At 68.0% G+C, this 115,343-nt stretch carries 95 protein-coding genes and 3 tRNA genes (2 of these 98 running past the window's edge); 42 read left to right on the top strand and 56 right to left on the bottom strand.

Annotated features, from left to right (window positions below):
• From prmC to argS, 8 genes are all read right to left on the bottom strand, one after another.
• Positions 1-190: the start of a peptide chain release factor N(5)-glutamine methyltransferase gene (gene prmC, locus KRR55_RS11035; protein WP_217389136.1), read on the bottom strand. Its footprint begins 680 nt before the window's first position; only the first 190 of its 870 coding nucleotides appear in the window; it begins with the start codon at positions 188-190; the stop codon falls past the left edge of the window.
• Between the two features lie 7 nt (positions 191-197).
• The gene (gene prfA, locus KRR55_RS11030) at positions 198-1,280 is read right to left on the bottom strand and encodes a peptide chain release factor 1 (RefSeq protein WP_217389135.1); all 1,083 of its coding nucleotides are present in this window, start codon (positions 1,278-1,280) and stop codon (positions 198-200) included.
• Between the two features lie 131 nt (positions 1,281-1,411).
• The gene (gene rho / locus KRR55_RS11025; protein WP_217389134.1) at positions 1,412-3,634 is read right to left on the bottom strand and encodes a transcription termination factor Rho; all 2,223 of its coding nucleotides are present in this window, start codon (positions 3,632-3,634) and stop codon (positions 1,412-1,414) included.
• A 343-nt stretch (positions 3,635-3,977) separates the two neighbouring features.
• The gene (gene thrB, locus KRR55_RS11020; protein ID WP_217389133.1) at positions 3,978-4,913 is read right to left on the bottom strand and encodes a homoserine kinase; all 936 of its coding nucleotides are present in this window, start codon (positions 4,911-4,913) and stop codon (positions 3,978-3,980) included.
• 34 nt (positions 4,914-4,947) lie between these two features.
• Entirely contained in the window at positions 4,948-6,048 is a 1,101-nt protein-coding gene (thrC, locus tag KRR55_RS11015; RefSeq protein ID WP_217389132.1) for a threonine synthase, read from the bottom strand.
• Positions 6,049-7,335, bottom strand: a complete 1,287-nt coding sequence (locus KRR55_RS11010) for a homoserine dehydrogenase (RefSeq protein WP_217389131.1) — start codon at positions 7,333-7,335, stop codon at positions 6,049-6,051.
• An 8-nt stretch (positions 7,336-7,343) separates the two neighbouring features.
• Positions 7,344-8,765 (bottom strand): diaminopimelate decarboxylase, encoded by a 1,422-nt coding sequence (gene lysA, locus KRR55_RS11005; protein WP_217389130.1) that lies wholly within the window; start codon positions 8,763-8,765, stop codon positions 7,344-7,346.
• Between the two features lie 6 nt (positions 8,766-8,771).
• On the bottom strand, positions 8,772-10,412 hold the full coding sequence (argS, locus tag KRR55_RS11000) for an arginine--tRNA ligase (protein WP_217389129.1): 1,641 nt from the start codon (positions 10,410-10,412) through the stop codon (positions 8,772-8,774).
• A 203-nt stretch (positions 10,413-10,615) separates the two neighbouring features.
• Here argS and KRR55_RS10995 point away from each other — a divergent pair.
• From KRR55_RS10995 to KRR55_RS10985, 3 genes are all read left to right on the top strand, one after another.
• Positions 10,616-10,691, top strand: a tRNA-Arg gene (locus tag KRR55_RS10995).
• A 425-nt stretch (positions 10,692-11,116) separates the two neighbouring features.
• Positions 11,117-11,542 carry a YciI family protein gene (locus KRR55_RS10990; RefSeq protein ID WP_217389128.1) on the top strand — a complete coding sequence of 142 codons (426 nt, stop codon included), beginning with the start codon at positions 11,117-11,119 and terminating at the stop codon, positions 11,540-11,542.
• A gap of 33 nt (positions 11,543-11,575) precedes the next feature.
• Positions 11,576-12,841: an RNA polymerase sigma factor gene (locus KRR55_RS10985; protein ID WP_217389127.1), complete on the top strand. Its 1,266-nt coding sequence runs from the start codon at positions 11,576-11,578 to the stop codon at positions 12,839-12,841.
• Between the two features lie 146 nt (positions 12,842-12,987).
• Here the strand turns inward: KRR55_RS10985 and KRR55_RS10980 are convergent, their stop codons facing one another.
• Complete coding sequence (locus tag KRR55_RS10980; RefSeq protein ID WP_217389126.1) at positions 12,988-13,665, bottom strand: response regulator; 678 nt, start codon at positions 13,663-13,665, stop codon at positions 12,988-12,990.
• Complete coding sequence (locus tag KRR55_RS10975; protein ID WP_217389125.1) at positions 13,650-15,098, bottom strand: sensor histidine kinase; 1,449 nt, start codon at positions 15,096-15,098, stop codon at positions 13,650-13,652. The genes KRR55_RS10980 and KRR55_RS10975 overlap by 16 nt, the downstream gene beginning before the upstream one ends.
• 149 nt (positions 15,099-15,247) lie before the next feature.
• Between KRR55_RS10975 and KRR55_RS10970 the strand changes: the two genes are divergently transcribed.
• The gene (locus KRR55_RS10970; protein WP_217389124.1) at positions 15,248-15,505 is read left to right on the top strand and encodes a hypothetical protein; all 258 of its coding nucleotides are present in this window, start codon (positions 15,248-15,250) and stop codon (positions 15,503-15,505) included.
• 52 nt (positions 15,506-15,557) lie between these two features.
• On the opposite strand, the gene KRR55_RS10965 is transcribed toward KRR55_RS10970, so the two are convergent.
• Positions 15,558-15,884: an iron chaperone gene (locus tag KRR55_RS10965; protein ID WP_217389123.1), complete on the bottom strand. Its 327-nt coding sequence runs from the start codon at positions 15,882-15,884 to the stop codon at positions 15,558-15,560.
• Positions 15,885-16,058: 174 nt separating this feature from the next.
• Between KRR55_RS10965 and KRR55_RS10960 the strand changes: the two genes are divergently transcribed.
• Positions 16,059-17,567, top strand: a complete 1,509-nt coding sequence (locus KRR55_RS10960; protein ID WP_217389122.1) for a carboxylesterase/lipase family protein — start codon at positions 16,059-16,061, stop codon at positions 17,565-17,567.
• Positions 17,568-17,690: 123 nt separating this feature from the next.
• Positions 17,691-19,199, top strand: a complete 1,509-nt coding sequence (gene cls / locus KRR55_RS10955) for a cardiolipin synthase (protein ID WP_217389121.1) — start codon at positions 17,691-17,693, stop codon at positions 19,197-19,199.
• A gap of 135 nt (positions 19,200-19,334) precedes the next feature.
• On the opposite strand, the gene KRR55_RS10950 is transcribed toward cls, so the two are convergent.
• From KRR55_RS10950 to KRR55_RS10940, 3 genes are all read right to left on the bottom strand, one after another.
• Positions 19,335-20,126 carry an ABC transporter ATP-binding protein gene (locus KRR55_RS10950; protein WP_217389120.1) on the bottom strand — a complete coding sequence of 264 codons (792 nt, stop codon included), beginning with the start codon at positions 20,124-20,126 and terminating at the stop codon, positions 19,335-19,337.
• On the bottom strand, positions 20,119-21,042 hold the full coding sequence (locus tag KRR55_RS10945; protein WP_217389119.1) for an ABC transporter permease: 924 nt from the start codon (positions 21,040-21,042) through the stop codon (positions 20,119-20,121). Before KRR55_RS10945 ends, KRR55_RS10950 begins: the two co-directional genes overlap by 8 nt.
• A gap of 94 nt (positions 21,043-21,136) precedes the next feature.
• On the bottom strand, positions 21,137-22,144 hold the full coding sequence (locus KRR55_RS10940) for an ABC transporter substrate-binding protein (RefSeq protein WP_217389118.1): 1,008 nt from the start codon (positions 22,142-22,144) through the stop codon (positions 21,137-21,139).
• A 415-nt stretch (positions 22,145-22,559) separates the two neighbouring features.
• Between KRR55_RS10940 and hrpA the strand changes: the two genes are divergently transcribed.
• Complete coding sequence (gene hrpA, locus KRR55_RS10935) at positions 22,560-26,558, top strand: ATP-dependent RNA helicase HrpA (protein ID WP_217389117.1); 3,999 nt, start codon at positions 22,560-22,562, stop codon at positions 26,556-26,558.
• A 157-nt stretch (positions 26,559-26,715) separates the two neighbouring features.
• On the opposite strand, the gene KRR55_RS10930 is transcribed toward hrpA, so the two are convergent.
• Genes KRR55_RS10930 through KRR55_RS10920 form a run of 3 tightly spaced genes read right to left on the bottom strand, consistent with a single transcriptional unit; the run spans position 26,716 to position 28,849 of the window.
• Positions 26,716-27,144 (bottom strand): HIT family protein, encoded by a 429-nt coding sequence (locus KRR55_RS10930; RefSeq protein ID WP_217389116.1) that lies wholly within the window; start codon positions 27,142-27,144, stop codon positions 26,716-26,718.
• A gap of 9 nt (positions 27,145-27,153) precedes the next feature.
• Positions 27,154-27,954: an alcohol dehydrogenase catalytic domain-containing protein gene (locus KRR55_RS10925; protein ID WP_254456092.1), complete on the bottom strand. Its 801-nt coding sequence runs from the start codon at positions 27,952-27,954 to the stop codon at positions 27,154-27,156.
• Positions 27,955-27,994: 40 nt separating this feature from the next.
• Positions 27,995-28,849: a sulfurtransferase gene (locus tag KRR55_RS10920; protein WP_217389115.1), complete on the bottom strand. Its 855-nt coding sequence runs from the start codon at positions 28,847-28,849 to the stop codon at positions 27,995-27,997.
• Positions 28,850-29,503: 654 nt separating this feature from the next.
• Between KRR55_RS10920 and KRR55_RS10915 the strand changes: the two genes are divergently transcribed.
• Together KRR55_RS10915 and KRR55_RS10910 are read left to right on the top strand one after the other, a co-directional pair.
• Positions 29,504-30,361, top strand: a complete 858-nt coding sequence (locus KRR55_RS10915) for a S1 family peptidase (RefSeq protein WP_217389114.1) — start codon at positions 29,504-29,506, stop codon at positions 30,359-30,361.
• A gap of 824 nt (positions 30,362-31,185) precedes the next feature.
• Positions 31,186-32,208 (top strand): PLP-dependent cysteine synthase family protein, encoded by a 1,023-nt coding sequence (locus KRR55_RS10910; RefSeq protein ID WP_217389265.1) that lies wholly within the window; start codon positions 31,186-31,188, stop codon positions 32,206-32,208.
• Between the two features lie 19 nt (positions 32,209-32,227).
• Here KRR55_RS10910 and KRR55_RS10905 read toward each other — a convergent pair whose 3' ends face one another.
• The gene (locus KRR55_RS10905) at positions 32,228-32,905 is read right to left on the bottom strand and encodes an MBL fold metallo-hydrolase (protein WP_217389113.1); all 678 of its coding nucleotides are present in this window, start codon (positions 32,903-32,905) and stop codon (positions 32,228-32,230) included.
• A 191-nt stretch (positions 32,906-33,096) separates the two neighbouring features.
• Between KRR55_RS10905 and KRR55_RS10900 the strand changes: the two genes are divergently transcribed.
• Positions 33,097-33,537 (top strand): Fur family transcriptional regulator, encoded by a 441-nt coding sequence (locus KRR55_RS10900; RefSeq protein WP_217389112.1) that lies wholly within the window; start codon positions 33,097-33,099, stop codon positions 33,535-33,537.
• Between the two features lie 105 nt (positions 33,538-33,642).
• Here the strand turns inward: KRR55_RS10900 and KRR55_RS10895 are convergent, their stop codons facing one another.
• From KRR55_RS10895 to KRR55_RS10875, 5 genes are all read right to left on the bottom strand, one after another.
• A complete protein-coding gene (locus tag KRR55_RS10895) occupies positions 33,643-34,521 on the bottom strand; it encodes a metal ABC transporter permease (protein WP_217389111.1) in 879 nt (292 codons plus the stop codon).
• 5 nt (positions 34,522-34,526) lie between these two features.
• Positions 34,527-35,324, bottom strand: coding sequence for a metal ABC transporter ATP-binding protein (locus tag KRR55_RS10890; RefSeq protein ID WP_217389264.1), 798 nt, complete (start codon positions 35,322-35,324; stop codon positions 34,527-34,529).
• A gap of 40 nt (positions 35,325-35,364) precedes the next feature.
• Positions 35,365-35,688, bottom strand: a complete 324-nt coding sequence (locus KRR55_RS10885) for a TroA family protein (protein ID WP_217389110.1) — start codon at positions 35,686-35,688, stop codon at positions 35,365-35,367.
• 67 nt (positions 35,689-35,755) lie between these two features.
• Positions 35,756-36,823 carry a hemolysin family protein gene (locus tag KRR55_RS10880; RefSeq protein ID WP_217389109.1) on the bottom strand — a complete coding sequence of 356 codons (1,068 nt, stop codon included), beginning with the start codon at positions 36,821-36,823 and terminating at the stop codon, positions 35,756-35,758.
• Complete coding sequence (locus tag KRR55_RS10875; protein ID WP_217389108.1) at positions 36,820-38,172, bottom strand: hemolysin family protein; 1,353 nt, start codon at positions 38,170-38,172, stop codon at positions 36,820-36,822. The genes KRR55_RS10880 and KRR55_RS10875 overlap by 4 nt, the downstream gene beginning before the upstream one ends.
• A 483-nt stretch (positions 38,173-38,655) precedes the next feature.
• On the opposite strand from KRR55_RS10875, the gene KRR55_RS10870 reads away from it, so the two are divergent.
• The 3 genes from KRR55_RS10870 to KRR55_RS20745 all read left to right on the top strand — a co-directional run bounded on the left by KRR55_RS10870 (position 38,656) and on the right by KRR55_RS20745 (position 43,359).
• Entirely contained in the window at positions 38,656-42,435 is a 3,780-nt protein-coding gene (locus KRR55_RS10870; protein WP_217389107.1) for a multifunctional oxoglutarate decarboxylase/oxoglutarate dehydrogenase thiamine pyrophosphate-binding subunit/dihydrolipoyllysine-residue succinyltransferase subunit, read from the top strand.
• A 142-nt stretch (positions 42,436-42,577) separates the two neighbouring features.
• On the top strand, positions 42,578-43,183 hold the full coding sequence (locus KRR55_RS10865; protein ID WP_217389106.1) for a GDSL-type esterase/lipase family protein: 606 nt from the start codon (positions 42,578-42,580) through the stop codon (positions 43,181-43,183).
• Positions 43,184-43,284: 101 nt separating this feature from the next.
• The gene (locus tag KRR55_RS20745) at positions 43,285-43,359 is read left to right on the top strand and encodes a 50S ribosomal protein bL37 (protein WP_372342882.1); all 75 of its coding nucleotides are present in this window, start codon (positions 43,285-43,287) and stop codon (positions 43,357-43,359) included.
• Positions 43,360-43,501: 142 nt separating this feature from the next.
• Here KRR55_RS20745 and rsrA read toward each other — a convergent pair whose 3' ends face one another.
• A complete protein-coding gene (gene rsrA, locus KRR55_RS10860; protein WP_217389105.1) occupies positions 43,502-43,768 on the bottom strand; it encodes a mycothiol system anti-sigma-R factor in 267 nt (88 codons plus the stop codon).
• Entirely contained in the window at positions 43,768-44,421 is a 654-nt protein-coding gene (locus KRR55_RS10855) for a sigma-70 family RNA polymerase sigma factor (RefSeq protein ID WP_217389104.1), read from the bottom strand. Before KRR55_RS10855 ends, rsrA begins: the two co-directional genes overlap by 1 nt.
• 423 nt (positions 44,422-44,844) lie before the next feature.
• Between KRR55_RS10855 and aroA the strand changes: the two genes are divergently transcribed.
• From aroA to KRR55_RS10825, 6 genes are all read left to right on the top strand, one after another.
• On the top strand, positions 44,845-46,170 hold the full coding sequence (gene aroA, locus KRR55_RS10850) for a 3-phosphoshikimate 1-carboxyvinyltransferase (RefSeq protein WP_217389103.1): 1,326 nt from the start codon (positions 44,845-44,847) through the stop codon (positions 46,168-46,170).
• Between the two features lie 4 nt (positions 46,171-46,174).
• A complete protein-coding gene (gene rsgA, locus KRR55_RS10845; RefSeq protein ID WP_217389102.1) occupies positions 46,175-47,278 on the top strand; it encodes a ribosome small subunit-dependent GTPase A in 1,104 nt (367 codons plus the stop codon).
• Positions 47,279-47,391: 113 nt separating this feature from the next.
• Complete coding sequence (gene hisN / locus KRR55_RS10840; protein WP_217389101.1) at positions 47,392-48,192, top strand: histidinol-phosphatase; 801 nt, start codon at positions 47,392-47,394, stop codon at positions 48,190-48,192.
• A complete protein-coding gene (locus KRR55_RS10835; protein ID WP_217389100.1) occupies positions 48,192-48,833 on the top strand; it encodes a metal-dependent transcriptional regulator in 642 nt (213 codons plus the stop codon). The genes hisN and KRR55_RS10835 overlap by 1 nt, the downstream gene beginning before the upstream one ends.
• A gap of 48 nt (positions 48,834-48,881) precedes the next feature.
• Positions 48,882-49,358: a fluoride efflux transporter FluC gene (locus KRR55_RS10830; RefSeq protein WP_217389099.1), complete on the top strand. Its 477-nt coding sequence runs from the start codon at positions 48,882-48,884 to the stop codon at positions 49,356-49,358.
• Positions 49,355-49,795 carry a fluoride efflux transporter FluC gene (locus KRR55_RS10825; RefSeq protein WP_217389098.1) on the top strand — a complete coding sequence of 147 codons (441 nt, stop codon included), beginning with the start codon at positions 49,355-49,357 and terminating at the stop codon, positions 49,793-49,795. Before KRR55_RS10830 ends, KRR55_RS10825 begins: the two co-directional genes overlap by 4 nt.
• Before the next feature lie 46 nt (positions 49,796-49,841).
• Here KRR55_RS10825 and KRR55_RS20675 read toward each other — a convergent pair whose 3' ends face one another.
• From KRR55_RS20675 to KRR55_RS20670, 5 genes are all read right to left on the bottom strand, one after another.
• Positions 49,842-50,612, bottom strand: a complete 771-nt coding sequence (locus KRR55_RS20675) for a YrdB family protein (RefSeq protein WP_217389097.1) — start codon at positions 50,610-50,612, stop codon at positions 49,842-49,844.
• A gap of 1,477 nt (positions 50,613-52,089) precedes the next feature.
• Positions 52,090-52,163, bottom strand: a tRNA-Met gene (locus KRR55_RS10815).
• Positions 52,164-52,387: 224 nt separating this feature from the next.
• A tRNA-Met gene (locus tag KRR55_RS10810) sits at positions 52,388-52,461 on the bottom strand.
• Positions 52,462-52,577: 116 nt separating this feature from the next.
• Positions 52,578-55,502 carry a UPF0182 family membrane protein gene (locus KRR55_RS10805; RefSeq protein WP_217389096.1) on the bottom strand — a complete coding sequence of 975 codons (2,925 nt, stop codon included), beginning with the start codon at positions 55,500-55,502 and terminating at the stop codon, positions 52,578-52,580.
• Between the two features lie 294 nt (positions 55,503-55,796).
• The gene (locus KRR55_RS20670; protein WP_217389095.1) at positions 55,797-56,969 is read right to left on the bottom strand and encodes a YlbL family protein; all 1,173 of its coding nucleotides are present in this window, start codon (positions 56,967-56,969) and stop codon (positions 55,797-55,799) included.
• A 208-nt stretch (positions 56,970-57,177) separates the two neighbouring features.
• Here KRR55_RS20670 and KRR55_RS10795 point away from each other — a divergent pair, with 208 nt between their 5' ends.
• Positions 57,178-58,659: a zinc-dependent metalloprotease gene (locus KRR55_RS10795; RefSeq protein ID WP_217389094.1), complete on the top strand. Its 1,482-nt coding sequence runs from the start codon at positions 57,178-57,180 to the stop codon at positions 58,657-58,659.
• Between the two features lie 161 nt (positions 58,660-58,820).
• On the opposite strand, the gene KRR55_RS10790 is transcribed toward KRR55_RS10795, so the two are convergent.
• Positions 58,821-59,489, bottom strand: coding sequence for a SprT-like domain-containing protein (locus tag KRR55_RS10790; protein ID WP_217389093.1), 669 nt, complete (start codon positions 59,487-59,489; stop codon positions 58,821-58,823).
• Between the two features lie 175 nt (positions 59,490-59,664).
• Here KRR55_RS10790 and KRR55_RS10785 point away from each other — a divergent pair, with 175 nt between their 5' ends.
• Positions 59,665-60,705 carry a ThiF family adenylyltransferase gene (locus tag KRR55_RS10785; protein WP_217389092.1) on the top strand — a complete coding sequence of 347 codons (1,041 nt, stop codon included), beginning with the start codon at positions 59,665-59,667 and terminating at the stop codon, positions 60,703-60,705.
• A gap of 14 nt (positions 60,706-60,719) precedes the next feature.
• Here KRR55_RS10785 and KRR55_RS10780 read toward each other — a convergent pair whose 3' ends face one another.
• Both KRR55_RS10780 and nudC read right to left on the bottom strand, forming a co-directional pair.
• Positions 60,720-62,858 carry an ATP-dependent DNA helicase UvrD2 gene (locus KRR55_RS10780; RefSeq protein ID WP_217389091.1) on the bottom strand — a complete coding sequence of 713 codons (2,139 nt, stop codon included), beginning with the start codon at positions 62,856-62,858 and terminating at the stop codon, positions 60,720-60,722.
• 3 nt (positions 62,859-62,861) lie between these two features.
• Entirely contained in the window at positions 62,862-63,827 is a 966-nt protein-coding gene (gene nudC, locus KRR55_RS10775) for an NAD(+) diphosphatase (protein WP_217389090.1), read from the bottom strand.
• A 200-nt stretch (positions 63,828-64,027) separates the two neighbouring features.
• Between nudC and KRR55_RS10770 the strand changes: the two genes are divergently transcribed.
• Positions 64,028-65,530, top strand: a complete 1,503-nt coding sequence (locus tag KRR55_RS10770; RefSeq protein WP_336245099.1) for a phosphotransferase — start codon at positions 64,028-64,030, stop codon at positions 65,528-65,530.
• 149 nt (positions 65,531-65,679) lie between these two features.
• On the top strand, positions 65,680-66,426 hold the full coding sequence (locus KRR55_RS10765; RefSeq protein WP_217389089.1) for a hypothetical protein: 747 nt from the start codon (positions 65,680-65,682) through the stop codon (positions 66,424-66,426).
• Between the two features lie 80 nt (positions 66,427-66,506).
• Here KRR55_RS10765 and KRR55_RS10760 read toward each other — a convergent pair whose 3' ends face one another.
• Genes KRR55_RS10760 through KRR55_RS10750 form a run of 3 tightly spaced genes read right to left on the bottom strand, consistent with a single transcriptional unit; the run spans position 66,507 to position 73,767 of the window.
• The gene (locus KRR55_RS10760) at positions 66,507-70,010 is read right to left on the bottom strand and encodes an ATP-dependent helicase (protein WP_336245098.1); all 3,504 of its coding nucleotides are present in this window, start codon (positions 70,008-70,010) and stop codon (positions 66,507-66,509) included.
• Positions 70,007-73,333, bottom strand: coding sequence for an ATP-dependent helicase (locus KRR55_RS10755; protein WP_254456090.1), 3,327 nt, complete (start codon positions 73,331-73,333; stop codon positions 70,007-70,009). Before KRR55_RS10755 ends, KRR55_RS10760 begins: the two co-directional genes overlap by 4 nt.
• 8 nt (positions 73,334-73,341) lie before the next feature.
• A complete protein-coding gene (locus KRR55_RS10750; RefSeq protein WP_217389087.1) occupies positions 73,342-73,767 on the bottom strand; it encodes an MGMT family protein in 426 nt (141 codons plus the stop codon).
• A 123-nt stretch (positions 73,768-73,890) separates the two neighbouring features.
• On the opposite strand from KRR55_RS10750, the gene KRR55_RS10745 reads away from it, so the two are divergent.
• The 6 genes from KRR55_RS10745 to KRR55_RS10720 all read left to right on the top strand — a co-directional run bounded on the left by KRR55_RS10745 (position 73,891) and on the right by KRR55_RS10720 (position 79,325).
• A complete protein-coding gene (locus KRR55_RS10745; protein ID WP_217389086.1) occupies positions 73,891-74,571 on the top strand; it encodes a 3'-5' exonuclease in 681 nt (226 codons plus the stop codon).
• Between the two features lie 369 nt (positions 74,572-74,940).
• A complete protein-coding gene (locus KRR55_RS10740) occupies positions 74,941-75,933 on the top strand; it encodes a methionine ABC transporter ATP-binding protein (protein WP_217389085.1) in 993 nt (330 codons plus the stop codon).
• A gap of 3 nt (positions 75,934-75,936) precedes the next feature.
• Complete coding sequence (locus KRR55_RS10735) at positions 75,937-76,617, top strand: methionine ABC transporter permease (protein WP_217389084.1); 681 nt, start codon at positions 75,937-75,939, stop codon at positions 76,615-76,617.
• 137 nt (positions 76,618-76,754) lie between these two features.
• Entirely contained in the window at positions 76,755-77,612 is an 858-nt protein-coding gene (locus KRR55_RS10730; RefSeq protein ID WP_217389083.1) for a MetQ/NlpA family ABC transporter substrate-binding protein, read from the top strand.
• A gap of 266 nt (positions 77,613-77,878) precedes the next feature.
• A complete protein-coding gene (locus tag KRR55_RS10725) occupies positions 77,879-78,730 on the top strand; it encodes a MetQ/NlpA family ABC transporter substrate-binding protein (RefSeq protein ID WP_217389082.1) in 852 nt (283 codons plus the stop codon).
• Positions 78,731-78,878: 148 nt separating this feature from the next.
• Complete coding sequence (locus KRR55_RS10720; protein WP_336245097.1) at positions 78,879-79,325, top strand: GNAT family N-acetyltransferase; 447 nt, start codon at positions 78,879-78,881, stop codon at positions 79,323-79,325.
• A 117-nt stretch (positions 79,326-79,442) separates the two neighbouring features.
• Here KRR55_RS10720 and KRR55_RS10715 read toward each other — a convergent pair whose 3' ends face one another.
• From KRR55_RS10715 to hemE, 9 genes are all read right to left on the bottom strand, one after another.
• Entirely contained in the window at positions 79,443-80,969 is a 1,527-nt protein-coding gene (locus KRR55_RS10715; protein WP_217389081.1) for an APC family permease, read from the bottom strand.
• A 392-nt stretch (positions 80,970-81,361) separates the two neighbouring features.
• Positions 81,362-82,675 (bottom strand): glutamate-1-semialdehyde 2,1-aminomutase, encoded by a 1,314-nt coding sequence (gene hemL / locus KRR55_RS10710; RefSeq protein ID WP_217389080.1) that lies wholly within the window; start codon positions 82,673-82,675, stop codon positions 81,362-81,364.
• On the bottom strand, positions 82,675-83,658 hold the full coding sequence (hemB, locus tag KRR55_RS10705; protein ID WP_217389079.1) for a porphobilinogen synthase: 984 nt from the start codon (positions 83,656-83,658) through the stop codon (positions 82,675-82,677). The genes hemL and hemB overlap by 1 nt, the downstream gene beginning before the upstream one ends.
• A gap of 83 nt (positions 83,659-83,741) precedes the next feature.
• Positions 83,742-84,602: a uroporphyrinogen-III synthase gene (locus tag KRR55_RS10700; RefSeq protein WP_217389078.1), complete on the bottom strand. Its 861-nt coding sequence runs from the start codon at positions 84,600-84,602 to the stop codon at positions 83,742-83,744.
• A 7-nt stretch (positions 84,603-84,609) separates the two neighbouring features.
• On the bottom strand, positions 84,610-85,584 hold the full coding sequence (gene hemC / locus KRR55_RS10695; protein WP_217389077.1) for a hydroxymethylbilane synthase: 975 nt from the start codon (positions 85,582-85,584) through the stop codon (positions 84,610-84,612).
• On the bottom strand, positions 85,581-86,786 hold the full coding sequence (locus KRR55_RS10690) for a ferrochelatase (protein ID WP_217389076.1): 1,206 nt from the start codon (positions 86,784-86,786) through the stop codon (positions 85,581-85,583). Before KRR55_RS10690 ends, hemC begins: the two co-directional genes overlap by 4 nt.
• Positions 86,783-87,496: a hydrogen peroxide-dependent heme synthase gene (gene hemQ / locus KRR55_RS10685; RefSeq protein WP_418888834.1), complete on the bottom strand. Its 714-nt coding sequence runs from the start codon at positions 87,494-87,496 to the stop codon at positions 86,783-86,785. Before hemQ ends, KRR55_RS10690 begins: the two co-directional genes overlap by 4 nt.
• A 123-nt stretch (positions 87,497-87,619) precedes the next feature.
• Positions 87,620-89,410 (bottom strand): protoporphyrinogen/coproporphyrinogen oxidase, encoded by a 1,791-nt coding sequence (locus KRR55_RS10680; RefSeq protein ID WP_336245096.1) that lies wholly within the window; start codon positions 89,408-89,410, stop codon positions 87,620-87,622.
• A gap of 94 nt (positions 89,411-89,504) precedes the next feature.
• Positions 89,505-90,575: a uroporphyrinogen decarboxylase gene (hemE, locus tag KRR55_RS10675; protein WP_217389074.1), complete on the bottom strand. Its 1,071-nt coding sequence runs from the start codon at positions 90,573-90,575 to the stop codon at positions 89,505-89,507.
• 136 nt (positions 90,576-90,711) lie between these two features.
• Here hemE and KRR55_RS10670 point away from each other — a divergent pair, with 136 nt between their 5' ends.
• Entirely contained in the window at positions 90,712-92,085 is a 1,374-nt protein-coding gene (locus KRR55_RS10670) for a glutamyl-tRNA reductase (protein ID WP_217389073.1), read from the top strand.
• Between the two features lie 140 nt (positions 92,086-92,225).
• Here the strand turns inward: KRR55_RS10670 and moeB are convergent, their stop codons facing one another.
• Positions 92,226-93,449, bottom strand: a complete 1,224-nt coding sequence (moeB, locus tag KRR55_RS10665) for a molybdopterin-synthase adenylyltransferase MoeB (RefSeq protein WP_256449167.1) — start codon at positions 93,447-93,449, stop codon at positions 92,226-92,228.
• 172 nt (positions 93,450-93,621) lie between these two features.
• Here moeB and KRR55_RS10660 point away from each other — a divergent pair, with 172 nt between their 5' ends.
• Together KRR55_RS10660 and KRR55_RS10655 are read left to right on the top strand one after the other, a co-directional pair.
• Positions 93,622-94,203, top strand: a complete 582-nt coding sequence (locus KRR55_RS10660) for a TetR/AcrR family transcriptional regulator (protein ID WP_254456088.1) — start codon at positions 93,622-93,624, stop codon at positions 94,201-94,203.
• Positions 94,204-94,274: 71 nt separating this feature from the next.
• A complete protein-coding gene (locus tag KRR55_RS10655) occupies positions 94,275-94,496 on the top strand; it encodes a DUF3107 domain-containing protein (RefSeq protein WP_217389071.1) in 222 nt (73 codons plus the stop codon).
• A gap of 94 nt (positions 94,497-94,590) precedes the next feature.
• Here the strand turns inward: KRR55_RS10655 and KRR55_RS10650 are convergent, their stop codons facing one another.
• Together KRR55_RS10650 and KRR55_RS10645 are read right to left on the bottom strand one after the other, a co-directional pair.
• Positions 94,591-95,274, bottom strand: coding sequence for a 4a-hydroxytetrahydrobiopterin dehydratase (locus KRR55_RS10650; RefSeq protein WP_217389070.1), 684 nt, complete (start codon positions 95,272-95,274; stop codon positions 94,591-94,593).
• A 49-nt stretch (positions 95,275-95,323) separates the two neighbouring features.
• Positions 95,324-96,004 carry a ferritin-like fold-containing protein gene (locus tag KRR55_RS10645; RefSeq protein WP_217389069.1) on the bottom strand — a complete coding sequence of 227 codons (681 nt, stop codon included), beginning with the start codon at positions 96,002-96,004 and terminating at the stop codon, positions 95,324-95,326.
• A gap of 75 nt (positions 96,005-96,079) precedes the next feature.
• Between KRR55_RS10645 and KRR55_RS10640 the strand changes: the two genes are divergently transcribed.
• From KRR55_RS10640 to KRR55_RS10620, 5 genes are all read left to right on the top strand, one after another.
• Positions 96,080-97,531 (top strand): RNB domain-containing ribonuclease, encoded by a 1,452-nt coding sequence (locus KRR55_RS10640; protein ID WP_217389068.1) that lies wholly within the window; start codon positions 96,080-96,082, stop codon positions 97,529-97,531.
• Between the two features lie 332 nt (positions 97,532-97,863).
• The gene (locus KRR55_RS10635; RefSeq protein WP_254456113.1) at positions 97,864-99,537 is read left to right on the top strand and encodes a DEAD/DEAH box helicase; all 1,674 of its coding nucleotides are present in this window, start codon (positions 97,864-97,866) and stop codon (positions 99,535-99,537) included.
• A 19-nt stretch (positions 99,538-99,556) separates the two neighbouring features.
• Positions 99,557-100,498, top strand: coding sequence for a DNA-methyltransferase (locus KRR55_RS10630; RefSeq protein WP_254456087.1), 942 nt, complete (start codon positions 99,557-99,559; stop codon positions 100,496-100,498).
• 403 nt (positions 100,499-100,901) lie between these two features.
• Positions 100,902-101,555, top strand: coding sequence for a DUF6318 family protein (locus tag KRR55_RS20510; RefSeq protein WP_256449166.1), 654 nt, complete (start codon positions 100,902-100,904; stop codon positions 101,553-101,555).
• 480 nt (positions 101,556-102,035) lie between these two features.
• Positions 102,036-102,503, top strand: coding sequence for a hypothetical protein (locus tag KRR55_RS10620; protein ID WP_217389065.1), 468 nt, complete (start codon positions 102,036-102,038; stop codon positions 102,501-102,503).
• Between the two features lie 364 nt (positions 102,504-102,867).
• Here the strand turns inward: KRR55_RS10620 and KRR55_RS10615 are convergent, their stop codons facing one another.
• The 3 genes from KRR55_RS10615 to KRR55_RS10605 form a co-directional block, all read right to left on the bottom strand.
• Positions 102,868-102,999, bottom strand: a complete 132-nt coding sequence (locus KRR55_RS10615; RefSeq protein ID WP_217389064.1) for a putative transporter small subunit — start codon at positions 102,997-102,999, stop codon at positions 102,868-102,870.
• A 23-nt stretch (positions 103,000-103,022) separates the two neighbouring features.
• Complete coding sequence (locus KRR55_RS10610) at positions 103,023-104,705, bottom strand: sodium:solute symporter family protein (protein WP_217389257.1); 1,683 nt, start codon at positions 104,703-104,705, stop codon at positions 103,023-103,025.
• A 652-nt stretch (positions 104,706-105,357) separates the two neighbouring features.
• Positions 105,358-106,218, bottom strand: coding sequence for a PHP domain-containing protein (locus tag KRR55_RS10605; protein ID WP_217389063.1), 861 nt, complete (start codon positions 106,216-106,218; stop codon positions 105,358-105,360).
• A 218-nt stretch (positions 106,219-106,436) separates the two neighbouring features.
• Here KRR55_RS10605 and KRR55_RS10600 point away from each other — a divergent pair, with 218 nt between their 5' ends.
• Complete coding sequence (locus tag KRR55_RS10600; protein WP_217389062.1) at positions 106,437-107,987, top strand: aminopeptidase P family protein; 1,551 nt, start codon at positions 106,437-106,439, stop codon at positions 107,985-107,987.
• A 120-nt stretch (positions 107,988-108,107) separates the two neighbouring features.
• On the opposite strand, the gene KRR55_RS10595 is transcribed toward KRR55_RS10600, so the two are convergent.
• Entirely contained in the window at positions 108,108-108,947 is an 840-nt protein-coding gene (locus KRR55_RS10595; RefSeq protein WP_217389061.1) for a YflT domain-containing protein, read from the bottom strand.
• 150 nt (positions 108,948-109,097) lie between these two features.
• On the opposite strand from KRR55_RS10595, the gene KRR55_RS10590 reads away from it, so the two are divergent.
• From KRR55_RS10590 to KRR55_RS10580, 3 genes are read left to right on the top strand one after another with little or no spacing between them, the layout of a single operon-like run.
• Positions 109,098-110,429 carry a magnesium transporter MgtE N-terminal domain-containing protein gene (locus tag KRR55_RS10590; protein WP_336245094.1) on the top strand — a complete coding sequence of 444 codons (1,332 nt, stop codon included), beginning with the start codon at positions 109,098-109,100 and terminating at the stop codon, positions 110,427-110,429.
• Complete coding sequence (locus tag KRR55_RS10585) at positions 110,422-111,060, top strand: DUF1003 domain-containing protein (protein WP_217389060.1); 639 nt, start codon at positions 110,422-110,424, stop codon at positions 111,058-111,060. Before KRR55_RS10590 ends, KRR55_RS10585 begins: the two co-directional genes overlap by 8 nt.
• Positions 111,057-112,166: an Mrp/NBP35 family ATP-binding protein gene (locus tag KRR55_RS10580; RefSeq protein WP_217389059.1), complete on the top strand. Its 1,110-nt coding sequence runs from the start codon at positions 111,057-111,059 to the stop codon at positions 112,164-112,166. The genes KRR55_RS10585 and KRR55_RS10580 overlap by 4 nt, the downstream gene beginning before the upstream one ends.
• A gap of 167 nt (positions 112,167-112,333) precedes the next feature.
• On the opposite strand, the gene KRR55_RS10575 is transcribed toward KRR55_RS10580, so the two are convergent.
• Genes KRR55_RS10575 through sigE form a run of 3 tightly spaced genes read right to left on the bottom strand, consistent with a single transcriptional unit; the run spans position 112,334 to position 114,277 of the window.
• Entirely contained in the window at positions 112,334-112,711 is a 378-nt protein-coding gene (locus KRR55_RS10575) for a sec-independent translocase (RefSeq protein WP_217389058.1), read from the bottom strand.
• A 42-nt stretch (positions 112,712-112,753) separates the two neighbouring features.
• Positions 112,754-113,653, bottom strand: coding sequence for an anti-sigma factor family protein (locus KRR55_RS10570; protein ID WP_217389057.1), 900 nt, complete (start codon positions 113,651-113,653; stop codon positions 112,754-112,756).
• 3 nt (positions 113,654-113,656) lie between these two features.
• Positions 113,657-114,277, bottom strand: a complete 621-nt coding sequence (gene sigE / locus KRR55_RS10565) for an RNA polymerase sigma factor SigE (RefSeq protein ID WP_217389256.1) — start codon at positions 114,275-114,277, stop codon at positions 113,657-113,659.
• 223 nt (positions 114,278-114,500) lie between these two features.
• On the opposite strand from sigE, the gene KRR55_RS10560 reads away from it, so the two are divergent.
• On the top strand, positions 114,501-115,136 hold the full coding sequence (locus tag KRR55_RS10560) for an O-methyltransferase (RefSeq protein ID WP_217389056.1): 636 nt from the start codon (positions 114,501-114,503) through the stop codon (positions 115,134-115,136).
• 117 nt (positions 115,137-115,253) lie between these two features.
• On the opposite strand, the gene KRR55_RS10555 is transcribed toward KRR55_RS10560, so the two are convergent.
• Positions 115,254-115,343, bottom strand: the 3' portion of a protein-coding gene (locus tag KRR55_RS10555) for a DUF3117 domain-containing protein (protein WP_217389055.1). It continues 78 nt past the right edge of the window; the window shows 90 of its 168 coding nt (coding positions 79-168); the start codon falls outside the window, past its right edge; its stop codon occupies positions 115,254-115,256.

Here is a 115,343-nt window from a genome sequence, read left to right as displayed (position 1 = left end):
CGGCGTCCGCGGAGGCGAAGGACTCCCCCATCATGACCAGCGAGGCGAGCCGGCCGCGGGAAATGCCCAGCACGTGCGCGGCCAGCAGCTCGGCATCCACCCGCGGGGAGGGCACGCCGGCGGTTTCAAGGACGGCGGCGGCCTCGCTGAGCACCCGCGCCAGCGGCCGGCCGCTTCCCGGTTCGTTCACCCGGCGCCTAGGCCTGGTCCCCGCCGATTGCGTCAAGGCGCTGCTGCTCGTCCATCTCGATGCAGGAGTTGATCAGCGGGTCAAGCTCGCCGTTCATCACGTGGTCGAGGTTGTACGCCTTGTAGCCGGTGCGGTGGTCGGCAATCCGGTTTTCCGGGTAGTTGTAGGTGCGGATGCGCTCGGAGCGATCCATGGTGCGCACCTGCGACTTGCGGATGTCGGAGTTCTCCGCGTCGATGATGGCCTGCTGGTGGGCCAGCAGGCGCGAGCGCAGCACGCGCATGGCGGCCTCGCGGTTCTGGATCTGCGACTTCTCGTTCTGCATGGCCACCACGATGCCGGTGGGCAGGTGGGTGAGGCGCACCGCGGAGTCGGTGGTGTTCACCGACTGGCCGCCGGGGCCCGAGGAGCGGTAGACGTCGACCTTCAGGTCGTTGGGGTGGATGTCGACCTCTTCGGGCTCGTCGACCTCGGGCAGGATCAGCACGCCGGCGGCCGAGGTGTGGATCCGTCCCTGGGACTCGGTCTGCGGCACGCGCTGCACGCGGTGCACCCCGCCCTCGAACTTCAGGTGCGCGTAGACGCCCTCGGCGGGGTCGTTCGACTTGCCCTTGATGGCCATCTGGGCGTCCTTGTAGCCGCCCAGGTCCGACTCGTTGAAGGAGATGAGCTCCGTCTTCCAGCCCTTGGTCTCCGCGTAGCGGGTGTACATGCGCAGCAGGTCCGCGGCGAACAGCGCGGCCTCGTCGCCGCCTTCCCCGCCCTTGACCTCGAGGATCACGTCGCGCGCGTCGTTGGGGTCGCGCGGGATCAGCAGCCGGCGCAGCTTTTCCTCGAGCACCGGGAGCTTCTGGTTCAGCTCTTCGACCTCGGCGGCGAAGTCGGGGTCCTCGTCGGCCATTTCCTGGGCGGTCTCGAGGTCCTCGGTGGCCTGCTTCCACCGCCGGTGGGCCTCAACGATGCCGTTGAGCTCGGCGGAGCGCCGGCCGAGCTTCCGGGCCAGGGCCTGGTCCTGGTAAACGGCGGGGTCCGAGAGCCGGGCCTGGAGGGCAGCGTGCTCGTCGAGTAGTCCCTGTACGGACTCAAACATGGTTTTCAGCTTCTTTCACTACGACTGGTTCCCAGTGTAGGGAACGAAAAGGGATCTTGGGTGTTAACGGCCAACGCCCAGCCTCACCGGCCCGGGTGTCCGGGCACGGTGAAACTGGGCGTATAGGGCAGCTAGGCGTCGTTCTTGGAACCCAGCGTGGTCTTGTTGATCAGCATCAGGAACTCGGCATTCGAGGAGGTCTCGCGGATCTTGCCCGTGAGGGTCTCCAGCGCCTGCTGGGTGTCAAGGCCCGAAAGCACGCGGCGCAGGCGCCACATGATCTTGACCTCGTCCGGGGAGAGCAGCTTCTCTTCGCGGCGGGTGCCCGAGGCGTTGACGTCGACGGCCGGGAAGATGCGCTTGTCGGCCAGCTGGCGGGACAGGCGCAGCTCCATGTTGCCGGTGCCCTTGAACTCCTCGAAGATGACCTCGTCCATCTTGGACCCGGTCTCCACCAGCGCGGTGGCCAGGATGGTCAGCGAGCCGCCGTTCTCGATGTTGCGGGCGGCACCGAAGAAGCGCTTGGGCGGGTACAGTGCCGAGGAATCGACACCGCCGGAGAGGATGCGGCCCGAGGCCGGGGCGGCCAGGTTGTACGCACGGCCCAGGCGGGTCATCGAGTCCAGCAGGACCACGACGTCCATGCCCATTTCCACCAGGCGCTTGGCGCGCTCAATGGCGAGCTCGGCCACGGTGGTGTGGTCGTCGGCGGGCCGGTCGAAGGTCGAGGCGATGACCTCGCCCTTCACCGTGCGCTGCATGTCGGTGACTTCCTCGGGGCGCTCGTCGACCAGCACCATCATGAGGTGGACCTCGGGGTTGTTGATGGTGATGGCGTTCGCGATGGACTGCAGGATCAGCGTCTTGCCGGCCTTCGGCGGGGAGACGATCAGGCCGCGCTGGCCCTTGCCGATGGGGGCGACCAGGTCGATGACGCGGGGGCCGACCAGCTTCTGGTCGGTCTCCAGGCGCAGGCGCTCGGTCGGGTACAGCGGGACCAGCTTGGAGAAGTCAACGCGGTTGGAGTTCTCCTCCGGGGTCTTGCCGTTGATCGCGGTGAGCTTGACCAGGGCGTTGAACTTGGCGCGCGAGGACGGGTTCTCGTTCTCGCGGGGGGCGCGGATGGCGCCGACCACTGCATCGCCCTTGCGCAGGTTGTACTTCTTGACCTGGTTCAGGGTGACGTAGACGTCCGACGGGCCGGCAAGGTAGCCGGAGGTGCGGATGAACGCGTAGTTGTCCAACACGTCCAGGATGCCGGCGACCGGCAGCAGCACGTCCGAGTCGTTCAACTCGGTGTCGTCCACGTCCGGCTGGTTGCGGTTGCGGCCGCGGCGGTTGTTGCGGTCGGTCCGGTCGTTGCGGTCGTTGCCGCGGTCCTGGCGGTCGCCGCGCTCGTTGCGGTTGGCATTGCGTTCGCGGTTGCGCTCGTTGCGTTCGCGGTTGCGCTCGCGGCGGTTGGCCGCACGGTCCTCGGAGCCTTCGCGGTTGCGGTCCTCGGAGCGGTCGTTCGACTTGTTCTCGTTCGAGCGCGAGTCGGATGCCTTGGCCTCGACCTGCTTTTCCTCCTGTGCCTCGGCGGGCTCGGAGGTCTCGGCGGAGTCGTTGTTGTTGTTCTCGCGGCGGTTGCGGTTGCGGTCCCGGCGGTTGCGGTTGCGCTCCCCGCGCTCGTGGCGGTCGCCTCGTTCGTTGCGGGACTCGTTGGCGTCCTGGTTCGACTCGGCGGAATCGCCCGTTGCCGGCTCGGCGGCAGGTGCGGATTCGGCCGGGGCCTCGGCGGTGCCGGTGGACTCCGCGCGGCGGTTGCGGGTGTTGCGGCGCGGTGCGCGCTCCTCGGCCGCGGGGGCTTCGGCGGCTGCCGGTGCGGTGTCGGCCTTCGGCTCGGCTGCCGGGGCCTCAACGGCCGGTGCAACGGTTCCGCTGGAATCGGCACGGCGGTTGCGGGTGCGGCGGGCGGGCTGCTCGGCCTTCGCCTCGGCGGCCACCGGAGCGGCCTCGGCCTGGGCCTCGGCGGCCGGGGCCTCTGCCTGCTTGGCCGAGTTCCGTGCGCCACGGGCCGGCGCCTTGGCAGCGGCCTTTGCCGGTGCCTTGGTCTCCGCCTTGGCGGGGGCCTCGGTCTTGGCGTCGGCCTTGGGCTCCGCCTTGGCCTTGGCGTCGCGGTCGGCCACGGAACCGCCACGCTGGTGGTTCGAGATCGCGGTGACAAGATCGTTCTTGCGCATCCGCGACCCGCCGGTGATGCCCAGCTGGGACGCAAGCACCTGCAATTGTGCAAGTTTCAGGCCGGCAAGTCCGCCGCCCTTGGATGCGTTGTTTTCTTCCACGCCTGCAGTAAGGCTGGTGGTTTCGGTCACGAAGGTTCCTTCCCCCTCGTCGGGCGGAACTCATCAGAGAGAACCGCAACTTTTGACTAGCCCTTGTTCCCGCGTCAGATGCGGGAAAAGGTTCGGCCGTGCACCGCCAGGTAAGACCAGGCAAATGCTTCGGTCGATCGTGAGACACACCAAGGGATCTAGTCACCAACAAGGTTGACGGTTTCAATCGGATGGTGTGGGTGTGCCTGCTCGCCCAGCGAAAATGGTTTGTGGTGATCGAATCCCCAAAGATCCGCCCGCCGCGGCGGGGGAAGGAACTGATGGCTGCACGAAACGCAATGAATCATCCATTGGAATGCGGATAATTCTTTTCAGGCGGGTGCTAGAGCACTTCTACTCTAACACCCGTTGGCGGTACGGACTCAATCCGGACACGCCAGTTTGTTTCTTCATGGCTTGCCGCGTACCCGGAGATCGCGGCGGCGGCCCGCTGCGCGCCTTCCTGGCCGTCGCACAACACCAGCACCGTGGGTCCGGCACCGGAAACCACGGCCGCATGGCCGGAGGCCCGCAGGTGGGCAATCAGCTCGGCGCTCTGCGCCATGGCCGGTGCCCGGAACCCCTGGTGCAGGAAGTCCTCGGTGCCGACCATGAGCGCCGCCGGCTCGTGGGCCAGGGCATGGATGAGCAGGCCCACCCGTCCCCCGTTGGCCGCGGCCAGGGCGTGCGGCACCGTTTCCGGAAGCAGCCCGCGGGCCGCGGCGGTGGACAGCTCGATGTCGGGGATCGCAATGACCGGGACGATGTCGGGATGCAGCACGCCCTGCAGCGTGCCGAATCCTGCATCGGTGGTCCAGGAAAGCGTCAACCCGCCGTAGACGGCCGGGGCGACGTTGTCCGGGTGGCCCTCCCAGCGCGAGGCGGCCTGGAAGATCTCCTCCGGGCCGGACTGCGCGTCGGCCGGAAGCAGCGCATTGGCAGCGGCCAGCGCGCTGACCATGGCCGCGGCGCTGGAACCCATGCCGCGGCCGTGCGGGATGTTGTTCGTCGCCTCGAGGCGCAGGCCGCAGGGCTCGAAGCCCAGTTCCGCCCAGCGCTCCAGGATCGTCTTGGCGATCAGGTGCGTTTCATCGGCGGGCAGTGTGTCGGCACCCTCGCCGGTGACCGCCACGCTGACGCCGGGCTCGGACACGGTGTGCACCACCAGGGTGTCGCACACCGACAACGCCATGCCCAGGACGTCGAATCCGGGCCCCAGGTTCGCGCTCGTGGCCGGCACGTGCACGGCAATGGATTGGCCGGCTTGGATCTGCGCCATCAGGTGTTCGTTCCCCTTGTATCCGGTGCGGGGACTAGGCCAGGCCGAGCGCCGAGGCCACTGCCACGACGTCGAACTCGACCTTGGTCGGGGTGACTGCGGAACCGTCCTCGGTCTTCAGGGCCCAGTCCGGGTCCTTCAGGCCGTGGCCGGTCACGGTGATGACGATCTTCTTGCCGGACGGCACATTGCCCGCCGCGTGGTGCTTGATGAGCCCGGCAACGCCGGCCGCGGAGCCCGGCTCCACGAAGACGCCCTCGCGCGAGGACAGCCAGCGGTGCGCCGCCAGGATCTCCGCGTCGGTCACCGAGTCGATGATTCCGCCGGACTCGTCGCGGGCATCCTCGGCCTGCTTCCAGGACGCGGGGTTGCCGATGCGGATGGCGGTGGCGATGGTGTCCGGTTCTGTCACCGGGTGGCCCAGCACGATGGGTGCGGCTCCCGCGGCCTGGAAGCCCCACATGATCGGGGTCTTGGTGGACACCGGGGCCAGCACGGCGCCGGCCTGGTTGGTGTACTCGGAGGAGTACTCCTTGTAGCCCCTCCAGTACGCGGTGATGTTGCCCGCGTTGCCCACCGGCAGCACGTGGTAGTCCGGGGCGTCGCCCAGGAAGTCCACGACCTCGAAGGCGCCGGTCTTCTGGCCCTCGATGCGGGCCGGGTTCACCGAGTTCACCAGGAACACCGGGTAGTTCTCGCTGAGCTTGCGGGCGACCTCGAGGCAGTTGTCGAAGTTCCCGTCGATCTGGATGATGTCCGCGCCGTGCGCGATCGCCTGGGACATCTTGCCCATGGAGATCTTGCCGTCCGGAACCAGCACGGCGCACTTGAGCCCGGCCTGGGTGGCGTAGGCCGCTGCGGAGGCGGAGGTGTTGCCGGTGGAGGCGCAGACCACCGCCTTGGCGCCGGCGGCGACCGCGGCGGTCATCGCCATGGTCATGCCGCGGTCCTTGAAGGAACCTGTCGGGTTCATGCCCTCGACCTTGAGGTAGACCTCGGAGCCGGTGAGCTCGCTCAGTGCCGGGGCGAACACCAGGGGCGTACCGCCCTCGCCCAAGGTGATGACCTTGGTGTTTTCGTCAACGGGCAGGCGTTCGGCATATTCGCGGATGACTCCGCGCCACTGGTGGGCCACTTAGTTTCCTTCAACTCGCAGGACAGAGGTTACTTCTTGGACGGCATCCAAGTCGGAGACGGCGGCCACGACGGCGGCCAGCGAGGACTCGGTGGAGCGGTGGGTCACGATGCGCAGCTCGGCGGACCCGCCGTGGTTTTCTTCGATGACGGACTGGCGCAGCGCCTCGATGGAGACGGAGTTGGCGGCGAAGATCGCGGCGATCGCGGCGAGCACGCCTGGTTCGTCGGAGACGCGCAGGCCGATCCAGTAGCTGGTGGAGATCTCGTCGAAGGACAGGGCCTTGACCGGCTGCTGTGCGGCGATGGCCGGCAGCGGGCCGCCGGAGACGACGCGGCGGGCCACGGCCACGGTGTCGCCCATGACGGCCGAGGCGGTGGGAGCCCCGCCGGCGCCGGCGCCGTAGAACATCAGCTCTCCGGCGTTTTCGGCCTCGACGAACACTGCGTTGAAGGCGCCGTGGACGGCTGCCAGCGGGTGGGTGCGGCGCAGCAGCGTCGGGTGCACGCGCACCCCGATGCCGTCCTCGCCGCGTTCGGCGATCGCCAGCAGCTTGATGACCATGCCGGCGTCCTTGGCCGCTGCGACGTCGGCGGCGGTGATCTTGGTGATCCCCTCGCAGTGCACGTCCGCGTAGGCGAAGTCGGTGTGGAAGGCCAGGGAGGCGAGGATCGCGGCCTTCGCGGCGGCGTCGTGCCCGGCCACGTCGGCTGTCGGGTCTGCCTCGGCGTAGCCCAGCGCCTGGGCCTCGGCGAGCACGTCGTCGAACTGGGCGCCGGTGGTGTCCATCGCGTCGAGGATGAAGTTGGTGGTGCCGTTGACGATGCCCATGATCTTGGTGATCCGGTCCCCGGAGAGGGAATCGGAGATGGGGCGCAGGATCGGGATGGCGCCGGCGACGGCGGCCTCGTAGCGCAACTGGGCGCCGGACTCGAAGGCCAGCGCGTTGAGCTCTGCGCCGCGGGCCGCGAGCAGCGCCTTGTTGCCGGTGACCACGGAGGCGCCGCGGGCCAGGGCCCGGCGGATCAGCGTCCCGGCGGGTTCCAGGCCGCCGAGCAGCTCGATGACGATGTCGGCCGAATCGACCAGGGCAGACGCGTCGGTGGTGAACAGCCCCGCGGGGATCGCCGGGTCGCGCGTGGCCCCCAGGTTGCGCACGGCGATGCCTGCCAGTTCAAGACGCGCGCCGGCGCGGTCGGCCAGCACCTCGGCGTCGTTCAGGATGATGCGTGCCACCTGGGACCCGACATTGCCGCAGCCAAGCAGGGCCACCTTCAGTGTTTTCACGTGTATTTCTATGCTCCCAGATCGCGGGCCAACAGGTCGGCTTCGGTTTCCCTGCGGATGATGGCGCGGGCGGCGCCATCGCGCACGGCAACCACGCCGGGACGCCCCAGGTAGTTGTAGTTGCTCGACAGTGCCCAGCAGTAGGCCCCGGTCCCCGGAACGGCCAAAAGGTCGCCGGCGGCGACATCCTCGGGCAGGTAAACGTCCCGTACGACTATGTCACCGGACTCGCAGTGTTTGCCAACCACCCGTGAAATAATCGGTTCACTTTCCGTCACACGGCCGGCCAGCACCGCGGTGTAGTCCGCGTCGTAGAGCACCGGGCGGGCGTTGTCGCTCATCCCGCCGTCCACCGAGACGTAGCGGCGCGGCACCAGGGTGCCGTCGGCGGTCTCGACCTGGACGGACTTGCGCACCCCTGCCTCGTAGAGGGTGAAGGTGGAGGGACCGGCGATGGCGCGGCCAGGCTCGATGGAGATCCGCGGGACTGCCAGGCCCAGCCGGGCTGCGGTCTCCCCCACGACCTCGGCCATCGCGGCGGCCAGCACGGCCGGCTCGCGCGGGGTGTCGACCTCGGTGTAGGCGATGCCGTAGCCGCCGCCCAAGTCCAGCTCGGGCAGCTCGACGCCGTGGTCCTGCTTGACCTGCGCCAGGAAGCCGAGCATCTTCTGCGCGGCCAGGGCGAAGCCCTCCGCCTCGAAGATCTGCGAGCCGATGTGCGCGTGCAGGCCCAGCAGGTTCAGTTCCGGGTGTTCCAGCGCGTAGCTGACCGCGGCTCCAGCCGGGGAAACGTCCTGGCCCACCGGGATCATCGAGAGGCCGAACTTCTGGTCCTCGTGCGCGGTGGCGATGAACTCGTGGGTGCTGGCGTGCACGCCGGGGGTCAGGCGCAGCATCACGTTGGCGCGCTTGCCCGTTTCGCGGGACAGCAGGGCCACGCGCTCGAGCTCGTCCAGCGAGTCGATCACGATGCGGCCCAGGTCCGCCTCCAGCGCGGTGCGGATCTCGGTGACCGACTTGTTGTTCCCGTGCAGCGACAGGTTGGCGGCGGGCACGCCGGCGACGCGGGCCACTGCCATTTCGCCGCCGGAGCAGGTGTCAAGGCGCAGGCCCTCGGCGGTGACCCAGCGGGCCACCTCGGTGCTCAGGAACGCCTTGCCGGCGTAGTAGACGTCCACGCCGCCGCACAAGTCGGCGAACGCGGCGTCGAAGGCCTGCTTGAAGCCGGCCGCGCGGGCACGGAAGTCGTTTTCGTCCAGCACGAACAGCGGCGTGCCGAATTCCTCGGCCAGGTCGCTGACCAAAAGGCCCTGGACGGCAAGTTCGCCGGATTCGGAGCGGGCGACGCCCTCGGCCCACTCGACGGGGCGCAGCGCGTTGACATCGGCGGGCAGCGAGAGCCAGGCCGGGGCAAGTGGTGAAGAGGTCATGGTTCCTTACATCTTTTCCGGGGCCGAAACGCCCAGCAGTCCCAGGCCGTTGGCCAGGACCTGGGTGGTGGCGTCGTTGAGCCAGAGGCGGGTGCGGTGGATGGGCTCGACGGCTCCGTCACCCACGGGGGTCACGCGGCAGGCCGCGTACCAGGAGTGGTAGGCGCCGGCGAGCAGCTCGACGTGGCGGGCCACGCGGTGCGGTTCGCGGTGCGTGGCGGCCTGCGCCACGACGGAGGGGAACTGGCCCAGGGCCGCGAGCAGGTCGTTCTCGGTCTCGTGGGTGAGCAGCGTGGCGTCGAAGTCGGTGCGTTCCACGCCCTTCTCCACGGCGTTGCGCGAGGCGGCGCGGGAGCGGGCGTGGGCGTACTGGACGTAGAACACCGGGTTGTCGTTGGTGTTCTTCTTCAGCTGCTCCGGGTCGATGGTCATCGGCGAGTCTGCCGGGTAGCGGCCCAGCGAGTAGCGCAGCGCGTCGGCGCCGAGCCAGTCGATGAGGTCGCGCAGCTCGATGATGTTGCCGGCCCGCTTGGACAAGCGGGCACCGTTGACGGAGATCAGCTGGCCGATCAGCACCTCGATGTTGACCTTCGGGTCGTCGCCGGCGGCGGCCGCGATGGCCTTGAGGCGGTTGACGTAGCCGTGGTGGTCGGCGCCGAGCAGGTAGATCTTCTCGGTGAAGCCGCGGTCCTTCTTGGAGAGGTAGTAGGCGGCGTCGGCGGCAAAGTACGTGGGCTCGCCGTTGGCGCGGATCAGCACGCGGTCCTTGTCGTCCCCGAAGTCGGTGGTGCGCAGCCACACCGCACCGTCGGTGTCGTCGATGTGGCCCTGTTCGCGCAGGCGCGCCACGGCGTCCTCGACGGCGCCGCCGGAGTGCAGTTCCTGCTCGGAGAAGAACACGTCGAACTCGACGCCGAAGTCGTTCAGCGTCTCCTTGATGTCGGCCATCTGCGCCACGTAGGCCGCGTGGCGGACGATCGGCAGCGCGGCTTCCTGGGTGAGCGAGCGGATGTCGGGGTGGGCCTTGGCCACGGCGTCGGCCAGGTCCTTGATGTAGGCACCGGGGTAGCCGCCCTCGGGCACCGGCAGCGAGTGCAGGCGGTTGTAGACCGACAGGGCAAAGATGTTCATCTGGTTGCCGGCGTCGTTGATGTAGTACTCGCTGGTGACGGTCGCGCCGCTGGCCTTGAGCACGCGCGCGATGGAGTCGCCCAGGGCGGCCCAGCGGGTGTGGCCGATGTGCAACGGACCGGTGGGGTTTGCGGAGACGAATTCCATGTTGACCTCATGGCCGGCCAGCGCATCGTTCTTGCCGTATTCGGCACCGGCCTCGACGATGGTCTTCGCCAGCTCGCCGGCGGCGCCCGCCTCGAGGGTGATGTTCAGGAATCCGGGTCCGGCGATCTCGACACCGGCAACACCGGCCGACTCGGCCAGGCGCGTGGCCAGGATCTGGGCGAAGTCGCGCGGGTTCATCCCGGCCTTCTTGCCCAGCTGCAGGGCGATGTTGGTGGCCCAGTCCCCGTGCTCGCGACTCTTCGGTCGCTCCACACGCACATTTTCGGGCACGTCGACGGTAATCTGGCCGGCGTCGACTGCGTCGCGGAGGCAAGCGGAAATGGCTGTGGAGAGTTCTTCAGGAGTCACCCCTCAAGGATAACCGGGGGCGCGGGCGCCATTGGACGATGTGACGGCGCGACGTCGCACACATCAGATGCGCATTTGGCGGCCCCGCGGCGACCATTGAGCGCCAATTTGTCATTCACCGCATCCCACCTGCTAAGCTCGTCTACGTTCCCAGCCGGAAAACGTTTCAGAAACCATTAAATTGGTTGTTGGATTCCGGCAACGCCCTCGTAGCTCAGGGGATAGAGCGTCCGCCTCCGGAGCGGAAGGTCGAAGGTTCGAATCCTTTCGAGGGCACCACAGAAAACCCCTTGCATCCCAGTAAACACGCGGGATGTGAGGGGTTTCTCCATGCCCGGTCGACATGGTCCTGGGCCGGTGTTTTTCGGCCTATTCCGAAAGCTCCTGGCGCTCTGGGATATTTTTTGAGGCGCCCCAGTGCCCGAACCGCAATTCTGGCCTATCGCCGTCGCGGCGCACCGCCCTTGTTCCCAGCGGATAGCCCCGGCGGGCCAGTCCACCAAGCCTCAAACGCCGGGCCAGCGGAAGACCACCGGTCACCGATGCACCGCGCTGCCAATGCACCGGTCGCCCGGTGCCGCGTCGCGCCCGGTTTCCGAAATTCCTGGAAGTTTTTTCGCTCGCCTGTCGATTTCGGTCCCTCCCGTTCGATGTAATGGGTGAAGGACGTAATTGCGCGCCTTCCCGAACCCAAGGAGAACACCATGAAATTCATGCTGATCATGCGCTCGACCCAGGCCGCCAAGAAAGCCTACGAGAAGGCCGACTTCAACGAGATCATCAATGCAATGGGCGCCTACAACGAATCCCTGATCAAGGCAGGCGTGCTGCTGGCCGGGGAGGGGCTGTCCGATGACCTCAGCGAGGCCTTCGTCGTCGACTTCTCGGAGGAAACCCCGATCGTCACCGACGGCCCCTACGGGGAAGTCCACGAGTTGTTCAACGGCTTCTGGATCCTCCAGGTCTCCAGCAAGGAGGAAGCCGTGGAGTGGGCCAGCCGGGCGCCGCTGGGCGCCGGCGCCAAGCTCGAGGTCCGCCGCGTCACCGACATGTCGGATTTCGAGGACTTTGCCGACAACGAATACCTCAAGAAGGAAGAGGTCTGGCGCGAGGAACTCGGACAGCCGTAACCCCGAAGCCCAGTCCTCCCCCGGAAGGCAGGCATGGCAGACACCCAACGCACCCTCGACGCGCTCTGGCGCATCGAGGGTGCGCGCATTGTCGCAACCCTGGCCAAGGTGACAGGCGACCTGGGGCTCGCGGAGGATCTGGCCCAGGAAGCCCTGGTCGATGCGCTCGCGCAATGGCCGAAGGAGGGCATCCCGGCGAATGCGGCCGCGTGGATCACCGCGGTGGCCAAGCGCAAGGCCATCGATGCGTGGCGCCGAAGCACCAGGCTCGATGAACGCCATCGGGAGATGGCCCGGAACCTCCGGGAATCGACCGAGCAAGCTTGGGAGCCCATCGACGACGACGTGTTGCGACTGGTCTTCACCGCCTGCCATCCGGTGCTGTCCCGTGAGGCCCAGGTCGCGCTGACACTGCGCGTCGTGGGCGGGCTGCGGACCGAGGAAATTGCCCGGATGATGCTGGTGCCCGTGGCCACCGTGCAGCAACGGATCGTGCGTGCCAAAAAGACGCTCGCCGCGGCCCGGATACCGTTCGAGGCCCCGGAGGCGCAGACATGGGGCGAACGCCTGTCGGCGGTGCTGGCGGTGATCTACCTCGTGTTCACCGAGGGCTACGCGGCCACGGCCGGCGACGACCTGATCCGCCGCGAGCTGGCCAACGAGGCGCTGCGCCTGGGCAGGGTCCTGCTCGGACTGCTTCCCCGGGAGCCGGAGGTCGCCGGGCTGGTGGCGTTGATGGAGATCCAGGCCTCGCGGTTTTCGGCCAGAACCTCCCGGGACGGCAGCCCGATCCTCCTGGCCGACCAGGATCGTTCGCGCTGGGACCACTCGCAGATCATGCGGGGGCGCCGGGCGTTGGAACGTGCCGACGCGCTGCGGCACGGTCGGGGCTTCTATGCCCTCCAGGCGGCCATCGCCGAATGCCACGCCGTGGCCCGGAGCGTGGAGGAAACCGACTGGGACAGGATCGTGCTGCTCTATGGGGCCTTGTGCAGCCTTGCGCCGGGACCCGTCGTCGAGCTGAATCGGGCTGTGGCTGTCTCGATGGCCGACGGACCGGATGCGGCCCTGCGCATCGTCGACCACTTGGCAAGGCAGGGGGCACTGGCCGGTTCGCATTTGTTGCCGAGCGTGCGCGGGGAGTTGCTGGCCCGGTTGGGCCGCGGACCCGAGGCGGCTGCCGAATTCCGGCTGGCGGCCTCCCTCGTCGGGAACCAGCGCATGGGCGCGGTCTTCCGGGCGAAGGCGGGGGCGCTTCAAACCGGGACTTCGGGGGAATTAAGACAGCCCCCACAGTGACGGCGAATCTCTGTGGGGGCCTAACCGCCGCCCCTTTGAGAAAAGGTGCATTGGCTTCCATGAACACTACAGCCATTGCCGCCCCGGGCCCGCATTGGCGCGGGGTGATACGCACTACATTGCCACCGGCAGCGCACGCATCCGGCCTACCGGCCAATGCCGTTCTCGTAGGAGTACACCACGATCTGTACCCGGTCGCGCAGCCCGAGCTTGCGCAGGATCGCCCCGATGTGCGTCTTGACCGTGGACCCGCTGAGGAAGAGCCGCTCCGAGATCTCCTGGTTGGTCAGCCCCAGTGCCACCGCCTCGAAGACCTCGCGCTCCCGCTCGGTCAGCTCCAGGAATTGCGCCGGGACCTCGGGCACCGGTGCCGGCTCGTCGCGCAGCAGCGCGGCCAGGGATTGCGGGGCGATGACGGCGTTGCCGCCGTTGACCGCGCGGATCGACTCGCAGACGAATTCCGGCGTGCTGTCCTTGAGGATGAACCCGCTGGCTCCGTGCCGGATGGCGGTCGCTGCGTGCTCGTCCCAGTCGAAGGTGGTCAGCATGATGACCTTCGGGAGCTTGCCGAAGCGCCCCGTGGCATCCTCGAAGATCTTCCGGGTTGCCTCGACCCCGCCCATCGGCGACATCTGCACGTCCATCAGCACCACGTCGGGCTCGTGGGCGGCAATGGCACCCAGGGCCTCGGTGCCGTCGGCGGCCTGCGCCACCACGGCCATGTCGGGTTGGGCACCGATGATCACCGCCAGGCCGGAACGGAAGAGTTGCTGGTCATCTACCAGCGCCACGCGGATCTGCGGTTGGTTCAACGGGTGGTCCATTCGTGGTTGATGGGAAATGTTGCGGCAATGGTGAAGAGGTCGGGGGCGCCGGCCGAACCGTCCTCGGTGTCGATGCTCAGGGTGCCCGACAGGCTGGCCAGGCGCTGGCGCATGCCCGCGATCCCGGTTCCGGTGCGCCTGGACGCGGCCGACGCCTCGAAATAGTTTGTCAGGCTCAGCGTATAGCTGGTGGCGCCCCAGTAGTGCCTGACGTAGATCGGCGTGGTGGCGCACCCGTGGTGCAGCGCGTTGGCCAGCATCTCCTGGATGATCCGGCGGGTGGCGGGAACGATGTCCGCCGGCAACGGCACCGGCTCCCCCAGCGTTTCCTCGCTGACCTCGTATCCGGTGCCGCGCACGTTTTCCAGGATGGCGGAGATCTCCGAGGTTGCAGGTGGCAGCAGGCCCATTTGCGCTGTCACCAGGGCCAGGCTGCGCGTGGCCGGGGTCGCGGCGCCGCTGGCCGCCGCGGGCTTGGCGTGCGGGGGCTGGGTTTCGGCAGTCTGCGAGAGCACCTGGCGCACCTCGCCCAGGGACCGGCGGGCAGCGTCGGCGATGGTCCCGGTCGTCTCGCGGATGCGGGCCACGTCGCCGTCGGGGATGAAGCGGATCGAATCGGCCTGGGCGATGATCACCGCCAGCGAATGGCCCACCACGTCGTGCACGTCGCGCGCGAGGGCCGCATTCTCCGAGCGCAGCCGGGCAAGTTCCAGGGCGCTGTCGGCCTCCTCGCGCGCGCGGGCCGAGCCCCGTTCGGCGGTCTGCTTCCCGGCAAAGAGCCGCAGCAGCAGCCCCAGCAGCCACGGCAGGGTCAGCATCGAGGCGACCACCACGAAGACCGCGATGACCTGGTTGTTGGTCGGCCAGGCGTTGGACTCCATGGCGCGGAAGAGCGGTTCGGACACCCAGGACCCGATTCGGCCAATGTAGATGGTGCCCAGCACCGATCCCGCGGCGATGGACAGGCCGGAGACGAACACCCAGAGCCGCGTGCCGTACCTGGCGGCGATGCCCACCACATACAGCGCCGCCAGCTGCGCGAGGTCGACGTCGACCCCGCGGAGCATCTGCAGCATGGTGCCGACCCAGATCAGCGCGAGTGCCACCCCGGGCAGGACCCGGGCGCAGCCGATGGCCACGGCGGCCGCCAGCACGAAGAACGACGTGTCGCCGAGGTAGTTGCCCGAGTAGGAGCCCAGGAGAAGGAATTCGTGGCAAACCACCACCAGGGCCAGGAAGATCGCGGCGGCAGTCACATCCGAGCGCCAGCCCCATCGCCCGCGCCAGCGGACCGGTTCGAACTCGTCATCCCTGGCGCTCACCGTGTGCCCGCCGGTGCCGGTGCCGGATCCGGCGCCGTGCGCGCGAGCAGGCCGCCGGCGCCCCGGGCAGGAATGCCGGCCCGCCGGCAGTCCGCGGGGCGGGAAACGCAATTGTGCATGCTACCTACCGTAGACGGCCCGGCCCGCCGGGGCGTCACCCGGAGGTACCGGAAGGGCCATTCCCAGGTACCGGATGCCGGGGTCCGGATACGGCCCCGGGGCCGATGCGCGTGCAGGCCATCGAGGGAAGACTTGGTGTCATGATGAGATTCCCGTCGCAGATCCCGCGCTCGCGCAGGGCCAAGGTCATGCGCCTGGCAATTGCCCTGGCGGGGTTGGCCGTCTTTGCCGCCTCGGTCCTCGGGCTCGCCTATGCCCTGAAACCTGTTGCGGACGAGGCCCCGGATGCTTGGCCGGTGGTGCCGAGCGGGCTGCAGTCCATCCACCCGGCCACGGAACTTGCAACGTCCGGTGTCCTCAACACCCGCGCCATGGCACCCGATGCGGCCGGGCGCTAACCGCGCCCCGCAAGCGTGAGCATCGCCGCGCTGGCCGACGGGGGGCCGGCCCCTACATCCAGCGCACGCCGCGCTCCCGGAATTCCTGCTCCCTGGCCGTGGCGACTAGCTGGATGAGATCGAGCGGCAGCGGCTGGTCGTGCGGAAGCTGGATCGAACCCTTGCCCAGGGTGTAGCCGGCCAGTTCCCCGGCGAGCGCGTCGCGGGAGCCGGGCGTGGTGTAGAGGTTGATGTGCTTGGGGAACACCGCGTAGGCAACCAGGATGGTGTCGTCCACGAAGGCGGGCTGCCCCCACGTGATCAGGACGCCCGCGTGCGGCAACGCCTCGCACAATGCCCGGTGCAGGGCCCTTGCCCGGGGCTGGAGTTCGACGGGCACGTTTCCGAGGTACTCCTCGGGGTGGCCCCCGTGATCTTTGCCCTGCTGCCTTGCGCTCTCGACGGGCGGACCCGCCGGTGGCACCGGGGACATCGACCTGGCTTCATTCCGCCCCATGCCTGGCCCCGGTGCCCCGGCCTCCCCCCCTGCCGTTGGGGCACTTGCCCGGCTAATGTGGTCTTAGGCATAGGTGCCGCTGAGTACGGGGTGGTCTTCATGGGCGTCGGCAATGATCCGCATGGCATTTCCCTGGTCCGCGACACGCCCTGCGGGCCGGTGGAAGGCCTGCTCAGCGGCGGCGTGGAACGATTCCTGGGGATTCCGTATGCCGCCGCGCCCGTGGGCGCGCACCGTTTTGCCGTCCCCACGCTCCCTGCCCAGTGGACCCGGACGCGGGCAGCCACCGCCCACGGGCCCACCCCCGGGCAGGTTCCCTACCCCGGGGCGCTGGGCAGGCTGCAACCCACCGTCGCCATCCCCGGCGACGAGTACCTGAACGTGAACGTCTTTGCCCCCGCCAAGCGCCCCGGGGGGCTGCGCCCCGTGCTGCTCTGGATCCATGGCGGATCGCTGCAGCATGGGTCCAACGCCCTGCCGGGCCATGACGGCACCGCGTTTGCCCGGGACGCGGTGGTCTTCGCCGCGGCAAACTACAGGCTGGGCGCGGAGGGATTCTCGGTGCTGGAGGATGCCCCGCTGAACCTGGGACTTGCAGATGTCGTTGCCGCCCTGGAGTGGCTGCGGGTCAACGTCGAATCCTTCGGCGGGGACCCGAACCAGGTCACGCTCATGGGGCACGGGTCCGGTGGCTCGCTGGTGGCGGCGCTGCTGGCCCACCCCCGCGCTTCGTCCCTGTTTGCGCGCGCCATCATCCAAAGCGCCCCGCTCTCGGCCTGGCCCGTGTCCCGGGCCAGGCGCATGACCCAACGCATCGCCACGGACCTGGGCATCGCGGCAACCCGCGAGGAATTCGCAGCCCGCTCCCCCGCAGACTTGTTGGCGTCCCAGGCCCGCATGGCCGCCGGCGCGACCCCGCTGAACTCCGGCCCGGCCTACGGCCTGGCGATCGAGCCCCAGCTGGTGCCCGAGGACCCGTTGCGCGCGATGCTTGGAGGTGCCGGAGCAGACATCCCGCTGCTGGTCGGCACCACCACCCAGGAGTGCCGGCTGTGGCACGCGCCCGGGGGCCGCGGGGCCAAGGTCTCCCGGACCGGCCTGGCGCTGGCCCGGCGGCGGGCCGGAATCTCCAAGGAGGCGCAGCGGCTCTTCTGGCGCAACCGCCCCGGCGCGGGCCCGGGCGAGATCCTCGCCGCCCTGGCCACCGACAAGTTGCTGCGGGTGCCGATGTACACGCTGGCCGATGCCCGGCGCTACGCCGGAGGCCAGACCCAGGTGTACGAATTTGCCTGGCACAGCCCGGTGAACGACCTGGGCGCGGCACACGGAACCGAGCTGCCCTTCGTCTTTGACAACCTTGCCGTCCGGGGGGCAACCACCCTGGTGGGCGACGCGGCCCCGCAATCCCTGGCCGGGGCGATGCACGAAGCCTGGGTGTGCTTTGCCACCATGGGGATCGCCGAATGGCCGCCCTGGGACATCAGCCGCCCGGTGAAGACCTTCAACGGGCTGGGCAACGAGGTCGTGTATTCCCCGCGCGACGACGAGGCCGAGGCAATCGGCTGACGCCTCCCCCGTCCGTCCGGTGCCGTCGGCCGCCCGTGTCGCGCGCCCGTGTGCCTGCCGCCGTTGCGGGGATCGGCTAGCGTACCTTGGGAATGAACAGCGGATTTCTGGGAAGGTTGCTACATGTTTACTGGTGCCTGGTGGTGGGCAACCGCCCTGGTGGTCCTCGATTTGGCCATCCGCGTCCTTGCCGTGATCTTCGTTCCCCGCAACCGCCGCCCCACCTCCGGCATGGCGTGGTTGCTGGCCATTTTCCTGATCCCCTATTTCGGGGTCATCGCCTTTCTGCTCATCGGGTCCCCCAAGCTGCCGCGCAAGCGCCGCGAGGTGCAGGAGGAGATCAACACGTTCATGCGCGCGGTGAGCGCCGAGGAACGCCACGACGAAACCCACGGGAACAACCCCGCCTGGTTCAACTCGCTGGTCGAGATGAACACCAGGTACGGGGGCATGCCCCTTTTGGCGGGGAATTCCGGGCGGCTGCTGGGCGACTACGAACAGACCATCCAGGCCATGACCGACGCCGTCGAATCGGCCGGCGACTACGTCCACGTGCAGTTCTACATCCTCAGCCTTGACGCGGCCACCGCCGGATTCTTCGACGCGCTGGAGCGCGCGATCGGGCGCGGGGTGCGCGTGAACGTGATGCTTGACCACTGGGCCTCGCGCGGCAAGGCCCACCATGCCGCCACCAAGGCCCGGCTGGATGCGATGGGCGCGCACTGGACCCTGATGCTTCCGCTGCAGCCGCTGAAGGGCAAGTTCCAGCGGCCCGATTTGCGCAACCACCGCAAGATCCTCGTCGTTGACGGGACCGTCGGCTACATGGGTTCGCTGAACATGATCTCGCGCGACTACAACGTGAAGAAGAACATCAAGCGCGGGCTCAAGTGGAAGGAGCTGGTCGTGGAGCTGCGCGGACCGGGCGTGGCCACGCTGGACGCGGTGTTCATCTCCGACTGGTACTCCGAGACCGGCGAGGTCATCCTCGAGGGCGTGCGGCGGGCCGAGCTGGTGGCCGGAGGGGATTCGCTGGGCCGGCTCAGCGGCGCGCTGATCGACCACCGCGCGGAGTTCGGCACGATGCTCACCCAGGTGGTCCCCTCGGGCCCCGGGTTCGAGCGCGAGAACAACCTGCGGCTCTTCCTGGGGCTGATCCACGCGGCCCAGCGGCGCATCGTGATCACCTCGCCCTACTTCGTGCCCGACGAGTCGCTGATGTATGCGATCACCTCCGCGGTGGCGCGCGGGGTCCCGGTGGACCTGTTCGTCTCGGAGGTCGGGGACCAGGCGCTGGTCTACCACGCCCAGCGCTCGTACTACGAGGAACTGCTGCGCGCCGGGGTGCGGATCTACCTCTACCCGGCCCCGTACATCCTGCACGCCAAGCACTTCACCATCGACGACGAGACGGCGCTGATCGGCTCCAGCAACATGGACATGCGTTCCTTCGGCCTGAACATGGAGGTCTCGATGCTGGTGCGCGACGCCGGCTTCGTGGCGCAGATGCGCGACGTCGAGGACGAATACCGCGAGGTCAGCCGGTTGCTGACGCTCGAGGAATGGCTCAGGCAGCCGCTGCGCTCCACGGTGCTGGACAACCTGGCGCGGCTGACCTCGGCCCTGCAGTAGCCGGGGCAAGCCAAAGGGGGCGGCACCGCCGGCGCCGGCCCTCCCCGGCTTAGGGGTTCGGCTGGACGCAGGCGGCACCGCCCCCGGGTGGCGCATCACCTCCGCGGGGAGGCAGGCGCCGGGGCGTGGGCCGGATTACTGCAGCATGGTCCGGTCATCGAGCTGCGCGCCCTTGATCTTCTCGAACTCGTGCAGCAGGCCCGGAACGGTCATCTGCGCCTTCTGTTCCGAGTCCAGGTCCAGGATGACCTGGCCGTCGTGCATCATGATCAACCGCGTGCCCAGGCGCAGGGCCTGTTCCATGTTGTGCGTGACCATCAACGTGGTCAGCTGGTGGCGCACGACGATTTCCTCGGTCAGGCGAGCCACCAGCGCGGCGCGCTGCGGGTCAAGGGCGGCGGTGTGCTCGTCGAGCAGCAGGATCTTCGGTCCGGAGAACGTGGCCATGAGCAGGCTCAGCGCCTGGCGCTGGCCGCCGGATAGCAGCCCGACCTTCGCCTTGAGCCGGTTTTCCAGGCCAAGTTCCAGCGAGCGCAGTTCCTCGACGAACTGCTCGCGCTTGCGCTTGGTGACGCCAAAGCCCAGGCCGCGGAAGGTCCCGCGGCCCAGGGCCAGGGCCATGTTCTCCTCGATGGTCATGTTCGGCGCGGTGCCGGCCATCGGGTCCTGGAAGACCCGGCCGATGTACCTGGCGCGGGAGTGGTCGGCAAGCCGGGTCACGTCCTTGCCCGCGACGCGCACGGTCCCGGTGTCGGGACGCAGCTTGCCGCCGACCATGTTCAGCACCGTGGACTTGCCGGCACCGTTGGAGCCGATGACGGTGACGAACTCGCCGTCGGTGAGCGTCAGGTTGATGTTGCGCAGGGCCTTGCGCTCGTTGACGGTCCCGGGGAAGAACGTCTTGTTCAGGCTGGTGATCTCAAGCATCGACGCCCACTTCCTTCTTGTCCTCGGTGGTGATCGACTTGCTGCGGATGCTGATGCGGTTGGCGAACTTCCCGAGTCCCTTCCACTGCGGCAGCAGCAGTGCGATGACGACCAGCACGGCGGAGATCAGCTTCATGTCGTTGACTTCCAGTCCGGCCTGCAGCGACAGCTGGATGACCAGACGGTAGGCGACCGAACCGAAGACGACGGCCAGGGCGGCAATCCAGATGAACTTCTGGCCGAAGATGGCCTGGCCCACGATGACCGACGCGAGGCCGATCAGGATGACGCCGATGCCCATGCCGATGTCGGCAAAGCCCTGGAACTGGGCGATGACTGCGCCGGAAATGCCGACCAGGCCGTTGGAGAGCGCGAGTCCGAGGATCTTCTGGTTGTCGGTGTTCACCCCGAGGGAGCGGATCATTTCCTCGTTGTCGCCGGTGGCGCGCATGGCCAGGCCGACGTCGGTGCGCAGGAACCACACGATGACCGCCACCGCCACCAGGCAGCCGAGGAACATCAGGCCGACGGAGACCCAGGTGCCCAGCAGCCGGTTCTCGCGCAGGAAGGTGAGCACCGTGGTTTCGCCCAGCAGCGGGAGGTTCGCCTTGCCCATGATCCGCAGGTTGATGGAATACAGGGCGATCATGGTCAGGATACCGGCCAGCAGGCCGTCGATCTTGCCCTTGGTGTGCAGCAGCCCGGTGATGACACCGGCGGCCGCTCCGATGAAGAAGGCGAACGCCGTTGCCAGGAACGGGTTGACGCCATTGATGATCGAGATTGACGCGACGGCCGCGCCGGTGGTGAAGCTTCCGTCGACGGTCAGGTCGGGAAAGTCGAGAATGCGGAAGGTCAGGTAGACCCCGAGTGCCATGATCGCGTAGATCAGGCCTAGTTCAACCGCGGTGATCATGGTGGATCCTAGCGTTTTGGGAGTTGGGTAAATGGTGGTGGCCGGTCGGGATCAAGCCGACCGGCCACCGGATGGATCGCTATTGCGGTCGGGCCTACTTGTAGGTCTGGGCCGCTTCGGAGAGCATGTCCTCCGGGAAGGTCAGGCCGATCTTTTCCGCCGCGGCGGTGTTGAGGTACAGCTCGACCTGGGTGATGGTCTCAACCGGCATCGTTGCCGCTTCGGCCTCGCCCTTGAGGAGCTTCACGGCCATGGCCGCGGTCTGCTCGCCGAGCTTCTCGTAGTTCAGGCCGTAGGTGGCGGTGGCGCCGCGCTTGACGGACTCGCCGTCCGCCGCGATCACCGGGATCTTCCGTTCCTGGGCGGTCTGCAGCAGGCCCTCGAGGGCGGAAACCACGGCGTTGTCGGTCGGGACGTAGAACGCGTCGACGTCCAGGCCCGATGCGGCCTGCTGGACCTCGGAGGATGCCGAGATGGCCTTCTCCTCGATGGTCAGCCCCAGCTCGGCCGCGGCATCCTTGGCCCACTGGACCTGGACGCCGGAGTTGACCTCGCCCGAGGAGTAGACGATGCCGACGGACTTGGCTTCCGGCTTGATCTTCTTCAGCAGCTCCAGCTGCTCCTTCACCGGGTTCTTGTCAGAGGTGCCGGTGACGTTGGCGCCCGGCGCCTCGAGGCTGGAGACCAGCTTGGCTTCCAGCGGATCGGTGACCGCGGAGAACACGACAGGGATGTTGGTGATCGACTGGGCGGCCGCCTGCGCGGTCGGGGTGGCGACGGCCAGGACCAGGTCCATGTCGTTGTCGGACGCAAACTTGCCGACGATGGAGGTGTTGGTGGCCTGGTCGGCCTGCGCGTTGGCAAAGTCGTACTTGACCTTGTCGTCGCCCGTGTAGCCGGCCTCCGCCATGCCCTTCTTGAATCCGGTGACCACGGCGTCAAGCGACGGGTGGGACACGTACTGGGCGATGCCGATCGTCACCGGGCCGGCGGGGGCCGCGGAACCGGTGGCCTCCGGGGTGCTGGACCCGCCGCAGGCGGTGAGCACCAGGGCGGTGGCTGCGACCGAGGCTGCGATCTGGACGGACTTGAAGATTTTCATTGTGTTCCTTTCATGACGTGCGAGTGTCATGCCTGGTGTTCGGTGATGGCCAATTCCGGGCAATTTCAGGATTTGTACATCCCCTGCCGATCGGCAGGATGTTCTCCTCATGAATTGCTTCGATACTACATGTGAAGCTACTCACATTTCTTCCATCTGCCCTGAATTGCAAGACAAAAAGTGGTTCTTTGATCATCTTGCCACGCATCTTTCGTCAATTGCGATCGATAAACGGACAATTGGTATCCCTTCGTGGCGAGAACCAGACGGTACCGTGGACAAAACCGCGTTTTGACAGGTCACGGACCGGGAAAGCGGCGGCCCTTGGCGGGATCCGCGACCCCCGGCCATCGGTCCGCCCCGGAGGCCGGGCGGGCACCGGCTCCCGGCGCCGCTGGCATAGACTTGGGTCATCATGGCCCTGACGATTTCCTATCCCGAAGCCCTTCCCGTTTCCGCGCGACGCGATGACATCATGTCCGCCATCAAGGACAACCAGGTGGTCATCGTCGCCGGTGAAACCGGGTCCGGCAAGACCACCCAGCTGCCCAAGATGCTGCTGGAACTGGGCATGGGCGAACGCGGGATGATCGGGCACACCCAGCCCCGCCGCCTGGCAGCGCGCACCGTGGCCGAGCGCATCGCCGAGGAGTTGGGCACGAAGATCGGCGAGGACGTCGGCTTCCATGTGCGCTTCACCGGCGAGGTCTCCCGCGCCACCAAGGTCAAGGTGATGACCGACGGCATCCTGCTGGCGGAGATCCAGCGCGACAAGCTGCTGAAGAAATACAACGCGATCATCATCGACGAGGCCCACGAACGCAGCCTCAACATCGACTTCCTGCTCGGCTACCTGCGCCGGATCCTGCCCAAGCGCCCGGACCTGAAGATCGTCATCACCTCGGCGACCATCGACCCGCAGCGCTTTGCCGAGCACTTCGCCGCGCCCGGGCCCGAGGGCGGGGAACCGGTGCCGGCGCCCATCATCGAGGTCTCCGGCCGCACCTTCCCCGTCGAGCTGCGCTACCGGCCGCTGAACCCGGCCGACGGCATGGACGAGGACGAGCTGGACCCCGACGCCCAGGCGGAGGACCGCGACCCGCTCGATGCCATCGCCGAGGCCGTGGACGAGCTGGCCGCCGAGCCGCCCGGGGACATCCTGATCTTCTTCCCCGGCGAGCGCGAGATCCGCGACGCGGCCGAGGTGCTGCGCGCCCGGGTGAAGACCAACCGGCGACTGGCCGGGACCGAGATCCTGCCCCTGTTCGCCCGGCTGTCGCTGGCCGAGCAGCACCAGGTCTTCAACCCCGGGAAGAACCGCCGCATCGTGCTGGCCACCAACGTCGCCGAGACCTCGCTGACGGTCCCGGGCATCAAGTACGTCATCGACACCGGCACCGCGCGCATCTCGCGCTACTCGCACCGCACCAAGGTCCAGCGCCTGCCCATCGAACGGGTTTCGCAGGCCAGCGCCAACCAGCGCTCGGGCCGCTGCGGGCGCGTGTCCGACGGCATCGCCATCCGCCTCTATTCGCAGGACGACTTCGAGTCGCGCCCCGCGTTCACCGACCCGGAGATCCTGCGCACCAACCTTGCCGCGGTGATCCTGCAGATGAGCTCGATGGGCGTGGTGCGCACCGCGCGCGACGTCGCGGACTTCCCCTTCGTCCAGCCGCCGGATGCCAAGTCGGTCAACGACGGCGTGGCGCTGCTGCGCGAGCTCGGCGCCCTGAACACCGGCGCCGAGGCCACCATCACCCCGGTCGGCAAGTCGCTGGCGCAGCTGCCGGTGGACGTGCGGCTGGGCCGGATGATCGTCGAGGCCGGCTCCCGCGGCTGCGCCAAGGAGGTCATGGTGCTCGCCGCCGCGCTGTCCATCCAGGACCCGCGCGAGCGGCCCAGCGAGGAAACCGGCAAGCGCGAGCGCGCCGCCGAGATGCACAAGCGCTTCATGGACGCGAAGTCGGACTTCTCCTCGCTGCTGAACCTCTGGCGCTACCTGCAGGAAAAGCAGAAGGAACTATCCTCCTCCGCGTTCCGCCGGCTGTGCAAGAACGAATTCATCAACTACCTGCGCGTTCGCGAGTGGCAGGACCTGTTCACCCAGCTGCGCCAACTGGCCAGGCCGCTGGGCATCGCGATCTCCCCCGAGCCGGTGGACCCGGCCGCGAACGAGGACGCCATCCACATTTCGCTGCTCACCGGGCTGCTGGGGCACGTGGGCTCCTGGGACGAGCGCAAGCGCGAGTACGTCGGCGCGCGCGGAACCCGCTTCTCCGTCTTCCCCGGCTCCGCCCTGTCGCGGAAGTCCACCGAGTGGGTCATGGCCGCCGAGCTGGTGGAGACTTCCCGGCTCTGGGCACGCACCGTGGCCCGGCTGGATCCCAAGTGGGTCGAGGAGGTCGCCGGGGACCTGCTCAAGCGCAGCTACTCCGAACCGCACTGGTCGCGGAACTCCGGCGCGGTCATGGGGTACGAGAAGGTCACGCTCTTCGGCCTGCCGATCGTGCCGCGCCGCCGCATCCAGTACTCGAAGGTGGACCCGGAACTCTGCCGCGAGCTGTTCATCCGCAACGCGCTGGTGGAGGGCGACTGGAAGACCCACCACAAGTTCTTCGCCCGTAACCGCCGGGTGCTCGAGGACATCGAGGAACTCGAGACCCGCATGCGCCGGCGCGACCTGCGCGTGAGCGACGAGGACCTGTTCGAGTTCTACGATTCGAAGCTGGGCCCCGAGGTTCTCTCCGAGCGGCACTTCGACCGCTGGTGGAAGGCCGCGCAGCACGAGAACCCGACGCTGCTGGACTTCAACCCGGAGGACATGCTCCAGGCCGATGCCACCGAACTGGACGAGGCTGCCTTCCCGCGCACCTGGCGCCACGGCACCCTTGACCTGGATTTGGTCTACGAATACAACCCGGCCGCGCGTGCCGGGGAATCCGACGGCGTCTCGGTGCGCGTGCCGGTGCTCTTCCTGAACCAGCTTGACCCCGTGCGCTTCCGCTGGCTCATCCCCGGGCTGCGCGTGGAGCTGGTCACCGCGCTGATCAAGTCGCTGCCCAAGGCGATCCGCAAGAACTTCGTCCCTGCCCCCGACGTCGCCCGCACCGCCGTGGCCGCGCTGGAGGCCGACTTCACCCCGGAGACCGACGACCTTGCCGCTTCCCTGGAGCTGGTGCTGCGCCGGCTCAAGGGCGTGGTGATCCCCCCGGGTTCCTGGAACTGGGAGGCCCTGCCGCCCCACCTGCGCTTCACCTTCACCGTCGTGGACTCAGATGCCAAGATCCTGGACGAGTCCCAGGACCTGCCCGTGCTGCAGCAGACGCTTGCCGCGGCCAACCGCTCGGCCCTGGCCCGTTCGCTCGGCGTCAAGCCCGGGGCGGCGCTGCCCACAGGCCCGGCCGCCGGCACCTCCGGGGCCTCCGACGGGAAAAAGGGGCGGGGTGCCAAGGGCCAGGGGCCCAAGTCCCCCGCTGCCGCCGCATCGCGTCCCGGCGGAGTGCCGGTGGTGGCGACCACGGTGTGGGAACGCACCGGGCTGACCGACTGGGACACCGGGGTGGGCATCAACGGCTCCATCACCCCCAAGGTCGTCACGCAGGTCGCCGGGCAGCAGGTCACCGCCTACCCGGCGCTGCTGGACGAGAAGGCCTCGGTGCGCCTGACGGTCTTCCGCAACCCCGTCGAGCAGCTGGCCGCGCACCGCACCGGCGTCATCCGGCTGCTGCTGCTCAAGGTCCCGTCCCCCGCCCGGTACGTCCTTGACCACCTGAACAACCAGGAAAAGCTGGTGTTCACGCAAAACCCGCACGGGTCGGTCGCCTCGCTGATCCAGGACTGCACCATGGCGGCGGTGGACCGGCTGGTCCCCGAGACGCTGCCCTTTGACAAGGCCGGCTTCGATGCGCTCTACGAGCGGGTCCGCGCCGAGCTGATCGACACCGTCTTCGCGGTCACCGCCATCGTGGAGAAGGTGCTCTCCGGCACCCGGCGGATCAACAAGGAGCTGAAGTCCGCCTCCTCGCTGGCCCTGGTCAACGCGCTGAACGACGTGAAGTCCCAGCTCGAGCAGCTGGTGTACCCGGGCTTCGTGGCCAACACCGGCTACGCGCAGCTGGCCCAGCTGCCGCGCTACATCGCCGCCATCGAAAAGCGGCTGGAAAAGCTCGGCACCGGGCACCTTGCGCGCGACAACGCCGCGACCCTGGACATCCAGGGACTGGAGGACGAGTACGACGCGGCCCTGGGGCAGCTGGTGGCGGGGGTGCGCACCCCGGCCCCGCTGGCGGCGGTGAAGTGGATGCTGGAGGAGTACCGGGTCTCGCTCTTCGCCCAGGAGCTGGGCACCGCCTACTCGGTCTCCGCCAAGCGGATCCGCACCGCGATGCGCGAGGGGCTGGCCGCGGCGAAGTAGGTGCTCCCGGGGCACGGGCCCGCCGGCAACGCACGACTGCCCGGGACGATCTCGCGATCGTCCCGGGCAGTTCTGCGTTCGGGCCGGGCAACCGGCGTTCCCGGGCCCGGGGCGCGGTCCATGCGTCGGGTCCGGGCCCCGGGTCCGGGCCCCGGGTCTAGGCGTCGGGGATCAGCTCCCCGTGGCCGTCGGCCCGCAGTGCTTCACGCAGCTTCTGCGCGTTCGCGTCCATCGTTGCCGGGTCCGGGTTGCTCTCTGCCCGGGCCAGGTCGAAGTCGGCCAGCGAGTTGGTGGGCCACACGTGCACGTGCAGGTGCGGGACCTCGAACCCGGCAATCATGAGCCCTGCCCGCTCGGAGCCGAAAGCCCGCACCTGGGCACGTCCGATGTGCCCGGCCACCTCGAGCAGGTGGTTCATCAGCCCGGCCGGGGCATCGACCCAGTGGTCGACTTCCTCGCGCGGCACCACCAGGGTGTGCCCGTGGGTGATCGGGCCGATGGTCAAAAATGCCACGGCGTGTTCGTCCTTCCAGACGAAGCGGCCGGGGATTTCCCCCTCGATGATCTTGGTAAACAGCGTGCTCATGCACCCTCCCTAGTCGTTCCCGCCCCATGTGGCGAGGTCCAGTACAAACATGCGGTGTCCCGGGCCGGCGGCAATCCGCTCCCACGTCTCATTGAGCTCGTCGGCGCCCACCAGCTCGATGTCGGCGGCCGGCAGCTCCTCCGCGCCGGATGCGGGCAGCTGGCGGGTTTCCGCCTCCGAGCCTACCAATGGCGCGGTGCCCTCCCCCGCAGGGTGGGGGCCCAGCACGGCGTGCGCCCGGGTCCGGGGGCAGAACAGGGCCGCGGCCCGCGCGGGTTCAAGCTCGGGGGCGATGTGCAGCACGAAGTCCCGGTGCACGAGGATGCGCTTGGCGTAGCCGCCGCGGGTGTGCTCCCCGGTGCGCGGGTTACGCGCCCCATAGGTCGGCACCGCCCGGACGCAGTCCCTTCCGGCGCCCCCGCGGCATGCGGCGCAGGTGCTGCAGCCATCGACCACCGCGCCCACGCCCACCAGGGTTCCCGGTTCCAGTTCTCGGACCCCGGGCCCGGTTTCGGCGACGACGCCGACGATGCCGTGGCCCGGCACCAGGGGAAGGCCCGTGGACCCTTGCGCGCGGCCGGCGCGCACGTCGCAGGCGCACACGGAGCAGTACCTCACCTCGATGGCCACCTCACCCGGACCCGGGGCCCGGTGCGGGAGCCGCAACGGCACCAGCAGCCCGCCGGGTTCGGCGATGCCCAGTGCGGCCACCGTCGGCGCGGTGCCCGGCGCCGGGGACCTTGCTGCGCCGGCATGCTCGCGGATCCGCGCGGCGGCATCACGGGGCGGGGGCTTGGGACGTCCGATCATGATCCGAACCTACCGCGCCCGCCGGCACCGGGCCAGCGGCTCACGGGGTGGACCCTGTCGCTCCGGGGCGGGTGGGATCCGCGCTCCATTGGGACCAAGAGCCGGGAAATAGCGCAGCGTGCACACCGATGGTTTCCAGCGCGAGCACCTGGTGGGCCGCGGTGACCCCCGAGCCGCAGTACGCCGCCACCTCCGGCGCCCCGGGTCCGGTGCCTACACCCAACTGCACATAGGCGCGGGCCAGTTCGGCGGGATCCAGGAATCGTTTGTCAGCTGTGAGGTTCTCCGTCGTCGGGCGGTTGCGTGCCCCGGGGATGTGCCCGGCGCGCGGGTCAATCGGCTCGCTCTGCCCGCTGTAGCGCTCTGCGGCGCGGGAATCGAGCAGGATCCCATGGTCGGGGAACGAGGCGGCAGCCTCGATGTCGATGACCGGCATGTGGCCCCAGCCCGGGTTTGCGTCCCCGGGCTCCGGGATGCGATCTCCGGACTCCAGCCGGTGCCCTCCGGCGATCCAGGCATCCAGACCCCCGTCCAGCACCCTGACGTCGGTGAGCCCGGCGTGGCGCAGCAGCCACCAGCCGCGGGACGCGGCCAGCGCCCCGGTGGCGTCGTAAAGCACCACGGTGGAGTGCGCGTTGATGCCCCAGCGACGCGCCGCTGCGGCAAAGTCCTGCGGTGCGGGCAGCGGGTGGCGGCCTTCGGCGGGGTCCGGAGGGCCGGAGAGCTCGGTCTCCAGGTCAACGAAGACGGCTCCGGGCAGATGCCCGGCCGCGTGTTGCTCCGCGCCCCGATCATCGCCCAAGGCCCAGCGCACGTCCAGCAGCACTGTGTCGCTGTCCGCTTCCAGCAACCGTGCCAGTTCCCCCGCGGAGATCAATGTCCGATGTCCACCCACGTGTGCACGCTCCTTGTATCTGTCGTCCTTGCCCGAAGGCGACGGCCTTGAGGCTCCCGGCTCCTCGGCACGGTTCCGGCACGCCGAACGACGCCGCAACCGGCCATCCCTTTGGCGCGCATGGTTGTTGTCCCACTACACGCCGAACCGGCCTGTGCCGAAGAGTTCGGCAATTTCAACAGTAGTGTGCCTTCCCTCCCGGTGAATGGATTCCAGGTGTGCATCCTGCGTTGGAGTCTTTGGCCTGCTTTCCGCGCAGCTTGCCAATTGCCGCGGCGACGCCCATTCCCTTGCCTGGTACGCACCACGCTCAAATCCGACTCGCCAGTGCTGAGCCTGACCTCGCGGCGAGTCAACTTAATGTCTATGTCCGTGGCGCCGCGCAGCGACTGTGCCAATGGCAGCTGTTTTGGAAATTTCCGAAGTCCTCGGCGCATGTACCGCTGGCCAAGGACCCCCTTCTGGAACGCTTCGAAATTCCGAGCCGGACAAACCGATTGCCGGACGAATCAACGGATTTGGCTACAAGGACGCGCGCTTCGTGGATTCCCCATTGGATCGAACCGTTAGAGTCTCGCCAAACTCGATGATCTGTGCTGTTCTTAAGGCCAGTCCGTCAATGAGCTTGTCCAGTTACTCAATGGAAAGAGCAAGATGATGAAACGTCTCCTCAGAAGATTGGCGCTTGTCGTAGCGGCAACCCTCACACTGGTCATTGGTGGTGCGTTGCCGGCACCGGCGGTCACGGGCGGCCAGCCGGACGGCAACCGCCACCCCAACGTCGGTCTCATCGTTTTCTACGACCTGGCGGACGGCCTGCGGTATCGGTGCTCGGCGACGCTGATTTCACCGACCGTGCTGATCACAGCGGCGCACTGCACCGAGGGAACCGCCGGCGTGACGCTGGTGACCTTCGAATCAGTGATCGCGGAGGAACCCCCGAGTCCGTTACCCGTTGCAGCGGATCCGGGCATTGGCTACACCCCGGAAGAGCTCGAAGCGGCCGGTTATCTGTGGGGAACACCAATAGCGCATCCCGACTATTCGGATTTTACGGATTTGGCTAACTGGAACGACGTGGGAATCATCGTGCTCGATGATCCGGTCACCAACATCGCCCCGGCGATGCTCGCTCCGGTGGATTACCTGGACCAGTTTGGGCAGCCCGTCTTGAACCGGACGATCTTCGAGGTCGTCGGCTACGGCACCGAGGTGCGCAAGCCGGAGACCGGTCCGCAGAAGCCGCAGCCAATGTCCTACCCGTTGATCCGCCGCTACACCACATCTCCGGGACAGAAGCTCACGCCGCAGATCCTTCAACTCCAGGGCACCCCCAACGATAGCCGCGGCGGCGGCGGGACCTGCTTCGGAGACTCCGGTGGTCCGGTCTTTCTCAATGGCTATCTCGTGGCAGTGACCAGTTATACGTACACTTCGAACTGCCGTTACCTCGGTGGGTATCAGCGAGTGGACATCCCCGTGGTGCAGGACTGGCTGGCCCCTTACCTGTAACTGCCGCGGACTCCGCAACCGCTGAAACCTCACCTTGGTGTGCGGCGGCCGCGGTCTTGTTAAGCTAAGCCCGACACCCTCCTCTGGGTTCAGGGAGGGCGTCTGGCTTACCTTGAGATGGACCGTTTCTTGTATGGGTCTGCGGCAAATGTGAGCGGGAATCCAAGGGCCCGTGCATCTGCTGTCGTGTGTGCGGGGACGCTAGCGGCGCCTCTGTATTGGTCGGCGCCCCACGCGGTCAAATTGAACTTGCCACGTCCCCGTGGTGGCGTTCCAGCCCCACACGTCGGGCACGGCCAGTGTCCCCTCTCCATGTATGACGGGCACCCTTAGCGATACGGCCACGGCCGTGTCCGCAATCCAACGGCCGTTAATTCACGGCCCGGGAAGGGCGGCCTGTTATCACTTAAGTCGATCGGCCTATGAGGCGCCTTTGAGACGGGCTGTGAACTGTTGGTTTCGATGGGTGGCCCATGACGGAATCTCTTCCAGGGATCCCATGCTCATTTGTTTGGATTCGGTTCGTGCCTAGCGGCCGGCGTGAGGCGCCGGTGAAGAAGCGCCCGACGCCGCCCCCGCTCTTGGGGGTGGCGTCGGTATCCCGGACAGGGCCTACGCCCGGATTTCTTCTTCGGCGATCGCCGGTGTTGTTCCGCTCGACCAGTATCCCTCGGGCCGGAGCGGCGGGCATGGCGCCGCCCGTTCCCCGGCCGTTGCTTGGGTAGGGTGGAACGGTGGATACTTCGCCCCTGATTTCGCTGCCCCGTCCCTCCGGAACCCGTGCGTGGGTCGATGCGGCGGTCCGCACCATCGAGGCCGAGTCGATGCGCTCGGCCGACACGCACCTGCACCGGCTGGACCTGCCCCGCGAGTGGGGCATCGACCTGTACCTGAAGGACGAGTCGACGCACCGCACCGGCAGCCTCAAGCACCGGCTGGCCCGCTCGCTGTTCCTCTACGGACTGGTCAACGGGTGGATCACCGAGGGCACCACGATCGTGGAGGCATCCTCCGGGTCCACCGCGGTCTCCGAGGCGTACTACGCCAAGCTGCTGGGCCTGCCGTTCATCGCGGTGATGGCCGCGGGCACCTCCCCGGAGAAGATCGCGCTCATCGAGGCCACGGGCGGGACCTGCCACCTGGTGCAGGACCCCTCGGCAGTGTATGCGGAGTCCGAGCGGCTGGCCGCGGCCACCCAGGGGCACTACATGGACCAGTTCACCTACGCCGAGCGCGCCACGGACTGGCGCGGGAACAACAACATCGCCGAGTCGATCTTCGGCCAGCTGGCCATGGAGGAGCACCCGGTGCCGTCCTGGATCGTGGTGGGCGCGGGAACCGGCGGGACCTCGGCGACCATCGGGCGCTACGCCCGCTACCACCGCCATGCCACGCGCCTGGCGGTGGCGGACCCCGAGGGCTCGGCGTTCCTGCCGGCCTGGCAGGCGGCCACCGCCGGCGGCGACCCGCTCGCCGCCACGGGCACCCCCAGCCGCATCGAGGGCATCGGCCGGGCGCGGCCGGAACCCAGCTTCGTGCCCGGCGTCATCGATTTCCTCGCCACGGTGCCCGATGCCGCCTCGGTGGCCGCGATGCGCCACCTGCAGGACTTCGCGCACCTGTGCGCCGGGCCCTCGACCGGCACCAACCTCTGGCTGGCCTGGCAGGTCGTGGCGAACATGCTGGCCGCAGGCGAGAAGGGGTCGGTCGTCTCGCTGTTGTGCGACAACGGGGAACGCTACGCCACCTCCTACTACGACGACGGCTGGCTCGCGGCGGCCGGACTGGACCCGGCGCCCTACACCGGCCGGATCGAGCGGCTGCTGGCCACCGGCAGCTGGGACTAGCGTCCCGGGGCCGCGGCGCTCAGGATCCCAGGGACACGGCCCGTCCATTGGGGATGCGCCGGTAGTCCAGCCCGCGTTCGGCGGCCACCCGTCCCAGGTGCCCGTCCACCAGGGCCAGCCCGCGCTCGTTGAGCAGCCCGTCGTGGATCGGGAAGTTTTGCGCCGCTCCGATGATGGACATGAACTCGATGGTCTCCCCGATCTTCGCCCAGGGGGCGTGGGCGGGGACCAGCAGCGTTTCGACGGCGATGCCCTCGGGCACCTGGTAACTGTCCCCGGGGTGGTAGAGCCTGCCGGCGATGAAGTACCCGAGGTTCTGCACCACGGGCAGGGCGTGGTGAATCACCGCGTGCATTCCCCCGTGGGTGGAGATCTCCATCCCCGCGGCCCGGAAGGTGGCGCCCGGGCCGACCCCGTGGATGCGCCCCTCCGCATCCGGCACCCCGGCCGCCGCCGCGGCGGCACGCACCGTGGCGGCCAGGGCGCCCGGGGCGTGCAGGGTGAGCGCCGGGTTCCCGGCCAGCGCGCGCAGCACCGGCCCGAGGTCAAGGTGGTCTGCGTGTTCGTGGGTGACCAGGATGGCCTCGATGCCCTCGAGCGCTTCGCCGAGGGGCGAGTTGTCGCCCGGGTCGATGGCCAGGGCCCGGTTCGACTCCTGCACCCTGATGCAGGCGTGGTTGAACTTGATGATCTCCATGGGCACCAGCCTAGGCACGCGGGCACCCGGTGCACCAGTGCCCGCGCGCCCGCTTCACGGAGCCGGGCGGTCGGGGCACCCGCTGGTAAACTCGAGGTGTCCACACCGGTTGCCCCGGCGCGGCGCCGGAATCGGTGGCCGCGGCACGCACCCACGGACAATGTGCGGATCTACAAGGAGTGCTTCAACAAATGACGAATCCCGCGGCCGAGCGGCGCAGTCCCGAACAGCGCGTGACCAAGCAGCGACTGGCAGTGAATGCGGCGCTGGAGAAGGTCGATGACTTCGTGACGGCGCAGGAACTCCACCGCTGGCTCGTGGACGGGGGCGACAAGGTCTCCCTGGCCACGGTGTACCGGCTGCTGCTGTCGATGGCCGAGGACGGCCTGGTCGATGTGCTGCGCAACAGCGAGGGCGAGGCGATGTACCGCCAGTGCGTCATCGAGCACCACCACCACCACCTGGTGTGCAGCAACTGCGGCAAGGCCGTGGAGGTCGAGGCCCCCGCGGTGGAGAAGTGGGCCGCCCGGGTGGCCGAGGAAAACGGATTCACCGAACCCACGCACACCGTGGAGATCTACGGGTTGTGCCCCGCCTGCTCCGCGGCCAAGGCGGCCGGCGCCGGGGCCTGAGCCCCGCCGGAGACCGGCCCCCAAACACCGCGAAGGCGTGTGCACTGCCCCCGAATTTCGGAGGTGCACACGCCTTCGGCGTTTTCCGCGGTGGGTCGGCGGCGCCTATGCGGCGACTGCCGCCATCTTCTCCGAGTGCCGCACGCGGTCCCGGCGCCAGGCGATGAGCCGGCACACCAGGTAGATGAGGAAGGAGATCGTGGTGACATAGGGGCTGATCGGCAGCGACCCGGCCAGGGCCAGCAGGATGCCGCCCACCACCGAGGTCATCGCGAAGGCCACCGAGAGGCTCACGGTCAGCACCGGGTTGGAGGTCACCCGGATGGCGGCCGCGGCCGGGGTGATCAGCAGGGCCAGGACCAGCAGCGCGCCGACCACCTGGATCGACAGGGCCACGGCCAGGCCCAGGACCACCATGAAGGCGACCGAGAGCCGGGCGGCGGGAATCCCGCGGGCAGCGGCAACGGCCGGGTCAACGGAAATGAATGTCAGTGGGCGCCACATGGCCACCAGCGCCACCATGACGATCACCGAGCACACGGCCAGCACGCCCAGCTGCACGGTGTCCACCGCGACGATCTGCCCGGTGAGCAGGCCGAACTTGTTCGCGCTGCGGCCCTGGTAGAGGGCCAGGAAGAGGATCCCCAGGCCCAGCCCGAAGGGCATCAGCACCCCGATGATCGAGTTCCTGTCCTTGGCCGCGGCGCCCATGATCCCCAGCAGCAGCGAGGCCAGCACCGACCCGACCAGCGAGCCGACCACGACGTTGGTGCCGATCAGCAGGGCAAACGCGGCGCCGGCGAAGGAGAGCTCGGCGATGCCGTGCACCGCGAAGGCCATGTCGCGCAGCATCACGAAGATGCCGATCATCCCGCCCACCAGGCCCAGCAGTGCGCCGGCGATCAGCGAGTTGGAGACCAGCGGAAGGATCTCGGCGTAGTCTTCGAAGCTGAAGACGGTGCTCCAGATCTCGGATAGGTCCATGGTTCCTAGGCTCCTTGAAGCGGGTGCGCGCGTTGCTGCGGGTTGGCGTGGGTCACGGTCTCGGGCATGCCCACCACCACGATCCGGCCGTTGGACTCGAAGACCTCGATGGGTGCGCCGTAGAGCTCGGAGAGCACCTCGGAGCGCATGACCTCCCCGGGGGTCCCGATGTGGAAGCGCCCGCCGGCCAGGTAGAGCACGCGGTCGACGTATTGCAGGATCGGGTTGATCTCGTGGGTCACGAAGACCACCGCGGCCCCGTGGTCGCAGGCCTGCCGGTGGATCAGCCCGGAGATGGCCTGCTGGTGGTGCAGGTCAAGTGAGAGCAGCGGCTCGTCGCAGAGCAGCAGGCGCGGGTCGTCGGCCAGCGCCTGGGCCGCGCGCAGGCGCTGCTGCTCCCCGCCGGAGAGCACCCCGACGGGCCGCTCGGCGTAGGAGGTGGCGCCGACAAGTTCCAGCAGCTCGTCCACGCGCCGGCGCATGGCCTTGCGCTTGAGGCGAATGCCCCACTTGTGCCCGTCGATGCCCAGGGCGACCAGGTCGCGGGCGCGCAACGGGGTGTTGTCGTCGAAGGAACGCTGCTGCGGGATCGTGCCGACCTGCCGCGAGCCGCGGGTCGCCGGCCTCCCGGCGATCTTCACGGTTCCGCCGGAGAGTTCCTGCAGGCCCATCAGGGTGCGCAGCATGGTGGTCTTGCCCGAGCCGTTGGGCCCGAGCACGGCCAGGAACTCGCCCGGGGCGATGTCCAGGTCCAGGCCGTCCCAGAGCAGGCGGTCGCCAAAGCGCAGCGAGGCGTTGCGCATGCTGACCACGGGTTCGGCGGCCGGGGCCGCGGGGCTGGTGTCAGTGGCCAAGGGCCACCTCGAGTTGTCGCACGTGGGAGTCCATCCAGGAGATGTGGTCCTGCCCGGCGGGCAGGGTTTCGGTCGGACCGGGCACCGCGGTGCCCGCTGTCGCGGCCGCGGGGCCCCGGGCCAGGGAGCGGACCCGCTTTCCTCGCGGGCCGGGGGTCTGCACGTTCAACGCCGCACCGCCACGGGCCCGGACCGCGTCCGCGCCGGCGGCCGGCGCCTGCCGCCGTCCCGCGGCTTCCGGCTCCGTGCCGGAGCGGGCGGAGAGCAGCGAGATCGGGGCGGCGGCGCCGGGGGCGCGAAGTGGGTTGTTCATGCGGAGTGTGCGGGGCCTTTCGGGGACATGCAGGACACCAGCCTATCTCCATTGCGAGTCATTCGCATTATTGGGCGCTGCGGTTCTCCCTGCGGATGCCGCGCTTCTGGTTCTGGTCGTCGATTTCCCCGACCAGCTGTTCCAGCACGTCCTCGAGGAACAGGATCCCCAGCGTGGCGCCGGATTCGTCGACGACCCGGGCCAGGTGCTTGCCGTCGGCCCGCATCTGCTCCATCGCGTCCTCGATCTCCGCATCGCGGGCCACCACGCCCATGGGACGCAGCTCGATGCCCGAGACCGGCCGGTGGTACTGGCTGTCGGGCAGCGCCATGACGTCCTTCATGTGCCAGTAGCCCTCGAATTCGCCGGCCTCGGCGATGACGATGCGGGAGAAGCCGGTCCGCCCCACGGTGCGCTCGAACTCCTGCACCGTGGTGCCGCGCTGCAGGGTCACCACGCGGTCGCGCGCGACCATGGTCCCCGCGGCGGTGAGGTCCGAGAACTCCAGCGCCCGGCGCAACCGCAGCGCGTCGTCGGCCTCCAACGTGCCGTAGCGCGCGGAGCTGGCGATGATCGACTGCACCTCGGCGGCGGTGAACGCGGAGTTCACCTCGTTCTTCGGCTCGATCTTCATCAGGTGCAGGAACTGGTTCGCAATCCAGTTCAGCGTGACCACGACCGGGTGCACGATCACCGAGAGCCACAGCAGCGGCCCGGCGAGCAGCAGCACCGCCTTGTCGGCCATCGACACGGAGATGTTCTTCGGGACCATCTCGCCGAAAGTCACGTGCAGGAAGGTGACGAAGAGCAGGGCCAGCAGGAAGGCGATGGACCCGGACAGCGGCTCCGAGACGCCCAGCAGTTCCAGCGGCACCACCAGGAGGTGGTGGATGGCGGGTTCGGCGACGTTCAGGATCAGTAGCGAACACACCGTGATGCCCAGCTGGCAGACAGCCAGCATGATGGACACCGATTCCATGGCCTTCAGGGCGCGGATCGCGCTCTTGGACCCCGCGTCGGCCAGCGGCTCGATCTGGGAGCGGCGCGCGGACATGACGGCGAATTCCGCCGCCACGAAGAACGCGTTGCCCAGCAGCAGGACGATCAGCCAGAGCAGGCCGGCGATATCGCTCATGCCCCACGCCCCGTTGCCTCGTCCGGGCTCGCGGCGGAGGAGGCACTGGATGCGCTCGATTCCCGCGGCACGAAGTGCAGCTCCGCGACGCGGCGCTTGTCCAGCGCCGTGACGGTGAACATCCCGCCATCCGTGTCGACCACGTCCCCCAGGAACGGGATCCGGCCCAGTTCGGCCATCACGAACCCGCCCAGGGTCTCGTAGGCGGCGTCGTCGGGGATCTCCACCTCGCCGATGAGCTCGTTGAGCTGGTCGGGGCGGTACATGCCCGGGATCAGCCAGGAGCCGTCGGGCAGCTGGCGGACCTCGGGCAGGGCCGAGTCGTGCTCGTCGGCGACTTCGCCGACAATTTCCTCAATCAGGTCTTCCAAGGTGACCATTCCGGCGGTTCCGCCATATTCGTCAAGCACGATGGCCATCTGCAGGTTTGCGCTGCGCAGCTGGACCAACAGCGTGTCCAGGTGCACGGTTTCGGGGACAAAGATCACCGGGGTCTTGTTCTCGCCGACCTCCTTGCCGGCGCGCTTGTCGCGCGGGATGGCGATGACGGTCTTGACGTGGCAGACGCCCTTGATCTCGTCGGTGGACCCGTCGGTGACCGGGAAGCGCGAGTAGCCGGTCTGCTTGGCCAGCTCGATGACCTCCTGGACGTGGGCGTCGTGCTCGATGGTCTGCATCCTGGTGCGCGGGGTCATCACGTCGGCCGCCGAGCGCTCGGAGAAGCGCACGGTGCGGTCAACGAAGAGCGCCGCGTCCTTGTCCAGCGTGCCCATTTCCGCGCTGCGGCGGACCAGGGAGACCAGCTCGGCCGGGGATCGCGCCCCGGAGATCTCCTCCTTGACCTCGAGGCCGAACAGGTGCAGCACCTTGTTGGAGAAGCCGTTGAGCAGCACGATGGCCGGCTTGAAGATGGCGGTGAAGACCAGCTGCGGGCGGGCCACGGCGCGCCCGATCTCGAAGGCCTTGGCGATGGCCAGGTTTTTCGGGACCAGCTCGCCGATGACCATCGAGAGCAGCGTGGCCAGCAGCATGGCCACCACGAGGCTGACGGGGACCGCGGAGTCGCCCAGGCCGAGTGCGGCCAGCGGTTCCTGGAGCAGCTTGCCCACCGAGGGCTCGATGACGTAGCCGGTGAGCAGCGTCGTCAGCGTGATGCCCAATTGGCAGGAGGAAAGCTGGGTGGAGAGCGACTTCAGGCACTGCAGCAGGGCAATGGCCTTGGTGTCGCCCGCATCGACGGCTTCCTGGACGTTGGCCTGGTCCAGGGCTACCAGGGAAAACTCGACGGCGACGAAGAAGCCGGTGCCGAGGATCAGCAGCAGGCCCAGGGCCAGCAGCAACCATTCCATCTAGTGTTTCACCGCCCCGCGGGCGGATCGGCTTCGGGAGGCGGCGGTGCCGGGGCCCGGAAATCTACGGTGTGTGTACCCGCAACTGGAAGGCTCCGATAGCGAAGCGGAATTGGTCGGGCAATGACATGTGTGGCCGGCACCGCGTGATTTCACGACTGGCCGGCACAGAGAGTGGCTGTCCATAACATTTTCAGTGTATCTGAACTACGACTTGCGCACATGCGATCTTCAATCCCGCGCGCACGAGGTGCCGCCGCGCCCCGGGGACCGCCGGAGGGACGGAAAACCGGCCGGGGGCGTCATCGCGGCGCTCCGGCGGCCGATCGTGACGACGCGCATGTGATACCCGGCTCATTGGTTCCCATCCGGGGTCCAATAGTCACTAGACTACTAAGCAGGTCTAGAACTATGCCCCTTGGTGGTCATCCCCCTCGGCGGCGCTTGGACAAACGGAAATACAGGGAGAAGAGGCGTAATACCGTGCCAGATCAATCGCACCACCGACTCACCGAAGAGTTCGGCGGGAACGAATGGCTAGTCGATGAGCTGTACCAACAGTTCCTCAAGGACAAGAACTCGGTAGACAAGAAGTGGTGGGACATCTTCGCGTCCCTCAGTTCGGAACAGGCTGCCGCGCCGCCGGCCGCAGAGGCACCGGTCGCGGCCACCCCGGCCCCGGCACCTGCAGCCCCCGCCGCCGCACCGCGCGCCGCCACCCAGGCCCGCGTCGTGGACGTCTCCGGCAGCACGCCCAGCTCCTCCGCTGAATCCTCCGCCGCGGGCAACGCCGCGGCCCCGCGCGTCCCGGCCGACCCGGCCCCGGCCACCAAGTCGCAGCCGATCCCCGCACAGGTTCCCAAGGCCGCCGCGCCTGGTGCCATGGGCGAGGAAAAGCGCACCCCGCTGCGCGGCCCGGCCAAGGCCATCGCCACCAACATGGAGCAGAGCCTGACGGTCCCCACCGCCACCACGGTGCGCGCCGTGCCGGCCAAGGCCCTGATCGACAACCGCGTGGTCATCAACAACCACCTCAAGCGCGCCCGCGGCGGCAAGATCTCCTTCACGCACATCATCGGCTTCGCCGTGATCCGCGCCCTGAAGCTCTTCCCCTCGCAGAACGTCACCTACGCCGAGGTCGACGGCAAGCCGATGGCCATCCAGCCGGCACACGTGAACTTCGGCATCGCCATCGACATGCCCAAGCCCGACGGCTCGCGCATGCTGGCCGTGCCGAACATCAAGGCCGCGGAGACCCTGAGCTTCAACGAGTTCTGGGACACCTACGAGGACCTGATCAAGCGCGCCCGGGCCAACAAGCTCACCGCCGACGACTACGCCGGCACCACCGTGTCGCTGACCAACCCCGGCGGCATCGGCACCGTTCACTCGGTTCCGCGCCTCTCCAAGGGCCAGGCCACCATCGTGGGCGTCGGCGCCCTCGAGTACCCGGCCGAGTTCCGCGGTGCGAGCGAAAAGACCGTGGCGCTGCAGGGTGTGGGCAAGACCATCACGCTGACCTCCACCTATGACCACCGCGTCATCCAGGGTGCGGGCTCCGGCGAGTTCCTCAAGATCGTCGAGTCCCTGCTGCTGGGCGAGCAGGGCTTCTACGACGAGATCTTCGAGGCGCTGCGCATCCCGTACGAGCCGGTCCGCTGGGCAGTCGACAACCAGGTCGACATCGACCTGCAGATCAACAAGATCGCCCGCATCCAGCAGCTGGTGCACTCCTACCGCGTGCGCGGCCACCTGATGGCCGACACCAACCCGCTGGAATACGTCCAGCGCCGCCACCCAGACCTCGACATCCAGACCTACGGCCTGACGCTGTGGGACCTGGACCGCGAATGGGTCACCGGCGGATTCGGCGGCAAGGACCGCCTGATGCTGCGCGACATCCTCGGCGTGCTGCGCGACGCGTACTGCCGCACCATCGGCATCGAGTACATGCACATCCAGGATCCAGTGGAACGCAAGTGGTTCCAGGACGAGCTGGAGCACCCGTACACCAAGCCGACCCGCGAAGAGCAGCTGCGCATCCTGTCCAAGCTGAACTCCGCGGAGGCCTTCGAGACCTTCCTGCAGACCAAGTTCGTCGGCCAGAAGCGCTTCTCCCTGGAGGGCGGCGAATCCCTGATTCCGCTGCTCGACGGCATCATCTCCGACGCCGCCGACGCCGGCATGGAGGAGGTCGCCATCGGCATGGCCCACCGCGGCCGCCTGAACGTGCTGACCAACATCGCCGGCAAGACCTACTCCCAGGTCTTCCGCGAATTCGAGGGCACCGCGACACCCGGCTCCGTGCAAGGCTCGGGCGACGTGAAGTACCACCTGGGCACCGAGGGTTCCTACACCTCGGACTCGGGCAACGAGACCAAGGTCTACCTGGCCGCCAACCCCTCGCACCTGGAGGCCGTGAACCCGGTCCTCGAGGGCATCGTGCGCGCCAAGCAGGACCGCTCCGGATCCAAGGACTTCAACGTCCTGCCGATCCTGGTGCACGGCGACGCAGCATTCGCCGGGCAGGGCGTGGTCGGCGAGACCCTCACGCTGTCCCAGCTCGAGGGCTACAAGACCGGCGGCACGATCCACGTGATCGTGAACAACCAGGTCGGCTTCACCACCGCCCCGACCGACTCGCGCTCCTCGGTGTACGCCACCGACGTCGCCAAGCAGGTCCAGGCGCCAGTGTTCCACGTCAACGGCGACGAGCCGGAGTCCGTGGTCCACGTGGCCCAGCTGGCCTTCGCCTACCGCCAGCGCTTCAACAAGGACGTCGTCATCGACATGGTGTGCTACCGCCGCCGTGGCCACAACGAGGGCGACGACCCGTCGATGACGCAGCCGATGATGTACAACCTCATCGAGGCCAAGCGCTCGACCCGCAAGTTGTACACCGAGGCCCTTGTCGGCCGCGGCGACATCACGCAGGACGAGGCCGACCAGGCGCTGCGCGACTACCAGGAACGCCTGGAGCGCGTCTTCGCCGAGACCCACGCGGCGCAGACCAGCCCGATCCCGGTGATCACCCCGGGCACCTCGGCCATCCACGACCTGGAGCTGCCCGCGGCCCAGCGCGAGGACGAGGCCTCCGCCGCCGCACCCAAGGACACGGCCATCACGGCCGAGACCCTGGCGCACATCGGCGCCGCCCACCTGGCCATCCCGGAGGACTTCACCGTCCACCCGAAGCTCAAGGTGCTCCTGGAGCGCCGCGAGAAGATGAGCCGCGAGGGCGGGATCGACTGGGGCATGGCGGAAATCGCCGCCTTCGGCACGTTGTCCATGGAAGGCGTGCCGGTTCGCCTGGCCGGCCAGGACTCGCGCCGCGGCACCTTCGTGCAGCGCCACGCGGTCTTCCACGACCGCCTCAACGGCGGCACCTGGTACCCGCTGCTGAACCTCTCCGAGGACCAGGCCAAGCTGTGGATCTACGATTCGCTGCTGAGCGAATACGCGGCCCTGGGCTTCGAATACGGCTACTCGGTGGAACGCCCGGACGCCCTGGTGCTCTGGGAGGCCCAGTTCGGCGACTTCGTCAACGGCGCCCAGACGGTCATCGACGAGTTCATCTCCTCCGCCGAGCAGAAGTGGGGCCAGCGCTCCTCGCTGGTCATGATGCTTCCGCACGGCTACGAGGGACAGGGCCCGGACCACTCCTCAGCCCGCATCGAGCGTTTCCTGCAGATGTGCGCGGAAAACAACATGGTCGTGGCCCAGCCCTCCACCGGCGCCAACCACTTCCACCTGTTGCGCCGCCAGGCCTACGCCCGTCCGCGCAAGCCGTTGGTCATCTTCACCCCGAAGCAGCTGCTGCGCCTGAAGGCCGCCGCGTCTTCGGTGGAGGACTTCACCACCGGCACCTTCCAGGAAGTCATCCCGGATGCCGCGAACCTGAACCCGGCCGACGTGGATCGCGTGCTGCTGGTCTCGGGCCGCCTGTACTACGACCTGGCAGCCGCGCGCACCAAGGCGAACGACACCAAGACCGCGATCGTGCGCGTCGAGCAGCTCTACCCGCTGCCCGCCGAGGCGATTGCCGCAGAGGTGGCCAAGTACCCGAACGCCGAGGTCGTCTGGGCACAGGACGAGCCCGCCAACCAGGGTCCGTGGCCGTTCGTCGGTCTGAACCTGCCCGCCGAGCTGGGCAAGGCCGTGCGCCTGGTCTCCCGCAAGGCATCGGCAGCAACCTCCACCGGCACGCACAAGCGCCACGAGGTCGAGCAGGCCCGCCTGCTCACCGCCGCCTTCGGCCGCTAAGGCACCGCGACACGCGGTCCGCCCACTTCGGTGTGCGGACCGCGTGAACAGCCCTCGGGGCGGGACACCCACGGTGTCCCGCCCCGAGGTCGCTTAACCGACTGCTAGTGTTGGTTGGTACGCGCCCTGAGAAAGGTCATTCGTGGATTACCGCACTATTCGACTTACCGCCATCGGCGACGAACTCCTGGCCGGACACGGCGACCCGCGGGCCCTGGGTTGGTACGGCCGCGTGCTGGCACGCACCTCGAACACCGATGTCCGCATCGAGAGCTACACGCTTGCCGCCCCCGGCGAGGGGTCCGAGGCCCTGAGCACCCGCTGGTTCGACGAGGCCCAGCGGCGTTTCGGCGAGAACGTCGACAACCGCCTGGTCATCGCGCTGTCGGACCGGGACCTTGACCTGGGGCTGTCAACGGCCCGTTCGCGGCTGAACCTGGCCAACATCCTGGACTCGGCCTCGCAAATGAGCATCAAGGCCCTCGTCGTGGGTCCGGCCCCGGGGCTGGATCCCGAACGCAATGCCCGCCTGGCCGAGCTTTCCCACGTGTACGCGGACGTTGCAACGCGCCGCAAGCACCACTTCGTGGACACCTTCACGCCGCTGCAGAACCACGCCCAGTGGCGCAACGACCTTTCGGTCAACGGCGGGCTGCCGGGACAGGCCGGCTACGGCCTGATGGCCTGGCTGGTGCTGCACCGCGGCTGGTTCACCTGGCTGGGGTTGCCGGAGCCCGGCACCAGCTGACATTTTTGCCACGGGGAGCCCCGTGCATTGGGTCCGGTCCCGCCGGTATGGCAGACTGGACGGAGTCCAACCTGGGACCAAGATCACAAAGGAGTCCTCACATGAGCAAACGTTCCCGTAAGCGTAAGGATCGCAAGCGCGGCGGCGCCAACCACGGCAAGCGCCCCAACACCTAAACCACTGGCCCGCCGGCCCCGGTGCTACACCGGGACCGGCGGGCCCGGGCTTAACCGCAAAAGGGCCGGACCCCGAAACCGTCGTCAGACGGCGAACCGGGGTCCGGCCCTTTTTCGCGTGTGCTGGCCGCGCTCGGCGGGCCTAGGCGTGGCCCGATTCCACGCGGATCTCGGAAATGCGCGTGATGATCTTGGACTTCAACGTGTCGGGCGCAATCTCCTGGCAGCTGCGGCGCACGACGGAGCGGATGATGCACTCCAGGTCGTACTCCTCGGCGCACTCGGCACAATGCTCCAGGTGTGCCTTGACCTCATTGAGATCCTTCAGCGACAGCGCACCGTCAAGGTACTCGTAGAGGCGGACGATGCGATTGTCGTCGCAGTCGCCCAGCGAATGGCAGTCACCCATTATTTCTTCTCCGCTCCGGGCGTGGGTGCCCCTTGGGTCTTTTGTGCTGGACCGATCCCGCGCTCGTGCGCGTAGTCGGCCAGCAATTCTCGCAATTGTTTACGTCCCCGGTGCAACCGCGACATCACCGTGCCGATCGGTACACCGAGAATCTCCGCGGCGTCCTTGTAGGGGAAACCCTCGACGTCCACGAAGTACACCGCCAACCTGAACTCCTCGGCAATCGACTGCAACGCGTTCTTCACGTCCGAGTCCGGCAGGTGGTCGAGGGCCTCGACCTCCGCCGAGCGCAGCCCCTGGGGGGTGTGTTCGGCAGACTTGGCCATTTGCCAGTCCTCGACGGTGTCAGTCCCGGTGCGCAGCGGTTCGCGTTGCCGCTTGCGGTAGAGGTTGATGTAGGTGTTGGTCAGGATCCGGTACAGCCAGGCCTTCAGGTTGGTCCCGGGCTTGTACTGGTGGAAGGCCGAATACGCCTTGGTGTAGGCCTCCTGGACCAGGTCCTCGGCGTCGGCGGGATTGCGCGCCATGCGCATCGCCGCGGAGTAGAGCTGGTCGACATATTGCAGCGCGTCGCGTTCGAAGCGCTCGCGCCGTTGTGCTTCGGTCTCATTGGCTACCGGTACAGTGTCGGTGCCCTGTATATGTTCGGTCATCACGGCCAAGTCTACGCGTAGCCGTGCCGCGCTCGGGGCCGGGGATTCCGCCAACAGTACTCCCATAAGTCCTCCGCCTGTCGCCATGGTTGGTTCGCCTGCCTATGGCACCGTCCTCCGTGTTTCACCGTCGGAGTGCGCGGGCCATATAGGGGGTAACACGCAAGCACGCGACTCTATTCCACCGGTGTCGCCCGGCTGCGGCTAGAATTGGGCCACAGGGGGCAGCGTTTTCCAGAGCACGGCCCAACACCGCGCACCGCTTGCACAGACCCGCCCCCGTTCCATCGGTGTTTCCCGCACACGGCAGGAAGCCACCACCGGCGGCAACGGCGCCGCCAGCGACCCAGACCCCATTCCCTACTCCCCCAAATCACCGCCGCGCCACGACCCGCGGCATCCCTTGAGACCCGGAGGCAGCCGTTGAGCACCCAAGAAACCCTGGACACCACGTGGGACGCCCCGCACCCCGCGCACCCCGTTGACGGCACCGTCGTCGTCCCGGCGTCCAAGTCGTTGACCAACAGGTACTTGCTGCTCGCTGCCCTGGCCGACGGGCCCTCGCGCATTTCCAACGCGCTGGCGTCCCGGGACTCGGACCTGATGATCGGAGCCCTGCGCGCCCTGGGCACCGGCATCGAAACCATCGACGCCCCCGACGGCACCCTAGAGCTTCGCATCACCCCGATGGATCTCGAGGCCGAGATGGGCCAGGTGGACATCGACTGCGGCCTGGCCGGGACCGTCATGCGCTTCGTCCCCCCGTTGGCGGCTCTGGCCCGCGGCTCCTTCACCTTCGACGGCGACCCGCATGCACGCCTGCGCCCCATGGCCCCGGTGCTCACCGCGCTTTCCGACCTCGGGGTCCCGGTCACCGAGCACGGGGCGCCGGGATTGCTGCCGGCAACCGTGAACGGCACCGGAACCCTGCCCGGCGGGCGCATCGTGCTCGACGCCTCGGGCTCCTCCCAGTTCATCAGCGCCCTGATGCTCGTCGCCGCGCGAACCGTGCACGGCATGGAGATCGTCGCGGCCCCGGGCCGCATCGCCAGCCCGGACCACATCGAGATGACGGTGCAGACCCTGCGCGAGCTCGGCGTCGTCATCACCCGCCCGGACGAGCGCAGCTGGAAGGTCGAACCCGGGAAGATCAGCGCCTTCGAGCGCACCATGGAACCTGACCTGTCCAACGCCGGTCCGTTCCTCGGCGCCGCCATGGTCACCGGCGGCACCGTGCGGATCCCGCATTGGCCCGGCGTGACAACCCAGGTCGGCGACCAGTGGCGCAGTATCCTCAGCCGCATGGGGGCGCGCGTCGAACACCTGGACGACGGCACCCTGCAGCTGACCGGACCGCAGGAGATCTCCGGCATCGACTACGCCGATGCCTCCGAACTGGCCCCGACACTGGCGGCCATCTGCGCGCTGGCGACCGGCCCATCCCGGCTGACCGGCATCGCCCACCTGCGCGGCCACGAGACCGACAGGCTCGCGGCGCTCGTGACCGAACTCAACAACCTCGGCGGCAGGGTCACCGAGCTGGATGACGGGCTGTTGATCGAACCGGCCCCGCTGCACGGCGGAAGCTTCGAAACCTACGCCGACCACCGCATGGCCACCGCCGGGGCCATCATCGGCCTGGCGGTGCCCGGGGTGAAGGTCGTCGACATCGCCACCACGGCAAAGACCATGCCGGATTTCCCCACACTTTGGACCACGCTGGCCGCCAGCGGGAAGGCCTCGCGCTAAGCACATGACACGCAACACACGGGATTGGGACGAATCGGATGTCCGCATCCGGCCCAACAAAAAAGGATCACGCCCCCGCACCAAGGACCGCCCGGCCTACGAGGACGCGCTCATCGGACGGATCATCACGGTGGACCGCGGCCGCTACCGGGCCATCCTTGACGAGGACACCCCCGAGGAGCGGATCGTGATTGCCGCCCGCGCCCGCGAGCTGCGCCGCAATCCGGTGGTGCCCGGCGACTTCGTGGCGCTGGTGGGCGACACCTCCGGGGAGCCCGACACGCTGGCGCGGCTGGTGCGCATCGAAGACCGCAGCACCCTGCTGCGCCGCAGCGCCGACGACACCGACCCGGTGGAGCGCGTGGTCGTGGCGAACGTCGACCAGCTGGTCATCGTGGTGGCCGCCGCAAACCCGGAGCCGCGCACCGGGTTCATCGACAGGGCCATCGTCGCCGCCTTCGACGCGGGGATCCACCCGTTGCTGTGCATCACCAAGGCCGATGTGCGGGACCCGGAGCCGTTCCTGGAGAACTACCGGCACCTGGACATCGACATCGTGGTCTCGCGCACCACCGACGAATCGGCCACCGGCATCGACGCCCGAAGCGCCGACGGGCTTTCGGCCCGGCTGGCCGGCACCCCGGTGGAGGAATTGCGCGAGCACCTCGCCTCCAAGGTCTCGGTCGTCATCGGGCACTCGGGCGTGGGCAAGTCCACGCTGGTCAACGCCCTCACCGGCGCGCAGCGGGCCACCGGCAACGTCAACGCCGTCACCGGCCGCGGCCGGCACACCTCCTCCTCCGCTCTGGCGTTGCGCATCGACGACGCGCCCGCCGGCAGCTGGATCATCGACACCCCCGGCATCCGCTCCTTCGGCCTGGCCCTGGTCGACCCGGAAAACATCCTCAACGCCTTCGACGACCTGGTCCCGATCGCCAACAAGTGCGCCCGCGGCTGCACCCACAAGGCCACCGAACCCCAGTGCGCACTCGATTCCTGGGTCGCCTCCGGGGAGGCGGGCCCGGTGGGCATCGCCCGGCTCGATTCCTTCCGCCGGTTGCTGGGACAGGACGAAACCGCCGAGGCCAAGGAGCTGGGTACCGCCTAGCCCGGTGCCCGGGTGTGCGCAAGCGCACACCCGGGCGCTGTCCGGCACGCTCCGGCGCCGCCGTCCCGACATCTTGCAGGACTGCCGCCGCCTTGTGGGATAGGTTTAAGGTTATGAAAACCGATGTCATGACCTACAACGATGACCTGCGCCTGGCCCACGTCATTGCCGACTCGGTCGACGCCCTGACCCTCTCGCGCTTCAACGCCGTGGACCTGGTGGTGGAGACCAAGCCGGATTTGACCCCGGTCTCGGATGCAGACAAGGCGGCGGAGGAAGCCATCCGGTCGCACATCTCCCGGGCTCGTCCGCGCGACGCCATCACCGGCGAGGAATTCGGCACCACCGGCAAGTCCAACCGGCACTGGGTCATCGACCCGATCGACGGGACCAAGAACTTCATTCGCGGCGTCCCGGTGTGGGCCACGCTGATCGCGCTGATCGACGACGGGGAGCCCGTTGTCGGGCTGGTCTCAGCCCCTGCGCTGAACCGCCGCTGGTGGGCCGCCAAGGACATGGGCGCCTACACCGGACGGTCGATGGCCAGCGCCCACAGGCTGCAGGTCTCCTCCGTGGCCAAGCTGGAGGATGCCTCGCTGTCGTACTCCTCGCTCTCGGGCTGGAAGGAACGCGACCAGCTGGGGAACATGCTCAACCTCACCGACGCCATGTGGCGCACCCGCGCCTACGGGGACTTCTGGTCCTACTGCATGGTGGCCGAGGGCGCCGTCGACCTGGCGGCCGAACCGGAACTGAACCTCTATGACATGGCTGCCCTGGTGCCCATCGTGCGCGAGGCCGGCGGGCGTTTCACTTCCGTTGAGGGAGTCGAGGGCTGCAACGGCGGAAACGCCGTTGCCAGCAACGGCCTGGTCCACGACGCGGCACTGGAAATCCTTAACCTGGGCCGCTGATGGCCCGCGCAGCGTTGACCCCCAGCGAGGAAAACTACCTCAAGGCGCTCTACGCGCTGACCGAGTGGGAAGACGACCCTGTCACCACCGGCAACATCGCCGCACAGCTGGGCGTTGCCCCGGCCTCGGCCACCGCCATGGTGTCCAAGCTGGCCGGCAAGGACCTGCTGGTCCACCCGCGCTACGGGGCCATCACCTTCACCCCGGCCGGGCGGCTGGCGGCGCTGAACGTGGTGCGCCGCCACCGCCTGATCGAAACGTTCCTGCTCAAAGAGCTCGGCTACGGCTGGGACGAGGTGCACGAGGAGGCAGAACTCCTGGAGCACACCGTCTCGGCCCGCTTCATCGAGGCCCTGGCCGCGCGCTTGGGGCACCCCGCCACGGATCCGCACGGCGACCCGATCCCGGGCCCGGACGGCACACTGGCCATGCCCCCGGCGATCCGCCTCGACCGCTTCATGGCAGCAGGCTCCCCCAACCGGGCAATCGTGTCCCGGATCAGCGACGAAGACCCGGCACTGCTTCGCCGGTGCACGGACCTGGGCATCTCCCCCGGCAGCACCATCCCCCTGCCCCATCCGGAGTTGGGCATCATCGACGCCACGATGCTCTGGGTGCTTCCCGCGCCCCGGGTCGCATAGCCCCGAAAACGGCAAGCTGACTTGGGCGCACCCAACGGGCCACCTGGAATGGGCAACACCGCATCCCGCGGCGCGCCGCCGCGTGTCACCGGCCGAAACCTGGCGGCCGTGGCTGCGGGCGGTTTCTGCGGCGCCGCGCTGCGCGTGGGACTCGGTCTCTGGTTCCCCGACGCCCCGGGGTTCCCCGCCACTACCTTGGCCATCAACGTCACCGGCACTGCAGCCTTGGCGGCCTTGACCAGCTACTGGCAGATCACCCACCGCGGCCCAAGCTGGCTGCGCGCGGGAATCGGCACCGGGTTCCTCGGTGCCTTCACCACCTTTTCGGCGCTGATCCTCTTTGCACTGGGTACGACCCCGGCCGAGGCCCTGTTGAATCTGCTGCTTTCGCTACTGATTTGCGCGGTGGCCGCCTGGGCTTCGATGTCTTGGGTGGAGCGTGCCCTGGCCGGCAGCAAGGATCCGAAATCCTCCGGCCAGGACCTTCCCCGCGCCGGGGATCCTGACGCAGGAGAGACCCCATGAGCCAGCTGGGGCTCGGCGGGTTCATGGTCATTGCGCTGGCAGGGTCCCTGGGCGCCCTGGGACGCTATCTGCTAGACATCCGCATCTCCGCGGGGCAACATCGTCGTGCGCAATCGGGCGCCCGGGTCTTCCCGTTGGGCATCCTGGCCGCGAACACCGCGGCGTGTTTCCTGGTTGGCGCCGCGGCGGCCTGGGCCGGGGGCCACGGAATCGGCTGGGCAGCCGATTCCCTCGCCGGGATCCCGGGCCTGCTGGTGATCGCCTTGATTTTGGGCATCGGCGGCGGACTGAGCACGATGAGCACCTTCGTGGTGGCTGTGGTGTCGTTGTGGCGCTCGGGAGCCCGTGCCATGGCCGGCAACTACCTCGCCGTGACGCTCGGCGCAGGGCTGGCCGCAGGCTTCCTCGGTGGACTCGTGGCTGTGCTGCTGCCCTGAGCACCCGGGGAGAGATCCCGGGCGTTCCTGTCCGGGAAGCCTCCTATCAGCGGGCTGAGCGACGTCCGGTGGCCTTCTTGCGGCTTTCCACGTTCTGGCCCCGGACCGCGACGGTCAGCGCCAGGCTGATTGCCGTCAAAACTCCCATGCACACTGCCAGCACCGGTTGCCCCGCGATGGCGAGCAGACCGGAACCGGCGGCAAATAGCAGGTGGGCCACGACCGCATGATACGGCTGGGACAAGCGCAGGTTTGCCTTTGGCGACATGAACAGTGCCCAGAAGATGAATACGGGCAGCACGGCGATGATGACTGAGACGACGGGGCTGAAGGGCAGCATTGTCATGGCCCAAATACCCAGCGCGCCCAACAGCGCAACTTCCAGGACGAACGAAACGATCGTCAACGCCACGAAGATGCCACCTGTTGCTCCGGCATTTTTCTGGGCGGAAAGGGAATGCGGGTCCCCAGACGCTTCGACGGGTACGGTCGACGCGGCAGGTTCCACCGGGGCCTTGAACTCGGCCTCCGATTTCGGGCGATCACCGTTGGAGGCCGGCTCGGCGTTGACCCGTCCCCCGGTGCCCGCAGCTGGATTCACCGCGGGATCCCCGGCATTTGGCTCGTTCGCCTTGGGTTCGCCCGGTGCGGCGGGTTCCTTGGATTCCTGCGTCACAGCCGCTGTTTCAGGTTTCCTGACGTCGGCAGGCGATTCAGTGAGGGGAACGGCTTCGGGTTTTTCGGGCGTCGAGGAAGTGCCAGCTGCATGGGCAGGCGATGTTTCCTCGGCCGCTTGCTTCGCCGTGTCGCTGTTCACTTCGCGGATCGATGCTTCTGGCTTGGCTATCGGTTCGTCAACCGCCTTCGCGGGAGCACCTGCCGTCTTCCGACTTGTGGCAGTGATTGCGGGCGCCTGGCCATTCGCAGGAGCGCCGACCAATGTCTTTCCATCGTCCTGCAAGCCCCGCGCGGGCCCGGCAACCGGAATTGCACCGGAGGCCGCGGCAGGGCCGGTCCCGGTGTTGACGGACGCATCAGCCTTATCGGACTTGTGTGGGGTGGAAGCGGTGGATTGCTGGACGGCTGCCGGAGTCTTGCCGGTGACGTTCTTCCCAGCGCTTGTGGCGGCATCTGGTTTTTTCGCTGTCTCGGGCTTTGTCGGTGCCGGTCGGCCGTCGGGTTTCTGCGTGGAGGCACCCGAGCGATTTGTCGCTGTGGGAATCGGTTGCCGGACGGTCGGGGTATCGGGCTTGGCGCCTGGCGCCGCATTGGTCGGGGAACTGGTCTTAGCCTGGCCCGGAGCGGGCGCAGGAACCACCGGCTTGGCAGGCGAACCCGCCTTGGCGGAACCCGGAATAGGTCCACCAGCGGCCGGTTTGGCAGGCGAACCCGCTTTGACCACGCCCGGAGCGGGCGCAGGAACCACCGGCTTGGCGGAAGAACCGGCCTTGGCGGGACCCGGAGTGGGCGCAATAGCGACCGGCTGGGCAGGTGAATTCGTCTTGACTGGGCCCGGCACCGGCGCGGAAACCACCGGCTTGGCAGGCGAACCCGCCTTGGCGGAACCCGGTACAGGTCCCGCAACGACCGGCTTGGCCGGGCCTGGGGCTCGCGCAGGGACCACCGGCTCGGCAGGCGAATTCGGCTTGACTGGGCCCGGAATTGGCGCAGAAGCCACGGGCTTGGCGGGCGAACCCGCCTTGACCACGCCCGGGACAGGCGCAGGAACCACCGGCTTTGCAGACGCACCAGCCGTCGGCTTGGTTTTGTTGGAGGTGAGGACAGTGGGCTTCGGCGGGATTGCCACGTCTGGTTCGGCCGTACCAGCTACTCCGGGTGCCTGCGTGGAACCCTTGTTGCCTGAGGGCTTTCCAATCGACTCTTCTTGCGTGCCCGCCGGAGTGACTTGGTTTGTTCTGGGAGGACCGGGCTTAGCGGAAGCGTTCGGAGGTGTTCCAGGGGTCTTGGCAGTCGCATCACCGGTGACGTCGGCTGGGACGGTGTTCTTCGCTGGCACACCGTTTTTCGACGTTGGCTGCTCCGGCATGTTGGCCTTACCTCACATGAACTCGACAAAGCTCGACTTACGGCGAGCTGACCACTTACCAAGCAAGTCTATGACCTCAGCCCTACGAGAAGGTAAAACCTTACGTCATCCGGCATTTCTCGGATTTTGGCGTGCTCACACGAGGTGGTCCCGGGGCCTTTGGGGAAGCCTCTGGAAGGCTGGTACGGGCGCCGACCTTAAACAAATGTTCCGTGGTCCTGAATCAGGACCACGGAACATTTCTTTGTGGCGGGGACAGGATTTGAACCTGTGACCTCCGGGTTATGAGCCCGGCGAGCTACCGAACTGCTCCACCCCGCGTCGGTAGATACAACAGTACCAGCGTGTTCCCGTCGTGCCTAATCGGGCATCGTTTTCGTCGATGGTTCGCTTTCCGGGCAGTGCGTTCGACCCGTCTCCAGCGACACTTTGATCGTTTTCTGCATGGCCTGACGGTTTCGGTGAAATTACCTGCCGCCGGCGATGTCGACCGGGCAAAAGGGAAGGACCCCGACCTGGTTTCCCTGGTCGGGGTCCTTCATTCGTGGCGGGGACAGGATTTGAACCTGTGACCTCCGGGTTATGAGCCCGGCGAGCTACCGAACTGCTCCACCCCGCGGCGATATAACAATCATCGCCGATTGGGTGAACAGTTAGCAAATCCTGGTGGTGTCGCCCTGCTCACATGCGTGGCAGTGCGACACCGGGTTGATCCCCCTGGGAACTCCCTTTGCCTTACGGCGCTGGGGTCTCCGTGGCCGGGGCCTCGGAGGCGGGCGCCGATGGAGCTGGCGCATCGGTGGGTGCAGCGGCACCCGTCAGTGCATCCTGGGCCTCGGTTGCGCGCTCAAGCGCATCCTGCAGCTTGGCCTGCTCCTCGCCGTACTTGGCGAAGTCGCCCTCGGCCAGTGCTGCCTGGCCGGCGGTGATGGCCGCATTGGCGTCACTGAGGGCGGCGCTGAGCTGCTGCTCGGCCGTCTGGGTCGCAGGCGGGGTTCCTGGCTCCTCGGCTTCGCCCCCTTCGCCGTTCTCGCTGGTGACTGCACCCGAGGTTCCCTGGAACACCTGGTCCAGCGCTTCGGCCAACGTGTCGGCGAAGCCGACCCTGTCGCCAAAGGCAACCAGCACCTTGCGCAGGGTCGGGTAGGACGTCTGGCCCGAGGACTGCACATAGACCGGCTGGACGTAGAGGATGCCGCCGCCAACCGGCAGCGAGAGCAGGTTGCCGTTCTTGACCTCCGAGGCACCCTGGCGCAGCAGGTTCAGCGCCTGCGACACGGTCGCGTTGGAGTCGAAGTTCTGCTGTGCCTGGCCGGGGCCGGGCACGGAGAGCTCGCGCGGGATGGCAAGCAGGCGCAGCTTGCCGTAGCCCTCGGCCTTCACGCCGGCCTCGGTGCCTGCATCGGCCTCCGCTGCCAGGAAGCCGAAGAGCACGTTGCGCTGCTGGCCGCCTGCGGCGGTCTGCGGGATGAATGTCGAGGTCAGCGAGAAGGCTTCCTTCTCCTGCTTCGGCATCTTCAGCGACAGGTAGTACGGGGGCTGCTTGATGCTCGCGTTGGACTGCGTCGGGTCGGAGGGAACCGACCACGCATCGTTGGCGTCGTAGTATCCGCCGGGATCGGTCACATGGTACGTGGAAAGCAGCTCGCGCTGCACCTTGAACAGGTCCTCCGGGTAGCGCACGTGGCTCATCAGCTCCGCGGACATGTCCTTGTAGGACTTGATGTTCGTCGGGAACACCTTCTGCCAGGCCTGCAGCAGCGGCTCTTCCGGCTCCCATGCGTAGAGCGTGACGGAACCGTCGTAGGCGTCAACCGTCGCCTTGACCGAGTTGCGGATGTAGTTGATCTGCCCGGTCTGCGTGACGGCGCGGGTGCCGCCGGTCAGCGAGTCGGTGACCGCGGAGGCCAGCGCCTGCTGCTTGGAGTACGGGTAGTTGTTCGAGGTGGTGTAGGCATCGACGATCCACTGCACGCGCCCGTCAACGATCGCCGGGTAGGCGTTCGAGTCCACCGTCAGGTACGGGGCAACCTTCTCCACGCGCTGTTTCGGGTTGCGGTCGTAGAGGATCTGCGACTCGGAGTTGATTGCGTCGGAGAGCAGGAGGTCCGTCGAGGCGAACTTCAGCGAGTACACCAGGCGGTTGAAGAAGTTGCCGACGGAGGGTCCGCCGTCGCCGTCGAAGGTGTTGCGGGTGTCCTGGCTGCCCGAGCCGGAGGCCGGGCGGTCAAGCTCGCGCGGCTCCCAGCCCTCGGGCCCGCCGACGATGGAGTAGTCCGGGGACATTTCGCCGAAGTAGATGCGCGGCTGGTAGGTCTCGTCGCTGGCCAGCACGCCCTGGGTCGGGATGCCACTGAGCATGAAGTCGGGGCGCCCGCCGGCCGCCACGCGGTTGCCGAAGGCGGCGACCAGGCCGTAGCCGTGGGTGTAGGTGATGTGCTGGTTGACCCAGGAATCGGTGGTGTCCACGTTCACCTCGCGCACGCCGATGACGGTGTCCTCGGTGACGCCGTCGATCTCGTACCTGTCCACGTTCAGCGTCGGGGTGAACTTGTAATAGGTGCGGAACTGCTGCAGCTGGTCGAACGCGGCCGAGACCAGGTTCGGGTCAAGCAGGCGGATGTTCGTGGTGGTGGCACTGTCCTTGGCCAACGCGTTCTTCTGCGGGTTCAGCTGGACGTCATACGCCGTCTCCTCGACCGAGTCCAGGCCGTAGGCCTTGCGCGTCATGTCGATGTTCTTCTGGATGAACTCGCGTTCCAGCGTCTTTTCCGACGGGATGACCTGGTACTGCTGCACGATGAACGGGTAGATGCCCCCGGCGACGATGACCGTCACCAGCAGCATCGCGGTGCCGATGATCGGCAGGCGCCAGCGGCCCATGATGGCCGCGACGATGAAGGTCACCGCGACCAGCACCGCGGCGATGGCCAGGATGGTCTTGGTCGGGATCACCGCGTGCACGTCGGTGTACAGGGCGCCGGCCACGCGGCCGTTTTGCGAGAGCAGCGTGGAGTAGCGGTCGACCCAGAAGTTCACTGCCTGCAGCAGCAGGAAGCCGACCGCGAAGACGGCAATGTGGATGCGGGCCGGCTTGCCGATGACAACGCCGCCGCGCTCCTCGATGCGGATTCCGCCATAGAGGTAGTGGGTGAGCAGGCCGGCGATCCCGGCAATGAGCACGACCGAGATCAGGTACCCGGTGAGCAGGCCGATGAATGGCAGCGAGAACATGTAGAAGGACAGGTCCAGGCCGAACTGCGGGTCGGTCTCATTGAAATTGACCTGGTTGAAGAACAGCAGCACCTCTTTCCACTGCGAGGTCACGGCGGTGGCCGCGAAGACGCCGATGACGACCGGGATCCCGATCATCAGCAGGCGGCGCATGGGCTCAAGCTGCGACTGGTACTTGGACATCGCATCCTGGCGCTGTCCGTCCGGGGCGTAGACCGGACGCGAGCGGTACGCCAGGCGCAGCGAGATCCAGGTCGCGAAGGCCATGAGCAGGAATGCCACCACGAAGATCGCAGCCTTGGACAGGTACTCGGTCCAGAACACGCGCTCGAAGCCGAGCTGGTTGTACCAGAGCACGTCGGCGTAGACGCTGGAGACGAACACGAAAGCGGCAACGAGGATGCCGATCACGATGATCGTGGGCATCAGCGGGGACGGACGTCGCTGGGGCCGCTGCGGGTCGGGACGGCCTTCGGGGCCCCGCGGGGGGCCTTCAAAGGGGCTGCCTGTGCCAAAACTCAATTTTTACCTCACAGTTGGAACGTTCGACGCGCGGGAAACGCGCCTGGATTGTGTCTTTGTTCCCTATTCTGCCTTGCCGCGGCGCCCGGGGAAGCACCCCAAAGGATGATGTCGCGGAAATGTGAGGCGATTGTGACCCGTGCCGGAGGGTGCCGGGCCCGCGGCCCCGAACCGGCACCCGTTCAGCGTGCGGTCAGGCTAGCCGCAGGCCGGGAAGGCGGCGGGGTCCTGGCCCGCGCCGATCCCCTCGACCGCGGCCCGGGCCTCGGAAAGCGTGGCCACCTTGATGACATCGAGCCCGTCGGGGATCCGGCCCGCGATGTCGTCGCAGTTCCCGGCCGGGGCCAGGAAGTACTTGGCCCCATGGTCCTTGGCGCCGACGAGTTTCTGGGCGATGCCGCCGATGGGTTCGACTTTTCCCTCGGCGGTGATGGCTCCGGTTCCGGCGAAGTGCCTGCCGCCGGTCATTTCCCCCTCGGTGAGCTGGTCGACGATCGCCAGGGCGAACATCATCCCGGCGCTGGGGCCCCCGACGTTTTCCAGCCCGAACTTCGCCTCGATGGGGAAGTCGAAGCTGCCCGAGAGCAGGATCCCCAGCTGGCGCTGCCCCTGGGGTCCCGCCTCGGTGCTCACGGTGACGGTCTGCGACTTCCCGCCGCGGGTGATCCCGAGCTTGCTGGGCGCCTCCCCCGCCTCATCGAGCTGCTTCTTCAGCGATTCAAGGTCGGTGATCTTGCGCCCGTTGATCGTCTCGAGCCGGTCGGAGATCTTCAGCACGCCGGAATTCCGTTCGGTGGCGAACCCGACCACGCCCAGGTGGCTGGTGAAGGGAATGTCCAGCTCGTGCAGCGCCGCGGCGGTGGAGAGTTGCTGGGAGTCATCCATCATCAGGGTGTTTTGTTCGCTTTGTTCCGTCGTGGTGGTGCCGCGCGGCAGCACCATCTCCTCGGGGACCACGTCCTCGTCGGGGTTGATCCAGCCCCAGAGCACACTGAAGAAGGGCAGCCGTTGCTGGCCGCCGCCCTGGACGTAGACCGTGGTCATGTCGAGTTCCCCGGAGGTGGGGTAGGTCTTGGCCCCGCTGATTTCCAGCAGCCGGGTGCCCTCGACGCTGCCAATGGTGTTCAGGGTCGGGCCCGCGGACTCGACCACGAAGTGGGTGGGCAAAAGGGTGGAAACCGCGATGAGCCCCATGGCGATCCAGCCTGCCCACGCGCGCTTGCCGCGCAGCCCGGCACCGTGCGGATCGCCCTCCGGCCAGCGGTGCGTCAGCGGCCGGTGGTCGGCGCCGTCCGTCCCCGGGCGCGTTCCCCGGTCCACGTCGGTGTGCCGGCCGTGCCCCGGCCCTGCTCCTTCATGCGCTGCTGGCACGAGTTCCTCTTTCCTTGCCGTTGTTCTGGCTCGGGGCGCAGGCAATTGCCGTGCGCCGCGGCAACCTCCAGCCTACAAGCCCGCACCGGCACCGGCGTCGGCGGCATGCTGCCCGCCCGCCGTCCTCACAGTGTTTTCCGATGTGCCCACAGCGAACTGTAACTTCAGATCATGGGCCGATCCCGCGACCCGGGGGTACCGTTGAACCATGGCTGAAAATCCCCCATCTAACCGACCCGACGACTCCGACAACGACGACGAGAACGCGAAGGACCCGTTCTCCGAGATGTTCGGCTCACTCTTTGGCGGCGCCGGCGGATTCGACCCCAAGAACCTGCCCGAGGGCCTGGGCGAGGCCATGGGCCTGTCCAACAACCCCGAGGCCATGGCGCAGATGATGCAGCAGGCCCAGGCCATGATGGCGGCGATGTCCAAGGGCGATGGCGGCCCGGTGAACTGGAAGATGGCCACCGATGCGGCCCGCCAGGCCATTGCCGGGGACGACCCCTCGCTGTCCGCGAACCGGGCCTCGGCCGTGGCCAACGCTGCCCGGCTGGCCGAGATGTGGCTCGATGCCGCCACCGTGTTCGAGGCCGACGGCAGCGAATGCCGCGCCTTCTCCCGCGCCGAGTGGGTCGAAAAGACCATGCCGGTGTGGAAGTCGCTGACCACGCCCGTCGCCCTGAGCGTGGGCAAGGCGATCACCAGCGCTTTGAGCGAGCAGATCCCCGAGCAGATGCGACCCATGATGGGCGGGGCCCAGGGCATGCTCCAGTCCCTGGGCGGAACCATGTTCGGCATGCAGCTGGGCACCGCCGTGGGCGGGCTGGCCAAGGACGTGCTGGGCGCCACCGACATCGGGCTGCCGCTGGCCGGCTCCGCCCCGGCACTGGTGCCCACGAACATCGCCGCCTTCGGCGAGGGCCTGGAGGTCCCGGAACAGGAGATCCTGCTCTTCGCCGCGCTGCGCGAATGCGCCCATGTCCGGCTCTTCAACCGGGTTCCGTGGCTGCGCTCCTCGGTGATTTCCGCTGTCGAGGCCTATGCCCGCGGCATCCACATCGACATGTCGCGCATCGAGGAAGCCGTGCGCGACATCGACCCGATGAACCCCGAGTCCTTCCAGTCGCTGATGGGCGAAGGTCTGTTCATGCCCAAGCGCACCGCGGCCCAGGAGTCGGCGCTGTCCAAGCTGGAACTGGTGCTGGCCCTCATCGAGGGATGGGTCGACGAGGTCGTGGCCGCTGCCGCGGTGAACCTGCCCAGCGCCTCCGGGCTGCGCGAGACCATCCGCCGGCGCCGGGCCGCCGGCGGGCCGGCCGAGAACGCCTTTGCCTCGCTGGTGGGACTGGAGCTGCGTCCGCGGCGCCTGCGCGAGGCCGCCGCCCTCTGGGCGCACCTGCTGGAGGAACGCGGCATGGAGGGGCGCGACGCCATCTGGGCGCACCCCGACCTGCTGCCCACCGACGAGGACCTCCAGGACCCGCAGGGCTTCACCCCGCGCCGCCAGCTGGCCGAGGCCAGCATGGACGACATCGATGCGGCGCTGAGCAAGTTGCTGGACGGCGGCTTCGACGAGCCCGCGACCGGCAGTGGCGACGACGCCGAGACCGGGGAGGACTCCGGGAAGCCGGAGAACCCCACCGACGGCGGCAAGGGCACCGAGCCGCAGGGCCCGACGGACAAGTAGGCAGCGTCTGCTGCAAGGCGGGTCCCGTGCAATTATGCGCGGGACCCGCCTTTTCCTTTGCCGACTGTCCTTGCCTGGGTGCCCTGCGTCGGACCCCGCGGGCGACGGAGTGGCACGGGCACCGCGGCGGAGGGCATCGTCGGGGCACCGCGGCGGAGGCGCTATCCGGCGGCTTGGCCCAGCTCCCCCGGGTCCCCCGCGTCGAAGTCATCGACATCGTCGAAGTCGTCGTCCCCGCCCAACGGCAGGTCCCCGGGGAGTGGATGCGTCCCCGGCCTGGCCGCGGCGTGGTAGCCGTGGCTGACCCCGGAGAGGAAGATGTTGGCATCGTGCACCCGCGGGTAGCGGGACAGTGCCGCCTTGAACCGCGGGCCGTGGCCGTCGCGCGGCTCCACCAGGTGGGCCAGTTCATGGGCCAGCACGTAGTCCTGCACCCACTGCGGCATCGCCCGCAGCCTGTCCGAAAGCCGGATCCGGCGGCTGTGCAGGCTGGCCGAACCCCAGCGCCGGTTTTGGTTGGACACCCAGCTCACCGAGGCCGGGTCGGCGCGCCCGCCAAAGAGCTCCGCGTCCATGGCCCGTGCCCTGTCCGCCAGGATCGCATCGGGATCGGCGGCGGTGCCGCGGGCGACCTTGCGCATGACCTTCTTGACCATGTCGGCCACCAGCATGCGCTCGGCGTGCTCCGTCAAGCCGGCGGGGACGGAAACCACCATGGTGTCCTGCCGCCAGGCCCCGGAGATCGTCTTCTTGCGCTTGGCCGAGCGCACCACGCGGATGCGGGTGCCTTCGTCGTCCACGTATTCGATGGTGGATGGTTGGGTGCGCATGTTCGTGTCCTTTCCGCCCGTGCCCCGTGCCTGGTCCCCGGCGCCGGCGCACTTTCCCGCTCCGGGGTGTGGATAGCCGGCGCGGCCCGCGCGGCCGGTGCCACGATGGGTTCATGCAGGGCGCCGGCGATGGGAAATCGCACCGGTGCCGCCGTTCCCCCAAAGGAGCAACATCATGAGGATCAACCCGGGCTTGCAGGTACTTAGCCTAGTGGAGGGCGCCATCCAGATTGGAACCGGGCAGCGCGCGCGGTGGATAACCGGGCTCACCGAGGCCGAAAAGCGCTTCGTGCTCTCCCTGTGCGAGCGTGGCCCGCGCCCTGTCGGCCCCGCCCCGGAGCCTCCCGCCGAGCCGCGGCGCGGGGAGATCCTGCAGATGCTGGGCCCGGTGCTGCTCGAGTCCCCCGCGCAGCCGCCTCCCCCACGGGCCTCGGCCCCGGGGAACTGGCCGGGCGCCGTCAACGGGTTGGGCGCGCGATTGGTGCCCGATGCCCTGCAGTGGGGAGCCGCCTACCAGATGGACGCGGTGCCGGTGCTGCAGCGCCGTGCCGAGGCGAAGGTGGCACTCTACGGTTGCGGGCGAATGGGCCAGCTGCTGGCCCACGTCCTGGCCGGCGCGGGCGTGGGGTCGCTGATGCTCTGCGACGGCGCCCCGATGGATGCCGGGGACCTCGGCGCCGGGACCACCGGAATCACCGGGGTGGGTGCCCCGCGTGCCCGCGTCACCGCCCGCGCACTGCAATCGATCCACCCACACCTCGTGGTGGCCGACGCCGCCGGACGCAGCCCCGACGCCCCGGCCCTGGACATGGCGGTGGTGATCGCCGGCGGCATGCTGCCGCCGCTGGATTCCCTGTCCGCCGATGCGGCGATGCTTCCGGTTTTGTTCACCGATTCGGGGATGCACCTGGGCCCGATGGTCATCGACGGGCTCACCATGTGTGCCCCATGCGCCTGGGAGCAATGCGACCCGACGCTGCGGATGCTCGCCGCCAACGAGACCGCCGGGCAGGCCCCGGCGCTGCGCCCGGAGGCCTCGCTGGCCGCAGTCGCGGCGGGCCTGGCCGCGATGGCGGTGCTGATGGCCCTTGACCGCATCAATGTCCCTGCCGCGGCCGAATCCATGGTCGTGTGCGACCTGCCCACCGGGTCGGTCACCTCGGTGCCCGCCCGGCCCAGGGCGCGCTGCGGCTGCCTGGACCCGCTGGCAGCCTGAGGCGCCTGGGCCGGCTAGCCGTCCCGACCGGCCAGGACCGCCAACACGGCCTCGCCGTAGCGCTCGAGCTTGCCCTTGCCCACCCCGGAGACCTGCCCCAGCGCGGCGAGCCCGTCGGGATTGGTCTCGGCGATGGCCATCAGCGTGGCGTCGGTGAAGATCACGAAGGCAGGCAGCGAGTTGGCCTGGGCCACCTGCAGGCGCCAGGCGCGCAGGGACTCGAACACCGCCTCGTCGTAGCCCGCCGGGCAATTGCCGCAGCGGCCCAGCTTGCGTTCGGTGGCGCTGGTCAGCAGCGTGCCGCAGACCCGGCACATCGGCGGGCCCGCGGGGGTCCGGCGCCGGGCCGCCTTGGGCGCGGAGGCCACGCGGGAGGTGCCCGCGGGACGCAGCCCGTCCAGGAAGCGCGAGGGCCGCCGGTTGGCGCGTCCCCCGGGGGTGCGCGCCAGCGACCAGGACAGGCCCAGGTGCATGCGGGCGCGGGTGATTCCCACGTACAGCAGCCGGCGTTCCTCGTCGTACCCGGCCTGGTCGTCGGCGAAGGAGATCGGCATCAGCCCCTCGGAGAGGCCGACCAGGAACACCGCGTCCCATTCCAGGCCCTTGGCCGCGTGCAGCGAGGCCAGCGTGACCCCCTGCAGGGTGGGCGCGTGCTGGCTGGCGGCGCGTTCCTCCAGTTCCGCCACGAAGGTGTGCAGCGTGAACGGGGTCTCGGCCCCCGCGCGGGAAGCGGCCATCTCGTCGGCGAGCGCGACCAGCGCGGAGAGCGACTCCCACTTTTCGCGTACCGCCCCGGAGGCCGCCGGTGCGGTGGCGCTGTAGCCCAGCGACACCAGGATGTCGCGGGTCAGCTGCGGGACGGTTTCCCCGTCGGCCTCGGTGGTGGTGTGCCGGGCGGCGGAACGCAATTGCAGCATCGCGTCGCGCACCTCGCGCCGGGCGAAGAAGCGTTCCCCGCCGCGCAGCAGGTAGCCGATCCCCGCGGCGGCCAGCGCCTGCTCGTAGGCGGCGGACTGTCCGTTGGTGCGGAACAGGATCGCGATCTCCGCGGCCGGGGTGCCGGCGGCCATGAGCTTCTTGATCCGCTGGGCGATCTCCGCGGCCTCGGCCTCGTCGTCCTTGGCCTCGAAGAAGGTCGGCTCGGGCCCGTTCTCGCGCTGGGCGATGAGCTCCAGCGGGGTGGGCCAGTTGATGTCGCGGTCAGGGACCCCGGCCTCGGGGCGGCGGGCGGCAAGCACCCGGTTGGCCAGGTGCACCACCTGCGGGGTGGAGCGGTAGTCGCGCACCAGCTTCACCACCGGGGCGTGCTCGTAGGTGGCGGTGAAGTCCAAAAGGTGGCGCGGGGTGGCGCCGGTGAAGGAGTAGATGGTCTGCGAGGCGTCGCCCACCACGCACAGCTCGTCGCGCCCGCCAAGCCACAGGTCCAGCAGGCGCTGCTGCAGCGGGGAAACGTCCTGGTACTCGTCAACCACGAAGTGGCGGTACTGCCCGCGCACCGAGGCGGCGACCCGTTCGTCGTCCTCCAGGATCGCGACGGTGAGCAGCAGCACGTCCTCGAAGTCGATGAGCTGTCGGTCGGTCTTCACGTCCTCGTAGGACTGGAAGATCCGCGAGACGGTGATGGGGTCAAGCCCGCCGGGCTGCCCGCGGTCCGCGGCGGCCGCCACGTAGGACTCGGGGGTAAGCATCGAGACCTTGGCCCACTCGATCTCACTGGCCAGGTCGCGCACCGTGGCGCGGTCGGCGGTGGTGCGCAGCCGGCGCGCGGCCTCGGTGATCAGCGGCGCCTTGTAGTCGACAATGGACGGCAGCTGCCCGCCGATGGCCTGCGGCCAGAAATACTGCAGCTGGCGCAGCGCCGCGGCGTGGAAGGTGCGCGTCTGCACGGCCCCGGCGCCCAGCTCGCGCAGCCGCGAGCGCATCTCGGCCGCCGCGCGGGCGGTGAACGTCACCGCCAGCAGCGAGCTGGGCTTGTACACCCCGGTGTGCACGCCGTAGGCGATGCGGTGCGTGATGGCGCGGGTCTTGCCGGTGCCGGCGCCGGCCAGCACGCACAGCGGGCCGCGCAGCGTGGTGGCAACCTGGCGCTGTTCCTCGTCCAGCCCGCCGAGGATGCGTTCCTCCAGGGCTCCCAGGTCGGTGGTTTCGCTCATGGGCTAGTTTTCCAGTCGTTCGGGTTCGGGCAGCACGCCGCCGAACCAGTGCTCGATCAGCGCACTGGCGATCGAGGTCCCGGTGGGCACGCCGATGGATCCGGAGCGGACGGCCTCGGCCAGCTCGTCGCGGGTAAACCAGCGCAGGTCGATGATCTCCTCCCCGTCGGGCAGCAATTCGGTGCCCACGGCCGTGGCGGTGAAACCAAGCATCAGCGAGCGCGGGAACGGCCAGGGCTGGGACCCCATGTAGCGCGGGTCCCTGACGACGACCCCCGATTCCTCGGCAACCTCGCGGATGACGGCGGACTCCAGGGATTCGCCCGGCTCCACGAAGCCTGCAAGGGTCGAGAAGCGCGTGCCGCCCCAGGCCTTGTTGGCGCCCAGCAGCAGCCGGTCGTCCTCGTCGGTAATGGCGACGATGACCGCGGGGTCGGTGCGCGGAAAGTGTTCCAGATCCTCCGCGGCGCAGTGCTTGACCCAGCCCGAGGCGCGCAGGGTCAGCTCCCCTCCGCAGCGCGGGCAGAAGTTCACCGAGTGGTTCCAGTTGGCGATGGCGACGGCCTCGACGAAGAGTCCGGCGTCGCGGGCGCCAAGCCCGGCGGCGACATCGCGCAGTCCCAGCCATTGCTCGGGATCCGTGGAGCCGGGAACCTCCTGGCCGTTTGCCGCAGGCGGCGCCTCGTGGAAGGAATGCAGCACGATCTCGGAGGTGCCGTCAAAACCCAGGTAGATCTCCGTGCCGCCGGCAGGGACCAGGTCCTGCTCGATGAGCACCAATTCGCCGTCAAGCACCCGGGCACGCCCGCCCACCAGCACCAGGTGGCGCGTCGCCGGATCCGCACGCAGAGCCTCGAGCCAGCCGTCGTCGGTGCGCCGTTCGCAGCCGCGATCGGTGGTGGCGCGGGCCAGGGGCAGGGCTCCTAGCGCCGGGAAGCTGGTCACTGGGTTCTGCACGGTATCGCTCATAGCATCAACCGTACTGACCGTTGCGGCCCAACGCCTACTTCAGGACCCCGGTTGTGGCCATCGGCGCACCGGAGTGTGCCGCGCCGCATCGTCGCCTGACTCCCCCGGGAGGCGGAAGCGGGCCGTGATTGGTCGCAAATCATGCGACTCGCCGCCGCACGGCAGGACTCGGGCACGGCATGCGGTCTACGGTGGAGGATGTGAAACGCTCTCCCATGGAACTCGCTGCCATCGCCACCGCTGCGGTCCCCGGCTTGGCGCCCACGGGCGTGGCCTCGTTGCCGGACGACGGCAATGATTTCGACTCGGTGCTCATTGTCGACGCCGCCAAGAACCGTTGGCGCGTGCGCTCCCCGCGCCATGAGGAAGCCAGTGTGCGCCTCGAAACGGAGCTTGCCGCCCTGCGCGCCTTCTCCGCCGGCATCCGCGCCTCGCTGCCCTTCCAGCTGCCCTCCGTCGCCGGAACGGTGCGGCAAGGTCCGCTGCGGACCTTCGTCTACAACCACGTCCCCGGCAAGCAGTACTCGCTGGAGGACCTGGTGGCGCAGGGCTCGCGCTGCGCCCGCGACCTGGGTTCCGTCATGGCCGCGATCCACTCAATGCCCTCCTCCGCGATCGACCGTGCGGACCTGCCCTCTTACTCCGCCGAGCAGGTGCGCCAGCGCCGGCTGAACGAGCTTGACGCCGCGGCGACCACTGGAATGATCCCCTCGCGGCTGCTGCGCCGGTGGGAACACGCGCTTGAGGACGTTGCGCTCTGGCGCTTCAACGCCACCGTCATTCACGGGGACCTGCACGAGGACCAGCTTTTGGTCCAGGATGCCAAGGTCGTCGCCGTCACCGGATGGACCGACCTGCAGGTCGGGGACCCTGCCGATGACTTTGCCTGGCTCGCGGCCGTCCATGAGCAGTCCTTCGCCGAGGCCGCCTTCGAAAGCTACGTTGCCGTGCGCGGCGACCGCGCCGATCCGCACATCATGCGCCGTGCCGCGCTGGCCGCCGAGTTCGCCCTGGCCCAGTGGCTAGTGAAGGCCATCGCCGGCGGCGATGCCGAACGCATTGCCGAGGCCAAGGTGATGCTCGAGGAACTTGACTCGGACATTGCCGAGTACGGCGGACAGCCGATTTCCGTCGTCGAGCCCCCGCGTGCGGCACGCCCCGAGGACGCCGGCAAACAGCCGGTTCCGGTGCCGGCCGCCGAACGCGTCACCGTTTCGGGCATTTCCCCCGATGAAAACGATGAGACCGAGGCGCGGGATGCTTCGGGACCGGCCGAACCTGAAACCTCGGCACTCAAGATCGTGCCCTCCCCCGTCAGCGTTGCGCCGATCCCTCCCGCGGCCCCACCCGTTCCCGCGTCCTCCCCGGCGAAACCCGTCGATGCACCCATGGCCACCGCACCATCGGCAACCGGCACCACGCCGGTGTCGACGGACCGGCAGGCCACGCCCGTCGCCTCGCCGGCCGAGGCGGTTGCCGAGGTCGGCAAGGCCGAGGCCGCCGAAAAGGAACCTCAGGCCGAGAACGATTCGAGGGCGGGGAAGGACTCCGACGCCCCGGAGGAAACCCCGGCCCCTTCGGTGTCCGATGCGGACAAGAAGGACACCGCCACGACCGGTGGGAAGAGTCCCGAGACGCCCGCCAAGGACGCCGCCGGAACAGACACCACCGCGATCCCCATCCAGTCTGCCGACACCAAGTAGCATGCCGGAGCTCGTTTTGGCGAACTCCTGCGACACGGATCGGCTTCCGCTTCACATTAAATCCATTTGGTAGAGTGTGGACTGCGCTTCAACGTTCCTTGACGTCGACGAGCGATTTCCACATTCCAATGCAAAGCGGGGACAACCTGATGAAAACTTTTAAGAACGGCGCCATGCTGCTGTCGGCGACGGCCGGGGTCCTGCTCGCCCTGACCGGATGTTCGGCCGCCGCGGAACAGCCTTCCGGTGCGTCGTCTGCCGGAGCCGAAGCCGCCCCGGTGCAGGCGGAAATCGTGGTGCCGGAGGCCAAGGAGATCTTCCCCAAGACTTCCGCTGCTATTGAGAAGGCCACCTCTGCAACGATCGTCGGTGACCTCACCGTTGATTCTCAAAAAGGCAAATTCGAGCTTTCAGGCACCGTCGACGGCACCAATTCCAAGTCAATGATGAGCCGGGGCGACTCCACCATTGAAATGCTGACAGTCGACAATGTCGCGTACATGAAGCCCAACAAGGAATTCTTGACCGAACAGGCAGGGGCCGAGGCCGCGAAGATGCTCGACTCAGTCGCACCGGGCAAGTGGATTTCCACGAAGAACGCCAGCCTGTTCGGCAATTTAAAGATCGGTTCCCTGCTTGAATCGATGGGCACTGGAGAACTCGGAACGAAGGAAGCCGCGAAGATCACCAAGAAGGACCTCGCCGACCTCAACGGCACCAAGGCCTTCAAGTACACCGGTGGCGAGGAAGTTTTTTGGATTGCCGCCGAGGGCGAACCCCACCTGTTGAAGATTGAATCAACCGGAACCGGAACCATGACCTTCACTGAATGGAACGCCGTCAAGCCGTACGAGGCTCCGGCCAAGTCCGACGTGGTCAGCGTTCCGGGTCTCTAGACCGGCACGCCAATGGGCGGGGACGATCGGAAATTCTCCGATCGTCCCCGCCCACTGCGTGTCCGGCTCCGGGCCGGAATTCAGCCGTTCAGGGCACCCATCGAATTGCCGATGAGGCTTTCGAGCTCCGCCTCGTCGGCCAGGTCGTGCGGCCGGATGGTGGTGCCGGACCCGACGTAGTAGAACGCCGCACGCACCTCGGATACGTCGATGCCGCGCAGACGTGCCCAGCCCAGCCGGTACACGGCTAGCTGCAGGGCCTTGATGCGCAATTCCTCCCCGCGCGGCACCCTCCCGGTCTTCCAGTCCACCAGCAGCCAGGCCCCGTCGGGTTCCCGGAAGATCGCATCGATGCGGCCGCGGACAGAGACCGGGCCGATACGGGTCTCGATCGCCGCCTCCACGAATGCCGGCTGGCGGTTGGCCCATTCGGAATCCAGGAACGCGTTCTTCATGTCCTCCAGGTCAAGAGCGTCGTCGATGTAGGCATCGGCGGCCTCCATGTAGTCCCCCAGCTCCAGCATTCCGGTGGAGTCGAAGTACTCCTCCAGCCAGGCATGGAACGCCGTGCCGCGGCGGGCGGCGGTCCCCGGGCGCCGCGGGACCGGGCGCCGCAGCTCGGCCATCACGGCCGCGGCGTCGGTGGCCAGGTCCACGAACACCGAGGCGCGCACATGCTTCGGGATCGCGGTGGTCCGTTCCTCGGCGGCCTCCTGGGCCTTGCGGGCCAGCAGGAGTTCCGCCTCCTTGAACCAGCCCCTGCCCGTCGGGGTGTGCCACGGGCCCTCGTCCTCGCGCAGCAGGTCCCCGCCGGCGGTTCCGTCCAATGTCCCGGCAGGTCGCGCGGAGCCCTCCGCCGCGTGCACGGCGGCGCGGAGCACGGCGGCCGCGGAGGCTTCCAGCTTGGCGCGGCGTCCCGGCGGCCGGGGGCGTTGCACCCCGCCGCCGGTGACGACGGGCCCCTCCAGCGGGTCGTAGGGCCAGCGGGCCTCCAGCGGCGCCTCGCGGAACGGATTGGCCTCCGGCGCGTCCTCGTCCTCGACCCACGTCGTGGTGGTTGCCGAGGGGTTTGGCTCCCCGGCCAGCGGCAGCATGTCCAGCAGGAAGCTGGAGGGTTCGGTGAGCTTGGTGCGCGTGCCGGTCCAGGCGGTGGCCGAACAGATCAGCAGCGACTTGGCGCGGGTCAGCGCGACATACGCCAGCCGCCGCTCCTCGAGTTCGGCATGCGCCAGCACCTCGGACTTGAACATCCCCTCGGACTTGACCACGTCGAAGAGGCATTCCTGCTCGGTGTCCCACTGCGGCAGATCGTGCCTGTCCCCGCGCAGCGGCCACGGCAGGGCCGCATCCCCGCTGGTCCAGCGCGAATCGCTGGCGCTGGGGAAGATCCCCTCGTTCATCCCGGTCACCGCCACCACGTCCCATTCCAGGCCCTTGGAGGCGTGGATGGTCAGCAACTGCACCGCGTCCGGGTTCGATTCACCGGGCACGATCGCCAGCCCGCCCTCCTTTTCGGCGGCGGCCTCCAACCAGGCCAGGAAGCCAGCCAGGTCCACGCGGGCCGAGGTGCTGGCGTAGTCCTGGGCGATGTCGGCAAAGGCGTCCAGGTGGCGCCTGGCCTCGTGGATGCCGACACCGGGCTTCGCCGCCACCTCGATGTCCAGGCCCATGGCGCGCTCGGTCTCGCGCAGCAGGGCCTCGAGGTCATCGTCGATGAAGCCACGCAGGTAGCGCAGCTCGTCGCGCAGCTTCCGCAGCCGGGCCAGCGCCTCCGGGCTCAGGGCGCGTCCGTCCCCGGAGACCCAGTCGGGGTGCGGCAGGTGGTCAAGGGCCTCGATCAGGCTGGCGGCGTCGTTCAGTTCCGCCCGGGCCTCCCCGCGGGTGACTTCCTCGGCACTCTCGGGCGCGTCGAGGTTCTCCGACCCGCCGTCCTTGAGCGCGAATTCGCGGCGGCGGGCCAGGAAGCGCGACCAGTCGGCGAAGGCCATCAGGTCCGCCGGCCCGATGCGCCAGCGCGCGCCGGCGAGCAACCGCACCAGGTGGTCGGAGCGGTTCGGGTCAACCAGCACGTTCAGTGTCGCGACGATGTCCGTCACCTCGGGCATGCTCAGCAGCCCGCCGAGGCCCAGGATCTCGTACGGGATGCCGGCGTCCTCCAGCCCGCGGGAAATGGGGGTCAGCTGTGAGCGGGTGCGGCAGAGCACCGCCATGGACGGGTTGCGCCCGTGCTCGGCGGCGAAGGAATTGCGTTCGGCGATGAAGCGCCGGGCCAGTGCCGCCGCTTCCTGGGACCCGGTGGCGTAGCGGGCCAGCTCCACCTTTCCGGTTCCGGCGAAGGCGCTGGGCTTGAGCGACGGCACCGAAATGCCCGCGGGGGCGACCGAGTTCAGCTTCGCGGAGACGGCATTGGCAGCGGCCAGCACGTTGATCGAGTTGCGCCAGGCGGTGCTCAGGTACGCCACCGAGGCCGGGCGCAGCCCTCCGCCCCCGGCTTGGCCGTCCCCGTCTGCCTCGGTGCCGTGCGTGCGGGCGGGAAATTCGACGGGAAAGCGGAAGAGCTGGCCGGCCGACGCGCCGCGGAATCCGTAGATGGACTGGTTGGGGTCCCCCACCGCGGTCAGCGCGTGCCCGTCGCCGAAGATGCAGGAGAAGAGCACCATCTGCGCGTGCGAAGTGTCCTGGAACTCGTCGAGTAGCACCACCTTGAAACGCGCGCGTTCGGAATGCGCGGCCTCCGGGATTTCCCGGGCGATGCGCGCGGCAAGCGCCACCAGGTCCCCGTAGTCAAGGGCGCCGCGGGCGGCCTTGGCCCGCGCGTACCCCACGGCCAGTTCGGCGATGGTGGAGCGGGTGCGCAGCTTGTCCAGCAGCTTGCGGGCATCCAGCGAGGGCGCCGCGGGCTTGTCGGTCCGGTATGGCAGCGCCTCGAGCCGGCCCACCAGCCCGTCGATCCATTCCTTGGCGTCCACCGGGTCGACCAGGTGCTCGGCGCATTCCCCCGCGAAGGTCACCACGGCGTCGATCAGCGTGTTCTTGGAGGAGGCCAGGTGCTCGTAGTCCCCGCCGTAGCCCTCGACCACTGCCGCGGCGACCTGCCAGGCCTGGGCGGTGCCCAGCAGCGCGGTGTCCGGCTCGACCCCGATGCGCAGCCCGTGTTCCTTCACCAGCGTGTTCGCGTACGAGTGGTAGGTGGACACCGAGGGATCCAGCAGGCCCTCGTCCTCGAGCTCCAGCAACCCGGAGCGCGCCAGCTTCTCCAGCTGCCCGCGGATGCGCTGGGCCAGCTCGCCGGCGGCCTTGCGCGTGAACGTCACGCCCAGGATCTCCTCGGGGCGGACCTTCCCGTTGGCGACCAGCCAGATGACCCGGTCGGCCATGGTGGCGGTCTTGCCCGACCCGGCCCCGGCAATCACCAGCAGGGGCTCCAGCGGGGAGGAGATGATGGCCGACTGTTCGGGCGTGGGCTGGTGCTGGCCCAGGATCTCCGCGAGCTCCTCGGGCGAATAGACCCGCCCGGCTGCGGCGGGCGAGTCGGTGCCGGACGGCGGTGCGGCCGGCGGGATTGCTGTTTCGGTGCGGCTCACGGCTCGGTGACCTGCCTTCCTTCGGAACACAATGGACAGATGCCCGGCAGCCTGCAGTTGCTGCCGCTGCGCCCCCCGCGGGCCGGGTCGTGGCGGGAGAGGAAGTCCGCATCGCCCATCAATTGCGCTGCGGCCAGCACCATGGGGGTGGCCCAGTCCTCCTCGGTGATGGCGGGCTGTGCCTGTTCGCGCGGGGACTTGGTGCTCGTGCCCAGCTGCACCAGGGACGCCCCGGCGGGCACGCGGGTGAGCTCCTCGGCGGTCTTTCCGGCCAGCGCGCCGTTGATCACGGCGGCCTGGTAGGCGCCGAGCTGCGGGTGCCTTTCCACGTCCTTGCCGCTGGGCTGGGACTTTCCGGTCTTCAGGTCGACGACCCACGGGTTGCCGGCCGCATCGGCCTCCACGCGGTCAACGACCCCGCGCAGCAAGGCGGCGCGCGGGGCCTGCGGGTCGGGCAGCGCCGCGGGGTCGGGCGCCGGATCGCCGGCGGTGGACGGCGCGGGAATCGTGACCTCGAACGGGATCTCCCGGCCGATGAGGCGCCGGTTTTCGGTGCGCATCATGACGTTGTACTGGGCGAGCTTCTTGAGCATCGACTCGGCCCGTTCCCGGTCCCGGGCGCCTTCCCAGTTCTCCGGCATCTCCAGCTCGCCCCAGCGCCCCTCGAGCACCTGCAGGTATTCGCCGCCGCTGGCCTCGGGGTGTTCCTCGGCGATGGAGTGCACCAGGGTGCCCAGCGAGCGGGCGAAGTCGGTCGCCGCCTCGCCCCCGGCGGCCTGGACGAACCAGTTCAGCGGGGAGTTCATCACTGCCTCGACCTTGGAGGGGGAAACCTTCACCGGGTCCCCCGGCGGGACCACTGGCCCGCTGGAGGTCGATTCGGCCAGTCCCCACCAGCTTGCCGGATGCGCCCCGCGGACCGGGTGCGGGGAAGCGACCAGGGCGCCGAGCACCGAGGTCGCGTCGTGGTGCAGCTGCCCGCGGTCCTCGTCCAGTGCGGTGGCCTCGGCGGCCTGGCGCAGCTCGGCCACCAGGGCACCCAGGGTCCGGGGCCGCGGGACAAAGATCGCCCGGCGGCCCTGGTTTGCCCCGTCGGGGTCCACGATGTCCAGGAACGACGAGGGCGCGGTGTCCTCGGAGGCCACGGCGATGGCGACGACCTTGGACCTGGCGCGCGAGATCGCGTTGGCGAAGGTGCGCAGCTCGTCGGCCCGGGTCTCGCGGATGAGCGAGGCGATGTTCCGCACGGGGAGGATCTGCGGGCCGTGTTCGATCACGTCGCTCAGCGCCCCGCCGCCCAGCAGCTCGCCACGCAGCTTGGTGTTGGGCCAGATGCCTTCCTGCATCCCGGGCACCAGCACCAGGTCCCATTCGCGCCCGGCGGCCGCCGCGGTGGTGAGCACCTGGACGGAGGCGGCGGACCCGCCGCGGCTGGCAAGGGTGTCCATGGGCAGTTCCTGGCCCAGCACGTGCTCCACGAACTGGGCCACGGAGGAACCCGGCAGCTGGTCGACAAAGCGTTCGGCGGACTGGAAAATGGCCAGCATCGCGTCGAGGTCGTGGTCGGCGCGGGCACCCAGGATGCCCCCGGCCAGCGCGGCCTCGGTCCACTTTTGGGCCATGCCGCTGGCCGCCCACAGGGCCCAGAGCGCGGTTTCGGCGTTGACGTTGCTGCCCGCAAGCTCGGTGCGCAGCGCCTGGTACATCCGGGCCAGGCGCCGGGCGCCGGCGGCCTCGCGGCCCATGGACTCGAGCAGTTCCAGCTCATCCAACATCCCGGTGAGCAGTTCGGCACTCGAGCGGTTGCCGCCCCGTGCGACCTCGTGGCGGCGCAGTCCCTGGCGCAGCCGGCGCACGTCCAGCGCGGAGGCGTTGGCGTAGCGGGACATCAGCAGTTCCTGCAGCAGCAGCGGATCCTGCGGCGCCTCGGGCGCCAGGGCCAGCCCCATGAGATCCAGCAGCGGACGCACCGCGGGTTCCTCGCGCAGGGGGGTCTCCGCCGGCGGGGTGTTCACCGCGATGCCCGACCCGGCCAGGTACTTGGCCATGGAGCGGACCTGGGATCCGTTGCGCAGGATGACGGCCATGGAATCCAGCGGCCGGTGGTGGATCAGGTGTTCCTCAAGCAGGCGCTGGGCGACGAGGCGCTGTTCGTAGATGGGCGAGTCGACCAGCAGCACCTCGAGGCTGCCGGGGGCCGGAACATCGGGGTCATCGGCTTCGCCGGCCTCGGCAGCGGCCGGGTGTGCCTCGGCCGCCTCGGTCGCAGCGAAGTCCAGGATCCTGCCGGCGCCGCCGGCTGCCACGGGGATGCGTCTGGCGACCCTGCCCCAGGCCGTCGCAAGCTCCTCGTTCAGGCGGTAGGAAGTCTTCAGCTCCAGGATGCGTGAGGGGTTTCGCTCGGTTCCCAGGCGTGCGTCGAATTCGCCCAGCATGTCCGGGCGTGCGCCGCGGAATCCCTGCACCACGTTGTCGGGCACGGCGAATGCCACCAGGTCGCGTCCGCGGGCCAGCAACGAGAGCAGGCGATGCTGTGCCGGGTTGGCTTCCTGCAGGTCATCGACCATCACCAGGTGCAGGCGCTCGTGCTCGGCGGCCAGGAACCCGGGGTTGTGTTCCAGGATGCCGGCGGCGGCGGCCAGCAGGCCGGCGGGGTCGAAGGCCTCGGCGCTGCCCAGGTCCAGGAGGTCGCGGTACTCCTGGTAGAACTGCGCGGCGGCAACCCATTCGGGTCGGCCCAGCGACTCGCCGAGGTCCTGCAGGGCACCGGCCTCCAGCCCGTGCTCGGAAATCCTGTCGAAGAGTTCGCGCAGTTCCTTGCGAAATCCCCGGGTGCCGATGGCCTCGCCGAGGGACTCGGGCCATTCCGGGGCGGGCGTGATGCCCAGGGCATGGCCCTCGAGCAGGTGCCCGATCAACGTGTCCTGTTCGGGCCCCGACAGCAGCCGGGGAGGCCGCTGCAAGGCCGGCAGCAGCCCGTCAAGCCGTGCCCGGCGGATCAGGTCGAAGGCATAGGCCGACCAGGTGCGCACGGCCGGCTCGGAGAACGTCTTCTCGGTGCCCGCCGACAGGTCGTCGCGCAGCGTGGCCGCGGCTGAGCGCGTGGGCGAAAGCACCAGCACGTGCTGCGGATCCAGCCCGGTGTCCAGGCGAGAGGTGAGCACGCGCAGCAGCGTCGTGGTTTTCCCGGTTCCCGGCCCGCCCAGCACCAGCACCGGACCATGGCCGGGCCCCAGCTGCAGCAATTCCTGCTGGGCGGCATCTGCGACCAATCCGTGGTCCGCGGCGGCCGCGGGGACCAGTGTCGATGCAAGGGTGTCCATGTACTCCATCAGATCATTCGCGGGTGACGTTTTGGAATCGGCAGCAGTTCTGCCACGCGGTCGATGCGCGCGTGGTCCTCCTCGGAGGGTTGCCAGCGGGCCTGCCTCATCCGAACCCCCGACGCGGTGTGGGGCGTGGATTCGCGTTCCCAATGCCCCGCGGCGACAGGCCGGAGTGCCTCCGGAAGGGTCCCGTTGGAGCGGATGACCCGCCACCATGTGACATCGGCACCTCCGCGGCCCATGGCCTTGCCGACCTGGCGCGGGCCGCCGGAACCCAGCAGCTCGGCAATGTCGCCGTAGGCCAGGACCTTTCCGGCGGGAATCATCGCGACCACTGCAAAGACGGCTTCGTCGTAGTCCAGTCCGGCGCCGGCCGGCCCACCGTCGCCGGGGCCCAGGGAACCCGGCTGCGGTTCCTGGCTTGGTTGCATCAACGGTTCCTCCTCTAGTTCCCCCGCAGGTCTCCACCCATTATCGGGTCTCGGGCACGGTGTTCATCCACAAGCGCGCTGCGGTGGGCCAAAGTGTCTGCGATTCCCGGTAGCGTTGGTGACATGAATTCTTGGCACAATCTCCCCCGCGCCGCATTCGACCTGGAAACCACTGGTCGTGATCCGCTCGATGCCCGCATCGTCACCGCTTCCGTCGTCGTGGTCAACGGTCGCTCGGAAATCCTGCAGACCCGGGAATGGCTGGTGAATCCCGGAGTGGCGATTCCCGAGGAGGCCGCGGAAATCCACGGCGTCACCACCGCGAAGGCACAGGCCGAGGGCATGGATGCGGCAACCGCGGTCGCCGAAATCTCGGCGTTCCTGGCCGACCTCTTCCAGACCATGCCTGTCATGGCCTTCAACGCCGCCTACGACTTCACGGTGCTGGATCGCGAGGCCAGGCGCCACCTGCTGGACCCGATCGTTGCGTCCCCGGTCATCGACCCGTACGTCCTTGACAAGCAGGTCGACAAGTACCGCCGCGGCAAGCGCAACCTGTCGGTGATGAGTGAGTTCTATGGCGTTCAACTGGTGAATGCCCACACCTCGGCGGCCGATGCCGCCGCGACCATTGGGATTGCCGACGCGCAGGCGGCCAAGTACCCCATCCTGCAGGTTGATGCCGCGAATCTTCATGATTCGCAGGTCAAGTGGGCCGCCGAGCAGGCCGCCAGCCTGCAGGAATTCTTCCGCCGCAAGGACCCCGCGGCCGTCGTCGACGGCCAGTGGCCGGTCAAGTCCTAGCCAATTGCAGGATGCTTCATCCCGGAGGGGACCCCGTATCGGGGTCCCCTCCGGCTTTTGGATCTCGGCCGGAATCGGCCCCGTGGACCCCACCACCGGCGCAACATGGGGCAATATTTGGCACCGGGTGGCGCAAGGTGACGCGGCTCACCTTACGGGCGGGTAACCCGACTGCCGGTTTCAGCAAGGGGACATCGGCCAATTCTTCGAGAAAGCCCATAATTACTCGTGGATCCAACAGGCAATCCCGCCGCGGTGGACATCGGTTGCAAAAAATGGCAGGGTATGGCCACGATTGCGCTGCATTCATTCGATAGTGATTGAATGTCCAGTACCCCTTTTCCTTTTTGATTGCTAAGGACACCCCTTTTGATCACAGTCACCGACCTGCGCAAGGTCTACCAGCAGGGCGACCGCACAGTCGTCGCCCTGGATGGCGTTTCCTTGCACGTCGACGCCGGCCAAATCCACGGCATCATCGGCCATTCCGGAGCCGGGAAGTCAACGCTCGTTCGTTGCCTGACCTTGCTGGACAGGCCCACCTCCGGATCAGTTTCAGTGAACAACAAGGAACTGGCGAACGTGTCGGATGCCGACTTGCGCACCGCGCGACGTCGCATCGGCATGGTCTTCCAGCACGCCAACCTCATGGATTCGCGCACCACCGCGCAGAACGTGGCGTTCCCGCTGGAATTGATCGGCACGCCCAAGGCCAAGGTCGCCGAAAAAGTCTCCGCCTTGCTTGAGCTCGTCGGCCTGACCCCCTTCGCCGATGCGTACCCGTCCCAGCTCTCCGGCGGCCAGCGCCAGCGCGTGGGCATCGCCCGCGCCCTGAGCTCGGATCCCGATGTGCTGCTTTGCGACGAGCCGACCAGCGCCCTGGATCCCAAGACCACCGACGAGATCCTTGAACTCATCAAGTCGGTGCGCGACCGCCTGAATCTCACGGTGCTGATCATCACGCACGAAATGAACGTCGTGAAGCAGGCCTGCGACTCGGTCTCCCTTCTGGAAGCCGGGCGCATCGTCGAGCACGGGGATATCGCCAAGGTCGTTGCCGACCCGGCGGGCCGCCTTTCCCAGGCATTGCTCCCGATGCCCGGCGAATTGCCCGACGATCTTCCGGCAGGGACCGTTCTGGACCTGCTCTACTCGGGCACCCAGGCCACCGAGCCGGTGATCTCCTCGATTGCCCGCACGTTCAACACCGACGTCAACGTGTTGGCGGGCTCCGTGGAGCACCTCGGCGAACACCAGTTCGCGCACATCCGCATCCAGCTTCCCGAGGGAGCAGACATCGACGCCATCACCAAACACCTGCTCGGCAACGGCGTCGCAGTGACCGTCAAGGAGACCAAGTAAGCCATGGACTTCTTCAATGACCTGATGACCAATCCCGGCATCACCAAGGCCATGTGGCCCGCGTTCCTCGAAACCATGCAGATGACCGGCATCTCGGCGCTGTTCACCGTGGTGGTCGGCCTGCCGCTCGGCATTCTGCTGCTGAACACCGCCCGCGGCGGCCTGACGCCGAACCGCGGACTGAATGTCCTGCTCTCGGGCATCATCGTGAACATCACCCGATCAATTCCCTTCGCAATCCTCATGGTGTCACTGATTCCACTCGCGACACTGCTGGTGGGCACCTCGCTGGGACCCATCGCCGCATCCGTTTCGCTGACCATCGGCACCATTCCCTTCTTCGCCCGCCTGGTGGAAACCGCCCTGCGCGACGTTTCGGCCGGCAAGATCGACGCGGCGCTGGTCATGGGCTCAACCCGGATGCAGGTGGTCCGCAAGGTGCTGGTCCCCGAGGCCCTCCCGGGCATCATCGCCGCCATGACCACCACCATCGTGACCCTCATCGGGTACTCGGCCATGGCCGGCCTGGTTGGCGGCGGCGGTCTGGGGCGCCTTGCCTACAATTACGGTTTCCAGCGTTACGAACCGGCCATCATGGTGGTCACCATCGTCATCATGGTGCTGCTGGTGCAGCTCGTGCAGATCATCGGCGACTGGATCGCACGTTTGGTCGACCACCGCTAAGCCCCGTGGAGGGCCGATGGCCCTCCACCAGACAAGTTTTCGGCGGTTTGCCCGCCGGCGCGCAGCCAGTAGCCGCTAGCTGCGTTGGCCACCCGGTGTCACGCACACGGGTACTTCATGAAAAGGAAACGCATCCAATGCGTAAGAAAATCGCTCTCGCCCTCACCGGCGCGGCAACCCTGTTCGCCCTGACGGCCTGCGGCGGCGGCACCGCCACCGCCCCCAGCGCGGATGTTTCCGCCACGCTGGATCCGGCCAACCCGACCGTCGTCAAGGTCGGCGCCAGCCCGGTTCCACACTCGCAGATCCTCGAGTACATCGACGAGAACCTGGCCGCGAAGGCAGGCATCGACCTGGATGTCACCGAGATCGACGACTACCAGACCCCGAACCTCGCGCTGAGCGACGGGTCGATCGACGCCAACTTCTTCCAGCACGTTCCGTTCTTCGACGAGCAGGTCGCCTCGAAGGGCTACAAGCTGGAGCACGGCACCGGCATCCTGCTCGAACCGCTGACCGCGTTTTCCAAGAAGTACGATGACGCCGCCTCCGTCGAGGACGGTGCGGTCGTGGTGCTGATGAACGACCCCTCCAACCAGGTCCGCGGCCTGCGCGTGCTTGAGGGAGCCGGCCTGCTCAGCGGCATCGTCGACGGCGATTCGGCACTGACCGTGGAGTCCGACGAGGCCAAGAACCCGAAGCACCTGAAGTTCCAGGAAGTCAACGCCGAGCAGGTTCCGAAGTTCTACCAGGAGGATCCCTCCGTGGGCCTGGCCGTGGTCAACGGCAACTTCATCGTCCAGGCGAAGCTCAATAAGGACGAGGTCCTTGCCGTGGAGCCGACGGAAAACAACCCGAACGCCAACATCCTGGCCTGGCGTGAAGGCGAAAAGACCGCCGCGGTGGCCAAGCTCGACGAGCTGCTGCACTCGGATGAGGTCAGCTCCTTCATCAAGACCACCTGGCCCGAAGGCGATGTCATTCCTGCCTTCTAGGCAGCCGACGCGTCACCTCCCCGTGTAGCACAACCGCCGGTGTGGCGGGCACCGGCCCGCCACACCACCCACCCCGCGGGGCCCACATCGCCCGCGGAACGTTTCACCCAGGCTTTTCCACCGCAGTATCCCCTCGAAACACCACGGTGTTTCTTCGTGATTTTCCGGCGGTTCACCCTCCGCCGGCGCGCAGCCAGTAGCCGCTAGCTGCGACAGCCACCCGATGCCAACCGCAATCGGGTCCAGATGAAAAGGAAACGCAGCCCATGCGTAAGAAGCTCGCACTTGCCCTCACCGGCGCCGCAACCCTGTTCGCACTGACTGCTTGCGGTGGCGGTACTGCCGTCGCCCCCAGCGCGACGGCAACCCTCGACCCGGCCGCCCCGACGGTCGTCAAGGTCGGCGCCAGCCCGATCCCGCACGCCCAGATCCTCGAGTACATCGACGAGAACCTGGCCGCGAAGAACGGCATCGACCTGGACATCACCGAAATCGATGACTACCAGACGCCGAACATCGCCCTGGCCGACGGCACGCTGGACGCCAACTTCTTCCAGACCGAGGCCTACCTGGCGGACCAGATGGCCACCAAGGGCTACAAGTTCGAGCACGGCCCCGGCGTGCACATCGAGCCGCTGACCGCGTTCTCCACGAAGTTCAAGGAAGTCGCCGACGTCACCGAGGGCAGCCTCGTGGTGCTGAACAACGACCCGGTCAACCAGCTGCGCGGCCTGCGCGTGCTGGAGTCCGCCGGCCTGCTCAGCGGCCTTGTCGACGGCGATTCGGCACTCTCCGTGCAGGACGACGCCGCCAAGAACCCGAAGAAGCTGAAGTTCCAGGAAGTCAACTCGGAGCAGGTTCCGAAGTTCTACCAGGAAGACCCGACCGTGGGCATCGCCGTGGTGAACGGCAACTACATCGTGCAGGCCAAGCTGGACCCCAAGGAGATCCTGTTCCAGGAAGAGGCCGAGAACAACCCCAACGCCAACTTCCTGACCTGGCGTGCCGGCGAGCAGACCGCCGCCATCGCTAAGCTCGACGAGCTGCTGCGTTCGGACGAGGTCCGCGAATACGTCAAGACCACGTGGAAGGACGGCAGCGTTCTTCCTGCCTTCTAGGACACAACCGGTTCCCGCACGCGGCAACCGTCAAAAGGCGTCGTTCCACTCCCCGTAAGGGGAAGGGAACGGCGCCTTTTTGCACACCGGGGCCCTGCCCCGCGGGCGGGATTTGCATGCCACCGGCACCGTGTAATTGACTGTGGGCGTGCTGACGCCATTTACCCTCCGGGCCGCCACGGCATCAGACGCCCCGTGGATTGCCGAGCTGCGGGCCACCGTGCTGCGCGAAGACCTCGAGCGCCTCGGCCGCTTCGACCCCTTGCGCGTGCGCCGGAGATTCCTTGACGGCTTCGCTCCGGAACACACCTGGGTCATTCTGGCCGACGGCATCGAGGCGGGCAGCATCGCCCTTCGCCCGGGCCCCGGGAGCCAATGGATCGAGCACTTCTACATTGACCCGTCCCGGCAGGGCCGGGGTCTGGGCGGAGCGGTCCTGGGGCACGTCATGGGCCGGCAGGCGGATTCACGGGCCTTTCGCCTGAACGTGCTCGCCGGCAGCCCGGCGCAGCGGCTCTACCTGCGCCACGGCTTCACCGTCGAATCCGCGGACCCGGTGGACGTGTACATGGTGGCGCCGGGGCGCGGCGCCTGAGGATCCGGGCCGCCGGCACGTGCCCCGCCCACAAGAAAACCCACCGCCCTTTCCCCGTAGACAGGGGATGGGCGGTGGGTCACCTCGGCTGGTCCCTACGGGAAGCCGGCCCGTGGACTACTTGCTGTCGACCAATTCGTTCCCGGTGCCGTCGACGATGGCGACCTGGGCGGCGAACTTCTCGTTGAGGCGCGAGTGCTTGCGGCCGTAGGCGAAGTAGATGACAACGCCGACGATCAGCCACAACACGAAGTAGATCCAGGTTTCCACGGCGAGGTTCAGCATCAGGTATGTGCACAGCAGCGCGGAAACGACCGGGATGACCGGGCCGAAGGGAACCCGGAAGGCGGGCTTCAGGTCCGGGCGCTTGCGGCGCAGCACGATGATGCCCAGGCTCACCATGACGAACGCGGAGAGCGTGCCGATGTTGATCATTTCCTCGAGCACGTCCACGCGGGTGAATCCGGCGGCCAGGGCCACCAGCGTGCCGCAGATGACCTGGATGCGCACCGGGGTGGAGCGCTTGGCGCTGGTCTTGGACAGCCCGTGCGGCAGCAGCCCGTCGCGGCTCATGGCCAGGACCACGCGCGAAAGGCCCATGAGCAGCACCATGACCACGGTGGTCAGGCCGATGAGCGAGCCCACGGCAATGACCGAGGCGGCACCCTCGTTGCCCACCAGCGAGAACGCCGTGGCAAGGTTCGGGGTGTCGACGGTCGCCAGGTCCTTGTAGGACACCATGCCCGTCAGCGCCAGGGAGACGCCGATGTACAGCAGCGTGGTCAGCGCCAGTCCCGCGAAGATCCCGCGCGGCAGGGTCTTGCTGGGGTCCTTGACCTCCTCGGCGCTGGTGGCGACCACGTCGAACCCGACGAAGGCGAAGAAGACGAGCGCGGCGCCGGCGAAGACGCCCATCAGGCCATATTGCGCAGGAGCGGCACCCGTGGCGAAGGCAAAGAGCGACTGCTTGAGCACCTCGGTGGTGCCGTTCCCGGTGGCGGGCACGGCCTCGGGGATAAACGGCGCGTAGTTCTCGGCCTTCACGTAGAAGAAGCCGACGACAATCACGAAGAGCACGACGGCGATCTTGATGACGGTGAAGACGTTCGAGACGGTGGCCGAGAGCTTGGTGCCCAGGACCAGGAGGATCGTGAACAAGGCCACGATCAAGAAGGGCCCCCAGCTCATGGTGACGATGCCTAGTTCAATGGTGGGTGAGAGGTGTACTCCCACAAGCTGGAAGACTTCGGTGAGGTAGATTCCCCAGTATTTGGCGATCACTGCCGCAGCCGTGAACAACTCGAGGATCAGGTTCCAGCCGATGACCCAGGCCACGAATTCACCCATGGTGGCATAGCTGAACACGTAGGCCGACCCGGCGACGGGGATGGCCGTGGCGAACTCGGCGTAGCACATGATCGCCATGGCACAGGTCAGTGCCGCGATCACGAAGGAGAGGGTGACTGCGGGCCCGGAGAAGTCGGCGGCCGCGCGGGCGCCGACGGAGAAGATCCCCGCGCCGACGGCCACTGCCACGCCCATGATCATCAGGTCCCAGGTGTTCAGGGACCGCTTGAGCTGTCGACCAGGTTCCGCGGCATCGGCCAGGAAACTTTCCACGGGTTTGGTACGAAAAAGACTCACGGTTTTCCTCGGTGGCAATGAAACACGAAAACTAACCGGACAAGCCTAGCCGCGTTGACTAGGAGCCGCTGGGATTCGATCGCTCCGCGGCGCTCCCCCGGAGGCATGGATACGCGGTCACGAACCCCTCGGCACAGCCCGGAAACGCGATCCGAAAAACGGCTTTGACGTGGCCGTTTCATTTCCCTGCCAGTTTCCCACCAGGTCCGGGGCACTGCCCGTCGTCGACTCGGGGGCACGGAATGGCCAAGGCGGCGAAAGTGGCCTAGACCTCACCGATTTCCGCCTCCGGGAAGGATTTGGGCACTCGAAAACGTGAAAAACCCCCGATTATTGAAACGTCAAGCGATTGACGTGTCGATAATCGGGGGCATTCACCGTGCCCGGGTCACTCAGGCGGTGGGCACCGCCGAGGCTGCCGCGCGTGCGGCGGCCGGAAGTGCCGCGAAGATCTTCTCCATGGCCTCGTCGTCGTGTGCCGAGGAGAGGAACCAGGCCTCGAAGACGCTCGGCGGCAGGTAGATTCCCGACTCCAGCATCGAGTGGAAGAACGGCGCGTAGCGGTACGCTTCCTGGGCCTGGGCCTGCGCGTAGTTGTGCACCCCGTGCTCCGAGGTCCCGAAGGCGACGGAGAACAGGTTGCCGGCTCGCTGGATCGAGTGGTCGACACCCGCCTCGTTCAGCGCGGAGGCCAGGGCGGCCTGCAGCTGCAGCGACTTCCCGTCGATGTGTGCGTAGACCTCGGCGGTGGCGTTGGTCAGCTGGGCGATGCCGGCGGCCATGGCCACCGGGTTGCCCGAGAGCGTTCCTGCCTGGTAGACCGGGCCCAGCGGGGCCAGGTAGTCCATGACCTCGGCGCGGCCGCCCAGCGCGGCGGTGGGCAGCCCGCCGCCGATGACCTTGCCGAAGGTGTAGAGGTCGGGGGTCCAGCCCTCGGTGCGGCCGGTGAGCCCCCAGTAGCCCGCATCCGAGGCGCGGAACCCGGTGAGCACCTCGTCGAGGATCAGCAGTGCGCCGTTGGCGGTGGTGGTCTCGGCCAGGAACTTGTTGAAGCCCTCTTCCGGGGTCACGACGCCCATGTTGCACGGGGCGGATTCGGTGATGACGGCGGCGATGTTCGCACCGTGTTCGGCGAACGCGGCGGTGACGGCCTCGCGGTCGTTGTAGGGCAGCACCAAGGTCTCGGCGGCGGTGGCGGCGGTGACGCCGGCGGAACCGGGCAGCGCCAGGGTGGCCAGGCCGGAGCCGGCTGCGGCCAGCAGGCCGTCGAGGTGGCCGTGGTAGCAGCCGGCGAACTTCACGATCAGGTCGCGGCCGGTGTAGCCGCGGGCCAGGCGCACCGCGGTCATGGTGGCCTCGGTGCCGGTGGAGACCATGCGCATGCGCTCGACCCCGCCGAAGCGGTCCATGACCAGGGCGGCGAGCTTGCCCTCATCCGGCGTCGAGGCGCCGAAGGACAGCCCGCGGTCCACGGCCGCGTGGACCGCGTCCTGGATGGCCGGGTGGGCGTGGCCCAGCAGCGCCGGGCCCCAGGAGCAGACCAGGTCGACGTAGGAGTTGCCGTCGGCGTCGTGCAGGTAGGCTCCCTTGGCGCCGACCATGAACGGGGGCACCCCGCCGACCGAGCCGAAGGCGCGGACCGGGGAGTTCACCCCGCCGGGCATGAGCTTTTGGGCGGTGGCAAAGAGTTCGGCGGAGCTGGTCATTACTTTCCTTCTTTCAGCCACTGGGCGAGCTCGCTGGCCCAGTAGGTCAACACGGTGTCGGCTCCGGCGCGGCGGATGCCCAGCACGGATTCCTCGATGGCGGCGCGGCGGTCGATCCAGCCGTTGGCGGCGGCGGCCTCGATCATCGCGTACTCGCCACTGATCTGGTAGGCGGAGACAGGGACCGGGGACATCGCCGCGACGTCTGCAAGCACGTCCAGGTAGCTCATGGCCGGCTTGACCATGACCATGTCGGCGCCCTCGGCCAGGTCGAGTTCGACCTCGATCATCGCCTCGCGGCGGTTGGCGGCGTCCATCTGGTAGGTGCGGCGGTCCCCGGTGAGCTGGGAGTCCACGGCCTCGCGGAACGGGCCGTAGAACGCACTGGCGTACTTGGCCGCGTAGGCAATGATGGACACGTCCCGGTGCCCGGCGGCATCCAGGGCCTGGCGGATCACGGCGACCTGGCCGTCCATCATGCCGGAGGGGCCGAGCATGTGCGCTCCGGCCTCGGCCTGCGCCACGGCCATGCGTCCGTAGATCTCCAGCGTGGCGTCGTTGTCCACGTTGCCCTTCGCGTCGAGCACGCCGCAGTGGCCGTGGTCGGTGAATTCATCCAGGCAAACATCGGACATGATGACCAGTTCGTCGCCGACCTCGGCGCGCACCGCCTCGATGCCGCGGTTCAGGATGCCGTGGGGGTCCGTCCCGGCGCTGCCGGTGGCGTCGCGGGTCTCCGGGATGCCGAAAAGCATGATGCCGCCCAGGCCCAGCTCGACGGCCTCGGAGGCCGCGGCCTTGAGCGTGTCAAGGGTGTGCTGCACGACCCCGGGCATCGAGGTGATCGGGTTGGGTTCGGTGAGTCCCTCGCGCACGAACGCGGGCAGGATCAGCTGCTGCGGGGCCAGCACGAGCTCTGCGGCAAGCCGGCGCATCGCGGGGGTGGTGCGCAGGCGGCGGGGCCTGCGGGCGGGGAATGACATTCTGGCTCCTTGTGAAGCTCGTGGCGGGGTGGTTCGAAGCGGGGCATGGGGTGCGGCCGGGATGTCCGGCCGGCACCCGGGGATCAGGTCGGCGGGCGGGGCGCGGCGCGCCGGGACTGCTCCCAGGCGCCGATGAGGCCCTCGGGGGTCGGGAAGGCGGCGGTGGCGGTGGGCTCGATGCCGCGGGCGCGCAGGCGGGCGGCGGTGCTGTCGCCGATTGCCACCAGCGCGAGGTGCGCGGCAGGTGCCGGGACCAGGTTGAGGAATTGGTCGACGGTGCTCGGGGACGGGAAGAAGACCGCATCCAGCCGACCGATGGCCCCGGGCAGCTGCTCCCGATCCAGCAGGTAGCTTCCCTCCGGCAGCCAGGGGTCCGGCGCCGCGGGGTGCAGGGCCCGGCCCGGATCGGCCGGGGCGGGCACGGTGCGGTAGGCGGTCACGACCTGTGCGGCCCAGCCGCGGGCGGCCAGCCCGTCGCGCAGGGTGGAGGAGGCGATGTCGGCCTGCGGCATGAACGCGCGCGCCGGCTTCCCGCTGCGCAGCCGTTCCCACTCGGCGAGCATGCCGCGGGCCGAGTGGTCGTGCGCCGGCATGAAGTCGACGGCGGCGCCCAGGCCCTGCACGGCGCGTGCGGTTGCCTCGCCGACCACCGCCACGAGCGTGGAGGCAGGGATGCGCAGCTCCACGCCCAGGGCGCGGGCGCGAAGCCCCAGCGCGGCCACGGTGTTCACCGAGGTGAGCACCAGCCAGTCGAACTCCCCGGCCAGCAGCCGCCGCAGGCCCCCGTCCAGGTCGGCGGTGTCGGCGGGCAGCTCGAAGTCGATGAGCCGGCACACGGCCGCGGACGCGCCGCGCCCGGCCAGCCGCGCCACCGTGTCCGCCGCCCGCGCGGGGTCGCGCAGCAGCAGGGCGGTGCGGCCGGCGAGCACTGAATCAGCTGACATCTTGCGCCTAGAGTCCCGCCAGGTCGGCCGCGCCCTCGCGCAGCAATTGCTCGGCCAGCGCCACGCCCAGGGCGCGGGCGCCGTCAAGGGTGAGCACCTGCGTGGTGGCCGAACGGCGCATGGTGTCCGATCCGTCGGGACTGCAGGCCACCGAGTCGAGCACCAGGGAGTCCTCGCGCACCGTGGCCAACGCGCCGATGGGCGCCGCGCAGCCGGCCTCGAGGCGGGCCAGCAGCGCGCGCTCGGCGGTGACCGCCAGGCGCGTGTCCGAATCGTCCATGGTTTCCAGCGCCGCGTCCACCGACGGGTGCCCGGTGCCGCCCTCGCGCACCTCCACGGCCAGGGAACCCTGGCCGGGGGCCGGGAGCATGATCTCCGGGTCCAGGTATTCGGTGATGTGCGATTCCAGGCCCAGGCGTTCCAGGCCGGCGGCGGCCAGGATCACGGCGTCCAGGTCGCCCTGGGCGGTGCGCCCCACTCCCCCGTCGTCCTTCTGCGCCGGCGAGCCCTTGACCCGGCCCAGCCGGGTGCCGACGTTGCCGCGGATGTCCACGATCCGTAGGTCAGGGCGGAAGGCCAGCAGCTGCGCGGCGCGGCGCGGGGACCCGGTGCCCACCGTGGCGCCCTCGGGCAGTTCGGCCAGGAAGAGCCCGTCGCGGGCGCACAGCGCATCGCGCACGTCCGCGCGCAACGGGGTGGCGGCGATGACCAGGCCGTCGGGCTGCGTGGTCGGCAGGTCCTTGAGCGAGTGCACCGCCATGTCGCAGGTGCCCTCGTACAGCGCCTGGCGCAGGGCAGCGGCGAACACTCCGGTGCCGCCGAGCTGGGACAGCGGACCGGTGGTCACGTCGCCCTCGGTCTTGACCAGCACGGTGTCGAAGGGGACCTGGGCGATCTCGTGCAGCTGCGCCGCGACGTGCCCGGTCTGCGTGGTGGCCAGCGCGGAGCCGCGGGTGCCGATGGTGAAGCGTTCCTTGCTCATGGTGCAGGCACCCCGACCTCGGAGTCGACGGCCGCGATGGTGGGCTTGGTGGTCCCGTCGCGCATCACCTTCACGCAGCAGTTCGGGCGGCACACGTCGTACCACGGGCCGAGCTCGGCCACCGAGGCGCGGCCCGGCTTCAGCGCGTTTCCGTCGCCGCCGGCCAGGCGCTCGGCCACCAGGTCGACCATGCCGGAGACGAAGTCGGCGTGGGTCCCGGGGGTCGGGGCGCGGTGGAAGGCCAGGCCGAGTTCCGCGCAGGTTTCCTTCGCCTCGGTGTCCAGGTCCCAGAGGACCTCCATGTGGTCCGAGACGAAGCCGATCGGCATCACCACGACCCCGGCGACGCCGGCGGCCTGGTAGTCGGTGAGCGCGTCGTTGATGTCCGGTTCCAGCCACGGCACGTGCGGGGCGCCGGAGCGCGACTGGAAGACCAGGGAGTGGGACAGGCCGGCGGCCTCGGGCACCCCGGCCAGGATCGCGTCGGCGACGGCAAGGTGCTGGGCCGAGTACAGGTCGGTGTCCAGCGTCGCGACCAGGTCGCGCGGGCCGGCGGCCTGCGCGTCGGAGGTGGGGATGGAGTGGGTGACGAAGACGATCTTGATCTCCCCCTCCGGCTTCCCGGCCGCGGCCAGCTGGGCCCGGACGTTGGCCAGCGAGCCGGCCAGGCCCTCCATGAACGGGGTCACGAACGCGGGGGTGTCGAAGTACTGGCGCACCTTGTCGACCTCCAGCTTGCCCTCCAGGCCGGTCTCGCGCAGCGCGACGCCCAGGTCCTCGCGGTACTGGCGGCAGGAGGAGTAGCCGGAGTACGCGCTGGTGGAGAGCATCAGCACCCTGCGGTGGCCCTCGGCATGGATCTGGGTGATCGTTTCCGCGATGTAGGGCGCCCAGTTGCGGTTGCCCCAGTAGACCGGCACGGCGATGTCCCTGGCGGCCAGCTCGGCCTCGAGAGCCGCCTTCAGCGCGCGGTTCTGCGCGTTGATCGGGGAAATGCCGCCGTTGGCCCGGTAGTGGGTGGCGACCTCCTCGAGGCGCTCGTCGGGGATGCCGCGGCCGGCCGTGACGTTGCGCAGGAACGGGATCACGTCGTCCTGGCCCTCGGGGCCGCCGAAGGAGGCCAGCAGGATCGCGTCGTAGGCCTTGGGCGCCATCACGCCGCTGTCGTCGTAGCCGGTGCGCGGATCAAAATCCTGGCTCATCGCAGGACCTCGGCGACCTCGGCGGTGGAGATGCGGCGGCCGGTGTAGAACGGGATTTCCTCGCGCACGTGGTTGCGTGCCTCGGTGTAGCGCAGGTGGCGCATCATGTCGACGAGGTCGATCATGTCCGGGGCCTCGAGGCAGATCTGCCATTCGTAGTCGCCGAAGGCGAAGGCGGCCACGGTGTTGGCCAGCACGCTCGGGAAGTCGCGGCCCAGGATGCCGTGGTCGCGCAGCATCTTGCCGCGTTCCTTCGGGTCCAGCAGGTACCAGTCGGTGGAGCGCACGAACGGGTAGACGGTCATCCAGGCCTCGGGGGCCACGCCGCGGGCGAAGGCCGGCGAGTGGTCCTTGGAGAACTCGGCCTCGCGGTGCACGGCCATGGTCGAGTACACGATGGAGGTCTCGGCGAAGAGGTAGGAGCGGCGGATCTTGCGCACCGCGGCCTGCAGGGACTCGGGCGTCGGGCCGTGGACCCAGGTCATCACGTCGGCGTCCTCGCGCATCGCGGAGACGTCGTAGGTGCCGCGCAGGGTCACGCCCTCGGCGGCGAGCTCGGCGATGAGTGCGTCAAACGCCTCGACGCCCTCGGTGCGGTCCAGGTCCGAGTCGCGCTTGAAGACGGTCCACAGGGTGTAGTACATGGTGGCGTCGGCACCCGCTGCTTCGCGGTCGCGGATGACGGGTGAGTTGGATTCCACTGCACTCATGGTTGGTTCTCCTGCTTTCTTTGCGGTACTTCGCGTGTGTGGGCGAAGCGGTTCTCGTATGTGAAACGAAAGTCTGTTGCGTGCCCGGGGCATCCGCGCTGGCGGCCCCCGGGGCGGGAATTCTCAGCTGGCGGTGATGCGCAGCCGTTTGCGGGTGTCGGCGACGACGGAGGCCAGTCCGGTGCCGGCCAGCCAGGCCCCGACCACGTCGAGGCCCGGGTGCGCGGAGGCGAGCTCGCGGATGGCCGCCACGCGCCGGGCATGGCCGGTGGTGGCGAAGGGCAGCGCGCCGGAATAGCGCACCACGTCGAAGCCCAGGAGGTCCCCGGCGGTGACCTCGATTCCCAGCAGCACCGAGGCGTCCTTCAGTGCCGCGTTGCGCAGCGAGGCGTCGTCGGCGTTGACCAGGGCCGAGGCCACGTCGTTGAGCCGTCCGTAGGAGAGCCGCAGCACGTGGGACCCGGGGCCCGATTCGTCCCCCAGCCAGTGCCACTTGGCGGTTGCGTGGGTCAGCGCCTTGGCCCCGACGTCATCGACGGTGGGGGCGACCAGCAGGCCGGTGCCGCGCGGGGCGTCGTCGAGCTCGGGCTTGTCGATCACCAGGGTGACCAGGGAAATCCCGGCTCCCGGCGCCGGGCGGTGGGAGGCGAATGCCGCGTCGATCCCGCACAGCAGGTCAACGGCCGTTTCGCCGCCGGTGGCAACCACCAGGCGGTCGGCAACCAGCTCGCGAGGCTGTCCCGCCTCGGCGGCTGCCTCCTTGGCCAGCCGGCCATGGCGCTCGTGCCGCGATTCCTTCTCGTGCCTGGCGTCCTTCGACGCATCGGCTGCGGCCTGCGGGGCCAGTTCGATGCGGAAGCCGGTCCCGGCGGCGGGCGGCGCGATTCCCGCCACCTGGCTGTTGGCGTGCAGCTGCACGCCGGCGGCCTTGAGGTCCGCGACCAGGGCGGAGGTCAGGCGGTTCATGCCGCCGGAGAGCGAGGCGACGGCGGAGCCCGCCGGGGCCGCTGCGCGCATCGCTGCGACGGCGCGGGCCAGCGAGCCGTGCTTGAGCACCGAGGCGCGCAGCCCCGGGGCGATGGCGTCGACGTCGAGGGTGTCGGGGTCCGCCGAGTGCACCCCGGAGACCACCGGGGTGACCAGGTTCTCCAGCACCGCGGATCCCATGCGGGAACGGACCAGCGCGCCGAGGGACATTTCCCCCTCGAGGATCTTCTTGGAGACCGGGGTGATCAGGTCCGCTGCGGCACGCAGGGCGCCGGTACGCCCCACGGCGCGGCGCACCTCATCGGCCCACGGGTCCCCGGGGATGCCCAGGATGCCGGTGGCAGGAAGCGGCTGGGCGACGTTCTCGCCGCCGCGCCGCAGGTACAGCCAGGCGCCGCCGGGTTCGGGGGTGACGATGTCATCGCCCAGGCCCAGTTCGCGCAAAAGGTCCGCGACGGCGGTGGACCGGGTGGCGAAGGACTCCGCACCCGCATCCAGCACCAGCCCGGCGACCTCGTGGGCGCCTACGCAGCCGCCGAACACCGGCCCGGCCTCGTGCAGCTGGACGCGGTGGCCGCTGGCTGCCAGTTCGCGGGCAGCCACCAGCCCGGAGATCCCGCCGCCGATGACCAGCGCCAACGGGGCATCGGGAGCGGTGGCGGAGGGCTGCGGCGCCTCGGTGCCCCGGGCCCGGTGCAGCAGGCGCAGGGCGTGGGCGGCGGCATTCGAGGCGACCGGGGCGCGCTTGGCCTTGGCGGGGGCCGGCTCGGTGGCCGCCGCCTGGGTGGTGTCAGGTGCATGGTCCGTGGTCGGCGGCGTGGCGGCGGGAGACCCGTCGCCGGAGCCGTCCTGGCCACCCGAAATGGGCTGGGCAGGGGCTGCCTCGTTGGCCGAGCCGCGGCGTGGCTGCTCTTCGACGTGTGGCACCATCAACTCTTTTCCGGGAAAACGAAGGTGTTACTGGTGGGTCCGGGGTGCGCTGCGCGCACCGCACCCCGGCGGTACTGCTGGTGGTTCTAGCTTAACGCCCTGCCACGGGGATCGAGTGAATGAGCTCGACCACGCGGGTCAGGGTTTCCGGGTTGGTTTCCGGCGGCACGCCGTGGCCCAGGTTCGCCACGTGCGCCGGCGCGGTGTCACCGGCGGCGAGCACCTCGCGCACGTGGGCCTCGAGGACCTCCCAGGGTGCGGTCAGCAGGGCCGGGTCGATGTTGCCCTGCAGCGGGATGTCCCCGCCCAGGCGGCGGTTGGCCTCGTCCAGCGGCAGGCGGTAGTCAACGCCCATGACGTCGACGCCCACGTTGCGCATGGCCCCGAGCAGCTCGGAGGTGCCGGTGCCGAAGTGCACCAGCGGGACGCCGGTGTCGCGCACGAGGTCCAGGGCGCGGGCCGAGGCCGGTGCCACGAAGTTGGTGTAGTCGGCCAGCGAGAGCGAACCGGCCCAGGAGTCGAAGAGCTGGCCGGCGGAGGCGCCTGCCTCGATCTGGGCGCGCAGGAAGGCGCCGGAGGCGTCGGCGGCCCAGTTGGCCAGTTCCTCCCAGACGCCTGGCTCCGCGTGCATCATGGTGCGCGGGCCCATGTGGTCGCGGGACGGGCGCCCCTCGACCATGTAGGCGGCGACGGTGAACGGGGCGCCGGCGAAGCCGATCAGCGGGGTGTTGCCCAGCTGCTCCACGGTCATCGAGACGGCCTCGCGGATCGGGTCCAGGGCCGCGTCGTCCATCTTGGGCAGCGCGCGCACGTCGGCGGCGGTGCGCACCGGGGTGCCCAGCACCGGGCCGACGCCCGGGACGATGTCCACGTCGATGCCCGCGAGCTTCAGCGGGATGACGATGTCGGAGAAGAAGATCCCGGCATCCACGTCGTGCCGGCGCACCGGCTGCAGGGTGATTTCCGAGGCCATCTCCGGGCGCAGGCAGGATTCGAGCATTTCGGTGCCCTCGCGCAGCTTGCGGTACTCGGGCAGCGAACGGCCGGCTTGGCGCATGAACCACACGGGTCTGCGGCTGGGCTTCTGGCCGCGGTAGGCGGAAATCAACGGGGAATTGGCGGTACGACCGTCCATCAGCGGGTGGTTCTGGCTCAACGTCATGGAATTGATTCTGCCAACATGTTGCGCCGAATCGTAATCCGCACGCCCCCAGCGAACACGCGGCATGCATTGGGACAGACGAACTGGTCACAACTGATGCTCTACGGCACGTAGAAGGGCTATCATGGGAGGCACTGTGGTTTTACTATCTCTCGTTGCCTCCCATTCAGACATCGACCTCGAGACCGTGGCAAAGATCAGTGCCGACGCCTCCCAGGTCGCTTCCGTCGTGCTCGCTTCGGCCAGCCCGGTCGCCGGCGCCATCACCCTGGCCACCTGCAACCGCTACGAAATCTATTGCGAAGTCCCGCAATCCGAGGACGTCGTTGCCGCCCGGTCGGAGGTGATCGCCCAGATCGCCGCCAGCACCGGACTGAGCCAGGACACCATCTCCACCGCGCTGGTTTCCAAGACCGAGACCGAGGTCATCGAGCACCTCTTCTCCGTCGGCGCCGGGCTCGACTCGGCCGTCATCGGGGAACGCGAGATCGCCGGCCAGGTCCGCCGCGCACTGAACGACGCACAGGCCGCGGGAACCGCCACCGGCTCGCTGGTCCGCCTCTTCCAGGCCGCCTCGCGCACCGCCAAGGACGTCGGCTCGCGCACCTCGCTGGGATCGCGCGGCCTTTCCGTCGTGTCCGTTGCCCTGGAGCTGGCCACCGACCTGAGCCGCGACCCGGACTGGGCCACCAAGAACATCGTCATCTTCGGCACCGGCGCCTACGCCGGGGCCACCATGTCGCTGCTGCGCGAACGCGCCGCCCACAACGTCTCGGTCTTCTCCGCTTCCGGACGCGCCGAGGCCTTCGTCGCCACCCGCGGAGGTACTGCCCTCGACGAGTCCACCCTTGAGGCCGCCCTCGAGCAGGCAGATGTCATCATCGGCTGCTCCGGCTCGGACCACCGGCTGATGGCCGCGGACATCGCGGCCCTGGACCGCGCCTCCCGCCCGCTGGTGGCCATCGACCTGGCGCTGACCCACGACTTCGACCCAGAGCTCGGTGCCGTGGACGGCGTGGAATTGATCAACCTGGAATCGGTGCGCATGGCCGCGCCCGAGGAGCAGGCGCAGTCGCTGCGCCAGGCCCGGAGCATCGTGCTCGATGCCGCCGAGGCCTTCGCCGCCGAACAGCGCGAGCGCGCCGCCGATGCCGCCATCGTGGCCCTGCGCAAGCACACCCAGCGGGTGCTGGAGACCGAGGTGGAGAAGGTCCGCGCCCAGCACGGCTGCACCGCCGCGGCCGAGGAAGTCGAATTCGCCATGCGCCGGATGATGCGCCAGCTGCTGCACGTGCCCACGGTCCGCGCCCGCGAGCTTGCCGCCGCCGGCCGCGCCGGGGAGTACATCGACGCGCTGGAGACCCTCTACGGGCTCGAGGTCGAGGTGCCGAGCGCCCCGTCCGTGAAGAACGCCTCCCGCTGCCCCGTCACCGGGATTGCGTCGGGCGACCCGGCACCCGAGGCCGGGACCCCGTCCCCGTCGGCCGACCTGCAGCGCCAGGTCGGCTAGGCACAGGGAAATCGAACGAAGGCGCCGCGGGCAGCAGGCCTGCCCGCGGCGCCTTTTTCGTGCCACCGCAGCCCCGGACCGCGGCCTCCCGCGGCGCCCAGGCAATCCGTACCCTTCGCTGCCCGGCGCGGCGGTTGACCTCAGTAGGCCGGAAGTGTCGGGTCCACGTCGCTGATCCAGTCCAGGATGCCGCCGGCCACGTGGCGCACCCGGGTGTAGTCGTGCCGCAGCAGGTGGCGCATCACCTCCGAGGAGCGTCCACCGGACTTGCAGTGCAGGATCAGCTCGCGGTCCCGCGGCAGCTCGATCTCGCCGGAGAGGATCGCCCCGCGCGGCGCCAGGATGGCCCCGGGGATCGAGACGATCTCCGCCTCCCCGTGCTCCCGCACGTCGATCAGCAGGAAGTCTTCCTCTCCCCGGGCCCGCGCCTCGAGCATCTCGGCCAGCCGCGACGCCGGGATGCTGTGCCCGGCCGTGAGCCGCAGCCCGTCAGCGTCCAGTTGCGGCACCGCGCAGAAGTCGTCGTAGCTGGGCAGCAGCGCGGTGATCGGCTCCACCTCGGGGTCGGGGCGCAGCGAGACCTCGCGCCAGGTCATGTCCAGCGAATCCAGGATCAGCAGGCGGCCCAGCAGCGTGCGCCCCACCCCGGTGATCAGCTTGATCGCCTCGGCCACCATGACGGAACCGACCTGGGCGCAGAGCACCCCGAAGACCCCTCCCTCGGAGCAGGAGGGAACGGTGCCCGGAGGCGGCGGGGTCGGGTACAGGTCGCGGTAGTTCGGGCCGTAGACGTCCCAAAAAACGCTGACCTGCCCGTCGAAGCGCAGGATCGAGCCCCAGACATAGGGGATTCCGGCGAGCGCCGCGGCGTCGTTGACCAGGTAGCGGGTGGCGAAGTTGTCGGTGCCGTCCAGGACCACGTCGTACTCCCCGAAGAGCGCCACGGCGTTCTCGACGTCCAGCCGTTCGTTGTGCAGCCGCACGGTGACCAGCGGGTTCAGCTCGCGGACGCGCCGGGCCGCCGATTCGGTCTTCAGCTCCCCCACGGTGGCGGTGGAGTGGATGACCTGGCGCTGCAGGTTGCTCAGGTCCACCACGTCGTCGTCGATGATGCCCAGGGTCCCCACCCCGGCAGCGGCCAGGTAGAGCAGGGCCGGAGAGCCCAGTCCCCCTGCCCCGATGACCAGCACGCGGGCGTTCTTGAGCCGGCGCTGCCCGGCCATCCCGATCTCCGGGATGATGATCTGGCGCGAATAGCGCATCAATTCCTCGGGCAGCAGTTCATCCCCCGGCGGCACGAGGGCCGGTGGCCGGCCCGGGGCGTCGTTCCGGTTCTGCGTCATGGGCTCGGTGCTGTGATCCATGTATTCACCATAGTGCTTGGGCGGCACGATGCGTCAGGTCCGGCATCCGTCGTTACCCAAGAGTAGACTTGTGCGAAATGTCGCCCGCTTTCGCCGGGCGTCCTGCTTTCGCGAAAGGGCCGACGTGACCATACCCCCAAGCCTCGGCGGCCGGCCCCAAAGGACGGCCCGGATGCCGCGCGCGGCCCGCCGTCGCCAGCTGCTCCAGGCGGCGCACCAGGTCTTTGTCGCCCACGGCTTCCACGGGGCCTCGATGGACGAGATCGCCGAGGTCGCCGAGGTGTCCAAGCCGGTGCTCTACCAGCACTTCCCGGGCAAGCGGGAGCTCTACGTCGCGTTGCTCGATACGCACATGGACGAGTTCAGCGAACTGTTGAAGCAGGCGATCAACTCCACCGCCGACAACAAGCTGCGCGTGACTGCCACGATTCGCGCCTACTACGAGTACATCGCCAGGGATTCCCAGGGGTTCAGGCTGATCTTCGAGTCGGACCTGCTCAACGACGAGCAGATCGGCGGGCGCATCGAGGCGTTCAACGCGAACTTTGCCCGGCGCATTGCCGACGTCATCGCCGAGGACACCAAGCTTCCCCCGGCACAGGCCCTGCTCATGGGCCGCGCCATGGCCGGGATGGCCCAGGTCTCGGCCCGCTACTGGGTGGATATGGCCGACGAGGTGTCCATGGAAGAGGCCAGTGACTTGGTGTCGCGTTTAGCTTGGCGCGGAATCGGTCGATTCCCCAAGGAATCCTGACGTAAATTCGACAGTAGATGTAGGTCGGCGCCACCGGGCCCCGGCACATGCACCAAACCAGGAAGGCCGACATGGACGTTCGCATTGGAATTCAGAATGTTGCCCGCGAGATCGTAATCGAATCCGCAGAGAACGCGGAGGAGTTGGCCAAGCGCGTCTCCGACGCCTTGGCCGCCGGTGGGGAACTGCGCCTCACCGACACCAAGGGCCGCCTCATGCTCGTGCCCGTTTCGGGCATCGCGTATGTCGAGATCGGTGCCGAGGAAGCGCGCCGGGTGGGCTTCGCCCAGTAGGCGTATTTCGAGCGGCGGCCGAAGGGGGGACGGGAAACTGTCCCCCCTTCGGGCGCTTAAGACCCCCGGTCCGCCGCCGCGCAGCGGCCGGGACCTAGTCGAGGGCGGGCGGATCCTGCCGTTGCTCGGTGCACAGGCAAACCCGGTTGCCGTCGGCGTCCGAGTAGATGGTCCAGCTCGGCTCGTGGGTCCTGTCCCCCAGGCCGGCACGCGGCTCCAGGGCGGCCCGGGCATGTTCCAGCCCGGAATGGGAAATGTGCTTGTCGAGGTGGATCCGGTTGGGGTTCGGCGTTGCCGTCTCCTGGAACCAGATCCGCGGGTTGCGCCCGTGCGGGTCGACAAGGTCCCCGTCGCGGCCCTTGCGGTATCCCATGACCTCGATCCAGAAGTCCTCCAGCCGCTCGGGGTCTTCCGTGTCTATGCCCAGGGACACGTCCTGGTGGCGCTCGGGCACGGCAACGGCCGGCGAGTCGGATGCCGCAAATTCCAGCAGCGTGGCCAGGGCGACGTCGCGCAGCGTGATTTCCCCGCCCACGTCGTGGGAGGTGGTGCTCAGGAAGATGGTGTTCCAGCGCCAGTCGACGTCCGGGTGGTGTCCCTGGCGCTCGGCGGCCTCGGCCACGATGGCCAGGAAGTCGATGGCCTCCCGCGAGTCCGGGAACTTCCAGGCGCACACCAGCGCGCCCTGGCGCTCGCGCCATGACGGCAGCTCCTTCAACGCCCTGGCGACCTCGTACGCGGTCAGGACACGGAGGGGTGAATCCTTCTCAAGGCCCATGGTTCTTCTCGTTTCTGTTGGTTCGGGGACGACGGTCCCCGGTCACTTCTCAGGCGGTCATGCCCAGCTGGCGCATGCGCCGCGAGTGGTTTTCCACCAGCCGGGCAAAGAGCGCCGTCATTTCCTGTCCGCGGTCGTTGCGGCCCTCGGCCTGCAACGCACCCCAGAAGTCATAGGTCTCCCCGATCTCCCGCGCCTGGGTCAGCGCCTCCCCGAGCAATCGGCGGCCCCACAGGGCCAGGCGCGAGGCGCGCTCGGGATGGTCGGAGATCGCCAGCTGCAGCCGCTCGCGCAGCCACTCGGTGTTCGTTTGCGACGTCTTGACCTCCTCCACCAGCGTGCGCGCCTCCGGCTCCAGGCCGGAGGCGATCAGCGCGTAGAAGTCGGCGGCGACCCCGTCGATCACGTACGCCTTGGTCAGCGACTCGTACCAGTCCCCCGGCTTGGTCCGCCGGTGCATCTCGTCCAGCGACGCCATGAACGGCTCGATGACCTCCTGCGGGTCCAGCCCGCGCGCGGCAATCAATTCGCGCACCATTTCGAAGTGCCCGAACTCGGTCACGGCGAATCTGCCCAGGGTTTCGCGGTCGACCAGCGTCGGGGACAGGCGCGCGTCGGAGGACAGGTGTTCGAAGGCGGTGAGCTCCTGGTAGGCGATAAGCCCCAGCAGGGCCAGTTCCGCGTCCTGCGCGGCGGCCGCCGAACCAAAGGTCAAGGGTGATTTGGTCATGGCTTCAGCGTACTCGGGCACAACACACGCGGCACAACATCGTCCCGGCCCGCGCGTGGTGGTTATGCTGGCGATGTGATCCACCAAAATATCGCCCTCACACCCGAGGCCCGCAGCACCGCACTGGCCCAGGCCCTCGAGGCCCTGGAAACGGAGTTCGCCCTGCGCAGTGAATTCCCGCCCGAGGTGCTCGCCGAGGCCCGGCGCGCCATTGCCGACTTCGAGCGCCCCGCCATCGACCGGCGCGAGATTGAGCTTGTCACCATCGACCCGGCAACGTCCACCGACCTGGACCAGGCGGTGCACCTGGCCCGCAGCGGCGAGGGCTATGTGGTCCACTATGCGATCGCCGACGTGCCGGGATTCGTCGCCCTGGGCGGCAGCCTCGATGCCGAGACCAGGCTGCGCGGCCAAACGGTCTACCTGCCGCACCGGCGGATCGCACTGCATCCCGAGGCCATCAGCGAGGACGCCGGTTCCCTGCTGCCGAACCAGGACCGCAGCGCCTACCTCTGGGCCTTCACCCTCGATGCCTCCGGGGCCGTCACCCACACCGCACTGGAACGGGCCATCGTCCGCAGCCGGGAAAAGCTCAACTACGTCGAGGTCCAGGCTTCCCTCGACGCCGGCACCGCCAGCCCGATGCTGCAGCTGCTGCGCGAGGTCGGGCTCAAGCGCATCGAACTGGAGCGGGCCCGCGGCGGCGCGTCCCTGCGCATCCCCTCCCAGGAAGTCGAGTGCGTCGACGGCACCTACACGATCGTGAACGACGCCCCGCTGCCGGTGGAGGACTGGAACGCCCAGATCTCCCTGATGACCGGGATGGAGGCCGCCCGCATCATGCTTGAGGCGAAGGTGGGTCTGCTGCGCACCATGCCGGCACCGGCCGAAAAGGACATCCGGATCTTCCGCCTCCAGGCCAAGGCACTGGGGACCACCTGGGAGCCGGAGCAGCCCTACGGCGAGTTCCTGCGCTCCCTGGACCTGTCCGACACCCGCCAGCTGGCCCTGATGCACCAGGCCACGAGCCTGTTCCGCGGCGCCACCTACACCGCGCTCGACGGCGAGGTGCCCGAGGAAACCGTCCAGGCCGCCATTGCCGCACCCTATGCCCACACCACTGCCCCGCTGCGACGCCTCGTGGACCGCTTCGCGCTGCTGGTCTGTTCCTACGCCGTCCACGGCCAGGAGGTCCCGGCGGGCGTGCGCGAGGTGCTGCCCCAGCTGCCGGAGTTGATGAACGACTCGAACCGCATCGTGAACAAGGTCGAGCGTGCCGCCATCGACACCGTGGAGGCCGCCTCGCTGGCCCACCGCGTGGGCGAGCGCTTCTCCGCGGTGACGCTCACCGGCTCCGGGGATTCGGGCAACGGCAACCACCGCAACGGGGGCACCCTGCAGGTGAAGGACCCGGCCGTGATGGCACCCTTCGAAGGCACCGCGCAGGCGGGCATGCAGGTGGAGGTCGAACTCGTCCACGCGGACATGGCCAGCCGCAAGGTGCTCTTCCGGATCCTCGGGCCCTGACCCCACGCGCCGGGACCCGGGCGCTGCGCCGGGCCCCGGCGGGCGGGCAATACCCGAAATTGCCCGGTCGCACGATATGCTTGAGGGGTATACAAGGATGCCCGGTCGCGTACCTTGAAAAGAATTCATGCGGGATTACCCAGCGACTTCCGCGCCCCACGTGGTCAGATCCACTTGACCGCTAGCTAAGCCTGCGATCGGCTCCGCTGGAAGCACCTCGATTGTGGTGGACCTCCGACCCCATTTCCCCGGCCCTGCCGGGAACGGTCGTCGAGCACCGCACTCCGCAAGTGCCTAAACGAATGAGACCCCCCGTGTCGAATACAGAACACCTGCTCACCGCCGATTCGGCGTCCGAGGCAGTGGACATCGAAGAATCCCTGTCCACCAATGAAACCCCGCACGAAATCCCGCAGCTGACCTTCGCCGACTTCGGCGTGCGCGCCGACATTGTCGAGTCCCTCACGGACGCCGGGATCCTGCACCCCTTCCCCATCCAGTCGATGACCCTCCCGGTCGCACTGGGCGGGCACGACATCATCGGCCAGGCCAAGACCGGCACCGGCAAGACCTTCGGCTTCGGCATCCCCGCGCTGCAGCGCGTGGTCGGCCCGGACGACGAGGGCTACGACAAGCTTCCGGCCCCCGGCGCCCCGCAGGCACTGATCGTCGCCCCGACCCGCGAGCTTGCCGTGCAGGTCGCAGCCGACATCGAGAAGGCCTCGACCAAGCGCAACGCCCGCATCGCCACGATCTACGGCGGACGTGCCTACGAGCCGCAGATCGAGCAGCTGAACAACGGCGTCGAGATCGTGGTCGGCACCCCCGGCCGCCTGATCGACCTGCACCGCCAGCGCCACCTGAACCTGAAGAACGTGCGCATCGTGATCCTCGACGAGGCCGACGAGATGCTTGACCTGGGCTTCCTCCCGGACGTCGAGACGCTGCTGGCCGCGACCCCCGCGATCCGCCAGACCATGCTCTTCTCGGCCACCATGCCCGGCCCGGTCATCGCCATGGCGCGCCGCTACATGACCAAGCCGACGCACATCCGCGCCGCCGACCCGGACGACGACTCGATCACCAAGAAGGACATCCGCCAGGTCGTCTACCGCGCCCACCAGCTGGACAAGGACGAGGTCGTCGCCCGCATCCTGCAGTCCGAGGGCCGCGGCCGGACCATCATCTTCACCAAGACCAAGCGCTCGGCGGCCAAGCTGACCGACGAGCTGATCGATCGCGGTTTCGCCGCCGGCGCCATGCACGGCGACCTGGGCCAGGGTGCCCGCGAGCAGGCGCTGCGCGCCTTCCGCAACAACAAGGTCGACGTGCTGGTCGCCACCGACGTCGCGGCCCGCGGCATCGACGTGGACGACGTCACCCACGTGATCAACCTGCAGTGCCCGGAGGACGAGAAGACCTACCTTCACCGCGTGGGCCGCACCGGCCGCGCCGGCAACAAGGGCACCGCGGTGACCTTCGTGGACTGGGAAGACGTACCCCGCTGGGGATTGATCAACAAGGCCCTGGGCCTGAACGTCACCGAGCCGGTGGAAACCTACTCCTCCTCGCCGCACCTCTACGCCGACCTGAACATCCCCGCGGGGACCAAGGGCCGGTTGCCGCGCCACGCGCGCAAGCTCGAGGGCCTGGCCGGCGAAAAGCTCGAGGACCTGGGCGAGACGGGCAAGAAGCACGCTTCGCGTTCCTCCGAAGGCGGGCGTCGCGGAGAACGCGGCGGCGAGCGCGGCGGCAACAGCGGTGAGCGCGGCGGCAACAGCGGTGAGCGCGGCGGACGCCACGGCCATTCCCGCGGCCGCTCCGACCGTCCGGCCCGCGAGGGCGAGCGCCACCGCGAATCCGCCCCTGCCTCCGAGCACGCCACCGGTTCCGAGTCCGCGGACCAGGGCGCCCCGAAGGCCGAGCGCCCGGCACGCACCCGCCCCAATCGCAGCCGCACCCGCCGCCGCGACGGCGAAGTCGTGAACCGCACCGACGCCGAGTAGATTGACGCCAAGCAACTAGATGACGTTGACCAGCATTCCCGACGGGCCCATCGCCGATCCCTCACCGGACGCCGATGGGCCCGCCGCTGCATCCCCAGCCACCGCCTGGGATCCGGCAGGACCCAACCTGATCGTCCATGCCGAAAACGCGACGTTCCTGCCTACCCTGCCCGATGAATCCTTCACCCTGATCTACGTCGATCCGCCGTTCAACACCGGCCGAACGCAAAAGCGCCAGGTCATGACGTCTGTCCGCACGGCCGCCGGCGAGGGCGACCGGGTCGGTTTCCAGGGCCGGAGCTACTCCACCCTGCGCGGGGACCTGCACAGCTACGACGACGCGTTCGACGACTACTGGTCCTTCCTGGAGCCGCGCCTGCGCGAGGCCTGGCGGCTGCTGGCCGACGACGGGACGCTGTATGTGCACCTTGACTACCGCGAGGTGCACTACGCCAAGGTCATGCTCGATTCGATCTTCGGCCGCGAGTCCTTCCTGAACGAGATCATCTGGGCCTACGACTACGGCGCACGGGCCAAGTCCCGCTGGCCGGCCAAGCACGACAACATCCTGGTGTACGTCAAGAACCCCAAGACCTACCACTTCGACAACGCCGAGGTCGACCGCGAGCCCTACATGGCCCCCGGTTTGGTCACCGCCGAGAAGCGCGAACGCGGCAAGCTGCCCACCGACGTCTGGTGGCACACCATCGTCTCGCCCACCGGCAAGGAAAAAACCGGATACCCGACGCAGAAGCCCGAGGGCATCCTGCGCCGGATCATCAACGCGAGCTCGCGAGAGGGCGACTGGGTCCTGGACTTCTTCGCCGGCTCCGGGACCACCGGTTCCGTTGCCCAGGCCTTGGGCCGACGATTTGTCTGCGTGGACGAAAACCCGCAGTCCATTGCCGTGATGACCAAGCGCATCCCGAAGGCAACGCTGCTTCAGGCCCTGGAAGACTGACCCTTCCTCGGGGTGTTGTTTCCACGTTCGCGGTGGCGCCCCTTGGCCCTTTCCACGAGCCAAGACCTTTGACGCGCTGAGCCCCGTGTTGCCTCGATATCCCAAGGCAACACGGGGCTTCCTGCTATCTGGCGGGATCACGCTGCCACGGCCGGAATAAGTTCCCCACCGGAATCGATAATTGCCGCATCGGCAACCCTCTTGGCGTCGAGCCCCAGATCCAGGCCATCGTCGATGCATAGGTCACCCGATCTTTTCCTCGCCCAATGGCGGTCCAGAGTGTCTCAACGGCAACACGAACGATGCTGCCGCTAGCAATGCCCTGTGGAAAACGCTCCCGAAGTCTTGGGAACGGGGCTAGGATGTCAGCTAATTGACTCCGACCGAATCGTAGGCCTCTGGCATGTTTACGAAAATCAAGAAAGTCATTGTCGTTTGCTGCTCGGGTGCCCTACTGCTCGCGGCGACCGGATGCACCGGGGATGCGACTCCTGCCGAGCCCACCGGTTCGACTTCGGCTTCAACCCCTGCGGCTTCCAGCTCCGCTCCTGCACCGTCACCGAGTCCAACTGCGAAGCCAACGCCCACACCAGTACCAGCGAGCTCAAAGGGCCCCGCGAAGAACTGGCCGGTGCCAAAGATGCCCGAGGCTGCAAAAGAAAAGTCCGATGTAGGAATCGCGGCATTTACAATGCACTGGTTTGACCTTCTCGAATACATGTACGTCACCAACGACACCCGCCCCATAAAAGCAGTCACGCGGCCGCAATGTGAAATTTGTGTTCGAAGTTTCATTGACCCAGCCGACGGACTGGCTAAAAATGGCGCGTGGTCGGTGGGTGGACAACTCGATGCAGCAGTTACCCTTGCCATTGCAGAAGGGCACTCTGGTGTTGCCAATTTTCGATTGGAGCGAGAAGAGCTGTTGGTCTACGACAAAAAAGCCGAATACTACGGAAAGCTGCCGGGAACAGAGAAGCCTGATATTGGAGCCCTTGGAATGGAATACGACAAGGGCTGGCAAGTCATCGATCTTCAGTGGCTTGACTCGGAATGATCGGATATGAAAGCCCAGAAATTTGCAATATTGAGCGCGTTGGCCCTCCTGCTGGCCTCATTCAACGTAGTTATATCTGCAAATATTGCCTATGCCTGTCACGAGGCCGGATATTCAGCAAACGGGAGTGAATTTATTGCCAAGAATCCCGGCTGTAGTTTCAGCAACGGCGGCCGTACCTATGGGGACAAAAAGACTGGACGCACGCGGACCATTAGCAACGGACCAAAAATTCGTTACGAAGTTACTTACTATCAGGAATGCAGTCCGGCGATGACGCTGATTAGAGTTTGTGTGGCCAACACGGACCCTTCATGCCCGGACGGCAGTTACACCTTGACTAGATTAATCAAGGCGCTCAATGGGCCCCGCGTTGGAAGGGTCCTTTCTATGCGGCAATATTGCACCGTTGAGCCAACGATCGAAGTCCCCGGTGCTGAACAAGACATTGCCAGAGTCACGCCGGAACAGTTTCGACGGATGCCGATCAGCGCATCCACAATCTTCAGCCAGCCGGAGAGCTTTTCGCTGCGCAATGGACACGCCCACATGTATGCGGAGTCCAAAACCCAGAACTTCAACATCGAGCTCTTCGACCAAGCCGTCCGCGTCCGGGCGATACCGGTGACCTATGTGTGGTCATACGGGGACGGGACAACACGGAGCCTGAACTTTCCCGGTGCGCCCATGGCCCAGCGCGGCTTTGACGAGCCGACCAGCACCAGCCACGTCTACAAGGACACCGGCGACTTCGGGGTCGGGCTGACCACCCGGTTCCGCGGGGAGTACTCGACGGAGGGCGGCCCGTGGACACCGATCCCCGGTGTTGCCAATGTCCCGAGCCAGCCCATCACGATGAGCGTGTGGCGGACCAAGAAGATCCTCGTGGCGGATAACTGCAACCAGGGAACCAGCGCCCCTGGCTGCGATTCCCTCTTCGAGGACTAGAACTGCCGAACCAGCCGCCGAATCCCTTTGCAGGTACGGGCGAGTAATGAATTCGATGTAGTGGTCCGCTCGACCCCGCGTTCCTGTATCAGCGCGTTGGTTCGGTCGAATTGTTCGTCATCGATCAGGAACGCGTGGTGCTGCGGGGGAAATTCGATAGGCGGTTCGGCCAATTGCAGCATGACACCGACGTCCGACTGGACGTTGGCGAACGGCCCCTGGCGCTCGAAGCGGCTGACTGGGCCACAATGCCGGCGTGGCTCAAAAAGAGCATGGAGTCTGCCTGTGTGACAGGCAGACTCCATGCTCTTGCAGCAATCGGGACGACGGTTGGCCTTTGGCCTGCTTGCCGCCCCTCTGCGGCCTAGACCATGCCCCGGCCCTCGGCACGTGCCTGGCGCCATTCACGATAGAACGCGCGCACAATCACGAAAAGCGTACCGCCAACAACGACGGGCCAGATCAAGACGTATACGGTCAACCAAAAAATATCCATGACAGCCTCCTGTTTCTTTGTCTCTACTTGCTGGTGACCACGGGGTCGACGTCGCTCGTGACCGTCTCGACGGGGTCGAAGTCACCGACACGGTCCTTGATGGTGCTGAAATCGAAGTCCTGCTTCGAACGCACGGACATGAGGTAGCAAACGACGGTCGATACCGAATAAGCGACCAGTGAACCGCTAAGCACTGCGTATTCGTGAAGGGTGCCGAATGCGAACGGCGCCACGATTACGACGGCCGCAATTCCAATGATCCGGGCAATCTTGAGCCCGAAGAATCCAAAGCTCATGAGGCCAAGGACCACACCGACGCCGACGATGGAAATGATGTCAACGATGTAGCCGGTCGCGCCGGACATGGAAATCCATTCGAAGCGCACGGGCAGGAACAAGGCCAGCGCGGCAAGCGTCGAAACGGTGAAGGCCATGTTGGTGACCTTCTTCCAATAGAAGCTCGCAATGACCGGGAACACCAGCGCACCCCAAAGCGCGCCGACGAAGACCAACAAGTCAAGGATGTTCATCTGCCCGGTGGCAAAGAACAGTCCCGCGGCGGTGGCGAGAATCATGGTGATGCGGCCGACCAGGAGCATCGTCTTTGGATTGGCGTTCTTCTTGCCCACCGACTGGCCGTAAATGTCGGCCATGGCGATCGAGGAAAGCGCCGCCAGATCCGAATCGGCCGTGGAGGAAAGTGAACCCAGGATCATGATGAAGAAGACGCACAACAGGACCGGTCCAAGGTAAGTGACGGCCATCTGCGGAATCAGGTTGTTGGTGTCACCGTCAATCGGGGTTATCCCCGCGTACAGTGCTATGACGCCAAGCATGCCAAATCCGATGATCGTGGCGCCATAGCCTATTGTCGCGGTGATGAAGGTCGGCTTGATGAGGTCCTCACGCACCGCGAAGAGGCGCTGGGCGATCGTCTGGTTTCCGATGGCGTACGCAAGAACGGCCGCGATGTACGGGGCACCCTGGTTCATGAACGCGTCGGAGGAGAAGAAATTGCTCTGCTGTGCCGAAAGGTTTGAGGCTCCGGTTTCAAAGAGCCCCGGACCACCGGCGGCAAAGAAGACCACCGGAATGATGATCACCACCGCGCCAAGCATCGCTACTACCTGGGCGAAGTCGGTAAGCACCGATGCGCGGAACCCTGACCAGAGCGTGTAGAGCAGGATGCCTGCGGCCACGGCGATGATGCCTTGCCGGAAGCTGAATGGCGAGAGCAATGCGATAAGCGCGCCACCGGCAATGAAGTTTGAGGTCAGGGAGATAACGCTGCCAAGGATATTGGATCCTGCCAGCATGAGCTGGCTGGAACGACCATGGCGGGCGTACATGACCTCCGCGAGGGTGTGTGCCTTTGGCGCTACCGCACGGATCCTCCGGCCGAAGGGGTAGATGAATAGAATCATCAACGCACCCCAAAGACCGTAGTGAATCGGCCCGGAAATGCCATAGGTATAGCCCGAAGTCGCCGAGGCGTACATCGAGGATGCCCAAATCCAAGTTGCCGTCATGCTGGCCGCAGAGACGCCGAAACCAATTTTGTTTCCGGCTGTCATATAACCGTCGGCATTTTCCTTCTTTTTTCCAATAAAAAGGGACATAACAAATGTCCCCCCGTAAAACAGCACCAACAATCCCAGGACAACCGATCCTGCGAGAAGTTGATAGTCCCCGGTTTCGAGATCCATATCCATCCTCTCTACGTAGGAATGCCGCCGGCAACAATTCCTATAGTTGCGCGCTGGCCGACTAGGGCACAATTAATCGACTTCGCATACACGAATCGAGCAGGCATCCGGCGTGGACGCATTCTGAGCGCGCATAACCACCCGGGCTTCATGCCGGACACTTGGACATCGGACTTAGGTCGCAGGGAGGTTTTCCTCACCCGTGCGCGACACCGATATACATCCAAATTGACGGTGAAATTCCTACCGCCGTGGCTGCGAGTTGCTTCGTGAAACGCTGGAACTAAGCTCAACAAAAACATTTCAAACAGCGAAGCAACTAGAACGATAGTAGCAGGTGTCCGGCGTCCACTCCCCCAGCAGCGAATCTGATCCGGTGCAGACGTCAGGAAAGACGCACCCGAAAACGGGGCAAATTGCCCGCCCATATGACGTCAATTAGAAGTCTCAAATAACAGTTCACAACTTAATTGTCGTTAAGAGAGAAATAGTTTTGCGCCGCCTGCGAATGCCTCGACCACCGAACGCACGAGTGGAAACAATAGGTACCTGACCACGGCATTAGCGACTTTGTCGACCACTGTCAGGGCATCAAAAAAGCGCACCGCCAGCACCCCGGTCGGGACGGTGGCGGTGCGCTCCAGCCGGTCGGCTAGAACAGGTCAGGCATTCCCACCGGAGCGCTTCCGGTCCCGGCGTCCAGGATCCGCTGCAGCATTTCCGTGCTGGTGGTGTTCTCTCCCAGACGGTTCGGCTTGCCGGCACCGTGGTAGTCCGAGGATCCTGTGACGATCAAGTCATGTTTTCGCGCTAGCGCACGGAGGAATTTGCGCCCTTCCTCGGGGTTGTCCCTGTGATCGATTTCCAGTCCAAGCAATCCGGCGTCGATCATCTGCTCGAATGTCTCTTCCCCCACAACCCGGCCTCGGGCAGAAGCCACGGGGTGCGCAAAGACAGGGACCCCGCCGGCATCGCGTACCAGCTTGACCGCGGTCACCGGATCCATGGCGTAGTGCCCGACGTAGTATCGCGAACGGGCGGTCAGCACCTCCGCGAACGCCTCGGTTCGGGTGCGAACCACGCCGGCGGTAACCAGGGCGTCGGCAATGTGGGGACGGCCGATCGTCCCGCCGGGGATCGAATGGCGGGCGATCATGTCCCAATCCACCGGATAGTCCTCTGCGAGCAACTCGACCATGCGCCGGGCCCGGGTAATGCGCGCATCCCGGGCCTTTCCGATTTCCTCGATCAGGCCAGCATGTGCGGGGTCATGAAGATAGCAAAGCAGGTGGACGCTGACCCCGGACTTGGTCTTGCAGGAGATTTCCATGCCCGGGACCAGCCCAACTCCGACTTCAAGTGCCGCTTCTCCGGCCGCTTCCCAGCCTGCAGTCTGGTCGTGGTCGGTCAACGCCAGAACGTCCAGGCCTGCGGCCTTGGCCGCCGCAACCAATTCGGCGGGGTGCTCCGTCCCGTCGGAGACATGTGAGTGGGTATGAAGGTCGATCCGCATAGCTCTCAGGGTAGTCCCTCGGCGCGGTGCCGTCGGCAGCGCCCCGCGGGGTTCTTCCCCCGACGAACACGACAGTCCGATGGGCAGCCCGATGATCAGGGGACGTCGCCCCCGAAGCCTTGCGGTTGGCGCGCACAACCATGCCATGGACGGTGCGGGAACCGCTTCGCTTGGAGGGCGCCTTGGCGTATACGCCCGGGCTTTGAGACGATTGGTCGATGAGCACTGATGCAACCACCACCACCGGCAGCGACCAGCCCCTCGAAGAGCGCGTGAACAACCGTTCCCAGCGCCCCAACTCCGAGGCATTCAAGAAGTTCATGGCCTCGTCATGGGCGCCCGACACCTCCACGCTTCCGGGCGCGGACGAGGTCGCGCCGTACGCGGCCGCCCGCCGCGCGGCCATCTCGGCCAGGTTCCCCGGCGAACGCCTGGTCGTTCCCGCCGGACCACACAAGGTCAGGTCAAACGACACCGACTACCGCTTCCGGCCCCATTCCGGCTTCGCGCACCTGACCGGGCTGGGACTTGACCACGAACCGGAAGCCGTCCTGGTGCTGGAGCCCACCGAGGCGGGCGCCGGCGACAACGGGTCGAACCACGTTTCCACCCTGTACTTCTCGCCCATGGCGGGCCGCGACTCCGAGGAGTTCTACTCCAGCGCCCGCACCGGCGAATTCTGGATCGGCCCGCGCCCGACCCTGCCGCTGCTGCAGGCGCGCCTGGGACTGCCCACCGCCGATCTGTCCGGGCTCGAGGTCGCCATCACCAAGGACGCCGGCGTGGTGGAACTTGGAGGCATGCGCATCCGCCTGCTGCGCGACGTCGACATGAACTGCGACGCCCTGGTCGACACCTCCCGCATCAACACCGGGGTGGACCTTGAGGTTTCCGACTCGCTGGACGGGGAACTCTCCGAGGCACTGAGCGAGATCCGCCTGGTCAAGGACCAGTGGGAGATCGCGGAGATGAAGAAGTCCGTGGCCGCGACGGTCAACGGGTTCCACAACGTGGTCAGGTCGCTGGACCGGGCGGTCGCGCACGAGCGCGGCGAGCGCGTTGTCGAGGGCGCCTTCTTCGCCCGGGCCCGCGAGGACGGCAACGACCTGGGATACGACACCATCGCCGCCTCGGGCAACAACGCGACGGTGCTGCACTGGATCAACAACAACGGCACCGTCAACGACGGCGACCTGCTGCTGCTCGATGCCGGCGTCGAGGCCGAGTCCCTGTACACCGCCGACGTGACCCGCACCCTGCCGGTCAACGGCAGCTACTCCGAGGTTCAGCGCAAGATCTACCAGGCGGTGCTCGATGCCGCCGACGCAGCGTTCGCCGTGGCTAAGCCCGGCACCAGGTTCCGCGACCTGCACACCGCCGCGGTGACCGTGCTGGCGCAGAACCTCGACGCCTGGGGCCTGCTTCCGGTGCCGCTCGAGGAGGCACTCTCCCCCGAGGGCCAGCAGCACCGCCGCTGGATGCCGCACGGCACCAGCCACCACCTGGGCCTGGACGTGCACGACTGCGCGCAGGCCAAGGCCGAGCTGTACCTGGACGGCATCCTTGAGGAGGGCATGGTCTTCACCATCGAGCCGGGCTTGTACTTCAAGAACGAGGACCTGGCCGTGCCCGAGGAATACCGTGGCATCGGCGTGCGCATCGAGGACGACGTGCTCATCACCGCGGACGGTTGCGTGAACCTCTCCGCCGCGCTGCCGCGCACCCCGGCCGAGGTCGAGGAATGGATGGCGCAGGTTCGCAAGGGCTAATCGCGCCCGCCGGCCATAACGCGAAGGCGGCCTTCATCCTCACGGATGAAGGCCGCCTTCGCGTTTCATGACTTCTCGGCGTGGCCCACGGGATCCCTCCCGCCGGTGCCGGGCCGGTGGCTAACGGTGCTTGCCGTGTTCCTGGTGGTTTGCATCCTCCGGCGTGGCTTCCCCTGCCCCGGCCGAGACGCCGGGTTCGGTATCGGCTGCCTCCTCGGGCGTGCTGGCCGCTTCCGAGGCCGGTGCTGCCGCTGGCGCCTGCGGCGCGGGGGTTGCGGCCGGCGGCTGGTTGTCCTGGATCCGGATGCCGAACTGCGGGCGTCCATCGGGCAGGTCCGAATAGCTGCCCGAAGTCGGGGCGCCCGGTTCGGTTGGCGTGGCGGGGGCCGACTGGCCGGCGGCCTGGACCGGGGCAGGGGGCTGCACCGGCTGTCCGTGCGCACCGACCCCGTTGTCGGCGGCCGTGCGGCTCATGGGCAGCTTGGCCGCCAGGGCGCGGGCCGCATGCGCGTGGGAAAACGCGACCACCACGTCGTAGCTGGTGGCCAGGACCTGGGACTGCGAGGCGAAGTCGCGCTTGCCGCGCCGGAAGGAATAGCTCACCACGCCCACCACCATCCAGATGGCCATGCCGATGCCCACCGAGGACAGGATCTGCGCCAGCGCGTTGGAGCCGGGGCTGAAGATGGTCAGGACCAGGCCCACGAAGACGCCGAACATGGCGCCCTGGGCGGCGCCGGCTGCGGCCACCTTCGGGTAGCTGAGCTTGGCGGTGACCCGCTCCACCGACTTGAGGTCGTTGCCCACGATGGTGAGGTTGGCGACGGGGAAGTCGTTGTCCGCCAGGTAGTCCACCACTTTCTGGGCATCCAGGTAGGTGCTGTAGCGCCCCAAAAGCTCGCCGCGCGGCAAGCCGGGCAAATTCGGGTTGGACGGGGATGCACCAAGTGGGGATGACATATATCCATTGTGCACGCTGCCGGGCCCGAAGACCTGACTTGATCGCTGAAGGTGAAAGCCACCGGCCCGAAGACCGGCGTTTGGCACCGTCGCGTTCAACACATTGCCCAAACCGGCGCCCGGTGCACCGCAGGCAGTAGCCTAGAGAGCGTGAGCAGCAATTCTACGAAGGTCTTCATCGCACGACTGCTGGGCCTTGACGTCTTTGACCCCCTCGGCGACCGCCTCGGGCGGTTGCGCGACGTCGTGGTCATTTCCCGCCTGGCCACCAAGCCCGCCCAGTGCGTCGGCGTGGTCGTCGAGGTGCCCGGCAAGCGGCGCGTCTTCGTGCCCATGACGCGCATCCAGGCCATGGAGTCGGGGCAGATCATTTGTACCGGACTGGTCAACATGCGCCGCTTCCAGCAGCGCGGCGCGGAGATCATGGTGGCGGCCGAGCTCTTCGACCGGCGCGTGGTGTTCGGGGACGGCAGCGGCAACGCGGTGGTCGAGGACATCGGGCTGGCCCGCGAACGCAACGGGGACTGGATCATCTCCGACTACTACGTCAGGCGCGGCGAGCCGGCCTCCGGGCTGCTGGGGCTGCGCCGTGCCCGCGGGGAACGCCTGCTGGTGCCCTGGGACGCGATCGTGCACACCGCGCTGCACGAGCCGCAGGCCGCCAGCACCTTCGTCGCCGCCCACGACGAGATGAAGCCCGCCGACTTCGCCGACGCGCTGCACGAGATGAACGACAAGCGCCGCGTCGAGGTAGCCTCCGAACTGCAGGACGAACGCCTGGCCCATGTGCTCCAGGAAATGCCCGACGACGAGCAGGTGCAGATCATCTCCGCCCTGGACATGGAGCGCGCCGCGGACGTGCTGGAGGAAATGGACCCCGACGACGCCGCCGACCTTCTGGGCGAGCTCTCCGAGGACACCAAGCACGCGCTGCTGGAATTGATGGAACCCGAGGAGGCGCGCGACGTGCGCCGCCTGCTCGAATACGCCGAGGGCACCGCCGGGTCGATGATGACCCCGGTCCCGGTGATCCTCTCCCCCGAGGCCACCGTCGCCGAGGCCCTGGCCGCGGTGCGCCGCGAGGAACTGAGCCCCGCGCTGGCCTCCACGGTCTTCGTCACCCGGCCCCCGCTGGAGACCCCCACGGGCCGCTACCTGGGAGCCGTGCACATCCAGGCACTGCTGCGCACCCCGCCGCCGGAGTCGCTGGGCAACATCCTTGACTCCGACGTCGAGCCCATCGACGACCTGGCGGAGGTCGCCGAGGTCGCGCGCACCCTGGCCAGCTACAACCTGACCTCGCTGGCCGTGGTCAACGACGACGGGCGCCTGGTCGGTGCGGTGACCGTCGATGACGTGCTCGACCACCTGCTGCCCGACGACTGGCGCACCCACGACGACCATCCCGACGACGCCGCCGGCAACGAGGCCGCATCCGACGGCACCGCACCACCACCCCTGAACGGAGGTTCCCATGGCTGAGAAGCGCCAGGTCTCGACAGGCCTCGACACCCCCATGTCCGCCCGCAACCGCTTCTTCCCGCGCTTTTCCCCCAACCCGGACAGGTTCGGCTCCAGCACCGAGAAGTTCGCGCGTTTCATGGGCACCCCGCAGTTCCTGTTCTACATGACGATCTTCTGCGTGTTCTGGCTGATCTGGAACACCCTGGCGCCCGAGGGCTGGCGCTTCGACTCCGCGGCCCTGGGCTTCACGGCGCTGACGCTGATGCTCTCGCTGCAGGCCTCCTACGCCGCCCCGCTGCTGCTGCTGGCGCAGAACCGGCAGGACGACCGCGACAGGGTCTCGCTGACCGAGGACCGCGGGCGCGCCGAGCGCAACCTCTCGGACACCGAGTACCTCACCCGCGAACTCGCCGCCCTGCGCATCGCCCTGCGCGACGTGGCGACCCGCGACTACGTGCGCTCCGAATTGCGCTCGGCACTCGAGGACCTGCTGGAAACCGCAGACGGCGAGGAACTGAAGTTGCGCGCCAAGCCGGCCAAGCCCTCCAAGCGCAAGGACCGCACCTCGACCAACACTGGACTCATCCCGCAGGTACCCCCGAAGGCGCCGGGCCGCGGGCAGCGTCCCCGGAGGACTGACACGCCATGACCCTCGAGCCTCGGCTCCTTGAAGCACTCTCCGCCGTCCAGGACCCGGAACTGCGCCGGCCCATCACCGAACTTGGCATGGTCGAATCCGCCGAGCTCGACGACGGGACAGCACGCGTCACGGTGCTGCTGACCATCGCCGGCTGCCCGATGCGCTCCACCATCGAAACCGACGTCGCAGCCGCCCTGGCCGCGGTGCCCGGGGTCGCCCGCGTCGAGGTCGCCCTCGGGGTCATGAGCCCCGAGCAGCGCGCGGCCCTGCGCGAGTCGCTGAAGGGCCGCTCCATCCCGTTTTCCGACCCGGCCTCGCTGACCCGGGTCATCGCCATCGCCAGCGGCAAGGGCGGGGTCGGCAAGTCCTCGCTGACCGCCAACCTGGCCTGCGCCATGGCCGCGGACGGGCTGCGCGTGGGGCTCATCGACGCCGACGTCCACGGCTTCTCCATCCCCGGCCTGCTGGGCATCCCCGGGGCCACCCCGACCCGGGTCGATGAGATGATCCTGCCGCCGGTGGCGCACGGGGTGAAGGTCATTTCCATCGGCATGTTCGTCCCCGACAACAAGCCGGTGATCTGGCGCGGCCCGATGCTGCACCGGGCACTGGAGCAATTCCTCACCGACGTGCACTTCGGGGACCTGGACGTGCTGCTGCTGGATCTGCCCCCGGGCACCGGGGACATCGCCATCTCCGTCTCCCAGCTTTTGCCCGGCTCCGAGCTCGTGGTCGTGACCACCCCGCAGGCGGCGGCCGCACAGGTCGCCGAGCGCGCCGGGTCGATCGCCGTGCAGACCGGCCAGAAGGTCGTCGGGGTCATCGAGAACATGAGCTGGCTGGTGCTGCCCGACGGGTCCACCATGGAGGTCTTCGGATCCGGCGGCGGCGCCGAGCTGGCGCAACGCCTGTCGCTGGTCCTCGGCACCGAGGTCCCGCTGCTGGGGCAGGTCGCGCTCGATCCGTTGCTGCGGGCCGGGGGCGACGCCGGCATGCCGCTGGTGCTCTCCCACCCGGACTCCCCTGCCGCCGCGCAGGTCATCGACATGGCCCGCGGCCTCACGCGCCGCCCACGCGGCCTGGCCGGCCTGAAACTGGGCGTCACCCCGCGCTAGCTGCCCCGGGCCGCGTGGCGGTTCGCCGGGGGCCGCAGCGGGCACCTCTGCGCACCGGCACGTCGCCGCGGCCACTTCGCCGGCAACGTCCGGGACATGGCAAAGGCGGCATCCCCAAGGGGATGCCGCCTGCTGAACCCGTCGGTGGGGTGTGGTCCCCGCGGTGGCTAGGTCGCCTCGTTGTCATATGGTGCCGGCTCGTGCGGGGCCAACGGGGCGATCTTGGCGATCGCCACCGGACGCTGCTGGACGGCAGGTGCCTCCTTGGCGGCCACCACGGCGTCCTCGAAGTCCTCGAGTAGCGCGTCCTTGATGATCCGGCGCGGGTCGTACTGGCGCGGGTCAAGCTTCCGCCAGTCCATGTCGGCGATGTCGTCGCCGACTTCCTCACGCAGCTGCTCCTTGGCACCGGTGGCCATGCGGCGCAGCTCCCTGACCAGGCGCGCCAACTGCGCGGCGTACTCCGGAAGTTTCTCGGGGCCCAGGATAACCACCGCGAGCACCGCAAGCACCAGCAGTTCACTGCCATTGATTCCCAAAAACACCTTTGTAGACTACCTGCTTTCGCGCTGCGATGAGGCCATCGCCTATTTGAAGTCCAACACCATGAGGCGGGAAAAGCCTCGCAGCAGGCGTTGCGAGAATTTCTCGGTCGAGGGATCCAGCGACACAATGCGCGTGTGTTCGCCCACCACCAGCCGCTGCAGGACCCGTTCCACGTCCGCCTTGGAAAGGTCCGAGGAGACCTCGTAGCGCACGCCCTCCATGTTCAACGTGGCGGTCCCCTCAGCATACGTGACGGCGGCAGCGGCCTTGGCACCCAAACGGTGTCCCAGCTCGGTCAGCATGCCGGAGGTCGGATCGGTGCTCGCCGAGGCGGCCATGGACTTCTGCAGGGGGGCGCCTTGGCTCCCGCCCAACGCGCGTGTCTCGGCCAGCTCCACGGTGTGCACTTCGTCGCTGAGCACCAGCCTGACCGTCGACTCGCCCTTGTCCGTAACCCCAGTGGCCGAGGTAAGGCTGAACCCCGCCGCCTCGATGACCGGGCATGTCCAGCCGGCCTGGCGCAACTGGTTCAGGGCCTCCGCATCCAGGCTGCGGGCCGAGGCATTCCAGGATTCGGCCGGATCTCGCTCCGGGGCGCCGAGCGCGGCCGGCGCACCGAGGAACCAGGACATCGCCGCGATCGAGCCCACCAGGGCGAAGAGCAGCAGCAACACGGCCATCGGCACGAATCCGTTCGTCCGGGATCGTCCGGCACCGTGCTCACGCGGCAGCGAATAGTTGGCACCGAGCAGGGTCTGCGCATTTAGCGGAACCGGGGGGCGGCCCGGGGGCGTGGCCAATCTCCCGTGGCCGCGCTGCGTCGATTCAAGAGCCGCCGTACACGCGGCGCAGTTCCGCACGTGCCTTTCCAGGGCGTCGGCACGGCGAGGGTCCAGCCGGCCGTCCACGTATCGGCCCATCCAACGTTCAAAACGATGCATGCCCTAGCGCACTCCCGGGATCGTCCGCCGGATCTTGGGCAACGCCATGGTTGCCGCGGGCCTGACGGCCGGGTTGCGGTGGGCCAGCTTTTCGCGCAGCATTCCCCGGCCACGATGGATGCGCGACCGAACCGTGCCGAGCTTGACGTTCAGCGCCTCCGAGACCTCCTCATAGGAGAGGCCCTCGAGGTCGCACAGGACCACCGCCGCCCGGAATTCGGGGCTCAACGCGTCCAGTGCCGCCTGGACATCGACGTCCAGGTTGTTGTATTCGAAGCTTCGTTCCGGGCCCGGCGAGGTCCCGGGGATCTTCGCCTCGGCACCCTCGGCAAGGCCGTCAAAGCGGATCCGGGACTTGCGCCGCGCCTGGTCAAGGAACAAGTTGGTCGTGATCCGGTGCAGCCAGCCGCCGATCGTGCCGGGAGTGAAGGTGTGAAGCGAACGGAAGACCCGCACGAACGTCTCCTGGGCCAGGTCCTCGGCGTCCTGCCGGTTGCCGGTCAAGCGATAGGCCAGCCGGTAGACCCGCGGCGAATGGTCCCTGACGATCTCGTCCCAACTCGGAACTTCGAACTCCGCAGGCTCGTCAAGGGAGCGTACGTCGCTGGTCAAGGACAGATTCATTGCGTTCACGTCAACAAGTCTGGCTCAGGCTCCTGAGCACAAGCTGAAAGCAAGCTGTGTCGCTTCATTGTTTTGCTTTCTCCCCTGACTGCGCCCGGGACAAGGATAGGATGGGCCTAGCGGCATCATCAGGGAAGCCGCCGCCTGCCCCTGCCGCCTTCACCGGGCTGGCCATGGCACCAACCCGCAACGCACCGCACCTCAAAGGATTTGCCGCACACCCATGAACCTGGACATCTTTAGCAGCTGGACATACGCACAGGCCCAGGCCCAGGAGGATGCGGTGCTTGAGCGCGCCCGCGAACGCGGACGCGAACTTGGCGTGGAATCCGTGGGAGCGGCCACTGCCAATTTCCTTGCGGTCCTCGCCGCGATCTCCGGGGCCAGGAACATGGTCGAAATCGGCACCGGCGTCGGGGTCTCGGGTACCAGCCTGTTGCGTGGGGCGGGCAAGCACTCCGCGCTGACGACCATTGATATCGATGTCGACCACCTTGCCGCGGCCCGGACGGCCTTCCACGACGCCGGGGTCGATGGCTCCCGCACCCGCGCCATTTCCGGCCGCGCCCAGGCGGTGCTGCCCCGTCTCACCGACGGCGCCTACGACCTGGTGTTCATCGATGCGGACAAGACGCACCTTCTGGAGTACGTCACCCAGGGGATCCGCCTGGTCAAGGTCGGCGGCCTGGTCATCGTGCACGACGCCTTCGACCAGCACCGCGTCCCCAAGCCGGCCGTGCGCCAGCCCAGCACCGTGGCCACGCGCAATGCAACCCGGTTGCTGCGCGAGGACGAACGCTTTGTCAGCTCTTTGGTCCCGACAGGACTTGGCCTGCAGCTCGCCGCCCGGATCGGCTAGCTCACTCCCCCGGAATCGCCCGGATTCCAGGAAGATTGAAACTGCGCAACAAACAACGGGGCGGGCACCCGGCCATACCGGCCAAGTCCCCGCCCCGCGGCGTTCCGACACCGAGTCTTACTCGGTGGCGCCTACCAAGCAATCGCGCAACTCGGCGGCTTCAGCGGCATTAAGTTCAACAACCAGACGCCCGCCACCGTCAATCGG

Source organism: Paeniglutamicibacter quisquiliarum, from assembly GCF_019084045.1.
Lineage (GTDB): Bacteria > Actinomycetota > Actinomycetes > Actinomycetales > Micrococcaceae > Paeniglutamicibacter > Paeniglutamicibacter quisquiliarum.
This window is presented reverse-complemented; position numbering and strand designations above follow the sequence as displayed.

Excerpts from the sequence above, each read along its gene's own strand:
- prfA (WP_217389135.1), bottom strand. The coding sequence starts at position 1,280 with ATGTTTGAGTCCGTACAGGGACTACTCGACGAGCACGCTGCCCTCCAG.
- thrB (WP_217389133.1), bottom strand. The coding sequence starts at position 4,913 with ATGGCGCAGATCCAAGCCGGCCAATCCATTGCCGTGCACGTGCCGGCC.
- lysA (WP_217389130.1), bottom strand. The coding sequence starts at position 8,765 with ATGACCTCTTCACCACTTGCCCCGGCCTGGCTCTCGCTGCCCGCCGAT.
- KRR55_RS10990 (WP_217389128.1), top strand. The coding sequence starts at position 11,117 with ATGAAATTCATGCTGATCATGCGCTCGACCCAGGCCGCCAAGAAAGCC.
- KRR55_RS10985 (WP_217389127.1), top strand. The coding sequence starts at position 11,576 with ATGGCAGACACCCAACGCACCCTCGACGCGCTCTGGCGCATCGAGGGT.
- KRR55_RS10980 (WP_217389126.1), bottom strand. The coding sequence starts at position 13,665 with ATGGACCACCCGTTGAACCAACCGCAGATCCGCGTGGCGCTGGTAGAT.
- KRR55_RS10970 (WP_217389124.1), top strand. The coding sequence starts at position 15,248 with ATGATGAGATTCCCGTCGCAGATCCCGCGCTCGCGCAGGGCCAAGGTC.
- cls (WP_217389121.1), top strand. The coding sequence starts at position 17,691 with ATGTTTACTGGTGCCTGGTGGTGGGCAACCGCCCTGGTGGTCCTCGAT.
- KRR55_RS10950 (WP_217389120.1), bottom strand. The coding sequence starts at position 20,126 with ATGCTTGAGATCACCAGCCTGAACAAGACGTTCTTCCCCGGGACCGTC.
- KRR55_RS10945 (WP_217389119.1), bottom strand. The coding sequence starts at position 21,042 with ATGATCACCGCGGTTGAACTAGGCCTGATCTACGCGATCATGGCACTC.
- KRR55_RS10940 (WP_217389118.1), bottom strand. The coding sequence starts at position 22,144 with ATGAAAATCTTCAAGTCCGTCCAGATCGCAGCCTCGGTCGCAGCCACC.
- hrpA (WP_217389117.1), top strand. The coding sequence starts at position 22,560 with ATGGCCCTGACGATTTCCTATCCCGAAGCCCTTCCCGTTTCCGCGCGA.
- KRR55_RS10930 (WP_217389116.1), bottom strand. The coding sequence starts at position 27,144 with ATGAGCACGCTGTTTACCAAGATCATCGAGGGGGAAATCCCCGGCCGC.
- KRR55_RS10925 (WP_254456092.1), bottom strand. The coding sequence starts at position 27,954 with ATGATCGGACGTCCCAAGCCCCCGCCCCGTGATGCCGCCGCGCGGATC.
- KRR55_RS10915 (WP_217389114.1), top strand. The coding sequence starts at position 29,504 with ATGATGAAACGTCTCCTCAGAAGATTGGCGCTTGTCGTAGCGGCAACC.
- KRR55_RS10910 (WP_217389265.1), top strand. The coding sequence starts at position 31,186 with ATGCGCTCGGCCGACACGCACCTGCACCGGCTGGACCTGCCCCGCGAG.
- KRR55_RS10905 (WP_217389113.1), bottom strand. The coding sequence starts at position 32,905 with ATGGAGATCATCAAGTTCAACCACGCCTGCATCAGGGTGCAGGAGTCG.
- KRR55_RS10900 (WP_217389112.1), top strand. The coding sequence starts at position 33,097 with ATGACGAATCCCGCGGCCGAGCGGCGCAGTCCCGAACAGCGCGTGACC.
- KRR55_RS10895 (WP_217389111.1), bottom strand. The coding sequence starts at position 34,521 with ATGGACCTATCCGAGATCTGGAGCACCGTCTTCAGCTTCGAAGACTAC.
- KRR55_RS10890 (WP_217389264.1), bottom strand. The coding sequence starts at position 35,324 with ATGCGCAACGCCTCGCTGCGCTTTGGCGACCGCCTGCTCTGGGACGGC.
- KRR55_RS10885 (WP_217389110.1), bottom strand. The coding sequence starts at position 35,688 with ATGAACAACCCACTTCGCGCCCCCGGCGCCGCCGCCCCGATCTCGCTG.
- KRR55_RS10880 (WP_217389109.1), bottom strand. The coding sequence starts at position 36,823 with ATGAGCGATATCGCCGGCCTGCTCTGGCTGATCGTCCTGCTGCTGGGC.
- KRR55_RS10875 (WP_217389108.1), bottom strand. The coding sequence starts at position 38,172 with ATGGAATGGTTGCTGCTGGCCCTGGGCCTGCTGCTGATCCTCGGCACC.
- rsrA (WP_217389105.1), bottom strand. The coding sequence starts at position 43,768 with ATGGGTGACTGCCATTCGCTGGGCGACTGCGACGACAATCGCATCGTC.
- KRR55_RS10855 (WP_217389104.1), bottom strand. The coding sequence starts at position 44,421 with ATGACCGAACATATACAGGGCACCGACACTGTACCGGTAGCCAATGAG.
- rsgA (WP_217389102.1), top strand. The coding sequence starts at position 46,175 with ATGACACGCAACACACGGGATTGGGACGAATCGGATGTCCGCATCCGG.
- hisN (WP_217389101.1), top strand. The coding sequence starts at position 47,392 with ATGAAAACCGATGTCATGACCTACAACGATGACCTGCGCCTGGCCCAC.
- KRR55_RS10835 (WP_217389100.1), top strand. The coding sequence starts at position 48,192 with ATGGCCCGCGCAGCGTTGACCCCCAGCGAGGAAAACTACCTCAAGGCG.
- KRR55_RS10830 (WP_217389099.1), top strand. The coding sequence starts at position 48,882 with ATGGGCAACACCGCATCCCGCGGCGCGCCGCCGCGTGTCACCGGCCGA.
- KRR55_RS10825 (WP_217389098.1), top strand. The coding sequence starts at position 49,355 with ATGAGCCAGCTGGGGCTCGGCGGGTTCATGGTCATTGCGCTGGCAGGG.
- KRR55_RS10805 (WP_217389096.1), bottom strand. The coding sequence starts at position 55,502 with ATGCCCACGATCATCGTGATCGGCATCCTCGTTGCCGCTTTCGTGTTC.
- KRR55_RS10795 (WP_217389094.1), top strand. The coding sequence starts at position 57,178 with ATGGCTGAAAATCCCCCATCTAACCGACCCGACGACTCCGACAACGAC.
- KRR55_RS10790 (WP_217389093.1), bottom strand. The coding sequence starts at position 59,489 with ATGCGCACCCAACCATCCACCATCGAATACGTGGACGACGAAGGCACC.
- KRR55_RS10785 (WP_217389092.1), top strand. The coding sequence starts at position 59,665 with ATGAGGATCAACCCGGGCTTGCAGGTACTTAGCCTAGTGGAGGGCGCC.
- KRR55_RS10780 (WP_217389091.1), bottom strand. The coding sequence starts at position 62,858 with ATGAGCGAAACCACCGACCTGGGAGCCCTGGAGGAACGCATCCTCGGC.
- nudC (WP_217389090.1), bottom strand. The coding sequence starts at position 63,827 with ATGAGCGATACCGTGCAGAACCCAGTGACCAGCTTCCCGGCGCTAGGA.
- KRR55_RS10765 (WP_217389089.1), top strand. The coding sequence starts at position 65,680 with ATGAAAACTTTTAAGAACGGCGCCATGCTGCTGTCGGCGACGGCCGGG.
- KRR55_RS10755 (WP_254456090.1), bottom strand. The coding sequence starts at position 73,333 with ATGGACACCCTTGCATCGACACTGGTCCCCGCGGCCGCCGCGGACCAC.
- KRR55_RS10750 (WP_217389087.1), bottom strand. The coding sequence starts at position 73,767 with ATGCAACCAAGCCAGGAACCGCAGCCGGGTTCCCTGGGCCCCGGCGAC.
- KRR55_RS10745 (WP_217389086.1), top strand. The coding sequence starts at position 73,891 with ATGAATTCTTGGCACAATCTCCCCCGCGCCGCATTCGACCTGGAAACC.
- KRR55_RS10735 (WP_217389084.1), top strand. The coding sequence starts at position 75,937 with ATGGACTTCTTCAATGACCTGATGACCAATCCCGGCATCACCAAGGCC.
- KRR55_RS10730 (WP_217389083.1), top strand. The coding sequence starts at position 76,755 with ATGCGTAAGAAAATCGCTCTCGCCCTCACCGGCGCGGCAACCCTGTTC.
- KRR55_RS10725 (WP_217389082.1), top strand. The coding sequence starts at position 77,879 with ATGCGTAAGAAGCTCGCACTTGCCCTCACCGGCGCCGCAACCCTGTTC.
- hemL (WP_217389080.1), bottom strand. The coding sequence starts at position 82,675 with ATGACCAGCTCCGCCGAACTCTTTGCCACCGCCCAAAAGCTCATGCCC.
- hemB (WP_217389079.1), bottom strand. The coding sequence starts at position 83,658 with ATGTCATTCCCCGCCCGCAGGCCCCGCCGCCTGCGCACCACCCCCGCG.
- KRR55_RS10700 (WP_217389078.1), bottom strand. The coding sequence starts at position 84,602 with ATGTCAGCTGATTCAGTGCTCGCCGGCCGCACCGCCCTGCTGCTGCGC.
- hemC (WP_217389077.1), bottom strand. The coding sequence starts at position 85,584 with ATGAGCAAGGAACGCTTCACCATCGGCACCCGCGGCTCCGCGCTGGCC.
- KRR55_RS10690 (WP_217389076.1), bottom strand. The coding sequence starts at position 86,786 with ATGAGCCAGGATTTTGATCCGCGCACCGGCTACGACGACAGCGGCGTG.
- hemQ (WP_418888834.1), bottom strand. The coding sequence starts at position 87,496 with ATGAGTGCAGTGGAATCCAACTCACCCGTCATCCGCGACCGCGAAGCA.
- hemE (WP_217389074.1), bottom strand. The coding sequence starts at position 90,575 with ATGACGTTGAGCCAGAACCACCCGCTGATGGACGGTCGTACCGCCAAT.
- moeB (WP_256449167.1), bottom strand. The coding sequence starts at position 93,449 with ATGGATCACAGCACCGAGCCCATGACGCAGAACCGGAACGACGCCCCG.
- KRR55_RS10660 (WP_254456088.1), top strand. The coding sequence starts at position 93,622 with ATGCCGCGCGCGGCCCGCCGTCGCCAGCTGCTCCAGGCGGCGCACCAG.
- KRR55_RS10655 (WP_217389071.1), top strand. The coding sequence starts at position 94,275 with ATGGACGTTCGCATTGGAATTCAGAATGTTGCCCGCGAGATCGTAATC.
- KRR55_RS10650 (WP_217389070.1), bottom strand. The coding sequence starts at position 95,274 with ATGGGCCTTGAGAAGGATTCACCCCTCCGTGTCCTGACCGCGTACGAG.
- KRR55_RS10645 (WP_217389069.1), bottom strand. The coding sequence starts at position 96,004 with ATGACCAAATCACCCTTGACCTTTGGTTCGGCGGCCGCCGCGCAGGAC.
- KRR55_RS10630 (WP_254456087.1), top strand. The coding sequence starts at position 99,557 with ATGACGTTGACCAGCATTCCCGACGGGCCCATCGCCGATCCCTCACCG.
- KRR55_RS20510 (WP_256449166.1), top strand. The coding sequence starts at position 100,902 with ATGTTTACGAAAATCAAGAAAGTCATTGTCGTTTGCTGCTCGGGTGCC.
- KRR55_RS10620 (WP_217389065.1), top strand. The coding sequence starts at position 102,036 with ATGCCGATCAGCGCATCCACAATCTTCAGCCAGCCGGAGAGCTTTTCG.
- KRR55_RS10615 (WP_217389064.1), bottom strand. The coding sequence starts at position 102,999 with ATGGATATTTTTTGGTTGACCGTATACGTCTTGATCTGGCCCGTCGTT.
- KRR55_RS10610 (WP_217389257.1), bottom strand. The coding sequence starts at position 104,705 with ATGGATCTCGAAACCGGGGACTATCAACTTCTCGCAGGATCGGTTGTC.
- KRR55_RS10605 (WP_217389063.1), bottom strand. The coding sequence starts at position 106,218 with ATGCGGATCGACCTTCATACCCACTCACATGTCTCCGACGGGACGGAG.
- KRR55_RS10600 (WP_217389062.1), top strand. The coding sequence starts at position 106,437 with ATGAGCACTGATGCAACCACCACCACCGGCAGCGACCAGCCCCTCGAA.
- KRR55_RS10595 (WP_217389061.1), bottom strand. The coding sequence starts at position 108,947 with ATGTCATCCCCACTTGGTGCATCCCCGTCCAACCCGAATTTGCCCGGC.
- KRR55_RS10585 (WP_217389060.1), top strand. The coding sequence starts at position 110,422 with ATGGCTGAGAAGCGCCAGGTCTCGACAGGCCTCGACACCCCCATGTCC.
- KRR55_RS10580 (WP_217389059.1), top strand. The coding sequence starts at position 111,057 with ATGACCCTCGAGCCTCGGCTCCTTGAAGCACTCTCCGCCGTCCAGGAC.
- KRR55_RS10570 (WP_217389057.1), bottom strand. The coding sequence starts at position 113,653 with ATGCATCGTTTTGAACGTTGGATGGGCCGATACGTGGACGGCCGGCTG.
- sigE (WP_217389256.1), bottom strand. The coding sequence starts at position 114,277 with ATGAATCTGTCCTTGACCAGCGACGTACGCTCCCTTGACGAGCCTGCG.
- KRR55_RS10560 (WP_217389056.1), top strand. The coding sequence starts at position 114,501 with ATGAACCTGGACATCTTTAGCAGCTGGACATACGCACAGGCCCAGGCC.